The sequence below is a fragment of the Sphingomonas nostoxanthinifaciens genome (assembly GCF_019930585.1).
Taxonomy (GTDB): Bacteria; Pseudomonadota; Alphaproteobacteria; order Sphingomonadales; family Sphingomonadaceae; genus Sphingomonas_I; species Sphingomonas_I nostoxanthinifaciens.
This window is the reverse complement of sequence record NZ_CP082839.1, coordinates 3,281,108-3,392,813: the sequence shown is the minus strand read 5'-3', so window position 1 is coordinate 3,392,813 and position 111,706 is coordinate 3,281,108. Positions and strand designations below refer to the sequence as shown.

At 64.2% G+C, this 111,706-nt stretch carries 114 protein-coding genes, 1 tRNA gene and 2 pseudogenes (2 of these 117 cut by a window edge); 56 read left to right on the top strand and 61 right to left on the bottom strand.

Going from position 1 to position 111,706, the window contains the following annotated elements; translation table 11 throughout:
* From K8P63_RS16135 to K8P63_RS16070, 14 genes are all read right to left on the bottom strand, one after another.
* Positions 1-119, bottom strand: the 5' portion of a protein-coding gene (locus K8P63_RS16135) for a DoxX family protein (RefSeq protein WP_223797033.1). Its footprint begins 346 nt before the window's first position; only the first 119 of its 465 coding nucleotides appear in the window; its start codon is at positions 117-119; its stop codon lies beyond the left edge, outside the window.
* Positions 116-1,678 carry a GMC oxidoreductase gene (locus K8P63_RS16130; protein WP_223797032.1) on the bottom strand — a complete coding sequence of 521 codons (1,563 nt, stop codon included), beginning with the start codon at positions 1,676-1,678 and terminating at the stop codon, positions 116-118. The genes K8P63_RS16135 and K8P63_RS16130 overlap by 4 nt, the downstream gene beginning before the upstream one ends.
* A gap of 28 nt (positions 1,679-1,706) precedes the next feature.
* A complete protein-coding gene (locus K8P63_RS16125) occupies positions 1,707-2,021 on the bottom strand; it encodes a cytochrome o ubiquinol oxidase subunit IV (RefSeq protein ID WP_223797031.1) in 315 nt (104 codons plus the stop codon).
* Positions 2,018-2,641 (bottom strand): cytochrome c oxidase subunit 3, encoded by a 624-nt coding sequence (locus K8P63_RS16120; RefSeq protein ID WP_223797030.1) that lies wholly within the window; start codon positions 2,639-2,641, stop codon positions 2,018-2,020. The genes K8P63_RS16125 and K8P63_RS16120 overlap by 4 nt, the downstream gene beginning before the upstream one ends.
* A complete protein-coding gene (locus K8P63_RS16115) occupies positions 2,638-4,722 on the bottom strand; it encodes a cbb3-type cytochrome c oxidase subunit I (RefSeq protein ID WP_223797029.1) in 2,085 nt (694 codons plus the stop codon). The genes K8P63_RS16120 and K8P63_RS16115 overlap by 4 nt, the downstream gene beginning before the upstream one ends.
* Positions 4,719-5,543, bottom strand: a complete 825-nt coding sequence (locus K8P63_RS16110; RefSeq protein WP_398287794.1) for a cytochrome ubiquinol oxidase subunit II — start codon at positions 5,541-5,543, stop codon at positions 4,719-4,721. Before K8P63_RS16110 ends, K8P63_RS16115 begins: the two co-directional genes overlap by 4 nt.
* 41 nt (positions 5,544-5,584) lie before the next feature.
* Complete coding sequence (locus K8P63_RS16105) at positions 5,585-6,478, bottom strand: glycoside hydrolase family protein (RefSeq protein WP_223797028.1); 894 nt, start codon at positions 6,476-6,478, stop codon at positions 5,585-5,587.
* A complete protein-coding gene (locus tag K8P63_RS16100; RefSeq protein ID WP_223797027.1) occupies positions 6,475-7,326 on the bottom strand; it encodes a sugar phosphate isomerase/epimerase family protein in 852 nt (283 codons plus the stop codon). Before K8P63_RS16100 ends, K8P63_RS16105 begins: the two co-directional genes overlap by 4 nt.
* A gap of 201 nt (positions 7,327-7,527) precedes the next feature.
* Positions 7,528-8,793 (bottom strand): cation:proton antiporter, encoded by a 1,266-nt coding sequence (locus K8P63_RS16095; RefSeq protein ID WP_223797026.1) that lies wholly within the window; start codon positions 8,791-8,793, stop codon positions 7,528-7,530.
* A gap of 25 nt (positions 8,794-8,818) precedes the next feature.
* Positions 8,819-9,781 (bottom strand): mechanosensitive ion channel family protein, encoded by a 963-nt coding sequence (locus K8P63_RS16090; RefSeq protein WP_223797025.1) that lies wholly within the window; start codon positions 9,779-9,781, stop codon positions 8,819-8,821.
* 10 nt (positions 9,782-9,791) lie between these two features.
* Positions 9,792-10,166: a DUF1622 domain-containing protein gene (locus tag K8P63_RS16085; RefSeq protein WP_223797024.1), complete on the bottom strand. Its 375-nt coding sequence runs from the start codon at positions 10,164-10,166 to the stop codon at positions 9,792-9,794.
* The gene (locus K8P63_RS16080) at positions 10,166-11,485 is read right to left on the bottom strand and encodes a DUF2254 domain-containing protein (protein ID WP_223797023.1); all 1,320 of its coding nucleotides are present in this window, start codon (positions 11,483-11,485) and stop codon (positions 10,166-10,168) included. Before K8P63_RS16080 ends, K8P63_RS16085 begins: the two co-directional genes overlap by 1 nt.
* Positions 11,482-12,612, bottom strand: coding sequence for a permease (locus K8P63_RS16075; RefSeq protein ID WP_223797022.1), 1,131 nt, complete (start codon positions 12,610-12,612; stop codon positions 11,482-11,484). Before K8P63_RS16075 ends, K8P63_RS16080 begins: the two co-directional genes overlap by 4 nt.
* 257 nt (positions 12,613-12,869) lie before the next feature.
* The gene (locus tag K8P63_RS16070; RefSeq protein WP_223797021.1) at positions 12,870-13,892 is read right to left on the bottom strand and encodes a sensor histidine kinase; all 1,023 of its coding nucleotides are present in this window, start codon (positions 13,890-13,892) and stop codon (positions 12,870-12,872) included.
* 226 nt (positions 13,893-14,118) lie between these two features.
* On the opposite strand from K8P63_RS16070, the gene K8P63_RS16065 reads away from it, so the two are divergent.
* A complete protein-coding gene (locus K8P63_RS16065; RefSeq protein ID WP_223797020.1) occupies positions 14,119-14,526 on the top strand; it encodes a response regulator in 408 nt (135 codons plus the stop codon).
* Between the two features lie 520 nt (positions 14,527-15,046).
* Here the strand turns inward: K8P63_RS16065 and K8P63_RS16060 are convergent.
* Positions 15,047-15,121, bottom strand: a tRNA-OTHER gene (locus K8P63_RS16060).
* 184 nt (positions 15,122-15,305) lie between these two features.
* Here K8P63_RS16060 and K8P63_RS16055 point away from each other — a divergent pair.
* From K8P63_RS16055 to K8P63_RS16040, 4 genes are all read left to right on the top strand, one after another.
* Positions 15,306-16,568: a tyrosine-type recombinase/integrase gene (locus K8P63_RS16055; RefSeq protein WP_223797019.1), complete on the top strand. Its 1,263-nt coding sequence runs from the start codon at positions 15,306-15,308 to the stop codon at positions 16,566-16,568.
* Positions 16,569-16,747: 179 nt separating this feature from the next.
* Positions 16,748-17,740, top strand: coding sequence for an AAA family ATPase (locus K8P63_RS16050; RefSeq protein WP_223797018.1), 993 nt, complete (start codon positions 16,748-16,750; stop codon positions 17,738-17,740).
* Between the two features lie 64 nt (positions 17,741-17,804).
* Entirely contained in the window at positions 17,805-20,372 is a 2,568-nt protein-coding gene (locus K8P63_RS16045) for a S8 family peptidase (protein ID WP_223797017.1), read from the top strand.
* A gap of 138 nt (positions 20,373-20,510) precedes the next feature.
* The gene (locus tag K8P63_RS16040) at positions 20,511-21,602 is read left to right on the top strand and encodes a hypothetical protein (protein ID WP_223797016.1); all 1,092 of its coding nucleotides are present in this window, start codon (positions 20,511-20,513) and stop codon (positions 21,600-21,602) included.
* A gap of 27 nt (positions 21,603-21,629) precedes the next feature.
* Here K8P63_RS16040 and K8P63_RS16035 read toward each other — a convergent pair whose 3' ends face one another.
* Positions 21,630-22,316, bottom strand: a complete 687-nt coding sequence (locus K8P63_RS16035) for a hypothetical protein (RefSeq protein WP_223797015.1) — start codon at positions 22,314-22,316, stop codon at positions 21,630-21,632.
* A gap of 641 nt (positions 22,317-22,957) precedes the next feature.
* On the opposite strand from K8P63_RS16035, the gene K8P63_RS16030 reads away from it, so the two are divergent.
* The 6 genes and pseudogenes from K8P63_RS16030 (at position 22,958) to K8P63_RS16000 (ending at position 27,773) form a co-directional block, all read left to right on the top strand.
* Positions 22,958-23,299 (top strand): helix-turn-helix domain-containing protein, encoded by a 342-nt coding sequence (locus K8P63_RS16030; RefSeq protein WP_223797014.1) that lies wholly within the window; start codon positions 22,958-22,960, stop codon positions 23,297-23,299.
* Complete coding sequence (locus K8P63_RS16025; protein ID WP_223797013.1) at positions 23,271-24,236, top strand: reverse transcriptase family protein; 966 nt, start codon at positions 23,271-23,273, stop codon at positions 24,234-24,236. The genes K8P63_RS16030 and K8P63_RS16025 overlap by 29 nt, the downstream gene beginning before the upstream one ends.
* Before the next feature lie 58 nt (positions 24,237-24,294).
* Positions 24,295-24,477 carry a DUF3606 domain-containing protein gene (locus tag K8P63_RS16020; RefSeq protein ID WP_223797012.1) on the top strand — a complete coding sequence of 61 codons (183 nt, stop codon included), beginning with the start codon at positions 24,295-24,297 and terminating at the stop codon, positions 24,475-24,477.
* 239 nt (positions 24,478-24,716) lie between these two features.
* A pseudogene (gene ligD / locus K8P63_RS16015) lies at positions 24,717-26,452 on the top strand (DNA ligase D).
* Positions 26,449-27,276 (top strand): exodeoxyribonuclease III, encoded by an 828-nt coding sequence (gene xth, locus K8P63_RS16005; RefSeq protein WP_223797009.1) that lies wholly within the window; start codon positions 26,449-26,451, stop codon positions 27,274-27,276. The pseudogene ligD and the gene xth overlap by 4 nt, the downstream one beginning before the upstream one ends.
* Positions 27,273-27,773 carry a cupin gene (locus K8P63_RS16000; RefSeq protein WP_223797008.1) on the top strand — a complete coding sequence of 167 codons (501 nt, stop codon included), beginning with the start codon at positions 27,273-27,275 and terminating at the stop codon, positions 27,771-27,773. The genes xth and K8P63_RS16000 overlap by 4 nt, the downstream gene beginning before the upstream one ends.
* 18 nt (positions 27,774-27,791) lie before the next feature.
* Here K8P63_RS16000 and K8P63_RS15995 read toward each other — a convergent pair whose 3' ends face one another.
* Positions 27,792-28,055: a DksA/TraR family C4-type zinc finger protein gene (locus tag K8P63_RS15995; RefSeq protein ID WP_223797007.1), complete on the bottom strand. Its 264-nt coding sequence runs from the start codon at positions 28,053-28,055 to the stop codon at positions 27,792-27,794.
* Positions 28,056-28,298: 243 nt separating this feature from the next.
* Between K8P63_RS15995 and K8P63_RS15990 the strand changes: the two genes are divergently transcribed.
* From K8P63_RS15990 to K8P63_RS15980, 3 genes are all read left to right on the top strand, one after another.
* Positions 28,299-28,772, top strand: a complete 474-nt coding sequence (locus K8P63_RS15990; RefSeq protein WP_223799850.1) for an Hsp20 family protein — start codon at positions 28,299-28,301, stop codon at positions 28,770-28,772.
* Positions 28,773-29,081: 309 nt separating this feature from the next.
* On the top strand, positions 29,082-29,654 hold the full coding sequence (locus tag K8P63_RS15985) for a CC0125/CC1285 family lipoprotein (protein WP_223797006.1): 573 nt from the start codon (positions 29,082-29,084) through the stop codon (positions 29,652-29,654).
* Positions 29,655-29,741: 87 nt separating this feature from the next.
* Complete coding sequence (locus K8P63_RS15980) at positions 29,742-30,398, top strand: hypothetical protein (protein WP_223797005.1); 657 nt, start codon at positions 29,742-29,744, stop codon at positions 30,396-30,398.
* Here K8P63_RS15980 and K8P63_RS15975 read toward each other — a convergent pair.
* From K8P63_RS15975 to K8P63_RS15965, 3 genes are read right to left on the bottom strand one after another with little or no spacing between them, the layout of a single operon-like run.
* Positions 30,290-30,940 carry a PIG-L deacetylase family protein gene (locus K8P63_RS15975; protein WP_223797004.1) on the bottom strand — a complete coding sequence of 217 codons (651 nt, stop codon included), beginning with the start codon at positions 30,938-30,940 and terminating at the stop codon, positions 30,290-30,292. The two genes, K8P63_RS15980 and K8P63_RS15975, sit on opposite strands and share 109 nt — an antisense overlap.
* On the bottom strand, positions 30,937-31,911 hold the full coding sequence (locus K8P63_RS15970; RefSeq protein WP_223797003.1) for an acyl-CoA dehydrogenase: 975 nt from the start codon (positions 31,909-31,911) through the stop codon (positions 30,937-30,939). The genes K8P63_RS15975 and K8P63_RS15970 overlap by 4 nt, the downstream gene beginning before the upstream one ends.
* A complete protein-coding gene (locus tag K8P63_RS15965) occupies positions 31,908-32,846 on the bottom strand; it encodes a glycosyltransferase (RefSeq protein ID WP_263282653.1) in 939 nt (312 codons plus the stop codon). The genes K8P63_RS15970 and K8P63_RS15965 overlap by 4 nt, the downstream gene beginning before the upstream one ends.
* A gap of 524 nt (positions 32,847-33,370) precedes the next feature.
* On the opposite strand from K8P63_RS15965, the gene K8P63_RS15960 reads away from it, so the two are divergent.
* Positions 33,371-35,554: a catalase gene (locus tag K8P63_RS15960; RefSeq protein WP_223797002.1), complete on the top strand. Its 2,184-nt coding sequence runs from the start codon at positions 33,371-33,373 to the stop codon at positions 35,552-35,554.
* 172 nt (positions 35,555-35,726) lie between these two features.
* Here the strand turns inward: K8P63_RS15960 and K8P63_RS21100 are convergent, their stop codons facing one another.
* Complete coding sequence (locus tag K8P63_RS21100; RefSeq protein ID WP_223797001.1) at positions 35,727-36,191, bottom strand: hypothetical protein; 465 nt, start codon at positions 36,189-36,191, stop codon at positions 35,727-35,729.
* Positions 36,192-36,241: 50 nt separating this feature from the next.
* Between K8P63_RS21100 and K8P63_RS15950 the strand changes: the two genes are divergently transcribed.
* From K8P63_RS15950 to K8P63_RS15940, 3 genes are all read left to right on the top strand, one after another.
* The gene (locus K8P63_RS15950; protein ID WP_223797000.1) at positions 36,242-36,745 is read left to right on the top strand and encodes a YciE/YciF ferroxidase family protein; all 504 of its coding nucleotides are present in this window, start codon (positions 36,242-36,244) and stop codon (positions 36,743-36,745) included.
* An 86-nt stretch (positions 36,746-36,831) separates the two neighbouring features.
* Entirely contained in the window at positions 36,832-38,031 is a 1,200-nt protein-coding gene (locus K8P63_RS15945; protein ID WP_223796999.1) for a DUF2252 family protein, read from the top strand.
* An 80-nt stretch (positions 38,032-38,111) separates the two neighbouring features.
* On the top strand, positions 38,112-39,302 hold the full coding sequence (locus K8P63_RS15940) for a ferritin-like domain-containing protein (protein WP_223796998.1): 1,191 nt from the start codon (positions 38,112-38,114) through the stop codon (positions 39,300-39,302).
* A gap of 99 nt (positions 39,303-39,401) precedes the next feature.
* On the opposite strand, the pseudogene K8P63_RS15935 reads toward K8P63_RS15940, so the two are convergent.
* From K8P63_RS15935 to K8P63_RS15915, 5 genes and pseudogenes are all read right to left on the bottom strand, one after another.
* Positions 39,402-40,706 (bottom strand): annotated as a pseudogene (locus tag K8P63_RS15935) (ATP-binding protein); the annotation flags it as partial.
* A 401-nt stretch (positions 40,707-41,107) separates the two neighbouring features.
* Positions 41,108-42,625, bottom strand: a complete 1,518-nt coding sequence (locus K8P63_RS15930; RefSeq protein ID WP_223796997.1) for an ATPase domain-containing protein — start codon at positions 42,623-42,625, stop codon at positions 41,108-41,110.
* Between the two features lie 175 nt (positions 42,626-42,800).
* Entirely contained in the window at positions 42,801-43,388 is a 588-nt protein-coding gene (locus tag K8P63_RS15925) for an alpha-ketoglutarate-dependent dioxygenase AlkB (protein ID WP_223796996.1), read from the bottom strand.
* On the bottom strand, positions 43,385-43,684 hold the full coding sequence (locus K8P63_RS15920) for a hypothetical protein (protein WP_223796995.1): 300 nt from the start codon (positions 43,682-43,684) through the stop codon (positions 43,385-43,387). Before K8P63_RS15920 ends, K8P63_RS15925 begins: the two co-directional genes overlap by 4 nt.
* Positions 43,685-43,713: 29 nt before the next feature.
* A complete protein-coding gene (locus tag K8P63_RS15915) occupies positions 43,714-44,139 on the bottom strand; it encodes an SOS response-associated peptidase family protein (protein ID WP_223796994.1) in 426 nt (141 codons plus the stop codon).
* Between the two features lie 145 nt (positions 44,140-44,284).
* Here K8P63_RS15915 and K8P63_RS15910 point away from each other — a divergent pair, with 145 nt between their 5' ends.
* The 4 genes from K8P63_RS15910 to K8P63_RS15895 all read left to right on the top strand — a co-directional run bounded on the left by K8P63_RS15910 (position 44,285) and on the right by K8P63_RS15895 (position 45,808).
* Positions 44,285-44,902: an SOS response-associated peptidase gene (locus K8P63_RS15910; protein WP_223796993.1), complete on the top strand. Its 618-nt coding sequence runs from the start codon at positions 44,285-44,287 to the stop codon at positions 44,900-44,902.
* On the top strand, positions 44,902-45,336 hold the full coding sequence (locus K8P63_RS15905; protein ID WP_223796992.1) for a DUF1810 domain-containing protein: 435 nt from the start codon (positions 44,902-44,904) through the stop codon (positions 45,334-45,336). Before K8P63_RS15910 ends, K8P63_RS15905 begins: the two co-directional genes overlap by 1 nt.
* Positions 45,337-45,431: 95 nt before the next feature.
* Positions 45,432-45,635, top strand: a complete 204-nt coding sequence (locus K8P63_RS15900; RefSeq protein ID WP_223796991.1) for a hypothetical protein — start codon at positions 45,432-45,434, stop codon at positions 45,633-45,635.
* Between the two features lie 11 nt (positions 45,636-45,646).
* Positions 45,647-45,808: a ComEA family DNA-binding protein gene (locus tag K8P63_RS15895; protein ID WP_223796990.1), complete on the top strand. Its 162-nt coding sequence runs from the start codon at positions 45,647-45,649 to the stop codon at positions 45,806-45,808.
* Between the two features lie 42 nt (positions 45,809-45,850).
* Here the strand turns inward: K8P63_RS15895 and K8P63_RS15890 are convergent, their stop codons facing one another.
* Positions 45,851-46,294: a hypothetical protein gene (locus K8P63_RS15890; protein WP_223796989.1), complete on the bottom strand. Its 444-nt coding sequence runs from the start codon at positions 46,292-46,294 to the stop codon at positions 45,851-45,853.
* A 124-nt stretch (positions 46,295-46,418) separates the two neighbouring features.
* On the opposite strand from K8P63_RS15890, the gene K8P63_RS15885 reads away from it, so the two are divergent.
* The 15 genes from K8P63_RS15885 to K8P63_RS15815 all read left to right on the top strand — a co-directional run bounded on the left by K8P63_RS15885 (position 46,419) and on the right by K8P63_RS15815 (position 62,448).
* A complete protein-coding gene (locus K8P63_RS15885) occupies positions 46,419-46,826 on the top strand; it encodes a response regulator (protein WP_223796988.1) in 408 nt (135 codons plus the stop codon).
* 90 nt (positions 46,827-46,916) lie between these two features.
* Positions 46,917-47,693, top strand: coding sequence for an ImuA family protein (locus K8P63_RS15880; protein WP_223796987.1), 777 nt, complete (start codon positions 46,917-46,919; stop codon positions 47,691-47,693).
* Positions 47,611-49,455, top strand: coding sequence for a DUF6504 family protein (locus K8P63_RS15875; protein ID WP_317629316.1), 1,845 nt, complete (start codon positions 47,611-47,613; stop codon positions 49,453-49,455). The genes K8P63_RS15880 and K8P63_RS15875 overlap by 83 nt, the downstream gene beginning before the upstream one ends.
* Positions 49,455-52,730: an error-prone DNA polymerase gene (locus K8P63_RS15870; RefSeq protein WP_223796986.1), complete on the top strand. Its 3,276-nt coding sequence runs from the start codon at positions 49,455-49,457 to the stop codon at positions 52,728-52,730. Before K8P63_RS15875 ends, K8P63_RS15870 begins: the two co-directional genes overlap by 1 nt.
* 72 nt (positions 52,731-52,802) lie before the next feature.
* Entirely contained in the window at positions 52,803-53,021 is a 219-nt protein-coding gene (locus K8P63_RS15865) for a hypothetical protein (protein WP_223796985.1), read from the top strand.
* A 318-nt stretch (positions 53,022-53,339) separates the two neighbouring features.
* The gene (gene trbB / locus K8P63_RS15860) at positions 53,340-54,269 is read left to right on the top strand and encodes a P-type conjugative transfer ATPase TrbB (protein ID WP_223799847.1); all 930 of its coding nucleotides are present in this window, start codon (positions 53,340-53,342) and stop codon (positions 54,267-54,269) included.
* Positions 54,266-54,580 (top strand): TrbC/VirB2 family protein, encoded by a 315-nt coding sequence (locus tag K8P63_RS15855; RefSeq protein WP_223796984.1) that lies wholly within the window; start codon positions 54,266-54,268, stop codon positions 54,578-54,580. The genes trbB and K8P63_RS15855 overlap by 4 nt, the downstream gene beginning before the upstream one ends.
* Entirely contained in the window at positions 54,580-54,843 is a 264-nt protein-coding gene (locus tag K8P63_RS15850; protein WP_165322335.1) for a VirB3 family type IV secretion system protein, read from the top strand. Before K8P63_RS15855 ends, K8P63_RS15850 begins: the two co-directional genes overlap by 1 nt.
* Before the next feature lie 6 nt (positions 54,844-54,849).
* A complete protein-coding gene (trbE, locus tag K8P63_RS15845; RefSeq protein WP_223796983.1) occupies positions 54,850-57,306 on the top strand; it encodes a conjugal transfer protein TrbE in 2,457 nt (818 codons plus the stop codon).
* Positions 57,303-58,049, top strand: coding sequence for a P-type conjugative transfer protein TrbJ (trbJ, locus tag K8P63_RS15840; RefSeq protein WP_223799846.1), 747 nt, complete (start codon positions 57,303-57,305; stop codon positions 58,047-58,049). Before trbE ends, trbJ begins: the two co-directional genes overlap by 4 nt.
* Positions 58,042-58,428 carry a putative entry exclusion protein TrbK-alt gene (gene trbK-alt, locus K8P63_RS15835; RefSeq protein WP_223796982.1) on the top strand — a complete coding sequence of 129 codons (387 nt, stop codon included), beginning with the start codon at positions 58,042-58,044 and terminating at the stop codon, positions 58,426-58,428. Before trbJ ends, trbK-alt begins: the two co-directional genes overlap by 8 nt.
* Positions 58,429-58,431: 3 nt before the next feature.
* The gene (gene trbL, locus K8P63_RS15830) at positions 58,432-59,733 is read left to right on the top strand and encodes a P-type conjugative transfer protein TrbL (protein WP_223796981.1); all 1,302 of its coding nucleotides are present in this window, start codon (positions 58,432-58,434) and stop codon (positions 59,731-59,733) included.
* On the top strand, positions 59,730-60,419 hold the full coding sequence (trbF, locus tag K8P63_RS15825) for a conjugal transfer protein TrbF (RefSeq protein WP_223796980.1): 690 nt from the start codon (positions 59,730-59,732) through the stop codon (positions 60,417-60,419). The genes trbL and trbF overlap by 4 nt, the downstream gene beginning before the upstream one ends.
* A complete protein-coding gene (gene trbG / locus K8P63_RS15820) occupies positions 60,416-61,261 on the top strand; it encodes a P-type conjugative transfer protein TrbG (RefSeq protein WP_223796979.1) in 846 nt (281 codons plus the stop codon). Before trbF ends, trbG begins: the two co-directional genes overlap by 4 nt.
* Positions 61,258-62,448, top strand: a complete 1,191-nt coding sequence (locus tag K8P63_RS15815; protein WP_223796978.1) for a TrbI/VirB10 family protein — start codon at positions 61,258-61,260, stop codon at positions 62,446-62,448. The genes trbG and K8P63_RS15815 overlap by 4 nt, the downstream gene beginning before the upstream one ends.
* On the opposite strand, the gene K8P63_RS15810 is transcribed toward K8P63_RS15815, so the two are convergent.
* Positions 62,408-62,635: a hypothetical protein gene (locus K8P63_RS15810; RefSeq protein WP_223796977.1), complete on the bottom strand. Its 228-nt coding sequence runs from the start codon at positions 62,633-62,635 to the stop codon at positions 62,408-62,410. The two genes, K8P63_RS15815 and K8P63_RS15810, sit on opposite strands and share 41 nt — an antisense overlap.
* Positions 62,636-62,729: 94 nt before the next feature.
* Here K8P63_RS15810 and K8P63_RS15805 point away from each other — a divergent pair, with 94 nt between their 5' ends.
* Positions 62,730-62,951 (top strand): helix-turn-helix transcriptional regulator, encoded by a 222-nt coding sequence (locus tag K8P63_RS15805; RefSeq protein WP_223796976.1) that lies wholly within the window; start codon positions 62,730-62,732, stop codon positions 62,949-62,951.
* A 170-nt stretch (positions 62,952-63,121) separates the two neighbouring features.
* Here the strand turns inward: K8P63_RS15805 and K8P63_RS15800 are convergent, their stop codons facing one another.
* From K8P63_RS15800 to K8P63_RS15760, 9 genes are all read right to left on the bottom strand, one after another.
* A complete protein-coding gene (locus K8P63_RS15800) occupies positions 63,122-64,054 on the bottom strand; it encodes a LysR family transcriptional regulator (protein WP_223796975.1) in 933 nt (310 codons plus the stop codon).
* Between the two features lie 104 nt (positions 64,055-64,158).
* A complete protein-coding gene (locus K8P63_RS15795) occupies positions 64,159-64,968 on the bottom strand; it encodes an SDR family NAD(P)-dependent oxidoreductase (RefSeq protein WP_223796974.1) in 810 nt (269 codons plus the stop codon).
* A gap of 54 nt (positions 64,969-65,022) precedes the next feature.
* A complete protein-coding gene (locus K8P63_RS15790) occupies positions 65,023-65,784 on the bottom strand; it encodes an SDR family NAD(P)-dependent oxidoreductase (RefSeq protein ID WP_223796973.1) in 762 nt (253 codons plus the stop codon).
* A 3-nt stretch (positions 65,785-65,787) separates the two neighbouring features.
* Positions 65,788-66,981 (bottom strand): acetyl-CoA C-acyltransferase, encoded by a 1,194-nt coding sequence (locus K8P63_RS15785; protein WP_223796972.1) that lies wholly within the window; start codon positions 66,979-66,981, stop codon positions 65,788-65,790.
* A gap of 19 nt (positions 66,982-67,000) precedes the next feature.
* Entirely contained in the window at positions 67,001-68,128 is a 1,128-nt protein-coding gene (locus K8P63_RS15780) for an acyl-CoA dehydrogenase family protein (RefSeq protein WP_223796971.1), read from the bottom strand.
* Positions 68,125-68,619: a GFA family protein gene (locus K8P63_RS15775; protein WP_223796970.1), complete on the bottom strand. Its 495-nt coding sequence runs from the start codon at positions 68,617-68,619 to the stop codon at positions 68,125-68,127. The genes K8P63_RS15780 and K8P63_RS15775 overlap by 4 nt, the downstream gene beginning before the upstream one ends.
* A complete protein-coding gene (locus K8P63_RS15770) occupies positions 68,619-69,551 on the bottom strand; it encodes a BKACE family enzyme (RefSeq protein WP_223796969.1) in 933 nt (310 codons plus the stop codon). Before K8P63_RS15770 ends, K8P63_RS15775 begins: the two co-directional genes overlap by 1 nt.
* Before the next feature lie 59 nt (positions 69,552-69,610).
* Entirely contained in the window at positions 69,611-69,961 is a 351-nt protein-coding gene (locus K8P63_RS15765; RefSeq protein ID WP_223796968.1) for a VOC family protein, read from the bottom strand.
* Between the two features lie 41 nt (positions 69,962-70,002).
* Positions 70,003-70,569 carry a CoA transferase gene (locus K8P63_RS15760; RefSeq protein WP_263282651.1) on the bottom strand — a complete coding sequence of 189 codons (567 nt, stop codon included), beginning with the start codon at positions 70,567-70,569 and terminating at the stop codon, positions 70,003-70,005.
* A 148-nt stretch (positions 70,570-70,717) separates the two neighbouring features.
* Between K8P63_RS15760 and istA the strand changes: the two genes are divergently transcribed.
* From istA to K8P63_RS15745, 3 genes are all read left to right on the top strand, one after another.
* Positions 70,718-72,283, top strand: coding sequence for an IS21 family transposase (gene istA, locus K8P63_RS15755; protein WP_223796967.1), 1,566 nt, complete (start codon positions 70,718-70,720; stop codon positions 72,281-72,283).
* Positions 72,216-72,950 carry an IS21-like element helper ATPase IstB gene (gene istB, locus K8P63_RS15750; protein WP_223796966.1) on the top strand — a complete coding sequence of 245 codons (735 nt, stop codon included), beginning with the start codon at positions 72,216-72,218 and terminating at the stop codon, positions 72,948-72,950. Before istA ends, istB begins: the two co-directional genes overlap by 68 nt.
* Before the next feature lie 81 nt (positions 72,951-73,031).
* Positions 73,032-73,466, top strand: coding sequence for a LysR substrate-binding domain-containing protein (locus tag K8P63_RS15745; RefSeq protein ID WP_223796965.1), 435 nt, complete (start codon positions 73,032-73,034; stop codon positions 73,464-73,466).
* Between the two features lie 53 nt (positions 73,467-73,519).
* On the opposite strand, the gene K8P63_RS15740 is transcribed toward K8P63_RS15745, so the two are convergent.
* Positions 73,520-74,667, bottom strand: a protein-coding gene (locus tag K8P63_RS15740; protein ID WP_223796964.1) for an IS3 family transposase whose coding sequence is annotated in 2 segments (ribosomal slippage) — positions 73,520-74,406 and positions 74,406-74,667 — 1,149 coding nt in all. Because the reading frame shifts where the segments join, the coding sequence is not laid out codon by codon here.
* 209 nt (positions 74,668-74,876) lie between these two features.
* Between K8P63_RS15740 and K8P63_RS15735 the strand changes: the two genes are divergently transcribed.
* Together K8P63_RS15735 and K8P63_RS15730 are read left to right on the top strand one after the other, a co-directional pair.
* Positions 74,877-75,041 (top strand): DUF2256 domain-containing protein, encoded by a 165-nt coding sequence (locus K8P63_RS15735; protein WP_398287772.1) that lies wholly within the window; start codon positions 74,877-74,879, stop codon positions 75,039-75,041.
* 259 nt (positions 75,042-75,300) lie between these two features.
* Positions 75,301-76,140 carry an RMD1 family protein gene (locus tag K8P63_RS15730; RefSeq protein WP_223796963.1) on the top strand — a complete coding sequence of 280 codons (840 nt, stop codon included), beginning with the start codon at positions 75,301-75,303 and terminating at the stop codon, positions 76,138-76,140.
* 193 nt (positions 76,141-76,333) lie between these two features.
* Here K8P63_RS15730 and K8P63_RS15725 read toward each other — a convergent pair whose 3' ends face one another.
* Together K8P63_RS15725 and K8P63_RS15720 are read right to left on the bottom strand one after the other, a co-directional pair.
* Positions 76,334-77,224 (bottom strand): transglutaminase family protein, encoded by an 891-nt coding sequence (locus K8P63_RS15725; protein ID WP_223796962.1) that lies wholly within the window; start codon positions 77,222-77,224, stop codon positions 76,334-76,336.
* A 73-nt stretch (positions 77,225-77,297) separates the two neighbouring features.
* Positions 77,298-77,744 carry a ferritin-like domain-containing protein gene (locus K8P63_RS15720; RefSeq protein ID WP_223796961.1) on the bottom strand — a complete coding sequence of 149 codons (447 nt, stop codon included), beginning with the start codon at positions 77,742-77,744 and terminating at the stop codon, positions 77,298-77,300.
* 105 nt (positions 77,745-77,849) lie between these two features.
* On the opposite strand from K8P63_RS15720, the gene K8P63_RS15715 reads away from it, so the two are divergent.
* The 3 genes from K8P63_RS15715 (at position 77,850) to K8P63_RS15705 (ending at position 79,048) form a co-directional block, all read left to right on the top strand.
* Positions 77,850-78,029, top strand: a complete 180-nt coding sequence (locus tag K8P63_RS15715; RefSeq protein WP_223796960.1) for a hypothetical protein — start codon at positions 77,850-77,852, stop codon at positions 78,027-78,029.
* 117 nt (positions 78,030-78,146) lie between these two features.
* Positions 78,147-78,569, top strand: coding sequence for a GNAT family N-acetyltransferase (locus tag K8P63_RS15710; protein ID WP_223796959.1), 423 nt, complete (start codon positions 78,147-78,149; stop codon positions 78,567-78,569).
* 209 nt (positions 78,570-78,778) lie between these two features.
* Positions 78,779-79,048, top strand: a complete 270-nt coding sequence (locus tag K8P63_RS15705) for a hypothetical protein (protein ID WP_223796958.1) — start codon at positions 78,779-78,781, stop codon at positions 79,046-79,048.
* A 544-nt stretch (positions 79,049-79,592) separates the two neighbouring features.
* On the opposite strand, the gene K8P63_RS15700 is transcribed toward K8P63_RS15705, so the two are convergent.
* Entirely contained in the window at positions 79,593-80,339 is a 747-nt protein-coding gene (locus tag K8P63_RS15700) for an SDR family oxidoreductase (protein WP_223796957.1), read from the bottom strand.
* Positions 80,340-80,430: 91 nt separating this feature from the next.
* On the opposite strand from K8P63_RS15700, the gene K8P63_RS15695 reads away from it, so the two are divergent.
* The gene (locus K8P63_RS15695) at positions 80,431-81,009 is read left to right on the top strand and encodes a TetR/AcrR family transcriptional regulator (RefSeq protein ID WP_223796956.1); all 579 of its coding nucleotides are present in this window, start codon (positions 80,431-80,433) and stop codon (positions 81,007-81,009) included.
* 448 nt (positions 81,010-81,457) lie between these two features.
* Here the strand turns inward: K8P63_RS15695 and K8P63_RS15690 are convergent, their stop codons facing one another.
* Together K8P63_RS15690 and K8P63_RS15685 are read right to left on the bottom strand one after the other, a co-directional pair.
* Positions 81,458-82,729 (bottom strand): aspartyl/asparaginyl beta-hydroxylase domain-containing protein, encoded by a 1,272-nt coding sequence (locus K8P63_RS15690; RefSeq protein WP_223796955.1) that lies wholly within the window; start codon positions 82,727-82,729, stop codon positions 81,458-81,460.
* Entirely contained in the window at positions 82,726-83,004 is a 279-nt protein-coding gene (locus K8P63_RS15685) for a hypothetical protein (RefSeq protein WP_223796954.1), read from the bottom strand. Before K8P63_RS15685 ends, K8P63_RS15690 begins: the two co-directional genes overlap by 4 nt.
* Positions 83,005-83,013: 9 nt before the next feature.
* Here K8P63_RS15685 and K8P63_RS15680 point away from each other — a divergent pair, with 9 nt between their 5' ends.
* The gene (locus tag K8P63_RS15680; RefSeq protein WP_223796953.1) at positions 83,014-83,850 is read left to right on the top strand and encodes a hypothetical protein; all 837 of its coding nucleotides are present in this window, start codon (positions 83,014-83,016) and stop codon (positions 83,848-83,850) included.
* Between the two features lie 62 nt (positions 83,851-83,912).
* On the opposite strand, the gene K8P63_RS15675 is transcribed toward K8P63_RS15680, so the two are convergent.
* A complete protein-coding gene (locus K8P63_RS15675; protein WP_223796952.1) occupies positions 83,913-86,780 on the bottom strand; it encodes a TonB-dependent receptor domain-containing protein in 2,868 nt (955 codons plus the stop codon).
* 263 nt (positions 86,781-87,043) lie between these two features.
* Here K8P63_RS15675 and K8P63_RS15670 point away from each other — a divergent pair, with 263 nt between their 5' ends.
* Entirely contained in the window at positions 87,044-87,544 is a 501-nt protein-coding gene (locus K8P63_RS15670; protein ID WP_223796951.1) for a hypothetical protein, read from the top strand.
* A gap of 11 nt (positions 87,545-87,555) precedes the next feature.
* Here K8P63_RS15670 and K8P63_RS15665 read toward each other — a convergent pair whose 3' ends face one another.
* Genes K8P63_RS15665 through K8P63_RS15625 form a run of 9 tightly spaced genes read right to left on the bottom strand, consistent with a single transcriptional unit; the run spans position 87,556 to position 97,773 of the window.
* On the bottom strand, positions 87,556-88,413 hold the full coding sequence (locus tag K8P63_RS15665) for an ABC transporter permease (RefSeq protein ID WP_223796950.1): 858 nt from the start codon (positions 88,411-88,413) through the stop codon (positions 87,556-87,558).
* Positions 88,414-88,417: 4 nt separating this feature from the next.
* A complete protein-coding gene (locus K8P63_RS15660) occupies positions 88,418-89,371 on the bottom strand; it encodes an ABC transporter permease (RefSeq protein WP_223796949.1) in 954 nt (317 codons plus the stop codon).
* Positions 89,368-90,984 (bottom strand): peptide ABC transporter substrate-binding protein, encoded by a 1,617-nt coding sequence (locus K8P63_RS15655; protein ID WP_223796948.1) that lies wholly within the window; start codon positions 90,982-90,984, stop codon positions 89,368-89,370. The genes K8P63_RS15660 and K8P63_RS15655 overlap by 4 nt, the downstream gene beginning before the upstream one ends.
* On the bottom strand, positions 90,984-91,919 hold the full coding sequence (locus K8P63_RS15650; RefSeq protein ID WP_223796947.1) for a 2-hydroxyacid dehydrogenase: 936 nt from the start codon (positions 91,917-91,919) through the stop codon (positions 90,984-90,986). The genes K8P63_RS15655 and K8P63_RS15650 overlap by 1 nt, the downstream gene beginning before the upstream one ends.
* The gene (locus K8P63_RS15645) at positions 91,916-92,956 is read right to left on the bottom strand and encodes an ABC transporter ATP-binding protein (protein ID WP_223796946.1); all 1,041 of its coding nucleotides are present in this window, start codon (positions 92,954-92,956) and stop codon (positions 91,916-91,918) included. Before K8P63_RS15645 ends, K8P63_RS15650 begins: the two co-directional genes overlap by 4 nt.
* A complete protein-coding gene (locus K8P63_RS15640) occupies positions 92,878-93,876 on the bottom strand; it encodes an ABC transporter ATP-binding protein (RefSeq protein ID WP_223796945.1) in 999 nt (332 codons plus the stop codon). Before K8P63_RS15640 ends, K8P63_RS15645 begins: the two co-directional genes overlap by 79 nt.
* Positions 93,873-95,477, bottom strand: coding sequence for a DUF885 family protein (locus K8P63_RS15635; protein WP_223796944.1), 1,605 nt, complete (start codon positions 95,475-95,477; stop codon positions 93,873-93,875). Before K8P63_RS15635 ends, K8P63_RS15640 begins: the two co-directional genes overlap by 4 nt.
* Positions 95,474-96,577: a Gfo/Idh/MocA family protein gene (locus K8P63_RS15630; RefSeq protein ID WP_223796943.1), complete on the bottom strand. Its 1,104-nt coding sequence runs from the start codon at positions 96,575-96,577 to the stop codon at positions 95,474-95,476. The genes K8P63_RS15635 and K8P63_RS15630 overlap by 4 nt, the downstream gene beginning before the upstream one ends.
* Positions 96,577-97,773, bottom strand: a complete 1,197-nt coding sequence (locus K8P63_RS15625) for a hypothetical protein (protein ID WP_223796942.1) — start codon at positions 97,771-97,773, stop codon at positions 96,577-96,579. Before K8P63_RS15625 ends, K8P63_RS15630 begins: the two co-directional genes overlap by 1 nt.
* Positions 97,774-97,943: 170 nt before the next feature.
* Between K8P63_RS15625 and K8P63_RS15620 the strand changes: the two genes are divergently transcribed.
* Entirely contained in the window at positions 97,944-99,620 is a 1,677-nt protein-coding gene (locus tag K8P63_RS15620) for a gamma-glutamyltransferase family protein (RefSeq protein WP_223796941.1), read from the top strand.
* A 1-nt stretch (position 99,621) separates the two neighbouring features.
* Here the strand turns inward: K8P63_RS15620 and gcvA are convergent, their stop codons facing one another.
* Positions 99,622-100,515 (bottom strand): transcriptional regulator GcvA, encoded by an 894-nt coding sequence (gene gcvA, locus K8P63_RS15615; protein ID WP_223796940.1) that lies wholly within the window; start codon positions 100,513-100,515, stop codon positions 99,622-99,624.
* Positions 100,516-100,615: 100 nt separating this feature from the next.
* On the opposite strand from gcvA, the gene K8P63_RS15610 reads away from it, so the two are divergent.
* The gene (locus K8P63_RS15610) at positions 100,616-101,053 is read left to right on the top strand and encodes a VOC family protein (protein WP_223796939.1); all 438 of its coding nucleotides are present in this window, start codon (positions 100,616-100,618) and stop codon (positions 101,051-101,053) included.
* Positions 101,050-102,129: a ketopantoate reductase family protein gene (locus K8P63_RS15605; RefSeq protein ID WP_223796938.1), complete on the top strand. Its 1,080-nt coding sequence runs from the start codon at positions 101,050-101,052 to the stop codon at positions 102,127-102,129. Before K8P63_RS15610 ends, K8P63_RS15605 begins: the two co-directional genes overlap by 4 nt.
* Positions 102,130-102,757: 628 nt before the next feature.
* Here K8P63_RS15605 and K8P63_RS15600 read toward each other — a convergent pair.
* On the bottom strand, positions 102,758-103,141 hold the full coding sequence (locus K8P63_RS15600; RefSeq protein ID WP_223796937.1) for a hypothetical protein: 384 nt from the start codon (positions 103,139-103,141) through the stop codon (positions 102,758-102,760).
* A gap of 161 nt (positions 103,142-103,302) precedes the next feature.
* On the opposite strand from K8P63_RS15600, the gene K8P63_RS15595 reads away from it, so the two are divergent.
* Positions 103,303-104,289: a LysR family transcriptional regulator gene (locus K8P63_RS15595; RefSeq protein WP_223796936.1), complete on the top strand. Its 987-nt coding sequence runs from the start codon at positions 103,303-103,305 to the stop codon at positions 104,287-104,289.
* A 137-nt stretch (positions 104,290-104,426) separates the two neighbouring features.
* On the opposite strand, the gene K8P63_RS15590 is transcribed toward K8P63_RS15595, so the two are convergent.
* The 6 genes from K8P63_RS15590 to K8P63_RS15565 form a co-directional block, all read right to left on the bottom strand.
* Positions 104,427-105,593 carry a retropepsin-like aspartic protease family protein gene (locus K8P63_RS15590; RefSeq protein ID WP_223796935.1) on the bottom strand — a complete coding sequence of 389 codons (1,167 nt, stop codon included), beginning with the start codon at positions 105,591-105,593 and terminating at the stop codon, positions 104,427-104,429.
* A 53-nt stretch (positions 105,594-105,646) separates the two neighbouring features.
* Complete coding sequence (locus tag K8P63_RS15585) at positions 105,647-107,218, bottom strand: alpha/beta hydrolase-fold protein (protein ID WP_223796934.1); 1,572 nt, start codon at positions 107,216-107,218, stop codon at positions 105,647-105,649.
* Positions 107,219-107,439: 221 nt separating this feature from the next.
* On the bottom strand, positions 107,440-107,865 hold the full coding sequence (locus tag K8P63_RS15580) for an organic hydroperoxide resistance protein (RefSeq protein ID WP_223796933.1): 426 nt from the start codon (positions 107,863-107,865) through the stop codon (positions 107,440-107,442).
* A 55-nt stretch (positions 107,866-107,920) separates the two neighbouring features.
* On the bottom strand, positions 107,921-108,502 hold the full coding sequence (locus tag K8P63_RS15575; RefSeq protein ID WP_223796932.1) for a DUF308 domain-containing protein: 582 nt from the start codon (positions 108,500-108,502) through the stop codon (positions 107,921-107,923).
* Between the two features lie 120 nt (positions 108,503-108,622).
* Positions 108,623-109,201, bottom strand: a complete 579-nt coding sequence (locus tag K8P63_RS15570) for a DUF1109 domain-containing protein (RefSeq protein WP_263282650.1) — start codon at positions 109,199-109,201, stop codon at positions 108,623-108,625.
* Between the two features lie 52 nt (positions 109,202-109,253).
* Positions 109,254-109,757, bottom strand: coding sequence for a sigma-70 family RNA polymerase sigma factor (locus K8P63_RS15565; RefSeq protein ID WP_223796930.1), 504 nt, complete (start codon positions 109,755-109,757; stop codon positions 109,254-109,256).
* 371 nt (positions 109,758-110,128) lie between these two features.
* Between K8P63_RS15565 and K8P63_RS15560 the strand changes: the two genes are divergently transcribed.
* The 3 genes in view from K8P63_RS15560 to K8P63_RS15550 are tightly spaced (each overlapping or abutting the next) and all read left to right on the top strand, a layout consistent with a single transcriptional unit that may run on beyond the window.
* Positions 110,129-110,644, top strand: a complete 516-nt coding sequence (locus tag K8P63_RS15560; RefSeq protein WP_223796929.1) for a 2Fe-2S iron-sulfur cluster-binding protein — start codon at positions 110,129-110,131, stop codon at positions 110,642-110,644.
* Entirely contained in the window at positions 110,641-111,624 is a 984-nt protein-coding gene (locus tag K8P63_RS15555; protein ID WP_223796928.1) for an FAD binding domain-containing protein, read from the top strand. The genes K8P63_RS15560 and K8P63_RS15555 overlap by 4 nt, the downstream gene beginning before the upstream one ends.
* A protein-coding gene (locus tag K8P63_RS15550) for a xanthine dehydrogenase family protein molybdopterin-binding subunit (protein WP_223796927.1) crosses the window boundary here: on the top strand, positions 111,621-111,706 show its beginning. Its footprint extends 2,248 nt past the window's final position; only the first 86 of its 2,334 coding nucleotides appear in the window; it begins with the start codon at positions 111,621-111,623; its stop codon lies off the right edge, out of view. Before K8P63_RS15555 ends, K8P63_RS15550 begins: the two co-directional genes overlap by 4 nt.

The window sequence follows — 111,706 nt, the reverse complement described above, 5'->3', positions numbered from 1 at the left end:
TGCTGCGCCTGGCGAACCGCGCCGCCGAAGTTCAGCACCTTGTCGAGCGCGCTGAACGGCAGGAACAGCAGCACGAGCCCGTAGCGGACGACGCCTGCGACGATGGCGGCGCTCGTCACAGCCGGTCCTTGAGGATGTCCGCCACCCGCAGCGCGTTGGCGATGATCGTCAGGGTCGGGTTGACCGCGCCGATCGAGGGAAAGAAGCTCGCGTCAACGACATAGAGGTTGTCGACGTCGTGCGCGCGGCAGTCGAGGTTCAGCACCGACGTCGCCGGATCGGTCCCGAACCGGCAGGTTCCCGCTTGGTGGGCGGTGCCCGACAACGGGATGTCCTTGCCGAGATACAACGAGCGTTCGAGCAGTACCGCCGGCCAGCCGATCCTGGCCAGCACGTCCTTCAGCTTGCGCTTGAGGTGCTTCAGCGCCTCTGGATTGGTCTCGACGAGGTCGAGATGGACCTTGCCATCCTTGTAGTAGACGCGGTTCTCGGGATGCGGCAGGTCCTCCGCCTGCAGCCAGAAGTCCATCGAGTGGCGCGCAATCTGGTCAAACGGCATGTCGGGCAGCCATTCGAGCCAGCCGGGCAGCTCCTCGCCCTTGATCTGCTCGGGGTGGCTGGTCGCGCACATCTGGATCAGGCCGAGCGGATACTCCCAGTCGTCCGCACCGAAATAGAAGTCGCTGAACGCCAGCGTCTTCTGGAACACCGTCTCGTTGACGTGGCGCATCACCGCGACGACGATGCTCATGTCGTGGCGCATGTAATTGCGGCCCACCTGTCCCGAGCTGTTGGCGAGGCCCTCGGGATGCCGCTCGCTCGCCGAGCGCAGCAGCAGCAGCGCCGACGACAGCGCGCCGCAGGCGACCACGACCGTGTCGGCCGTGTAGACCTCCTCCCGGCCGGCGCGGGTGACGTGCACGGCGTTGATCCTGCGTCCGGTGGGGTCAGTGCCGAGCTTCGACACATAGGCGCCGGTCAGCAACGCCACGTTGTCGTGCGTGGCCAGCATCGGATCGATGCAGATCACCTGCGCGTCCGCCTTGCCGTTAAGCAGGCAGGGGAAGCCGTCGAAGTAGGAGCAGCGGATGCAGGTGCTGGTCGGGGTGGCGCTGCCGTCCTCCTTCTGGTCGAGCAGGATGCCGAGCGGCAGGTGGAACGGCTTGAGGCCGATGCCCTCAAGCTTGTCGGACAACTCGGCGACCCTGGGCTCGTGCTTGACCGGCGCGAACGGGTAGGGCGTCGTGCTCGGCGGCTCGGTCGGGTCCTCGCCGCGGCGGCCATGGACGTGGAACAGCGCCTCCGCCTCGTCGTAGTACGGCGCGAACGCATCGTAGCCGAGCGGCCAGGCGGGCGAGATGCCGCTGGCATGCACCACTTCGCCGAAATCGCGCTCGCGCAGCCGGAACAGCGCTGCGCCATACACCTTCGAGTTGCCGCCGACATAATAGTGCAGCGCGGGGCTGAACGTCTGGCCCTCGGCGTTGGTCCAGGTCTCGTCGGCCTGGTAGCGGCCATCGACGAACACCGCCCTGGAATCCCAGTTCGACTCCTCGCGCGGCAGGTAATCGCCGCGCTCCAGGATCAGGATGCTCTTGCCGGTGGGCGCCAGCCGCTGCGCCAGCGAGGCGCCGCCCGGGCCGCTGCCGATGACGATCAGGTCGTAATGCTCGCTCATGCCGCCGTCTTCTCCGTTCGCCTTCAGCCTACATCATCCGCTGGCGCAGGTTGAAGAGGATCACGAGCGTTCCCGAGACCATCAGGATCACGATCAGCGTCGCGAACAGGATCAGCAGCAGGTCGTCGCGCGCCGACCGCGCCAGCGTGACGTGCAGGAAGAAGCGGAAATGCACCACCACCTGCACGAGCGCGAGTCCGAACACGATCGCGAGCGTCGTCCCGCCTGCGAACGACGGCCAGCGCACGGCCGCGAATGCCGCCCCCGTCAGCGCGAGCGCAAGCGCGTAGCCGATCGCATAGCCACGCACCTCGCGCCGCTTGTCGTCGGTCGACCCGCTCATCGGATCAACCCCTGGAGGTAGACGACCGAGAAGATCGCGATCCACACGATGTCGAGGAAATGCCAGAACAAGCCTAGCCGCAGCAGGTTGATCTTCACCCGCGCGTCGAGCCCGAACGTCAGCACCTGCGCCGCCATCACGACCAGCCACACGCAGCCGACCAAGACGTGCAGCCCATGCAGCGGCACCAGCGCGAAGAAGGACGACAGATAGCCGCTGCGGCTCGGCCAAGCGCCGTCGCCGAACATCGTCGCGAAATCATGCAGCTCCAGCCCGAGGAACACGACGCCGAGCCCCAGCGTCGCGCCCATCCAGCCGAGCAGCACGCGGCGCGGTTCGCCGTGCTTCATCGCGATCGAGGCCATGCCGTAGGTGAAGCTGCTGGTGAGCAGGATCAGCGTTTCGACGAACGCCGGCGCGATCTTGTATTCGCTCGCCGGCGTCGGGCCGCCCACGGTGGCGGGCAGCATCACGCCGTAGGTGGCGAACAGCAGCGCAAAGATTACCGCGTCGCTCATCAGGAACACCCAGAACCCGAACAGCTCGCTTTCGGCCTGCTCGTGCGTCTCCTCGTCGGTAGCGCCCAGGTTGAGGCCGGCGTGCTTCACCGCGTCGCTCATGCCGGCACCTCGGCGAGGCCCCGGTTGGCCGAGGTCGTCTCGATGTGGCGTGGGATCGGCTTCGCTTCTGCGACCGCGGCGCGCCAGTGCCGGTCGATCCTAGCGACCTCGGCGGCGGTGACCGTGCGGTGCACGTCGCGCGCGAAGCTGCGGGCAATCACAGCGGCGACGATGCCGAGGGCGCAGAGGATCGCCAGCCACCAGATGTGCCACACCAGCGCGAACGCGAGCGCGGCGCCGACTATGCCGATCACCGGCCCGGTCATGCTGTTCCTCGGCACCTCGATGTCCTCGTAGGTCGCGGGGGCCGCATAGGGATCGCCCGCGCGCTTGCCATCGAAGAATGGATCGCGGGCGGCGACCTGCGGAAGCACCGCATAGTTGAACTCCGGCGGCGGTGCCGACACCGACCATTCCAGCCCGCGCCCGTCCCACGGGTCGCCCGCGAACACGCGGTTGGCGTCGCGGTCGCGGATGCTGATCCATAGCTGCACGAACAGGGAGGCGAGCGCGCCCAGCAGAATCAGCGCGCCCACTCCGGCAACATACAGCCACGGCCGGAACGCGGGCTCGTAGAACGCCTGCGTCCGCCGTGCGGCGCCACTTGCGCCTAGCACGTAGAGCGGCATGAAGGCGGTATAGAAGCCGACGACCCAGCAGCCGAACGAGATGCGGCCCCACCTCTCGTTAAGCCGGAACCCGAACGCTTTGGGGAACCAATAATGGTACGCCGCCAGCATACCGTAGAGCGTCCCCGGGATCAGCATGTTGTGGAAGTGCGCGACGAGGAACAGCGTGTTGTGGACGAGATAGTCGAGCGGCGGAAAAGCAAGCAGGATGCCAGTGAAGCCGCCCAGCACGAACGTCATCATGAACGCCAGTGAATAGAGCATCGGCACGGTGAAGCGTACCTCGCCCCGGAACATCGTCCAGATCCAGTCATAGATCTTGACACCGGTGGGCACGCCGATCGTCATCGTCGCGATGCCGAACACCGCATTGAGATTAGCGTTCTGCCCCATTGTGAAGAAGTGGTGGACCCAAACGGTGAACGACAGCACCGCGATCGCCATCGTCGCCAGCACCAGCGAGGTGTAGCCGTAGAGCTCCTTGGACGAGAAGGTCGACACGACCTCGGAATAAACGCCAAACGCCGGCAGGATCAGGATATAGACCTCGGGATGACCGAACAGCCAGAACAGGTTGGCATACATCATCATGTTGCCGCCAAGGTCGTTCGTGAAGAAGTGGGCGCCTAAATAGCGGTCGAGCGCGAGCAGCGCCGTCGCGACGGTCAGCGGCGGCATCGCGAAGATCATCAGGATGCTAGTGCAGAGCGCCGTCCACACGAACAGCGGCATGCGCATCAGCGTCATGCCAGGGCAGCGCATCTTGTAGATCGTGGTCGCGAAGTTGAGCCCGGTCAGGGTCGAAGCGACTGACCCCAGCGTCACCGCCCAGATCCAATAGTCCGGCCCGACGTCGGGGCTGAAGGCAAGTTCGGTATAGGGCGGATAGCCGCTCCACCCACCGGTCGAGAAGCGGCCGATGACGAGGCTGACCATCATCAGCCCCGCCGCGCCGCCGGTCAGCCATAGGCTGATCGAGTTGAGCAGCGGGAAGGCGACGTCGCGCGCGCCGATCTGCAGCGGGGTCACATAGTTGATGACCCCGGTCAGGAACGGCATTGCCATGAAGAAGATCATGATGCTGCCGTGGGTGCTGAACAGCTGCGCGAAATGGTCGGGCTCGACGAAGCCGGGCGCGTCGATCGCGCTCGCCTGCTGCATCCGCATCAGCACTGCCTCGACCAGCGCGCGCGACAGCATGACAAAGGCGAGTACGACGTACATGATGCCGATCCGCTTGTGATCGAGGCTGGTGAGCCACTCCTTCCATAGATAGCGCCAGGCATGCAGGTAGGTGAGCAGCGCCATGAGCCCGATCGCGCCGACGATCACGATCGACGCGGCTCCCGCGCCAATAATCTCGCTGACAGTTGGCGTTTCCCACGCGCGCACGAACGGCAGCGCCTGCCAGTCGAAGCGGCCGAGTAGGGCTGGCCAAAGGCCCTGGGTCATCGTCTCGACTCCTGAGACCGGGCGAGCACCCGGCGAAAAAGATCATCGGGCGCTGCGGAAAAGGCCACCGGGTGCGGGAGGACCGAGCGTCGGAAGATCGTGGCGGTTGCCGCAGCATCGAGGGGATGGTTCGATGCTTGCACCCGGCCGACCCACGTCGCAAACGCGGCGGGCGTTCGGGCGATTACGTCGAACTTCTCCGCCTGGAAGCCCTGGCCGTTGAACTGTGCGTTCTCGCCGCGGAACACGCCCGCTCGACTGGCCTCCAGGTTCAACTGGCTCGTCATCCCCGCCATCGCGTAGATCTGGCCGGCGAGCTGCGGGATCAGCAACGACTGCATCACCGTGCCGCTGGTCAGCCGGATGTGGACGGGGCGGCCGACCGGGATGTCCAGCTCGTTTACTGTCGCGATGTGCTGGTCCGGGTAGAGGAACAGCCACTTCCAGTCGAGCGCCACCGCCTGCACCTCCAGCGGCGCCTGCGCGGACGCGATCGGCCGGTAGGGGTCGAGCCGGTGGGTGTAGTGCCACAGCAAGATGCCGAGGCCGATGACGATGCCGGTGGGCGGGATCCAGATCAGCCCCTCCAGCGACCAGGAGAAATTCCACTTCGGGCTGAACGCGCTGTCTTTATTTGCTAGCCGGTAATGCCAGGCGACGATCGGGACGAGCAGCAGCACCGGCCCGGCGACGAACACCAGCACGGCGCCAACGATCAGGTAGAGGTGCCACTGGCCCGCCGCGACCGGACCCGCATGGTTGACGACCCCCAGCTTCAGGGCCGCGCAGCCACCGAGCGGGAGCAGCGCCAGCGCCGTCACTGTCCTCATCCAGGCAAGGTCGGCCGTGGCCCGATGACGCTTCAATCGAGTTGTCGGATGGTGGCGCGCTTCAGCTCGCGATCGTTGCGCGAGTAATAGAGCCAGATCGTCCCTTCGGTGTCGACGACGGAAGCGGCAAAGGAGATGTCCCTCGGACCGGAAGGATCGGGTGGTGCCGCGATCAGCGGTTCGTCGCTCCGTGCCACGACGGTCCGCAAGTCAGGCGAAAGCGCGACCCAGCCGATGCCCCAATGCGCATTCTCGGTAGCGCCGTTGTAGAACATTACCGGGCGCGCAGGGTCGCTGCGCAGCAGCGGCCCAGTGGACAGGTGCCACCCGTCCCATCTGCCCTCTCGTGGCCCGAACGGATCCGGCTGCTCGTGCCACGGACCGCTTGGTCCCTCGCCATCGGTCAAGCTGATAAGCGAGTGGCCGTCATGGGAATATTCGTACAGTAGCTGCCAGCGATCCTCGGCGCGCAGGAGCGTCGCTTCCTTGCTGTTCTGCTCGCTCTTGCTGTTGGGAAGGCCGATGCCGCGCTTCTCGAGCGAGTGCATGTCGGCGCCCGTGGCGTAGAGGAGATGACCTTTCCCATCCGTGTCGACGCCGGTGTAGAAGACGACATAGCCATCGTCGGTCTGCACTACTGTAGGATCCTCGCAGCCTTTGGCGTCATGCCCGCCGCTGCCGGGACAGATGATTGGAGCTGCGTCCATCCGGAAGGTGAGCCCGTCGCTGCCGCTGCGGCCATACCAGATGCGCCCGCTCTCGTCGTCATCGCCCTTGTTGGGCGGCACGGCGCGGACCAGCAGCATCAGCCCAGCGTCTCCGGCAACGCGCCAGGCGAACGGGCTCATCAGGTTTTTGGCGAGCAGGTCCTCGGGCCCGTCGAGCCGGACATCGTCGATCCGATCGACAGCGAAGCCGAGACTCACGCGCTCTCGCCCCAGGCAGCCGCCATTCCGTCCCGGCATCGTTTTATGACCATTTCCAGGTCATCCTCGTAGAGTGAATCGGCAACGTCGTTCGAGAAGATCTCCACCACCCATGGCTTTGCGTAGCCCGTCGCCCGCGTCGTGGCGATCAGGTCCGCGAGCGGAATGGCGCCATCGCCCGGCACGATCCGATCGGCGAACGATCGCGGTGTGCGCCAGTCGCTCGCCTGAACCGTGAAGATGCGATCGCCCGCGCGAGCGATCGCCGCAGCCAAATCGTCGTTCTGCCAGATGTTCCAATAGTCGAGGCAGAGGCCGACCGCATCGCTGCCCGTCGCCTCGATCACGTCCAACGCCTGGTCGACGGTCCAGATGGCGCTCTCGACGTTGACCGAGGTGGGGTTGAGCGGCTCGAGCGCCAGCGTGACGCCGTGGTCGACGGCGACCTTGGCCAGTTCCTTGAGTTCCCGGCTCACAACCCTCATCGCCTCGGCCATGTCACCCTTCGGGTGCGCCCCGGTGTTGGTGATGAAGGGAACGCCCGGCGCGTATCGACCCAGCCGCTCGATGCTCTGGCGCAGGCACGCCACCCGCTCGTCGAGCGGCTTGGGGTCTGGCATCATCCTGCTGTCGAAGAAGGTGCGGACCCGCGGCTGCACCCCGCTGATGGCGAGGCCCGCCGTCGAGATGGACTGCATCTGGTCGGCGAACCGCATATCGTCGAGCTTGGCCTCGACGACCTCGATGGCGTCGACTCCAAGGTGGGCATAGCGTTCGATATCCTCGTCGAACGACCACGGCATCGTCGTGAACTCGCTGATGCCGAAGGTGAAAGGCAGGCTAGTCAAGGCGCGTCTCCGAATTGATGAACGATCGAGCTATTCGGATTCGCCCGCGACGGCCACGCTCGTTTTCATTCGGAGACAGGCCTTCCCGACGAGGCTCATGAAGCCGAGCATTAGGCATCGTTACGACTTCACCAAGCAACTACCCTTATCTCTGGTTAATGGCGAACGCGAAAATGCGAATGCAACCTGCCCAAGTCGGCATCAGCTGATGCGGCGAGATGCCGTGGCCAGCACACGCTCGATGCTGCCTCCCTGGACGATTACCGAGAACAAGACGACGATGTATGTGGCGGTCAGCTCAAGGTCGCGCACGGGCGCGTGCGGCAGGCTGAGCGCGAGTGCGACGGAGATACCGCCTCGCATCCCACCCCAGATCAGCGTGACAGGCGCCATGCGGCCTAGCGACAGCAACGGCTTCACCGCCACGAGCGGGATCAGCACGGATACGGCCCGGGCCATCAGCACAAGCGGAATGGCCGCAACACCGATGACGATCAGCAATACCTCCGACGGGATCGTCACCACCTCCAGCCCGATCAGCAGGAACAGCAGCGCGTTCAGCAGATCGTCGATGACCGACCAGAACTTGAGCAGGTAATCGCGGGTGGTGGCGCTCATCGCATGGGCGACGCCGTGGTTGCCGATGAGCAGTCCCGCTATCGCCATGGCGACTGGCCCGCTGACGCCGATCTTGTTGGCGAGGGCATAGCCACCCATCACTACGGCCAGGCTGATCATCACCTCGACCTTGTACTCGTCGATCCGCGACATCGCCTGGACCGCAACCCACCCGATCACGAGGCCGAGGACGACGCCGCCTCCGGCCTCTCTTAAGAACAGCACCGACGCGTTGGCTAGGGAGAACGCCTCGCTCCCGGCCGCAGCCGCGAGCAGGATGGCGAAGACCACTACGCCCACGCCGTCGTTGAAGAGGCTCTCGCCCGCGACCGTCGCTTCCAGGGTCGGCGTCACGTCGGTTCGCTTGAGGATGTCGAGCACGGCGACTGGATCGGTGGGGCTGATCAGCGCACCGAACACCAGCGACCAGAGGAGCGGCACCGCGTGACCCATGACGCTGGTCAGCAGGTGGAAGCCCCACCCGATCACGATGGTCGACAGCGACACCCCGGCGGTGCTGAGCACGATGACCGCCCAGCGCCCCCGGTGCATCTCGCGCCAGTCGACGTGGAGTGCGCCCGCGAACAGCAGGAACGACAGCATCCCGTCCATCAACGTGCGGTGGAAGTCGATCCCGTCGAGGAAGCGCGCCACGTCGTGGCTGAGGTTGCCGCCGGGCAGCAGCCGGTCGATGCCCACCACCAGCAACGACGCGATCGCGCCCATCACGGTCAGCCCGATCGACTGGGGCAGATGGAGGAAGCGGACGTTGATGAAGCCGAGTGTCGCCGCCAGCACGATCAGAATCGCGGCGGCGTCGAAAGGCGTGATCGAGACGCCGTGGATCATGGAAATGGGTAGGTGCTCCTCAAGCTCATGAGGCTGGAGCGGCCGCTTCGGGGCGTATCCGGATCGGCGGGAAGCCGACGATGTCGTAGGTCGCGGACGCGATGCCGATGCCGGCCTTGTCGAGTTCGGCGATGATGGTGCGGCTCATCGCGTCCTTGGCACTGCGGATGCCGTGGGTGTGGACAATGAAGCGCACCGTCAGCTCGAGCCAGTTGTCGGTGATGCGGTAGTAAACGCGGGGCACAAGGTCGATCGGTTCGACGCCGAACCGTGCCTGCAGGCCTGCCTTGTAGTCGGCCGCGAGCGAGTCCGGGTCGACCGCCTGCGCCTTAGCAGCGTCGAGCATGATCGCCTCCACCTTGGCGCGATCGGCCTGGTAAGTGATCGGAATCGCCATCTCCTCCCAGATGAAGGGAAAGTCGCGGGTATAGTTGTAGACCGGCTCGGCGAAGATCTTGGCGTTGCTCACGGTGACGATCCGGCCTGTGAACTGCCGGCTCTTGACCCACACCGCCGGGTCGGCGCCCTGTACGGCCGGCGGCTCGCCCATCTCCATGATCGTCGTTTGGATGAACCCCAACCGCATCACATCGCCGCGCACCCCGCCCATCGAGATACGGTCGCCTACCGTGAAGGTGTTGCCGCGCAGGATGACGAAGTAGCTCGCGATGGCGGTTACCGGCTGCTGGAGCGCGAAGGCTAGACCGGCGGACATGAGCCCGGCGGCGGTCGCGAGCCGGGTCGGATCGCTGAACCAGATCGACAGCAGCCCGAGGATGAGAACGATGGCGGCGACGAGGCTGATCGCCTGCCGCGTCCAGAAGCGCGTCTGGACGGTGGCATGATCGACCCGCCGAAGCACGAGGCTGACGAGGCCGCGCAGCAGTCGGCTCGCGATGATCACGATGGCGATGAACGCCAGCGACAGCAGCAGCTTGCGCCCGTTGTCGGCGTTGACGCCCACCCAGTCGATGCCGAGGAAGTGCATGGTCGTGTCCTTAGGGCCGGGTGCTGTCGACAGGAGCGGCGGTGCGTCGTGCTTGCGCGCCGTCGATCTCCTTCTGCAGGAAGAAGTTCAGCGCGGTTCGCAGGACCACGATCGCGCCAAGCTGGCCGATCTCGTTCCAAGTGGGCGCTACGGCCGTGCGCAGGATGTCGGCGCCCAGTTCGAGCTCCAGCGCGACGGCGAGCCATCGTCCGAGCTTCAGGCGGACGGCCTCCTTGGCGTCGGGCTCGTCGAGCGTGGTCTGCCGCGGTACGAACAGGATCAGCGCGCGCACGAACGCCTCGATCGCCGCCAGGCCGATCACCAGCGCGGCCGCAGCCTCGACACCGGCCGCCAGCCACAGCGTCGCCTGCTTGAGCAGCTCCATCATGTCGCCTCGCGCTCCGCCATGCTGATCGGACCGATCGTCTGCATCGCTGTGAAGCGCCGGTGCCGACCCTTCAGATCATCGAGGTCGGCAGGCGTGGAGACGTCGCGTTCGCCGTCGCCGAGCACCAGATCGGCATGCCTGCGCAGCACGGCGAGCCGCTCTGGCCGACGCTCAACGCCGGCGATGACCGTCAGCACCTCCAGCATGCGGATCAGCACCGCGACACTGCCGGCGGCGTTCTGGCGGATCAGGTGGAACATGGCATCTACGAGGCCATCATAGTCGACCACGGGCACAACGAGCGCAACTTGACCGCCGCGCTCGATCTGCCCGAGCGGCAGATGGCGAGAAACGATTGCGCAGAGCGCCGCGCCCAACCGGTCGAGCACGCTCATCGCCGTGTGCGGGTCGTTGATCCCCGGTGACAGCGCCCGCACCGCGATTTCGACGAGCTGGCGCACCGCGAATTCAAGATCGATGCGGCTAACCCGCTGGCCGCCGAGCGCCGTGGCGCGCCGGATCGCGCGATCGATGCCGTCGCGCGCGGGCTCCGCCAAGGCGATCGCGGCGCCTGGAAAGACGTAGTCGCCCGGCCGGACGAGAAGCTGGATCGTGCAGTCATGCGCAGCCGCCCAGTCGGCCAGTTGGTCAGCGTCGAGCTCCTGTAGGTAGCCTTGCCGCGGATCGGCGACCGCGGCCACGGCGTCGGTGAAGCTCGGTACAGCGACCGGTGCCGGAGCATCAGTGCTGGTCAGGCGACGAATTGCGTTGCCGACATCGCGGCTCACCAGCTCGATGACGGTGTCGACGTTGATACGGCCCGCCATATGGCCGACGAAGAACACCAGCACGCCCACGCACAGGAACGCCAGGAGGATTCCGGCGGTCAGCGCCGCGTGAGGCACGAACGGCCCCTCCTCCTGCGTCCTGACGCTCCTGAGCACCATCAGCGCGTAGGAGAAGGTGCCGAGGAAGGCGCCGAGCGTGAACTGGTTGCCGCGATCCTTGACGAAATTGCGTAGCAGCCGCGGCCCCATCTGACCCGCCGCCAGCGACAGCGAGGCGATGGTGATCGAGAACACCGTGCCGGCGACGCCGATCGTCGACGAGGCGACCGCACCCAGCAGCGTGCGGGCACCGGTGCCCCCGCCGTTGTAGAGGAACGGGCTTTCGATCAGCCACTGCGGAACCAGCCCGCTGCGGTCGAGCTCAACGAGCCCAACTGCGAGCAGGATGCCGGTGACTACTAGCGCGGCCGGCAGGAGCCAGAACGTCTCGCCCACGGCATTTAGAAGCTGTCGAATGCGCGCGGTCATCGGCTAGCACGCATCGCATGATGGTCGTGATTCATCGGGTGGCGCCGGTTCAACACGAACAGCCAGATTGCCAGCGCCAGCGCGGCGAGGTTCAGCCAAAAAGTGTAGTTGATCTCGAAGTGGCTCACCCGCGCCTCGATGCCGCCGGTCGCGTGGGGCACGATTCCTGCCGCCGTGAAGCCGAGGTCGACGATCAGGGCGGCCACCGCCATGGCGGTGTAGAACACCCCGCCCATGTAGAGCGCCATTCGCCAGCCATAATAGCGACGGTAGATGTCGAGCAGCGGCAGCACGATCAGGTCAGCGAACAGGAACGCCACCACCCCGCCGAAGCTCGCCCCCCCACCCCACAACACCGCTGCCAGCGGCACGTTGCCGATCGAGCAGACGAAGGTCAGCATCGCCACGATCGGACCGATCAGCGCGTCGAGCGGAAGCCGGACCCAAGGTGACGCGTGGACGAGGAACAAGCCCTGCCAGACGCTGTCGGGGACGAAGACGGTCAGGACGCCGCCGATCAGGAAGCCAGCAGCGAGATCCTTCCACAGCATCCGCCAATCCATCGCGAAGTTCTGAGCGACGCGCACCGGCGTGTCGCGGCTGCGCAGTCGTTCGCGCCAAGTGCCGCCCGCGACGGTCATGCTCATATGCTCGTGACCGCTCCTTTGCTCCTCGTGGTGGCGCGCCTCGTCCGCCAGACCCTGGGGCAAGGTCGCCTTCACCAGCAGGCTCAGAACGGCGATCAGCACCAGCCCGCCGAGCCACTCGGCGAGCATAAACTGCCACCCGAGCAGCAGGTACAGGATGATACCGAGCTCGAGCACCAGATTGGTGGAGGCGAACAGGAAGGCGATGCTGGCGACGAACGACGCGCCCTTCTTGAACAGCGTGCGCATGATCGCGGCCGAGGCATAGGAACAGCTCGAGCTTGCCGCGCCTGCCAGCGTAGCGATGGCGATCTCGCGCGGGCCGGCGCGGCCAAGTGCCTGGCGCATCTGATCTGCCGGCACGATCGCCTGGAGCAGGCCGGAGACCGTGAAGCCGAGGACGAGGCTCCAGCCGGTCTGCCAGAACATGCCTGCTGCCATCACCAGTGCCCGGCCGACCAGGTCCAACAAGTGCGTCATGGGCTGAGTCTCCTCGGCTGAACGGCGGATAGTATTGTCTTGCCGCTGCCCAACGTCGCAGAGTCGGTGATGGCAGCAGTGCGGACCTCGACTCTCGGCAACGCGGCCTTCTTGTTCGGAGGAGGGAAATGTCTGTAGGGCGTGGGGATTGAGACGTCGATCGCTCGCACAACGCTGCTCGCCCGCATTCCCGATGCGAACAGTTTACGCCCCGCCTCGAGCCATGCCGGCGCCATGACCTTCTTATATAACGGCCCCTATAAGGCGTGAACGACCGAAACCGTGGTGCCGGGTTCCGCGTCGGTTACCTCGACCTTCGCATCCAGCTTCTTCGCTAGCGCATCGACAATGGTCGTGCCCAAGCCGGAGCGGGTATCGTCTGATCGGGCAGGCATTCCTACTCCATTGTCACTGACCGACAGGGTCCATGAGGAGCCTTCGGCATGATAGCCTACCTTGATCTTGCCGCTCGCATGATCTGGAAACGCATGCTTCAGCGCGTTAATGACAAGTTCGGTGACGATGAGCCCCAGGCTCACCGATACGTCCGCACCGGTGACGGCTTCATCCGCACTTACGTCGAGCGAGAGCTGATTGTGGTCGCGGATCATCGATGCGCCGATGCTTCGGCATAGATCGGTGAAATACGCGCGCAGTTCGACATCTTCGATGCTGGACGCGGCAAGCTGTTTCTGAACGGCAGCCACGGACATGACCCGGTGATGGGCATCATGGAGGTGCAGGCGGGTTTCGTCCGATTGGACCCTGCGCGCGCTCTGCATGAGCACGCTGGCAATGATTTGGAGACTGTTTGCAACCCGGTGCTGAAGCTCCTGAAGCAGGACGCCTTGATCGCGCGCCAGGTCATCCTTGATCTTCTCGGCGATACGGGCATCGGTCACGTCCGCTACCGACAGCAGCACTCTGACTTCCTCACCGCCGCCATAGCTCAGCTTTTGTACGTTCAATACGAGCTGACGCCGCCCTCGACCCGGGCGGTTGAGATCCATCTCATAAGGGGCGGCCTGAGCAGTGCCCGAGGCGGTTGCCTTCAACAGTGCATCGAGCTGGGGCACAGCCAATTCACCACAACCCAGCGTAGCGAGCGCACGATCGCTGATATTCGCTGTATCGAGTTGAAAGGCGCGGCCGAAAGAATCACTCGCCGATATCACGTTGCTTTCGCCGTCGAGGAGCAGAAGGGGCGCGTTGGATGAGGCGATCAACGCCAATGCCAGGCTATTTGCCGCTTCAGGGTGGAGGGGCGCCGGGTTGTCCATGGTGGTGCCCCTTCAGGGGACCGGCGGCTTGCGAAGCGAAAGCCAAACCCGGCAATACCCAGCCCCGGCACCATGCCTATGCTGAACGTTTCGCAGCCTAGCAGGTATCGAGCCGGCATCCTTAACTTCAGTCTATATGCAACGTCGACCGGATCAAAGCGGCGCGACATCAGTATCGATTTCGACCGCCGCGGTGCCATAGTCACTCGCCAGCGGTTCTCGCTCGATGGATATCTCCACCAGCCCCTACGCTCTGGTCGTCGATGACGACGCCTTCATTCTTATAGACACCTGCGATATCCTGGAACGGGCTGGGTTCCGGTTTTACGAGGTGGGCACCAGCGCCGAAGCAATTACGCTGCTCGAGGATCATGCCGACAGCGTGTCCCTGCTCTTTTCAGACGTCGAGATGCCCGGTGCCACGAACGGCTTCGCGCTTGCCCGACACGTAGCACAGCATTGGCCGTGGATAGAGATCGTCATCGCCAGTGGCCGCATCGAGCCCGGGCCTGCGGATATGCCGGCGAAGGCCACCTTCATTCGTAAGCCGTTCAATCAGGAGACGGTGCACGGCCATCTGCGCGACACCCTTCCCGACGAAAAGAAGCCGGAGCCCCTCAAGCATGCGGTGTGAACGCAATAGGTCGGGGTGAACGGCAGCCCCGGGCGTGCTGAAAAGCGGTAGATGGGGATGCGCGCGGGCAGTTCGGCAACTGACGGGACGGATGGCGACGGGGCAAGCATGGCATTTCATGACTAATAAATTCGCTTTATGTTCTCACTGATCCGCTAGATTGCATATTCCGATAGATTATGACTGCGCGCCCCGGCGGGCCGCGCTCTATCTCCGCTGCGCTGCGACCGAGCCGCTTCCAGGCGTCTTGTCCCATCCGGGCGGCGATCGCTCGCGCGCCTGGCTCCGCCGCGCCGGCGGGGGAACGCGGATCAGCGGAGCGCACGCCGCGTCTTCTGGCGAAGCCGACATGATGCGCGTGTCATCGCGACCGCGTGAGCACTCTTGCTCTGCCCGGGGGCGGCGGCTGGACTTCGACGAGCTGCCGGCATGATCTCACGATTTGATCGTATCGTCATTTCGAGAGGCGGTGCGTAATTCAGAATTGCGTAAATTTGGCGGCGTTTGACTAAAAAGGTGCTGGTGCTGCCGGTGAGGATTGGACTCACGACCTCAGCCTTACCAACGGGTATATGCTTGTGCAACCCACAGCAGCCCATGGCACGATTCCCTATGATTGTCGCAGTATATCAACTGTCTAGCTCGGTCGAAACCTACCCTTACATATCCGGTCGTAACCGGCCGTTCGCCGACGCGATTATTACGTTGCGGCACGCATCAATCGACGTAATTTCTGGCTTCGGAGGTGACCAACCATGCCCCGCAAACTGACGACCCATATGATCGAGACCGCCGCCGTGCCCACGGCCGGGCAGTCCTTTGTTTGGGATGGCGAGCTCAAGGGCTTCGGCGTCCGGATCGGATTTTCCGGCGTGAAGTCGTACGTGCTGCAATACCGCAGTCCGGACGGTCGCCTTCGCCGTATGGCCTATGCGAGATTCCCGGTGTTCACCGTGGACGAAGCTCGCAAGGAAGCGATTCGAATGCTCGCGGACGTGACGCGGGGCATCGATCCGGCGGACGCGAAGCAAGCGAAACGTGCCGCGCCGACCATCGGCGACGTTTGCGATTGGTATCTGGAGGAAGCGGAAGCCGGGCGCCTTCTCGGACGTCGCCGCCTGCCGATCAAGGCGTCCACCGTGCGGATGGAGCGAAGCCGGATCGATCGGCATATTCGCCCGCTTATCGGACATCGCAAGGTGGCGGGTCTCAAGCCGGCCGACATCGAAGCCATGCAGGCCGACATTGCGGCGGGCAAGAGTGCCGCCGACAAAGGAAGCGGCCGTGGCCGGTCGACAACGGGAGGTGCGGGCGCAGCGTCTCGCGTTATCTCGACGTTGCATTCGATGTGCGAACATGCGGTTCGTCTTGGTGTCATTGAGAACAATCCTGCCCGAGGCGCGCGGCGGATGGCCAGCAACCGGCGGACCCGGCGTTTGAGCGCGCTCGAACTCGGCAAACTGGGCGCGGCGATGCGGGTGGCCGCTACCCGCGATGAGAACCCGACCGGCCTGGCAGCCGTGCGATTGATCACGTTGAGCGGCTTTCGTTTGTCGGAGGCGCAGCAGGTTAAGCGGACCTGGGTCGATGCCGAAAGCCAAGCGATCCACTTCCCGGACACGAAAACCGGTGCGCAGGACCGGCCGATTGGAAAGGCCGCCCTTGCTGTGCTGACACACCAGCCTGTGATCGAGGGCTGCCCATATGTGTTTCCGTCGGACTATGGGGAGAGCCATTACAAGCAGGTCCCGGACGTGCTGGTCCGGCTCTGCGCCGCAGCGCGGATCGAGGGCGTCACAGCTCACACTCTACGCCACACCTTCGGCAGCATCGCGGGTGATATGGGCTATTCGGAGCTTACCATCGCCGCGCTGCTTGGACACGGGAAGCGCGGAGTAACGCAGGGGTACATACATATCGAAGAGGGCCTGCGCGAAGCGGCAGACAAGGTCGCCGCGAAGATTACGGATCTGCTCGACGGTCGTGCCAGTAGCGTTCGCGATGGTGACCGGGAGGATGTTGAAAGGGCGCTCGCCGCCTGAACGCTGCCAGCCGTGGAGCACGCCGACGCCAAGGCATGCGTATCCCGCGGCTTCCGGGGTGGCGCGCTTTGGCAATCTATGGTGGTGTGATTAACGTGTTTCCGGTAGAGCCGACGGAGGGGGAACAGGTCCGTTTGCGCTCGGACCGCGCTCTTGAATCGCGCAAGAAAGGAGCGCCGATGTCTACAAAGCAGATCGTCGCGCTCCTGAACTCCCATGTCGAGGGAGACGAGGAGCAATTTCTCTCGATTGCGCTGCAGATTGCGGCGCAACAGGCGCGCCAGGGCAATGAAGAAGATGCCAACCGGCTGAAGCGGCTGGTGCAAAAGGCTCGCGAGCGGACCGCCGGCGCGCCTTCGGGCCAGACGCCAATTCCGCTCGCCCGGCCGCGCGGCGAGCTGCAGGGTCTCGTCGAAAGCATCTATCCGAAGATCAAGCTCGAGAACATGGTTCTCGCCGATGAGGTGCTCTCGCGCCTTCAGCGGGTCGTGCGCGAGCAGGCGGAGCGCGCGACGCTGCGCGACCATGGCCAGATTCCGGCCACACACCTGCTGCTGGTCGGGCCGCCGGGCACCGGCAAGACCATGACGGCATCGGCGATCGCCGGTGAACTGCGACTGCCGTTGTTCACCGTGCGCCTGGATGCCCTTTTTAGCCGTTTTTTTGGCGAGACCGCTGGAAAGCTTCGCCTGCTTTTCGACCAGATCGCGCAGATGCGCGGCGTCTATCTTCTTGACGAATTCGATGCGATCGGCGCGCGACGGGGTGATCCCAACGATGTTGGCGAGATCCGCCGTGTGCTGAATTCGGTGCTGTCCTTCATGGAGGAACCCAACGCCACCGACAGCATCGTCATCGCCGCCACCAACCATGTTGAAATCCTCGACAAGGCGCTTGCGCGGCGGTTCGATGAGGTCGTCGAATATGCGACGCCCGATACGGATGCGGCACGTAAGATCCTCACCCGCCGGATGGGCAGACTGCGGCTGACCGCCAAGGCATGGTCGTCGATCGGACCGTTGACCGAGGGTCTCAGCCAGGGCGAGCTTGTGCGGGCGGCGGATTCGGTCGTCAAAGATGCCATTCTCGAGGGTGTGACCAGCATCGCTCCGGATAGCCTGAGGCGTGCGCTTCAGGATCGCCAGTCGTTCCAGCGGCGCTTCCATCGCTAGAAAGACATCAGAACCACAGCGAGGAATGTCGGCTTTTACCGCGAATGATTGAAGTGAGGGGGCAATGCCCAACGGGGATGGAAACGGGGGCCGCAGGCTCCCGCATATCGAGATTACGCGCTGGCGAGAAAGCGCACAGTATGTCTACCCGCGTATGCGCCGCGATCAACGCGACCGGCGGGAGGACCATCACGAGCACGCCGAGGTGCTGCTTGAGCAGCTGACCCGTGCCCTTGGCAACCTGCCCGCGCGCGATCAGGATCAACGCATTGCGGTCGATGGCCTCAAGCGCGGGACGCTGGTCGAGGTCGAGACGATGGTGCCAACCGCCCGGGCGAAGGCGACCAAGACACCGGCCCTGGACTTTCCGGGACATGAAATCGTCGTGCTCCGGTCTGAGCGGAACGAGGACCGCACCGAAACGGCAGTGGTGTTCGTGCCGGACGATGCGCGTGTCTACCTGCGGAATCGTATCAGCGCGTACGGCTCCGAGAATCTTGGGAACCAGCCGCGTCCCGACGTCGACAAGTTCGAGGTCATCGAGACGATCCGCGATGCCTCGGGTCGGTCTCTCCTGGCCGCTGCACCGGACGATCAGAATCAGCGCGGCTGGTGGGAGCTCTGGCTCCGCCGGCCGGACACGCAGCGGCCTGATCTGATCGCGAACGCCGTCGTCGAGGCCGTCCGGGGAGCCGGCTTCGACGTCCACCCCGAGCGGCTCACCTTTCCGGACACCGCGATCATTTTCGCGCATGGTAGCCAAATTGAGATCGTCGGGATCGTGGATCGGCTGAACGGCGCCATCAGCGAAATCCGGCCGGCGGCGGGGAGCATCGAGCCGTTTCTCGATCTCGGCGAGAACGGCTTAGGGCAGCAAGCGCTGGTCGAGGATTATGCGGCGCGGGTCGATCCGCCCGCGGACGGCGCGCCAGTGGTCTGCGTGATCGATACGGGCGTCGCGGCGGCGCATCCGCTGGTTGCGCCGGGACTAGCGGGCGCATGGTCGGTCAACGATGCCTGGGGGACGGACGATCATGCCGGCGGCGGCGGCCATGGCACCGGTATGGCCGGGCTCGTGCTCCATGGCGACCTCGCGACGCCGATGGCCGATGGCCGACGCGTCCAACTTGGCCATGCCGCTGAGTCGGTGAAGTTCCTTCCGCCGGCGGGCTTTCCGCCGAACGAGCCCGCCCGGTATGGCATCATCACCCAATCGGCGGTCGCGGTGGCCGAGGTGGAGCGACCCAATGTGCCGCGCAGCTTCTGCATCGCGACGTCTTCCGATCATTTCGACCCGGACGGGCCGTCGAGCTGGAGCGGTGCGCTCGACCAGATCTGTTCCGGCGCGATGCCCGGCGAGCGGCTGGATGGGGTTGCCGCCAAGAATCATCCCAAGCGGCTCGTTTTCGTGGCTACCGGCAACATCACGGGCGGCATGAAGGCGGACGTCGAGCAGCATCATTCGCTCGAAGATCCGTCGCAGAGCTGGAACGCGCTTTCGGTCGGCGGCTACACCGCCAAGATCGGGCCCTCCGCCGACGATCCCGACCTTAATCCGCTGGTAGCGGCGAACGAGAAGAGCCCGTTCAGCCGGGGATCGAAGCTGCTCCCCGTGGACCTGACCCCAATGAAGCCCGAAGTGCTGTTCGAAGCAGGCAATATGATGGTGGATGCCGGCGGCTTTTGCGGCTGGCATCCGGCGGTGTCGTTGCTCACGTCCGGCAAGGACGTTGCCGCACAGCCTTTGGTGCCGTTCTGGGCAACGAGCGCCGCGACCGGGGTCGCCGGGAACTTCATCGGCCGGTTGAAGGCCGGGTTGCCGGAGCGGTGGCCCGAGACCTACCGGGCGCTGACCGTCCATTCGGCGGAATGGCCGCAGCCGATCCGTTCGAAGCTGGTTGGTCGCGGGCGCAGCTGGCGCACGATATCGAAGGGCGAAAAGCAGCAGATCATGCGCGAAGTCGGATACGGCGTGCCTGACCTTGGGCGAGCACTGGCATCGGCATCGAATGATGTGACCTTGCTCGTGGAAAGCGAGATTCAGCCCTATGCGCTTGGCGCGGACGGTCGCGGCGCAGTGTTCAACGAGGTCCATTTCTTCGCGCTGCCCTGGCCACGCGCCGCCCTCGAGGCGCTGGAGAATGCGGCGGTCACGATGAAGGTGACGCTGTCCTACTTTATCGAGCCCAACCTCACGGGGCGTGCGGCGACGCGGCCGGACACCTATCGCTCCTACGGGCTGCGGTTCGCCATCAAGAAGCGTACCGAAACCGCAGCGGACTTCCGGCGGCGATTGAGCAATGCGCCGGGCGAGCGCACTGAGAATGACGGTGAGGCGGATTATTGGCTCCTCGGCCCCCAGGCGATGCAGGCCGGCTCGCTCCATTGCGATCTTTGGCGCGGTCCTGCCATCGATCTCGCCGCGCATGACCAGATCGCGATTTTCCCTGTCGGGGGCTGGTGGAAGTCGCACGTCGGGCAGCGGCGGATCAGCGATCGGGCGCGCTACACCTTGGCGATTTCGATTTCCGCGCCGGACCAGGACGTAGATCTATATGCCGAGATCGAGGCCGCGATCGAGACGAGGGTGGCGGCTGAAGTGGTGGTTGATGCCGCGTCCGGAGAGCGCTGATCCCGGCGTATCCTAGGGTCGGTATGGATTGAGGAGCGCTGCGTCTGATTTGCAGAAAAGCTCTGCAACCGATGTCATCCTGAAACGGCGCGCGCCGTAAGATGGATGACAACGCAACATAAACGCAGGCCAAAAAAGATGCTCGAACGGGATACCACCTTCATCCTCGGCGCCGGCGCCAGCTTCGATCTCGGCTTCCCGCTAGGCGACACATTGCGCGACCGCATAATCGAGCTCCTCGCCGTTGAGGATCCGAACGCCAGCATCAATTTCAGCGATGCCGAAATGGGAAAGATTCTGCAGACGCGTTCGGTGAGTGAGGCTGGCACCAATGCGTCGCCCGATCGGCTGGAGGTGTATCGGCGCGCTGCGGCGACAATCCGCGCCGGCCTGCCGTTCGCTCGAAGCATCGACACGTTCATCGACGGGCTGCGCGGTCGGGAGCATATCGAGTTCCTGAGCAAGCTTGCAATCGCGACGGTGATCCTCCGCGCCGAGGCGGGCTCGCCTCTCACGCCGCGGCATGTCCAGGCAGCGAATGCCGCGGACCTGCGCGCGCAGCAGCTCAAGAAGCTGCTCGCGAGCTGGCATGTCGAGCTGAGCCAGATCCTCTACGACGGCCACACCGCCGACACGCTCGACGACGTGTTCGCCCACGCGTCGTTCATCGTGTTCAACTATGATCGCTGCCTGGAGGAGTTCCTCGCGGTGTCGCTGATGCGGCGGTTCGGCATCGACCGGAAGCGCGCGGTCGCACTCGTCGGCAACTGCCAGGTCGTCCACCCTTATGGCCAGGTCGGCGCGTTCGCGCCCGACGCCGAAGGATTCATCCCGTTCGGCGGGCACGAAGTGCAGCAGCTCGTCGACGTCGCGGGACGCATTCGCACCTTCACCGAGACGATGGAAAGCGATGTCGGCGACAAGATCAAAGACACGGTCGCGCAGGCGGACACCTTGGTATTCCTGGGGTTCGGCTGGCTCGCGCAGAACATGGCGCTGCTCCAGGTCGGGCAGCGGCTCACCAATGCGCGGCAGGTGTTTGCGACGACGATGAAGATGGAGGCGGGTGAGGTCGCGGTGGTGCGCGACCAGATTTACGAGATCCTGCGGCGCGGCGACTACACGCCGGACTATGTCGATCCGGCGCCGGATCCGCCCGAGTTCATTACCGATCGCGGCGACTGCAAGGCGCTGATGGCCAATTGCTGGCTGCGGCTGACGCGCCGCTGATCGCCGGTCGCGCCGCTCCGGCGGCGCTCACGCGCCCTCGCGCGGCACGCCGAGCGCGTCGGACAGGGTCGCGTTGGTGTCCGCAATCGTCGTCCAATGCTCGACGAACTGGTCGCCGCGGCCGACCTGAGCGTGGAGTCCGACGCGGGCGATGACGAGCAGGCACCAGCGCAGTGCGTCGCGGCAGAATTCACGGTCCTCGAACAGCGTCTGGTAGTTCTCGACGAGGTCGCCGATTGCGAGCCCCGGCATCACGAACGACGAAGGCTGCCAGCGCGGATGCACGATTTTCGAGCGCAGATCGTACAGCTCGCGCATCTTGGCGTTAAGCCGCTTCTGCGCGGGCAAGGGCGTGCCGAACGCCTGGCGCGGCAGGTGGCTGAGCTTGTGCTCGATCGGTACGCGGTCCTTGTTTGCGAAGTCGATGACGTTGGCGAGCCCCTTCTCGCGGCCGACTTGATGGAAGAAGACGTTGAAGAAGGCCTCGGTGCCGACGAGGCTCATCAGGAAGGCCTGCAGCCCGTATTGGCGGTTGTCCTCGCCGTCGTCGGCGCTTTCGGTCATGCGGGCGAGCGCGCGGATCGCCGAGCGGAAATAGGTTTGGACGATAGCGACCGGCATTTCGAGGCGGGTCGCGGTCTCGAGCTTGACGCCATCCTTGTAGACCGCCTTGATCGATCCATCCTCGTTTAGGTCATAGACGAAGTCCGGCACGGTCTGACTCCAGCAATGCGTGTCATCGCGATCATCCTAGCAGCCGATCGCCCTCCCGCCGACCTGATCGTCGGACCTCAGCATAGTCACCGCCCAAGAAAAGTTCGCTAACAGCGAAAAAGTGCTTGCGTCCGGCGAACGCGCGTTCTAGCAGGATCACAGCGTTTGGGTAATGGAGCTGCGCTAAAGGCAGGGCGGTTCGCCGCCAGTGAAGGTCGTCCGATCTTTACCACCTGACCCCTCTTCTCGCTCGGCGCCCCGGCGTCGCGCGGAGGCGGGGCCGCGAGGCGCCGGAGAACCTAAGTTCTTCGTGTGCAGTGTGAGGCCTAGGAGCATAAACCACGACCCCGATCCGCCTCCGGATACAGTGCAGGCCACAGGCAATCCGGCCTTGTGGTTCGTCTGGAGGCACTACGATGGCAAACTTGCCTGAGAGCCCAGACGCCGGGTTGTGGGAGTACGGACGACAGACGGTCCGCCAGATCGCGAAAGCGGTGCGGCGGGGCCTGCGAGCGATCGCAAGGAACCGGGCTGTTCTCCTGGGGGTGATCAAGATGGCTTCGGCCATCGTGAAACTGATCTCCTCCATTATGGATTTGTTCCGTCACTCCTAGGCGTCATCAAGGAGGGTCAAAGTTCAGATGTTGAATGAAGCCCTTAGACTGGTGCGCGTGTTTCACGACCTGAACAAGACCCAGGTCGCTGAGCGCGTCGGCCTGTCTAAGTCTTACATCACGGAGCTGGAACGGGGTGACAAGAAGGTCACCATCGAGGTGCTTCAGAAATACGCCGACGGCTTCAACATTCCGGTGTCGTCGCTGATGTTCTTCGCCGAGCAGGCGGACGGGGCGCCGGCTGCTGACCGGGTTCGTACCGCGGTGGCCGGCAAGGTCGTGAAGATGTTGGATTGGATCGCGACGGTAACAGCCGACGATCCCGATGAAGGGGACCGGCATGGCGAGAAGGTGCGCCAAGCGCGTTAGCCTACGTGGCAGCGCGCTGTTCAAGCTGACCTCGCCGGCGCGGCTGGCCCACATCCTGTGCATCTCGCCGGGCCAGCTTGCCTATCTCGTCCGCAACGCGGAAGCGAACTACCTCGTGCGCACCGACCGCAAGACCGGCCGGCTGATCGAGGAGCCCAAGGCGTTGCTCAAGCAGGTGCATGCCCGGGTGGCCAAGCTGCTCCAGCAGATTGAGACGCCCGACTATCTGCATTCGGGGGTGCGGCAGCGATCCTATGTCACTAACGCGTCGCAGCACGGCGCTAAGGACAGCGCGGTCAAGCTCGACATCAAGAAGTTCTTTCCATCGGTGCGCGCGGCGGCCGTCTACAGCTTCTTCCACGAGCTGATGGAGTATCCCGCCGATGTCGCGAGCCGGATGACGCGGCTGCTGACGATCGGCGGGCATCTGCCGACCGGCGGCAATGCAAGCTGCATCCTGTCCTTCTGGGCCTACAAGCCGATGTTCGACGAGATCGCTGAACTGGCCGTGGCCAAAAGTTGCGCGTTCACTCTCTATGTCGACGACATGACGATCAGCGGTCGGTTTGCCAGCCGGTCGATGCAGCAGGCGGCGCGCCAAATCGTTGGCCGTCACCGGCTGCGCGCGCATAAGAACAAGGTTTTCGTGCCCAATCAGCCGCGCGTCGTCACCGGCGTCGCGGTGACGGTGCGCGGACTCGAGCTTCCGAACCGCCGGGCCAAGGCGATCGACGATGCGACGCAGGTCGTGACGCATACCGCGGACGGCTCGGCGAAGCTCGCCTTGCTCCCGGTTCTGATCGGCAGGGTCAGCGAAGCGGCGGAGATCGATCCGGCCTGGAACGGCCGCAAGACCGCCGCCGTCAATCTGCGGCGGACCCTGACCGGCCGGATCGCGACGGCCAGCCGACCGGGTGGCGGCGAGCCTCCCGCGTAGCGCGCGGGGAACCGCTGGCTGTGATGAACGATTCTGCGCCAAGTAGGAGGTGCACGAAATGGCAGATGACAGGTCGAAACGAGGCGGAGCCGACAGGCGTAAAGTTGCCGGCGGCGAAGGCTACGAAGTGAACTACTTCGCCCGCAAGCACGGCATCACGAAGGATCAGGCCGAGGGTCTGATCAAGAAGATCGGCAATGATCGCGTGAAACTGAACGCAGCAGCCGCCAAGCTCAAATAGTCGCCATCCATTTGTCATAGATTGACGTCGGGAACGACTCCGCTCCAGCGGGAGTCTATGCAGGATGAGCCAGGACGCCTAACCCAGTGGCGCGCGCCGCCACGCCCGCCAAATCCCGCACGGGCGACAAGCCAGGGCGTCGCGCACCCGTATCCGCTCTGAAACCGCCGCCCTTCCGCTCGGTCCAGCTCGCCACGCTCGTCGACACGGTGCCCACCGGGGATCGCTGGCTTCATGAAATGAAATATGATGGCTACCGGGTCCTGATCGCGGTCGGCGGCGGCGAGGCGCGCGCCTATACGCGCTCGGGCCTCGACTGGTCGGATCGCTTCGCCGACGTCGTCACGGCAGCCGCTAGACTGAAAGTCGGGTCGGCGCTGATCGACGGAGAGGCCGTCGTGCTCGACGGCGACGGCCGATCGAGCTTCCAGGCGCTGCAGGGCGCACTCAAAGGCGCACCTGGCACGATCGACTATTACGCGTTCGACCTCCTCGAACTCGACGGCGAGGACCTGACCAAGTTGCCGCTCACCGAGCGCAAGGAGAAGCTCGAGCACATCCTGCCCAAGGCGAGCAGCCGAATGCGCTACTCCGAGCATATCGTCGGCAACGGCGAGAAGCTGCTAAACCAGTTCTGCGCCGTCGGCCTCGAAGGCGTCATCTCCAAGCTCGCCACGGGCAAATATGTCGGCTCGCGGTCGGGCGGCTGGCTCAAGACCAAATGCATCAAGCGCCAGGAATTCGTGATCGTGGGCTGGACCCCCTCCGACAAGTCGCGGTCATTCCGTTCGCTGATCCTTGGCGTCCATGAGAAGAGCGAGCTTCGCTATGCTGGAAAGGTCGGGACCGGCTTCAACACCGCCGAACTGCATCGCCTGATGGAGATCATGCAGCCACTCGAGCAGACTGTCGCGACCGTGAAGGCGCCGCGCGCCGAGGTCCGCGGCGCGCACTGGCTGCGGCCGGCGCTCGTCGCCGAAATCGCCTATACCGAGATGACCAACGAGGGCACGCTCCGGCATCCGAGCTATCTTGGCCTGCGCGAGGACAAGAAGCCCGAAGCCGTGGTGCTCGAAAGTGAAAAGCCGGTCGAGGAAGCCGCCGCGCCGGCGGCATCGTCGGTCAAGATCAGCAATCCCGACCGGATCATCGATCCCGACACCGGCGTCACCAAGGGCCAGCTCGCCGACCACTATAATGCCGTCGCCGCGGTCATGCTGCCTTGGGCCGGCAGCCGCCCGATCAGCCTGGTGCGCTGCCCGCAGGGCCGCGCCAAGAAGTGCTTCTTCCAGAAGCATGACGCCGGCATGTTCGGGGACGCCGTCCGCCAGGTCGGCATTCTGGAGAAGGACGGGCACACGGAGCCCTATCTCTACGTCGATACACCCGAGGGGCTGCTGACCTGCGTCCAGATGGGAACGATCGAGTTTCATGGCTGGGGCGCGCGCATCGAGGATGTCGAAAAGGCAGACCGGCTGGTGTTCGACCTCGATCCTGACGAGGGCCTCGACTTCGAGGCGGTGCGCAAGGCGGCGTTCCACTTCCGCGACATCTCCAGTCGATCGGGCTGGAGACCTTTCCGATGGTCACCGGCGGCAAGGGCATCCATGTCATCGCGCCGTTGGTGCCGCGCGCCGAATGGCCCGAGGTGAAGAGCTTCGCGCATCGACTCGCGCAAGCCGTCGCGCAAAGCGATCCCGCCAATTTCACGGCTGCCTTGCCCAAGGTACAGCGCAAGGGCCGCATCTTCGTAGATTATCTGCGCAACCAGCGCGGCGCGACGGCGGTGATGCCTTACAGCGTCCGCGCGCGATCGGGCGCGCCAGTCGCGGCGCCGATTACGTGGAAGGAAATGGAGACGATCGACACGCCAGCCCACTGGCACGTTGGCGATGCCGCCGAGCTGGTGAAGCGCGCGGGCTCCAAGGCGCTCGCCGGCTGGGGTCGCGCCGACCAGACGTTGCCCGACCTGTGAAGATCGCCACCTACAATGTGAACGGCGTGAATGGCCGCCTGCCGGTGCTGCTGCGCTGGCTGGAGGAGGAGCAGCCCGACATCGTCTGCCTGCAGGAGCTGAAGGCGCCGCAGGAGAAGTTTCCCGAGACCGCGATTCGCGATCTTGGCTATGACGCGATCTGGCATGGTCAGAAAAGCGGGAACGGCGTCGCCATCCTGAGCCAGGTCGGCGAAATCCATGAGACACGTCGCGGCTTGCCGGGCGATCCGAACGACAGCCATAGCCGCTACATCGAGGCGGCGATCAACGGCATCCTGATCGGGGGCCTCTATCTGCCCAACGGCAATCCGCGGCCCGGCCCGAAGTTCGATTACAAGCTCAAATGGTTCGAGCGGCTGATCGAGCATGCGGCCGGCTTGCTCGAAACGGGTTTGCCGGTGATGCTCGCCGGCGACTTCAACGTCATGCCGACCGATCTCGACGTCTACAAACCCGAGCGCTGGCTCGACGATGCGCTGTTCGCGCCCGAGGTGAAAGCGGCATATTTCAGGCTGCTGGATCAGGGATGGACCGACGCGCTCCGGACGATCCATCCGGGCGAGGTCATCTACACCTTCTTCGACTATTTCCGGAACGCCTACGCCCGCAACGCGGGCTTGCGCATCGATCACCTTCTGTTGAGTCCCGCACTGGCCGACCGCCTCGTCGATGCGCAGGTCGATCGCCATGTGCGGGGCTGGGAGAAAACCAGCGACCACGCGCCGGTGTGGATCGAGCTTGCCGACAAACCGAAGCGCCGCCAGAAGCCGGCCGCGTCAAGCCAGGCGGGAGCGCCGCTTTGAAGACCGAAAGCTTCCTCCTGCCCGAGCACGACCGGGTGCCGAACAATCCCAGGCTGCCGGTGCTCCTGTATCGCGGCGCCGTCCACGTCGGATCATGCGAGGAGACGGCCAAGTCATTCGAGGCGTCGTTCGACGAGAATGGCTGGCCGCCGCAATGGCGCGACGGCGTGTATGATTACCACCACTATCACTCGACCGCCCATGAGGCGCTCGGCGTAGCGGCCGGCTCAGCGACGCTGAAGATTGGTGGGCCGGGTGGCCGCGAGATCAGCGTTGAGGCGGGCGACGCCCTCGTTCTTCCGACCGGCACCGGGCATTGCGGCGTTCGGGCAAGCGACGATTTTCTCGTGGTCGGTGCCTACCCGCAGGGTCAGGACTGGGACATCTGCCGGGAGGCACCGAGCGAAGAGGCGCGGCAGCGTATGGCTGCTTTGCCGATCCCTGACGCAGATCCTGTCGAGGGCCTCGCCGGGCCTCTCGTCGAACTGTGGAGATAATAGCTACAGCGCGGCCCCCTAGCGCAGCTGGCTGTCCTTGCTGCCGCGCCGATTGATGCCGACGCTGCGGATCGTCGCATCGCGCTTGGCCTGACACGCCACGCACGTTCGTGTACCGGGCAGCGCGGCGCGGCGGGCGGCCGGAATATCCTCGCCGCAATCGTCGCATTCATCGCTGCCTTCGCCCGCCGGCATCATGCCCCGCGCGCGCAAAACCGCGTCCTTCACGGTGTCGTCGATCTGATCCTGCACGGCGCCATCGGGCGCCCAGCCATTCGCCATCCTGTCCTCCGTATGGGCCGTGTTTTCATGAGCTTAGATAGGAACTGAAACGTCGGATTCAAAATGTCGGGAGCGTTGAACCCGCTTCACATTTTTCGCGCCGCAAACCTCTTGAAGGCCCTGCTGCGAAAATTATCTAAATTTCGCCGGGCGCCGTGTTCGGGTCCGGCGGGACATAGAGGGCGTCGGCTCTTTTGTACCGGCGCAACGCATGTCCAGATCGCTTCAATGGAGGATTTGGAAATGAGAACTGCTTTCGACTTTACCCCGTACTGCCGTTCGACCGTCGGCTTCGACCGGCTGTTCAACCTGCTTGAAACCGGTCTTCGCGAGGACGACGGCTATCCGCCCTTCGACATCGTCAAGGAAGGCGAGGACAGCTACCGGATCACGCTGGCGGTCGCGGGCTTCGCGCCGTCCGATATCGAGATCGTCGCGCAGCAGAACCAGCTGACCGTCACCGGCAAGCGCGCCGATGATGATGGACAGGGCGATTACCTGCATCGCGGCATCGCGACGCGCGCCTTCGAGCGTCGCTTCCAGCTCGCCGACTTCATCGAGGCCGGCGATGCCGGCTTCGAGAACGGCCTGCTTTCGATCGCGCTGAAGCGCGTGGTTCCCGAAGCCATGAAGCCCCGCAAGATCGAGATCGGCGGCGCACCCGCCGCGAACGATCGGCTCGAGGGTCCGAATGACGAGGGCCGCGAGGCGGCCTGATCGTCAGGCCGGCCGGTGCCGCTTTATGCGGTGGCCGGCCGGCTAGCTTATTGGCTCATCTCATCTGCCAGCCAGCGTCCAGTTGCTGCGATGACGTGGAGCGGCTCGCGATCATGCAGTGGCCTTCCGGCCAAAATCCAACGCCTTTCGATGCTACCCCAAGATCGAGCGCCGATACGCTAAGCTATTAAAATATTTTAAGAATTAGCACGCTGTTCACGGAAGGTATTTGTTAGCTGCCCTACACATGATCCCTGCCACACCGGCGGCTGGAGTATATTCATGCGTAGATTTCGCCGTAAGGCTCTAATGGTTGGGCTCGCAACGACGACCTTGCTTCTCGCCGGTTGTGCGACTGAAACCCGCTTTCGGCCCGCGACGGGCCATGGCTTCGATCGTGCCGGCTACAGCGAACGGCAAATCGAGCCAAATCGTTATCTCGTCAACTTCGCCGGCAACAGCGTCACCTCCCGCGACACCGTGGAGCGCTACCTGTTCTTTCGCGCGGCGCAGTTGACCCTCGAAAAGGGGTATGACTACTTCGTTACGGTGGATCGGGACACCGATCGCCAGACGCAGACCTACACCACCGGCAGCATCGGGGGGGCCGGCTACGGATATGGTGGCCTCGGTGCTGGCTGGGGCCCGTCTTGGCGCTATTATGGACGGTTCGGTGGACGTGGTCCCGCGTGGGGAGGATGGGGAGCCTGGGGCGGCGGTTTCAACGATTTCGATATTCACACGGTCGATCGTTTTGAAGCGACTGCCCAGGTCGTCATGAGACGAGGCCCGATTCCCCAGAACAACATCCGCGCCTTCGATGCGCGCCAGATCGTCAGCACCCTCGGGCCGACTGTTCAACTACCGGCGGATCGACGCTAAGCGACTTTTTCCCCCCGATCAGGAAGGCCGACCTGGTCGGGGACGCGGGGAGCGGCGGCGGCGCGGGCTGCAAGCCAGCACCGACCAGTGGCAATTCCGACGGACTTCGCGAACAACCCAGTCGCGTCCCGTGGCCTTGAGAAAGCGCTGCTGTATCCGCGCAGCGTGTTGGGCGAAATCTGGAAAGTCGATGCGGTGGTGTGCGAGTACCAGGAAGCCCCGATGCTTCAGGGCCGCCGCCGCATCCTGAGCAGTTCGGCGCATCGCCAAGGGCGCCAGGTAATAGAGAAGTTCCGCAACCACGATGATGTCGTAACGCTGACGTGGCAGGTGGGCTGGAACCGCGAGCCTGATGGCACGCGCGCGGGGCGAGCGGGACCGGATGGCTTTGGCGACCAGAGCAGTTCCGCTCGACGTGGCCTCGGTTGCATCGAGGCGGAGCGCTCGCGGGGCTATCGCCGCACTGTTAGACCCATTTCCCGCGGCAAGTTCGAGAACACGCCCCCAAGGGCCCGGTCCCATCGCATGAAGGATCGCTTGCCGCTTGAGGGCTTCGTCAGGATCGTCGAAAGTTCGCCAAGGATCGCTGTCGGCGTCGAACTTGGCCGCAAAGCCCGCGAGAGTAATTGGACGCATCAGAAGGCGACGAACGTCTCGGCGGGCCGAGCGAAGGCTGCGATCTGCGTGGGCGACATCGCAAATCCCAACGGATCGTCGACGATCCGGCCGGTCTGCGTGCGGTAATTGCGGATGGCGCTGCGCTTGGCGAAGCGCTCGCGAGCGGTCAACATAAACGTCCGGGCAAACCGGAGGCCGGAGCCGGCGGGCCACACCGGGTAGGCCAGCCGCCTGACACCCGCCACGCGCAGGGTTGCTACGCACATGGCCACCGCGCGGTGATCGGGATGATCGTCAGTCGGCGCGGGCGAGATCACCAGCAGAGGCTTTGGCGCACGGCGCACTTCGCGCCCGACGAGCCGCGTCACGTTACTCAGCGCCTCAGCCAATCCACCGTCCGGCAGCTCCAAGAAGGTCAAGGCGGGCGCATATACGCCGATCCGTCGGGCAGCATTGCGCGTTTCGCGGCGACGCTCCCTAATCAGCCTCGCGCTTGGCCAAGACCGGCTGTCTCGATGCGATCCGGCCCCGTCGGAGACTACGACGACGCGTACGTTCGCGCCGCGACGACGCATCCGCGCCATCAGACCGAAAGCACCGATGGTCTCGTCATCGGGATGAGGGGCGATCACGAGCAGGGTCCGCGTAAGGCTGATGTGCAGCCTCAAAGAGCAGCCCTTAGCGTTCCTGCGGCAACCGCCGCCCCAACGTTCATGCGCTGCATATCGGGCGCGGGCTGGCGCAGATACATGGAAAGATCGGCTATCGTTGCCGATAGCGGGTGGTCGACGAACAGCGCTTGAGCACCTACCGCCTCCTGGGCGATCCGCAACGCCTCCCCTCCGGCTTGGTAGACCGCATCGCGGGCGGCCGCGACCATTGGCAACCTCGTTGTCTCGCTCAGGAACCAAGCCGATGCTGCTGCCCGTACTGCGCTGGAGGCGGCCTGCGCGAGTGCAAACAGCGCCGCCAGCCGACCGGACTGATGCGGGTCCCCGGATCGACCCACGGCGGTGAGATGATCGCGGGTACCGTCAAGAAGCGCGGCGATGCCGCCGGCCTGAACAGCCGTGAAACGGAGCGCACCTCCACTGAACCAAGGTTCCCGGACATAATCGCCAGGCATCCCGATCAAAGCGTCGGGCGATACCGAAACGTCTTGCCAGCGGACGATATGCGTTTCCGATCTTTGCATACCGACGACCCGCCAGAAGGTGCGATCGATCACCGGCGGGGCCTTAGCCAGATCGAGCAGGATCAGCTGGCGCCCTCCCTCGTGTTCAGCGGTGACGAGCGCATGTGACAGGATCCCTGCGCCGGAAGCAAAACTCTTACCACCGGTCAGTTGCCCATTTCTCAGCAGCAGAGGTTCACCCGACAACTCCGCGTTCCAGACACCTAACGCGCTATGCGAAGCTAGGGCTTTGCTTAGCGTGTTTCGCTGCGCCTGCGTCCCATAACGGGTGACGATCTGAACTGCATCGACGTGGCCCTCAAAAAGGCTACCAAGCGGAAGATCCTCCCGCCCCGTCTCATAGAGCAGACGGAGCAGCGACAGCAGGTCACCGGGGCTGGTCGGGTCTTTCGCAGATGCAAGTTGCGCGCCCCGTTCGACGATGGCAGCGCGCAAGTCGATCATGCCGCTTCTCGCAATCCAATAATTCGCGCCAGTTCGACCTCGGCTGTAGGCAACGACACGCTGCGCATGCCAGCCGGGGCTTCCGGCACGATGCGCATCGCGAACGCTTCCGCATTCGGACAATCTCGCCGCACGCCGCGCACATGATCTCGTGTGAAGCCGAGAGCAGCCTCAAGCGATGCTGGCCTCTCGTCATCATAGGCCGCCCGAGCAATGGCCTGCATCGCATATTGCCACGCCGCATCGGCTGGGTGCGTCACCTCGATGTTCGCCGCAGCTCCCTCATCAAGCTCGCGTAGCGCCGAAGCGAGTCCGCCGGTCGCCCGACCTTCACGCCGGTCCGAGGTATAAACCACGCTGGCCGCATCGCGTCGGACGCGCAGCCCGGCGCGGGACGCATCATCGACGAGCTTGGCATCTTCACCGCTTGGCACAGGGGTGAAGCCTCCAAGCATTTCATAGGCTCGAAGACGTATCCCCAGGTTGGCGCCGCCGCAGAAATGGTGTGTGCGATTTGCCTCCCAGGATACCGGGTCGAGTCGGCGGCGCAGGGCAAACAGCTCGTCGTAATAAAATTCGAGGCGATCTTGCAGCTGGCTCGGCCGCACACTTTGCCGTTTGATGCGGCCTGCGACGACGTCTGACCCTGCGAGCGCCGAGACCATTACGCGCAACCAATCTCTCGCGGGCGCCGTGTCTGAGTCGGTAGTCAAAAGCAAGCCATCGCGGGCCGACAAGGCGGCCTGGCCCATTGCCATCGCACGATGGCGCGCGCGTCCGGCGTTAGCGTTCACCGAGATCGCGTCGGCGATGTCGATTTGATGACGGGATCGCGCCCGATAGCTTGCGGCTAGTGCGACGCTGTCGTCGGTACAGGCGTCGAGGAGCAAGCAAATCGTTATTTTTTGGTGCCGCGTGGTCTCGAGCAGCTCCAAAGCTCCGAACAGGTTCGGCAGCTCGTCAGCTTCATTACGAGCGGGAACGCAAATGGCGATCTGTTGCAGTGACTTTCACCTTGCGGAGTGGACGGTTTCCGCCACACGAGGCGGAGGTGGAAGTATCGAGCTGCCTCGCCGGGAAGATTCCCGCTCGTTTTGGCGAGTTCAATCGGTCTGGATCCCTGCGGAAATTCGGTGGCCTATGTGGTAGATCGTCAGGTGAATTCTTGGGGTACTAACGCTCGGCCATCGAAATGGTTGGCTAGCGCCAAATTGGGAAAAGCCGGTGCGCGCTGGCAACTCGGTAAAGCTGTGCCAAAAATCTTTGTGCCACGTAAGGCCTTGATACGCAGCAGACCTCAATAGTGCAAATAGGCTCAAAAGAAATTGATATGTATCAATAAGACGAATTCCATTCTTCATTTAGCACTGACGCCTAGTTGTTCCGTAACCCTTAAAATATAAATCGCTGGGGGTGGCTGGCTCAGTCGTCCATCTCTGCAGCAAATGGAGAATGACGCGTGGCGAAGAGCAGCACTAAAGCGAATTCTGGGAAGTTAAAGGGCGAGTCGCCGATCAAGGTGCCGCCGCTTCCGCCTGGCAGCGATCTCCCTACAAGCTTCGCAGAACCGCAGGGTTCTGGCGGCGAAACACATCAGAGCACGGCCGATGCGGCGCTGACGATGACGACGCAGCAAGGCGTTCCAGTCGCGGATGCCCAGAACAGCCTCAAGGCCGGTCCGCGCGGTCCGACCTTGCTGGAAGACTTCATTCTCCGCGAAAAGATATTCCACTTCGATCATGAACGCATCCCTGAACGCGTCGTGCATGCGCGCGGTTACGGCGCGCATGGCGTGTTCGAACTTACTGACAGCTTAGCAGAATACACCCGCGCCGACGTGCTGAGCACCGTCGGCCAGCAAACCGAGGTGTTCGTCCGCTTCTCCACCGTCGCCGGCAACAAGGGCTCATCCGATCTTGCGCGCGACGTGCGCGGATTTTCGGTGAAGCTCTACACCAAGCAGGGCAATTGGGACATCGTCGGCAACAACATCCCGGTCTTCTTCATCCAGGACGCGATCAAGTTCCCAGACCTCGTCCATGCGGTGAAGGATGAGCCCGATCGCGGCTTTCCCCAGGCGCAAACCGCCCACGATAACTTCTGGGACTTCGCCAGCCTCTCGCCCGAGGCGTGGCACATGATCATGTGGATCATGTCCGATCGCGCGATCCCGCGCTCGTTCCGCACGATCGAGGGCTTCGGCGTCCATAGCTTCCGTCTGGTCAATGCGGAGGGCAAATCGACCTTCGTCAAATTCCACTGGAAGCCGCGCCAGGGCCTGCAGTCGGTGGCGTGGAACGAGGCGGTCAAGATCAACGGCGCCGACCCCGATTTCCACCGCCGCGATCTGTGGCAGGCGATCGAGAGTGGCGATTTCCCGCAATGGGATTTGGGCGTTCAGCTGTTTGATCAGGAGACTGCGGACAAGCTGCCCTTCGATCATCTCGATGCGACCAAGCTGATACCTGAGGAAGACATCCCGGTTCGGATCATCGGCACGATGACGCTCAACCGCAACGTCGACAATTTCTTTGCAAGCACCGAGCAGGTCGCCTTCTGCACCGCGAACGTGCCGCCGGGCGTCGACTTCTCCGACGATCCGCTGCTGCACGGCCGGAACTTCTCCTACCTCGATACGCAGCTGAAGCGTCTGGGCGGGCCGAACTTCACGCACATTCCCGTGAACGCACCACGCTGCCCGGTGATGAATTTCCAACAGGACGGGCACATGGCGATGCGCAACCCCATCGGGCGCGTCAACTACGAGCCCAATAGCTGGGGCGCCGAGGGAGGACCGCGCGAGAATCCCGAGGCGGGCTTCGTCAGCTTCCCGGCGGAGACGCAAGGGAACAAGCAGCGTATCCGATCGGAGACCTTCTCCGATCACTATAGCCAAGCACGCCAATTTTTCGTCAGTCAGCAGCCGATCGAGCAGAAGCATATCGGCGATGCGCTGGTGTTCGAGCTGTCGAAGGTGGAGCGGGTCGACATCCGCGCGCGCGCCGTTTCGCACCTGCGCAACGTCCATGACGATCTCGCGGCTACCGTCGCGGACGGGCTCGGCATGGCGCTGCCCGATGCGGCCAAGGCAACCAGACCTACGCTCGACCTGCCACCGTCCCCGGCGCTCAGCATTCTCGGCAATGGCCCGGACAGCTTCAAGGGCCGTAAGATGGGCATCTTTCTGACCGACGGTTCGGAAGCGGCGCTGTTCACCGCGCTGACCGACGTGCTCGATGCCGAGGGCGCGGTCTGGGAGGTCGTCGCGCCGAAGATCGGGGGTGTTACACTCGACGACGGCATGGCGGTAGCGGCCAAGCAGAAGATCGACGGCGGCCCGTCGGTGCTGTTCGATGCCGTCGCCGTGCTGCCATCGGCTGACGGCGTACAGATGCTGGTTAAGGACGGGGCATCGAAGGATTTCGTCTCGGATGCCTTTGGGCACTGCAAGTTCATCGGTGTCGGCGCGAATGCCAAGCCTTTGTTCGATGAAGCACGGGTTCCGCCCGAACTGGACGACGGCTGCCTTCCGCTAGCCAAGCCGGCGGATGCCAAGGCCTTCGTCGCTGCTTGCCGCGCGCTGCGCTTCTGGCCTCGCGAGATGACAGTCGATCTCGACGCGGCATCCATCAAAAAGAGCTGATGAGCGGGTGCCTGATCTCTTGTTGGGTGAGGTCGGCACCATCGCTTCGGCCTGCTGGCCAGCCAGCCCTACGGCGTCAGAGGCATTTCAATTAGCGCACTCTCTGCGGCATCAAGCCGCGGCTCGTTGTCAGCCCAGGCGACCTCGCTTGACGCAATTCGCGGCGGTTCATTCATTGCTCATGAAATGGAACGTGCCCGGCCGGCGCGCGGTATACCGTTATCGCTGGCCAGACCCTCGGCTGCCCGCGCCTGAGAGACAATGCGCTCCCGCCTAGGTCGGAGCGAAACGTATGCCACACTTTTACTTCCACGTTCACAATAGCATTGAGGTTGAAGACGAAGTTGGCGTCGAGCATGCCAATCTTGATGCAGCCGTGACGTCCGGAATTATCGACGCGCGCCACCTCATGAGCGACGAAATCAAGAGCGTCGGCCGGATCTGCCTCAGTCACTACATCGAGATTTGCGATGCCAGCGGCATACAGATGCACATTGTGCGATATGGCGATTGCGTGGAGATCCTGCCGTAGCGCAACCATCTGCAGACTTTGCTCGATCGCTTTATTTTGAACGGCATGTGCCGATGCGGCTCGGTGCGCGTTTGATGAAGGCTCGCTAGCGTTGCGCGCTCCCAAGCGGGCCGATGTTCCCCAACATGTCGTCCTGCCCTCATGAAAGAACATCCATGTCCACGCCCGAAGATATGCAGGAAATCTACACCGACGAGCTGAAGGACCTTTGGTCCGCGAATGACCAGATGAGCCGCGCGCTCAAGAAGATCACCCCGAAGGCAAGCGATCCGGCTTTGAAGGAGATGCTCACCAATTCGCAGGCCGGCATCGCCAGACATACCGATGTGCTGAAGGAGCTTATCGCCGGACAGGACGAGAAGGTTTCCAAGGAGCACTGCAAGGGGATGGAGGGTCTCGTGACCGAGGCATCCAAGCATGTTCTGGAGGAAGGACCGAAGAAGGGTCCGCTGCTCGACGTCATCATCATCGCGCAATATCAGCGTATGACGCATTACGGCATCGCTGGCTTCGGTACCGCTGCGGCCTATGCGAAGGCTCTTGGTCTCAAGGATGACAACAAGAAGCTCCGCGATGCCACCAAGGAAATCTACGGTGGCGACGAATTTATGACGAAGCTCGCCGAAACGAGCGTTAACCTTCAGGCGGAAGACGCCTGATCGTCTTGTCCGCCGCCTCATGGCGGCGGGCACTACCGACTACGAAATCTTGCCGTCCGCTCTCTCTACTCGGCCCGAGGACTAAAGTGCCCAACGAGCAAATTCGCAATCGCAAAGCGGAACTTGATGCCGCACGCACGCTCAAAATGGCGCGTTCGACGCACGCCTATGTGCGTGGCAACACCGTCAAATTCTACGAATGGCTTGAAGCATCTCCCGTTGCGCAGCGGCTGCCGAAAGGTCCAGCAATCTGGATTTGCGGAGATTGTCATCTTGGGAACCTGGGACCGCTCAGCGACGGCAACGGCAACGTCGAGATTCAGATACGCGATCTGGATCAGACTGTGATCGGCAATCCCGCGCACGACCTCATTCGCCTGGGGCTTTCCCTGGCTACAGCCGCGCGCGGATCGGACTTGCCCGGCGTCACGACCGCGCGGATGATCGAAGAGATGGTCGACGGATATGAGCATGCGCTTGCTGAGCGTGATGAAGGCGATCCAGGGCCCGAACCAGACGTGGTAAGAACCGTGAAGCGGCAATCCGTGGGGCGGCGCTGGCGCCATCTGGCGCGCGAGCGAATTGACGACGCAGAACCGACGATCCCGCTCGGCAAGAAGTTTTGGGCGCTCGATCCAGAAGAGCGCGAGGCGCTCCAAAGCCTGTTCAAGGACCCAGAGATCAAGCAATCGATCCTATCGCTGGATGGCAAGGATCTCGATCGCGACTTGCGGCTGGTCGACGCTGCTTATTGGATGAAGGGTTGCAGCTCGCTCGGTCTGCTGCGCTACGCCGGAATTATCGCCATTCGTGGCGCGAAGGGGCGCGAGGATTTCGCGCTCATCGACCTGAAGGAGGCAACCGCACCGGCAGCTCCAATCGCGGACGGCGCGGACATGCCCAGGGATCCTGCGGAGCGCGTCGTGACAGGCGCTCGCGCGCTCTCGCCCTACCTTGGCGAGCGGATGATGGCAGCGAAGCTACTCGGCAAATCAGTGTTCATCCGTGAACTCGCGCCGCAGGATCTGAAGCTCGAAGTCGACCAGTTTACCGAGGGTCAGGCTGTGAAGGCGGCGCGCTATCTCTCCTATGTCGTCGGCAAAGCCCATGCGCGCCAGATGGACGCCGCGACCCGCACGGCCTGGCGCCGAAGCCTTCTCGACCATCGCCGCAGCGGAATCGAGGCTCCCTCATGGCTGTGGCAATCGGTGGTCGATCTGTCCGGTTCGCACGAGGCTGGATACCTTGAGCATTGCCGTCGCTACGCTTTGGATCGCGCGGCTTGAGACTCACGAGCGATCCAAGCGGGTCCAACGCTGAGGCGGAGCCGGAAATAATCACGGGCTCACGCGAGCAGCTACTCCATTTGCTCGCGGAAGCCGCTGAAATCGAGCACACGTTGATGTGCAGCTACCTCTATGCCGCCTTCAGCCTCAAGGGGTGTGGTGATGAAGGCCTTACTACAGAGCAGGCGGATGCCGTCGAACGCTGGCGGAAGTCGATCATGGACGTGGCGATCGAAGAAATGGGACACCTGCTGATCGTCGCCAATCTCACCATGGCTGTCGGCGGGCGCCCACACTTCGCGCGACCGAACTTCCCCGTGTCCCCCGGTTATTTTCCAGCGGCAGTGGTCGTTCGCCTCAGCGGTTTTTGTGAGCAGACGCTCGACCATTTCATTTTCCTGGAGCGTCCGCAGGGCGTCGAAGGCGAGGATGCAGACGCATTCGTCGAGGAAGCCTACTGCCGATCGCAGGCAAGGGTGGGGCTGATGCCGGCGCCCCAAGACTACGCCACCATCGGCCACCTCTACGACGCCATTCGCGCGAATATCCGCGCGCTTGCTGGGTCGCTCACCGAGCAGGGGCTTTTTCTCAGCGGAACCGCGGGCCAGCTCGGCGCGGATGACATCGAGATGGAAGGCGTAGACGTAATCGGCGACGTCGCCACGGCGATGCGCGGTATCGATCTTGTCGTCGAGCAGGGCGAGGGTTCCCCGTCCGATCGGGAGGACTCGCATTACAGGTCCTTTGTCGCAATCAAGTCAGAGCTTCACGAGCTTATGGCGGTCGACTCAGCCTTCGCGCCGGCTTGGTCGGTCGTAGACGATCCGGTTCTCCGCTGCCCTCCGGAGGGGAGCGCTGCATGTTTGATCGACGATCCCGCGGCGATACCGCTGCTCGATTTCGCCTGTGCGACCTACGGCTTGCTTCTGCGAACCCTCACGCAATGCTTTGGCCGAACCGGATCGAGCGCGCGGGATGATCGCAGTGCGTTGCTGGGCGTGTCCTTCACGCTGATGCATGCCCTCGCTGCTGCCGCCGGTGCTCTGGCAAAATGCCCGGCGGGAGCAAGCCATCCCGGGCTGAACGCTGGCATGACTTTCACGATGTTGCGCGGAGTCGAGCCGCTGTTGGGCGGGATCGTGGAGCAAACGATCATCAGGGAGCGACTAGCGGGCCTGGCGGACGGAAGCCTCAAGCTCGCTGGCCATTTGTCGCAGAACATAACCACGCAGCTTGGTAGCCTCGCGAGATCCTTTGTGTTGGGTCAATAAGCGTGGCCCCAGCCCTGCGTGATTGCAGCGTTCACGGCTATCACATTGAAGAGAAAACAAACCGACGTGGTCCCGGCAAGACGCATCGACCCGAGCTTCTCAGGACGGATTTGAATCAATCAATTCGCGGACCTTATTTGCCATGTCGGTCATCGCAAAGGGCTTGGTGATCACCGACATCCCCTCAGCAAGGTGACCGTTGCCGACGACGGCGTTCTCCGCGTACCCGGTGATGAACAAGACGCGCAGGTCGGGTCGGGTCTCCCGCGCGGCATCGGCCACCTGCCGTCCATTGAGGCCGCCTGGCAAACCGACGTCGGTCACCAGAAGGTCGATGCGAACGTCGGACTGAAGGACCTTCAATCCAGCTGAGCCGTCTTCGGCCGTCAGAACCTGATAACCATTGTCTTCCAACACCTCGGCCACGAGCATACGGATGGCGGGCTCGTCATCGATAACCAGTACGGTCTCGCCGGCTCCGCCATCGATCGATGCCACGTCGGGCATTTCGTCTTCGGTTTCCGTGCCGCTGAACCGGGGCAGATAAAGGCAAACCGTCGTGCCTTGGCCGACCTCCGAATAAATCCGGACCTGCCCGCCCGATTGCCTGACGAACCCGTAGACCATCGAAAGGCCGAGGCCCGTTCCCTGACCCAACGGCTTGGTCGTGAAGAACGGATCGAACACCTTCTCGACGATATCGGCGCTCATCCCGGAGCCGGTGTCGGTAACACACAGCGAAACATACTGCCCCGCCGGGAGATCCCGCTCTTTGCCAGTTCGATCATCGAGCCATCTATTAGCGGTCTCGATGGTGATGCGTCCGCCGGACGGCGCCATGGCATCGCGAGCATTGATGCAAAGGTTCAGAAGCGCATTTTCCAGCTGCGACGGGTCGAGCTTGGCGCGCCACAGGCCGCCAGCCTGCACGACCTCGATTTCGAAGTCCGGGCCGACCGAGCGCCTCAATAAATCTTCGAGGCCGGCGATAAGCTTGTTCGGATCAACGACCTTGGGATCGAGCGTTTGCCGACGCGAAAATGCCAGGAGCCGATGGGTCAGCGACGCGGCGCGCCGGGTCGCCTCCTGTGCCGTTCGAACATAGCGCTCGATATCGGATATCCGCCCCTGGCGGAGGCGAATGTCGAGAAGTTCGAGGCTCCCGCTGATCCCAGCGAGAAGGTTATTGAAGTCGTGGGCAATGCCACCCGTCAACTGGCCGACGGCTTCCATCTTTTGCGATTGGCGTAGAGCTTCCTGAGCCTGCTCGCGTTCGGCCGTCTCCGCCTCGAGAGCAGCTGTGCGTAACCGCACGAGCTCCTCCAGTTCGCTTCGAAAGCGGTGCTCGCTTTCTTGAAGCGCCGTTTGCGTCCGGTGTCGTTCGTCCAACTCGGCTGCCAGCTGCAACTGGCGCTGGCGCGCGCGGAGCGCGGACCGCGCGGCGCTGATCAAAGTTCGGGCGAAGCACGGCTTCTCGATCAGCGTGACGTTGCCCAAACCCGGGTAAGCGGTCGGTCCGTCGCCGGGCGGCAGACCATTCTCCGGACGATCCATCAGGACGATGATGGGCAAGTCCGACCAGCCCGGCTGCGCCTGAACCCACGTTTCCACTGCCGAGGCCATGGGCTCATCGAGAACTTCGCACGCGACGATGGCGACTCCCGCGCTGTCCAGCGTGACCTGGAACTCGGCCGCGTTGCTAGCGATCGCGGTTTCGATTTCAACGTTTTGCAAAATCTCCGCGATGACGGCTGCATCGCGGCCCTCGGGAGCGCAGATCAGCACTGGCCCACAAGGTCTCGGCATTACTCCTGACCAGGCCGCTCAACGAGGAGGGCGCCCTGTTCGCCGCTGTAGGTCGGCGAGCCCTGGAGCAATCCCCGGAAACGATCGAGCGGCTCACCAATCCGCACGCCGTTCTCAATCACATATTCCCGGATGGTCATCTCATGCACGCCGGTCCGCTTCTTGACCATCGAAACGGCCCGGCGGAGGCGTCCTCCGGCTTCGAAGAAGCGAAGCAGCAGGATCGCATCGGCAAGGTAGGTCATATCGACCGGCGCTGTCGTCTCTCCGATCAATCCGTGTTGCGCGAGCACCAGTATGGTGGCGACCCCATGCTGGTTGAGATACATTAGGAGCTCATGCATCTGCAGCAGCATGAACCGTTCTTCCGGCATAGCGTGAAGGTACCCGCCGAGGCTGTCCAGCACGACCATCTTCGCCTGCTTCTCCTCGACGGATTCGCGGACCATGCCGGCAAGCTCGCCGGGACTGAGCTCGGCAGGATCGACCTGCCGCATCATCAGCTGACCCGATTCCAGGTAGGGCGCCAGGTTCATGCCAAGTCCGGCGCAGCGCTTTAGAAAGACGCGCTGAGACTCATCGAAGTTGAAGAAGACGACGGGCTCCCCGCGATCGAGCGCCGAAAGCGTGACTCGCGCCGCAAGGGTCGATTTGCCCGCACCGGAGGGACCAAGCAACAGGAGGTTCGTGCCACGATCGATTCCGCCACCCATCATCGTGTCCAGCTCGGCCACGCCGGTGCCGACCATTTCTTCGCTGTCGAACGCGTCGGGATGCTCGGCCGCGACAAGTCTCGGGAATACGACGAGGCCACCGCGCTCGATCGCGAAATCGTGATACCCGCCCCGATATTTGACCCCACGCATTTTGATGATGCGCAGACGGCGCCGCTCAGCGCCAAACTCCTTGGAAAGCTGCTCCAGGCTGACCACGCCGTGAGCGACACTATGAACGTTAAGGCCGTGAACTTCATAGTTCAGGTCATCGAGCATCAGCACGGTGCATTCCTGCTGCAGGAAAGCCTGCTTCAGCGCGATGAGCTGTCGCCGGTAACGCAGCGCTCCTTGGGTCAGGAGGCGGATTTCTGAAAGGCTATCGAGAACGACACGGGCCGGCTTTACCCGTTCGATTTCAGCGAGGATTGTCCGAAGCGTGTCGCCCTGTTCCAGATCCGCCGTGTGAATCACGCTTTGCAGTCGCTTGGGATCCTGGCTCAGCTCCGGCGGCGTGAACGCGAGGATGTCGAGGTCGCCGAGTTCCCAGCCGTGGGATTTCGCGACGGCCAGGATTTCGCGCTTGGTTTCGGCAAGCGTGATGTAAAGCGCACTCTCGCCGTTCCTGATCCCCTCCAGAAGAAACTGCAGCGCGAGAGTCGTCTTGCCGCTTCCCGGCGCGCCCTCGAGCAGGTGGACACGACTTGACGGGAAACCGCCCCGGAGCACCTCGTCCAATCCGGGCAGCCCCGAGCTGATCGGCGTCGCATCGTCGTCCAAATCTTCCGATATATCGCGATCCATGAGTCCCCCGACGGTTAAAGCACCACTTCGGAGTCGCGCCTTACGACGGGTTATCATAAGGTTAGGAGCGCGTATCCAAAATTGTCAGGACGTCCCGACACGAGCCTAAAAAACCGCAGCACTACTTCGACGAACCACGAGGGCGCTGCCCTGATCATAACCGCACGGATGCTGGTCACGTTCGCCACGACATTGCCCTCGTCGATAGGCTGCGAAAGGTCACCGACCAACGCGGCTGGTCGATCGGCGCGATGCTATGCTCCCAATCATGCCGCACCTCGCCGGTGAGGTGATAGATCGACCGCGGTGCCAGCGGCACGCCGATCCGCTCGAACCCCTTGGCCGTTCGCTGCCGAAAACGCATCGTCGCTTCCGAACCGAGCGACAGGCCCACGACGTGCTCGAATACCGGCCGATCCTTATGCCAGCCGATCCCGGCGCCGGGATCGTAGCGGATCAGCAGCGCCTGCACGAACTCGGTCGGACCGAGCCCAGCAAAGTGTGCGGCTTTCGCGCGGTACGGCATCAGCCATTCCGGAAGCGGCTCAGCCGGGCTGAAACGTCCGGATTCGAAATCATAGCGCCAGCCGTAGCTGTGGGTCAGCCGTTTGCCGGTCCATTGTTGAAATCGGAACGGGCTCAGCTCGGCGCTATCGATCCGGTCGATTAAGGCGTGCTCCTCACCCTCGCTGAGCAGCGCTTCCTGATAATCGAGGCCGGGAATAAGCGGCGTGGCAAACAGATCGGCGGTCGCCGCTCTCACCACGGGATCTCGTCGTCGATCAAGTCGGCGATCTCGGCATCGCTAGTCCGCCCGCCAGCGGCCGATGGATTATCCCGGCTGGAGACGATAGCTTGCGGACCCGGCCAGAAGCGGATGCCGGCCGCGGCGCGGCGGCGCAGGTCCGCTACGATCAACGCGACCATTTCCGGTTCACCGTCATAGCTCGCCGCGCTCTTCTCAAGCGAATCCGCCATTGCCGTCGGCTCGACATCAGGCATCTCGCGCAATGCCTCATCGGCCTCGCTCCGCGCCCAGAATTCCGGCGTGTCCCACAAGCGACTCATGGTCATCTCCTCTCGGGCTCTCACAGCGCGAGCATCGGCTGGACGGCGCTCGCGCCGATCTCTTGGACGATGAAGGTGCGCGCCGGCAGCGTCTCGAGCAGGTCGATCTCGGGGACGGTGCGGTCAAGCCACTGCATGACCTGGCGGCGGTGGATGATCGCGCCGTGCCGATCCTGATAACGCGCGACCTCGGGATTGGCGGCGACGGTGACGACACGATAGCAGAGCGGCCACTCGCCCATCGCCGGCTCCCAGACGCCAGCGAGATAGAAGTGATTCCCGCCGTCGAGCGTCACACGGTAGCGCTTGTCGCCGACCGTCATGTGAAATTCGCTCGCCGGGATCAGGCAGCGATGACTCGGGAAGCTCTGCCCTTCCGACCGCACGAAACGATAGGCGACGCCGTCACTGAAGCGCGGGTTTGATCCCCATGTGGCTTCGACCATTTCGATTTCGCTGGCATCGTCCGGATTTCGCCGGATGATGGCGCGGCGGCTCCCGAGCGGAGCATCCGAATCGAAGGGCGTGGCCGAGTCCATGCTTGGAACATAATGTGAACGACGATGAGTCGCAAGGAAGGCTAAGCGTCTCGTGTGCAACGATTATAGGCTGGAAGTCGACATCGCCTCGATCGTCGAGGACTTCTCCGACTTGAAGATCAAGATCAAAATGCCCGAGGGGACGCCCAACGTCGCGGCGCGGGAGGACATCAAGATCAGCGACACCGCGCCGATCGTACGCGGTGTTGAAGGCGAGCGCGGTACAGGTGAGCTGGTCAATCGCAAGTGGAGCTGGCCGGGCCAGGGCGGCAAGCCGGTCTACAACTTTCGCTCGGACGGGCGCGAGTTCGCTAGCGGCCGCTGCCTGATCCTGGCAGACGGTTTCTACGAGTTCACCGATCCGCTGCCCGGACAGAAGCGCAAGACTAAGTGGCTATTCACGCTGAAAGATCACGACTGGTTCTGTATCGCCGGCATCTGGCGCGCCGACCCCAAGTTCGGCCAAGCCTTCACGATGCTGACGACCGAGCCCGGCGAAGATGTCGCACCCTTCCACCATCGCCAGATCATCCCGCTGCCGCGCGAGCGCTGGGCGGACTGGCTCGATCCCACCGTGCCGGCGCAGGAGGTGCTCGGCGTCCTGCCCAAAGGCAGCTTGCCGGTCACGCGGGTGTTCCCGCCGGAGGCAGCGCAAGGAACGCTAGTCTGATGCCCGACCTCCATTCTCTCGATCGCTTCGTCGAGGCGCAGACGCTTGCCTATCCCACGGTACTCGCCGAGATCCGCCGCGGCGCCAAGCGCTCACATTGGATGTGGTTCATCTTTCCGCAGATCGCCGGGCTTGGCCAAAGCGCCACGGCGCGCCATTTCGCGATTCGCTCGCTCGAAGAGGCGCGCGCCTATCTCGATCACCCGATTCTCGGGCACCGCTATGTCGAGTGCGTGGAAGCGCTGCAGGATCTGACGATCAGCGATCCGGTCGCGGTGTTTGGCGGCATCGATGCGACGAAGCTGCGATCCTCGCTCACCTTGTTCGAGGCCGCGCGCCCTCAGGCCCTGTTCGCCGCCGCGCTCGATCGCTGGTTCGGTGGCGAGCGCGATGCGCTGACGCTTTCACTCATCGGCGACGACGAGGCGGCCTGATTGTTTTATGGAGGCTTGCTTTCCATCGCCATGACCACTTGGTCCGCGAGAACTTAAATCCTGCTGTCGCGTTTTACGCTCCAAAGGAGCGTGTCATGGCCAAGCTGTCCAAATCCGATCGCGATGCTCTTCCGAAGAGCAAATTCGCCGAGCCTGAAAAGCGTGCCTACCCGATCGAGAACGAGGCCCACGCTAAGAACGCGAAGGCGCGCGCGAGCCAGGCGGTTAAGGCCGGGCGCATGTCGAAGGCCGAAGAGGCCAAGATCGACAAGAAGGCTGACGCGGTCATCAAGAAGTGACGGACCAGCAATTGACGGACGCCATCAACGTCAATGAAGCGACTGCCGAGGAATTGGACTCGGTCGCTGCGCTGTGCGGACATGGGTTCGAGATCGTGCGCTACCGTGAGGAGCGCGGCGGTTTCACCGCGCTGCGACAGCTTGATGAGGTGCCGGGCTCTCGGGCAAACTGAGCGACGCAGACCGCGCGGCGCTGACCGTCTGACCCGATTTTGTCAGCTTCGGCCGAGCCGACGGGAATTGGCGGTGGCGCGGCCGTGGACGGGCGCCAGCGCGTTGGTCGGCATGGCGAGGAGCGTGGCGGCGATCTCCAGATTGCGTTCGAAGATGCCGGTCCACTCGGAAAACCCGAGGAATTGACCGCCCGACAGCTTACCCAGCGCGCGCGCGTTGGCCTCGGAAGCGCGCCGGATGCTGCCCTGCGCGGTCGTGATCGATCGACCCGACCTACCGAAGGCGTCGGTCTTCTCGCTGACCATCCGCGAAAGTTCGGTGTGATTGGCGGTGAGCGGGCTCAGCCAGGCGGCGGCGATCATCGGCATCCGGGTATCGACGACATGCGCCGCGCTCGTCATCGTCTCCATCCAGTCGCTCGACAGCTTGGCCATCGTCAGCGGCCACATCCAGAGCGCCATTCCATTATCGATTGCCGTGGCCATGCGAACCTCCATGCTGCACTGCAACAACGCGCAGCGGACAGTTCGGTTCGAGGCTCCGAAAGTAAATCGGACAGTATTTTTCAAATACTTGGCGCCGCCTTTGCTTCTGGCGGGTTAAAGCTTGATGTCCCCGTCAACCGAACGCTTCGCGGTCGTCGTCGATGACGACGCGCTGATCCTCATGCTCGCCAGCGACATTCTCGCTGACGCGGGCTTTCACACGCTCGAAGCGTCGTCCGGCGACGACGCGAAAGACGTGATCGAGCGACACTCCGAAGGCACGATCCTGCTGTTCACCGATGTCGAGATGCCCGGCTCGACCAATGGGTTCGAGCTGGCGCGCTACGTCGCCGAGCGGTGGCCCGAGATCGAGATCATAATCGCCAGCGGCAGGATCGCGCCGGCGGATGGCGACATGCCGGACAAGGCGACCTTTCTCAGCAAGCCGTTCAGCGCGGACATCGTGCGCGACCATCTCCGCCACAAGCTTCCCGACGACAAAAAACCAGATCCACTTAATCAGGACACATAGACGGTCGATCCTGAGCCTCGGATTCACGCCGCTTGACGAAACCTCCGATGAGTCGGAACATATGGCGAACAAGTGAGTCGATGTTGTCCGATGTCCGCCCAACCGTCGCCCATCGATCGGCCTTGCGCCGATCAGCTCGCTGCGCTTCGCGCACAGCTCGCGCAGGCCCAGAGCCAGCGCGGGCCCGCGCTGGCGTTCGGACTCGCGGCGCTCGATGATCGGCTTGCCGATCACGGACTAGACGGGGCCGGCCTGCACGAGATCGCGGCGGCCACCGCCGCGCTGAGCGCCGATGCGGCCGCGACGTTGTTCGCCGCCGGCATCGCAGCGCGATTCGCCAACCAGCCGGGTTTCACCGTCTTGTGGGCGCTGACCCGGTTCGATCTTTACGCGCCTGGCCTCGAACAAATCGGTCTGGGTCCCGACCGTATCCTCTACGCGCAGGGCCGCAAGGACGCCGACGTGCTGGCGATGGCCGAAGACGCGCTGCGCGATGGCTCGGTCGCCTGCGTCATCGCCGAGGTGAAAGCGGCGGACCAGACCGCGACACGGCGACTCCAGCTCGCGGCATCCGACGGCAGGACGCCGATGCTGCTCTATCGACGCCATCGATCGCGTGACCGCTGCCCACTCGAGCAGCCGTCCTCGGCCATGACCCGTTGGCGGATCGGCTGCGTCTCCTCCGAGCGGCTGGGTTATCCCGGTGTCGGCCGGGCTCGCTGGTCGGTCGAGCTGGTCCGCCAGCGCAACGGCAATCCCTTCTCCCTCGAACTTGACGCATGTGATGACCAGGGTCGCCTCGCTCTACCTGCCGCACCTCGCCATAGAGCGATTGCGCAGGTCGGAGCGGCCAGCCAAGCCGCCTGAGGCGCCGCCGGCCCTCGCACAATCGAGATTCTCGACGCCGATTGACGACGATCCCGGCGCCTGCTCGGTGCCGCGTGGCGGCGGATGGCGGCCGGGCGCACGTTGGGCGCTCGCCGATCATGGCGCCGCGGCGTGGCCGCAGGGCGGTGCGAGCGGTGGAAAGCCGACCCAGAGCGAAATCGACGCGCTGCCCGCGCACCAGCGCCCGACCATGCGCGAGATGGGCCGGCGGAGCGAAGCCGCCGACAATCCCTTCAAGGCGATGCCGCCTGACGAAGGCGCTCCCGGCTACGCGCCTGCCATCCAGCTGCCGCTGATCGCAACCTGGGCGCGACCGACGATCCTGATCGAGCGCATGGGACAGCGCGATGTCGTCACCGCCGTCTGTCCGGTAGCCCTGGAGTTGGGCCTGCGTCCAGGCATGGCGGCGGCCCATGCCCGCGCGCTCGTCACCGATCTCGACGTCCGCGACGCCGAACAGGACCAGGATCGCGCACTGCTCGACCGGCTTGCGCTGCACGCGGTCGGGCGCTGGACGCCGACCGCGAGCGTCGCCGGCCCGGATGGCCTCTGGCTCGATCTCACCGGCACGACCCACCTGTTCGGCGGCGAGGCGCGCTTCTGCCGGCGGTTGCTCCGCTTCCTTCACCGTCTCGGCTTCACCGCCAGCATCGCCATCGCCGGCACGCCCGGCGCCGCGCACGCACTGGCGCGCTATGGCGGCGATCCCATCACCATCCTCCCTCCCGGCCAGGAAACCCGGGCGATCGCCGAACTGCCGCTAGCGGCGCTGCGCCTGACGGCCGAGGCACTGACCTCCGCCGCGCGGTTCGGACTGGAGCGCGTCGCCGATCTCTACCCGATCGCGCGCGGGCCGCTCGCGCGCCGGCTCGGCACGGCGACCGTGACGCGGCTGGATCAGGCGCGAGGGGCCGTAGCCGAACCGATCGTCCCCGTCGTGCCGTTCGAGGAACCGCGCGTCGAACGCCGCTTGCTCGAACCGATCGCCACCGCCGAAGCCATAAGCCAGGTCATCGGCGATCTCGTCGACGATATGGTGGTCCTGCTTCAGGCGCGCGAACTTGGCCTGCGCGCCGCTGTCCTCACCTGCCTGCGCGTCGACGGCGTCGAGCAGCGGATTGGGCTCGGCGCCGCCAAGGCGACGCGTGACGCCAAGCACCTCAAGCGCATGTTCGCGTTGCGGATCGAGCGGATCGAGCCCGATCTCGGCATCGAGGCGATGGCGCTTGCTGCGCCCCGCGTCGAAGATCTCATGCCGGTGTCGCTCGCGACGGGGCTCGCCGGACCCAGCGTGCCCGACCTTGCGCCGTTGGTCGATCAGCTTGCCGGTCGCGCCGGCGACGCCGCGCTGTTTCGCATAGGCGCGCAGGAAAGCGATGTTCCCGAGCGCGCCATCATCCGCACCGATGCGCTCGCTTGCCCGACCGGCTGGCCGATCTGGAAGCGACCCGTGCGGATGCTGCGACGGCCGGAGCTGCTGTCCAACGTGGTGGCGCTTTTGCCCGATCACCCGCCGCGCCGGTTCGTCTGGCGCGGCACCGCCTACCACGTGGTCGCGGGCGACGGCCCCGAACGCATTCACGGCGAATGGTGGCGTAAGCCCCAAGAGATGTGGGCAGTGCGTGATTATTTCCGCGTCGAGACCGAGGATGGCGAGCGTTTCTGGCTGTTCCGGCGCGGCGACGGCGTCGAGGGCAACACTGGCGATCTCAGCTGGTATATGCACGGGCTGTTCGGGTGATGGCCGACACCGCCACCACCTATGTCGAGCTGCAAGTCACCAGCCACTTCTCCTTCCTGCGGGGAAGCTCGTCGCCGGAGGAGCTGTTCGCCGCCGCCGCGCTGCTTGGTCACACCGTGCTCGGTCTCGCCGACTGGGGCAGTGTCGCTGGCGTTGTACGCGGCTGGGACGGCCAGAAGGCGACGAGCGTCCGGATGATCCCCGGTGCGCGGGTCGCGCTCACCGACGGCCGCGCGCTGTTGCTGTATCCGACTGATCGCACAGCGTGGTCGCGGCTGACCGGCTTGCTGTCGGCCGGCAAGGCGCGCGGCGGCAAGGGCTGCTGCATTCTCGACTGGAACGACGTCGCCGCCCATGCTGACGGGCTGGTCGCGATCCTGTTGCCCGATCTGCCCGACGATACGACCGCAGGCCATCTCGGCAATCTGCGCGAGGTATTCGGGTCGCGTGGCTATCTCGCGCTGTCGCTTCGGCGGCGGCCCGACGACGCCGAACGGCTGCACAGGCTCGATGCTCTCGCGCGCGCCGCCGGCGTGTGCAGCGTCGCGACCGGTGACGTGCTGTATCACGCACCCGAAGCACGGCCGCTGCAGGACGTGATGACCGCGATCCGCGAGAAGACTACCATCGACGCGCTGGGGTTCAGGCGCGAGCGGTTCATGGACCGTAATCTGAAGTCGCCTGCGGAAATGGAACGCCGGTTCGCGGCGTTTCCCGACGCGATCCAGGCGAGCGCCGATATCGCCAGCCAATGCCGGTTCGACCTTGGCGAGATCCAGTATCAATATCCCTATGAGGAGGTGATGGCGGGCCGCACGGCGCAGGAGGCGCTGGCCTGCCTAACCGAAGAAGGCGCGACCCGCATGTTCCCCGACGGGTTGCCGGCCAAATATCGCGACCAAATCGACCACGAATTGAAGCTGATCGATCGACTCGGCTACGCGCCCTATTTCTTGACGGTCAACGCGATCGTTGCCGAGAGCCGCCGGCGCGGCATCCTCTGCCAGGGTCGGGGCTCGGCGGCCAATAGCTGCGTCTGTTATCTGCTCGGCATCACGTCGATCGATCCGATCAAGCACGAGCTGCTGTTCGAGCGATTCGTCTCCGGCGAGCGCAAGGAGCCGCCCGACATCGACGTCGACTTCGAGCATGAGCGTCGCGAAGAAATCATCCAATGGATTTACGAGACCTACGGTCGGCATCGCTCGGCGCTGACGGCGGTCGTCACCCGCTATCGCACCCGCGGCGCGGTCGCCGAGGTGGGCAAGGCGCTCGGGCTACCGCGCGATCTGACTAAGATGCTCACCGGGCTGGTGTGGGGCTGGTCGGTCGACGGCATCACCGACGAGCAGATCGCCAGCCTGAACCTCAATGCCGAGGATCACCGGCTCAAGCTGACGCTCAAGCTCGCCCGCCAGCTGATCGGCTCGCCGCGCCATCTGTCGCAGCATCCCGGCGGGTTCGTGCTGACCCAGGCACGGCTCGACGATCTCGTGCCGATCGAGCCGGCGCGAATGGAAGACCGCCAGATCATCGAATGGGATAAGGACGATATCGACGCGCTGAAATTCATGAAGGTCGACGTGCTGGGCCTCGGCATGCTCGGCTGCATGAACCGGGCCTTCAACCTGCTTGAAGAAATGAAGGGCATCCGGGTCGGCATGGCCGACCTGCAGGACGACGATCCGGACGTCTATGCCATGATCCAGAAGGCGGACACGCTCGGTGTCTTCCAGATCGAAAGCCGCGCGCAGATGTCGATGCTGCCGCGCATGAAGCCCAAGGAATTCTACGATCTCGTCATCGAGGTCGCGATCGTGCGGCCCGGACCGATCCAGGGCGACATGGTCCATCCCTATCTGCGTCGCCGCGAGGGCAAGGAGAAGCCGGAATATCCGCGGCCCGAGGTACGCGCGGTGCTCGAAAAGACACTCGGCGTGCCGCTGTTCCAGGAGCAGGCGATGAAGGTCGCCATCGTCGGCGCGGGGTTCACCGCGGTCGAGGCAGACCAGCTCCGCCGCGCGATGGCCACGTTCAAGCTGACCGGCGGGGTCAGCCATTTCTTCGACAAGCTGGTCGGCGGCATGATCGCGCGCGGCTATCCCAAGGATTTCGCCGAGCGGACGTTCAAGCAGATCGAGGGCTTCGGTTCTTACGGCTTTCCCGAGAGCCACGCCGCCAGTTTCGCCAAGATCGCCTATGCGAGCTGCTGGATGAAACATCATCATCCCGACGTGTTCTGCGCAGCGCTGCTCAACGCCCAGCCGATGGGATTCTACGCCCCCGCGCAGATCGTCGCCGACGCCCGCAAGCACGGCGTCGAGGTCCGGCCGGTGTCGATCAACGATAGTCATTGGGATTGCACGCTGGAACCGGCACGCGGCCGCTACATGGCGGTGCGGCTAGGGTTTCGGCAGGTGCGCGGGCTCGCCAACATCCATGGTGCCGCGATCGCCGGCGCACGTGGGCCGACGGCGTTCGAAAGCGTCGAGGAGGTCTGGCGGCGCAGCGGCGTGCCGCGTGCCGCGATCGAGCGGCTGGCGGAGGCGGACGCCTTTCACGTCATTGCCGACGATCGCCGGCAGGGACTGTGGAAGGTGAAGGGATTGGGCGAAGCACCGCTGCCGCTCTTCGCTGCCGCCGACGAGCGCGAGGAGCGGTTCTCACCCGAAGCGCTGGAGCCGTCAGTCGCGCTACATGCGATGACCGCCGGGCGGGAGGTCGTGGAGGACTATCGCTCGACGCAGCTATCGCTGCGCGGTCATCCGGTCGCGTTCCTGCGCGATCAGCTCAGCGCAATGAACATCGTCCGGTGCGCCGATCTCACCTCGATCCGCGACGGGCGCAATGTCGAGGTCGCCGGAGTCATCCTCGTCCGCCAGCGACCGGGCTCGGCCAAGGGCGTGCTGTTCGTGACGATCGAGGATGAGACCGGCATCGCCAACGGCATCATCTGGCCCGACCGATTCGAGATTTACCGCCGGCAGGTCATGTCGGCATCGATGATCGCGATGCGGGGGCGTCTCCAGAAGGAAGGCGAGGTCATCCACATCATCTGCGACCGTATCGTCGATCATGACGACATGCTGCGCTCGATCGGGCGCATGGAGTTCAGCGTGGCCCCAGGCCGCGGCGACGGGGCGAAGAACGGCGGCGGTCCCGATCCGCGCGATCCGACCTGGCCGCCCCGTGGGCGGACGTTGTCCTATCCACCATTCAATACCGTTCCCGACGAAGAGGAAATGTTGCGAATCCGCAGTCACGACTTCCACTGATTGTTGGTCAAGGGCGGCGCTCGAAGCCGTGCGATGATAAACTCATCGCAGGGACTCGAAAGGAGAGACGTTATGGATCTCGCAACCGAATTAGCGATTCGCGCCGTCGTGCGCGGATTGTTTCATACCGATGCGATCAGCGCGGATCAGGTTCGCGGGGTCATGAGCGCGCTAAAGAACGCGGCCGGTGCGGCTATGGATCGTCATGATCCCGCAACCGCCAAGGAACTGGTCAGCCTGTGCAAGGGTGTCCGTCTCGACACCGCCGTGAGCATGCACGAGCCGGCCTGAGCGCGCGCATATCTGTCAGAACGCACTCGGCCTAAACCAGCCGGCCAATCGGTCGCGCGCGAATCGTCCGGCCCATCGTTGCGGTCGTCGATCGCCAAATCGCTCGAAAGGCATGGCGTCGCGAGCGCCCACGCGTTGGGCCAACCTACCCTAATGTAACCGCCCGCCGCCTATCCCACGACGGCTCCGAAAAGCTGTTGTCCGCAGCCAAAATTCGCATTCTTTACCTGTCTCCGACGCCGCCGACGCGGTCTCGACCAACGGAGACAGAGCTCAGTGACCCAGCCTTCCGCCATCGTCCACGCACGCGGCACTGCCATGTTGCGCAGCGCGCTGGGTCCGGCGATCGCGGCATGGCTCGACGATGCCAATGTCGCCGAGATCATGTTGAATGCCGATGGTCGGCTGTGGGTCGATCATCTCGACAGCGGCATTGCGGAGACGGGCGAGCGACTAAGCTCGCTCCAGGCCGAGCGCATCATCCGGCTAGTAGCCCACCATGTCGGCGCCGAGGTTCATCGCGGTGCGCCGCGTGTCTCGGCTGAGTTGCCGGAGGGCGGCGAGCGGTTCGAAGGCCTGCTGCCGCCGGTCGTCACCGAGCCGGTTTTCTCGATCCGCCGGCCCGCCAGCCTGCCGCTCGCGCTCGCCGATTACGTCGCTGCGGGCACGATGACGGCGACGGCGGCTGCTTATCTTGCGCAGGCGGTTCAGACCCGCGCGAACATTCTCGTCGCCGGCGGCACGTCGACCGGCAAGACGACGCTTACCAACGCGCTGCTCGGGGTGGCGTCGGGCGGAAGCGATCGCATCATCCTGATCGAGGATACGCGCGAGCTGCGCTGCGATGCCGCCAATGTGGTGAGCCTGCGCACGGCGCCGGGCGTCACCATGACCGATCTCGTCCGCTCGAGCCTCCGGCTTCGCCCTGATCGAATTCCGGTCGGCGAGGTGCGCGGCCCCGAAGCGCTCGATCTGCTGAAAGCTTGGGGCACCGGCCATCCCGGCGGGATCGGCACGATTCATGCCGGCACCGCCACCGCCGCGCTGCATCGTCTCGAACAGCTGATCCTCGAAGCCATCGCTCATGTCCCGCGACCGCTGATCGCCGAGACGATCGACGTGATCGCGGTGCTGACCGGCCGCGGCCCGGAGCGCCGGCTGTCGGAGCTGGTCCGCGTCGAAGGGCTTGGGCCCGACGGCACCTACCGCCTTCTCACCATCTACCCCGCCACAGGAGCAGCTTCATGACCCGCCTGCACAAACTTCACCGCGCCAGCCTCGTCGTGGCCGCGATTCTGACCTCATCACCCGCCTGGGCCGGTGGCACCGGGATGCCCTGGGAGACGCCGCTCCAGTCGATCGTCGACTCGGTGCAGGGGCCGGTCGCCAAGGTGATCGGCGTGATCATCATCGTGATCACGGGCCTGACGCTGGCGTTCGGCGACACGTCGGGCGGCTTCCGCAAGCTCATCCAGATCGTGTTCGGCCTGTCGGTCGCCTTCGCCGCCTCGTCCTTCTTCCTGAGCTTCTTCAGCTTCGGCGGCGGGGCCTTGGTCTGATGCAGGAGGACCTGCCCGGGTTTGCAGCACCCGTCCACCGGGCGCTTGCCGAACCGATCCTGCTGGCCGGGGCTCCCCGCGCGCTGGCGATCGTCAACGGAACGCTCGCCGCCGCCGTCGGGATCGGGCTCCGCCTCTGGATCGCCGGCATCGTGATGGCGCTTGTCGGCCACGGCCTCGCTGTCTTCGCCGCGCGCCGCGACCCCCAGATCCTCCCCGTCGCCCGCCGCCACGTCGCGCTTCCCACTCTTTTCGAAAGCTGATCTACCATGATGTTCCTGCGCGAACACGCCCGCCGGGCGTCCCGCCTCTCCGACTTCCTGCCTTGGGCGGCGTTGATCGCGCCGGGCATTATCCTCAACAAGGATGGTAGCTTTGTGCGGATCGCACGCTTCCGCGGGCCCGATCTGGACAGCGCGACCCAGGCCGAGCTGATCGCGACCTCCAGTCGCTTGAACAGCGCCTTGAAGCGGCTCGGTACCGGCTGGGCGATCTATGTCGAAGCGCAGCGCAAGGAAACGCCGGGCTATCCGGCGTCGGACGGTTTCGGCGATCCGGTCTCGGCGCTGATTGACGAGGAACGGCGCGATCAGTTCGAGGGCGGCGACATCACCCGCCCGAACTTCACCAGCGCCTATTATCTGACGCTGCAATGGCTGCCGCCAGCCGACGATACGTCGAAGGCGTCATCGTACTTCTACGAAGGCGGGGCGGAAGGTGTCGCGACTGCCGCCGATCATCTCGACGATTTCGAGCGCGACACGGGCCGGCTCCTCGACATGATCGAGGGGGTGATGCCGGAAGCCGCGTGGCTCTCGGATGCCGAGACGCTGACCTATCTTCACTCGACGATCTCGACCCACGATCAGCGCATCGCGGTTCCCGAAACGCCGATGCACCTCGATGCGCTGCTATCGGACGAATTGCTGGTCGGCGGGCTCGCGCCGCAGCTCGGGTCCAAGCATTTGCGGACACTGTCGATCACCGGCTTCCCGGCCGTGACGGTGCCAGGGATGCTCGACGAGCTTAACCGGCTGGGCTTCCCGTATCGCTGGTCGACCCGGGCGATCTGCCTCGACAAGGTGTCGGCGCAGCGCATGCTCGGCCGCATTCGTCGTCTGTGGTTCTCGAAGCGCAAGAGCCTGGCCGCGATCATCAAGGAAGTGCTGACCAACGAGGCCAGCGTGCTGGTCGACAGCGACGCCGCCAACAAGTCTGCGGAAGCTGATGCGGCCCTCCAGGATCTCGGTGCCGACATTGCCGGCTACGCCTACGTCACCACAACCATCACCGTGCTGGGCGACACCGCCCGCGACGCCGATGTTCGCCTGCAGGCGATCGAGAAGATCGTGCGGGGCCGCGACTTCGCCTGCATCGCCGAAGGATTGAACGCGCTGGAAGCCTGGCTCGGGTCGCTGCCCGGCAACCCGTACGCCAATGTTCGTCAGCCGCCGGTCTCGACGCTGAACTTGGCCCACATCATGCCGGTGTCGGCAGTCTGGGCCGGTCCCGACCGGGACGCGCATTTCAACGCGCCGCCGCTGTTTCATGCGCGTACGCAGGGTGCGACACCCTTCCGCTTCTCGCTGCATGTCGGCGACGTCGGTCACGAGATCGTGATCGGCCCGACTGGCGCGGGCAAGAGCGTGTTGCTCGCCTTCATGGCGCTCCAGTTCCGCCGCTACAGGCAGTCTCAGATCTTTGCCTTCGATCATGGCGGCTCGATCCGCGCCGCGACCCTCGGCATCGGCGGCGAGTGGCATGATCTCGGCGGCAGCTTGAGCGGCGGCAGTGCCGCGCCCGTATCGCTCCAGCCGCTCGCGAGGATCGACGAGCCCGACGAGCGTGCCTGGGCGGCGGATTGGCTGGCCGCGATCCTCGCCCGCGAGGAGTTCGCGATCACGCCCGAAGTGAAGGAGCATCTCTGGACGGCGCTCGGATCGCTCGCCGACGCGCCGGTCCAGCAGCGCACGCTGACCGGTCTCGCCGTGTTGATCCAGGCATCGGGCCTCAAGCGTGCGCTTGCGCCCTATACGCTGGCCGGACCCTATGGCCGGCTGCTCGATGGCGATGTCGAGCATTTCGGGACCAGTGACGCGCAGGCATTCGAGACCGAAGGACTGGTGGGAACGCCTGCTGCGCCTGCCGTGCTCTCCTACCTTTTCCATCGCATCGGCCGGCGGCTCGATGGGCGGCCCACGCTGATCCTGATCGACGAAGGCTGGCTAGCGCTCGATGATCCCTTGTTCGGCCGACAGCTCAAGGAATGGCTGAAGACGCTCCGCAAGAAAAATGCGAGCGTCATCTTCGCGACCCAGAGTCTGGCTGACATCGAGGGTTCAGCGATCGCGCCGGCGATCATCGAGAGCTGCCCGACGCGGATATTTCTGGCGAACGAGCGCGCGCTCGAGCCACAGATTGCCGGCGTGTATCGCCGGTTCGGCCTCAACGATCGCCAGATCGAGATCATCGCAAGCGCAACGCCCAAGCGCGACTATTATTGCCAATCGGCACTGGGCAACCGGCTTTTCGATCTCGGGCTCGGCCCCGTCGCGCTCGCCTTTGCCGCCGCCGCCTCCCGGACCGACCTCAACGCGATCACGGCACTGGTCGAAGCGCATGGGCCAGACGGCTTCGCCGCAGCCTGGGCGCGCCATCGCGGCCTGCCATGGGCGGCCGATCTTCTCATCACCAACGCACTCGAACCTCAGGAGGCTTTCGCATGACACGTTTTCGCAAATCCAGTCTCGTTGCCGGCGTCACGGCGCTCGCGCTGATCATCGCCGCGCCGGCCGACGCGCAGTTCGGCGGGATCGTCTATGATCCCACCAACTATGCGCAGAACGTGCTGACCGCCGCGCGCAGTCTGCAGCAGATCAACAACCAGATCACCCAGATCCAGAACCAGGCGCAGAGCCTGATCAACCAGGCGCGCAATCTGGCGAACCTGCCGACCTCGGTGCTCACCAACATCCAGCAGGATATCGACCGGACCCGAGCCCTCATCACCCAAGCGCAGCAAATTGCCTATCGGGTGCAGGATATCGACCAGGTGTTCAGCCAGCGTTATCCCGCCGGCTCGCTCTCCGGCACGTCGTCGGGGACGCTCGTTTCCAATGCGCAGACGCGGTGGACCGACGCGCTGGCAGCCTATCAGGATTCGCTACGAACCGGGGCCACCGTCACCGGCAACCTGGACGGGACGCGCGATCAAAGCTCGGCCTTGATCACCGCCAGTCAGGGCGCGACCGGCGCGCTGCAAGCGTCACAGGCCGGCAATCAGCTACTCGCGCTTCAGACGCGCCAGCTCGCCGATCTGACCGCGATGGTCGCGGCCCAATCGCGCGCGGCAGCAATCCAGGCCGCGCGCGTCGCGGCGGATGAGGCGCAAGGGCGTGAGCAGACCAAGCGCTTCCTCGCGCCGGGCGCCGGCTACGTTCCTCAGAGCGTGTCGCTCTTCCATGACTGACGAAAAGTCGCCTTCGTCGGGCTGGTTCGCCGGCGTCGGTTGGCGATCGATTGCGATCGCCGGTAGCGCGGCAACGGTTGGGATCGCGGCACTGATCGCGCTGAACGATCCCTTGCCGTCCGCTTCGCATTATGTGGTGGGCGAGGCCGCGGAGGTAACGCCTGCCGCGGACGTGGATCCGCTGCGCGCCGAGCTGGCGCGTTGCCGGGCTCTCCCAACGGGCACGACCGATGAGCGCTGCCAGGCGGCGTGGGAGGTCAATCGGCGTCGCTTCATGGGCGAGAGCCGAAGCTATGTGCGCCCGGTCGAACCGCCCGCGATTGAGCCCGCGCCCGCGGTCGCGACCACAATCGCCCCTCTCGATCCGCAGGAGCGCTGAGCGATGGAAGGCACGGGCGTCATCGATCGGTTTCTCGATCTCTTCGCGCGCTATATCGATTCCGGCTTCGGTCTGATCCATGGCGACGTCGGGTTTCTGGCAAGCTCGCTGATCGTCATCGACGTCACGCTGGCGCTGCTGTTCTGGACGTGGGGCGACGGCGAAGATGTCGTTGCACGGCTCGTGAAGAAGACCCTGCAGGTCGGGTTCTTCGCCTTCCTGATCGCGAACTGGAATGGTCTCGCCAAGATCATCTATCTCAGCTTCTCAGGGATCGGCCTCAAGGCAGCCGGATCGGGAAGCGCCGACGATCTGCTTCATCCGGGCAAGATCGCGCAGCTCGGGATCGATGCCGGACAGCCGCTGCTCGACCAGGCCTCGCTCCTCGTCGGGCCGGTCGGCTTTTTCACTAACTTCATCCAGATCGTCGTGCTGCTGGTCGCTTGGGCGATTGTGCTGCTCGCCTTCCTGATCATCGCGATTCAGCTGTTCGTCACGCTGATCGAGTTTAAACTGACGACGCTTGCGGGCTTCGTGCTCGTGCCGTTCGGGCTGTTCGGACGGACCGCCTTCCTCGCCGAGCGCGTGCTCGGCAACGTGATGGCGACGGGCGTGAAAGTGCTCGTGCTCGCCGTCATCATCGGTATTGGCTCGACGATCTTCCACGAATTCGTGATCGACTTCGGCGGCGCTCAACCGACGCTCGAACAGGTCGCTAGCCTCGCGCTCGCAGCACTCACCCTTCTCGGCCTCGCTATCTTCGGCCCTGGAATCGCTTCGGGTCTGATCTCGGGCGGCCCGCAACTCGGTGCCGGCGCGGCGGTTGCGACTGGCGCGACCGTCGCGGGCATTGGCGCGGCCGCCACCATGGGCGTCGCCGGCGCGGCGGGGCTCGCCAGCCGCGCCGGATCGGCCGCCGCTTCCACTCTCTCCCGGTCCGCTGGCTCGCCCCCCGCTGGCGGATCCTCGTCGACGCCACCCGCTCCCCCGGCGCCGACGGGCGGCGCTCCGACGGTTCCCCCGCCGTCCGGAGCGCCGGGAGGTGGCGCAAGCGCGAGCAGCGCGCCTGCCGAGGTTGGCGAGGCGGCCGCGGCGACGGCCGAAGCCAGCGCCGCGCCCGAAGCGCAGGACGCTGAGAGCAGTCAGGCTGGTGGCGCTTCCACCGCTGCACCGGCCCCGGCTTGGGCGAAGCGCCTGCGTCGCCGTCAGGCGATGGTCCAGGGCGCGACGCTCGCCGCCCACACTTTGCGGTCCGCCGACCATCATGGCGGTTCCGCGCATATCTCGCTGGAGGATCGTTCATGAACCCGTTTCGTCGACCGTCATCGCGCTTGGGGCGCGAGCCGACCCCTGAAACTCCCTATCAGCGCGCAGGTCAGGCCTGGGATGACCGCATCGGCTCGGCCCGCGTGCAGGCCCATAGCTGGCGGATGATGGCGTTCGGCGCGACCGCGCTGCTGTCGCTGTCGGTGGTCGATAATCTCCGCCTGCGGTTCGGCTCGCATATCGTGCCCTATGTGGTCGAGGTTGACCGGCTCGGCGCCGCGCGCGCTGTGTCGCCAGCGGACGCCGACTATCGGCCGACCGACCCCCAGATCGCGTGGCATCTCGCGCGGTTCATCGAGAATGTCCGGTCGCGGCCGGCGGACCCCATCGTGCTGCGCCAAAATCTTGCGGCGGCCTACGATTTTACAACCGAGCAGGGCGCCGCGGTTCTCAATGAATATGCGCGCGCCAGCGATCCGTTCGCAAAGCTCGCCGAAAGCCAGGTGTCGGTCGACGTCAAGAATGTCGTGCGTGCATCGGCTGACAGCTTCCGGATCGCCTGGGAGGAACGGCGGTACGAGCATGGCCAACTCAGCGGCACGACCCACTGGACGGCGGTGCTGACGATCGTCGTCCGATCCCCAAGCGACGCCGCAACGCTGAGCCGCAATCCGCTCGGGCTCTACGTCCACGCCATCAACTGGTCCCAGGATCTCGGAGAATGACCATGCGCTTCCTTCTATTCGCTACGCCCCTTTTGCTCGCTGGAACGCCAGCGCTGGCGCAATCTGCAACCGCTGCGGCGCGCCCGGTGGCCGCTGCCACCGAAGCGGCGCGAGTCAACGCCCGCGCATCCGGCTGGCAGGGCGCGACGCAATTGTTCGTCTATGCGCCCGGCGGCCTCTATCAGGTCTATGCGGCCGTTGGGCAGGTCACCGACATCGTGCTTCAGGAGGGTGAAACGCTGTCCGACACCGGCGCGGTCGCGGCCGGCGACACGGTGCGTTGGGTGATCGGTGAGGCGTCGAGCGGCACTGGCGCTAATCGCCGCACACATATCCTCGTCAAGCCGACCGATCCGGGCATCCGCACCAATTTGGTCATCAACACGGACAAGCGGACCTACCATGTCGAGCTCCGATCGACGCCGGCGACGTACATGGCGAGCGTGGGCTGGTCCTATCCGCAGGATGAACTGATCGCGGTTCGGGCCCGGATCGAGGCGGCAAATGCTGTCGCCAATACGCAGGTACAGTCCGGTATCGATCCGGCGAAGCTCGACTTTGCCTATCGGCTATCCGGCGCAAATCCGTCCTGGAAGCCGGTCCAGGTCTTCGATGACGGCGCGAAAGCCTATCTGCTGTTCCCCGAAACGATCACGCAGAGCGAGCTGCCGCCGCTGTTCCTGATCGGCGAGAAGAAGCAAGCCGAGCTCGTAAATTATCGTGTCTCCGGACGCTACATCGTTGTCGACCGCCTGTTCTCGGTCGCGGAATTGCGCTTGGGGACGAAGCATCAACAAATCGTTCGCATCGAGCGGACGCGCGCGCGGGAGCCGCGCTCATGAGCGGCCCTGATGAGCTTGCCGGCGATCCGGCAGCGACCCGTCCGCCGATCGCGACCCGCGCGCCGGCCCCGACGCCGCGCCGCCTGTCGCGCAAGGCATTGGTGACGCTGACCGGCGTCAGCGCACTCGGGGTCGCGGCCGCGCTCGGATATAGTCTGACGGCGGGACATCGTAGTTCTGGCACCCAGGAGACCGTCTCGATAGACCGGCGCAACAAGGATGCGCTTGCCGACGCGCCGAAGGATTATGGTGATGTCGCGCGCACGGCCTCGGCAGGGATCGTCGCTCCGCTGGCGGGAACCACGCCTATCACGACGCCACCGGTGGCCGGACCCGCCACAGGGGTGGAGCCTCCGCGGAATAACGAGGCCGCAGCTGATCAGCAGCGTCGCCGCCAGCAGCGCGACAGCGCGCGCGCGAGCAAGCTGTTCGCCAGCACCGACGAGGGCGGTAGGACCGCGACGCCCGCGGCCGAACCAGCTGCCGCTCCTCCCGGCGAAATCGGAGCCGCTGAAACCAAGCCAGCCTTCAGCGACGCGCAGGACCGAAAGGCGGCATTTGTGACCGGCGGGACGGGCGAGCCGACCGTGAACAGCGGGAGGCTGGCCGCGCCGGCGGGACGCTATGTCGTCTCTGCCGGATCGACGATCGCGGCGGCGTTGATCACCGGGCTTTCCTCCGACCTTCCCGGCCAGGTCGTCGCACAGGTGACAGAGGATGTATTCGACACGGTGACCGGTCGTACGCGGCTCATTCCGCAAGGTACAAGGCTGCTCGGCAGCTATGATGCTCGTGTGACCTACGGGCAATCTCGGGCGCTGGTCGTTTGGACGCGGATGATCTTTCCGGATGGGCGGTCGATCGAGCTCGACCGGATGTTGGGGACCGATGGCGCGGGACAGTCCGGCTTTGCGGACCGGGTCAATAATCACATGGGCAAGTTGTTGACGGCGGGCCTGCTGTCGACTTTGTTGGGGGTAGGCGCGAACGCCGCGACGGCGGGTGGAGACAATGCCGACATCGCTTTCGCGATCCGGGAAAGCGCGGGACGCTCGGTGGAAACTGCGGGCGACAAGATCGTGTCGCGCCAGCTCGACGTGCAGCCGACGATAACGATCAGGCCGGGCGCGCGCGTTCGCGTCCTCGTTAGTCTTGATCTGCTGTTGTCGCCATGGCCAGCGGGCTGACGGCGAGCAGCGTAGGGTCCGCTTGGACCGGGTATTGTTCGGCAACGATCCGTAGAGCCTCAACCGCATGGTCGAGATAGATTGCCACGATTTCCTCTTCAGGCTGGTTGAGCAGTTGGCGCGCGATTTCAATAAGGCGTTCGGCCTCGATGCGGCGATGGTCGGCTATGGCTCGCGTTTCCAGCATGCCCCGATCGTAAGCTTGGAGAGGGTTATCGTCTACACCGAATAGGCACGATCGTTCCTAGAACGATCGTGCCTGTCCTGTGATCACGTGGTCGATGGACCTGAAGGATATTTTATCTACAAACCTGCGGAGGATTCGCAATGAGAGCGGCCGGACTCAAGAGGAGATGGCTCATGTCTTGGGGATCAGCTTACGCTATATGGGGTCTATCGAGCGCAGCAAGGTGTCGCCGAGCGTTACGTTGCTCGGAAAATTCGCTGCCGCGCTCGAAGTCGATGCCCGCGACCTGATCACCCCCGTGCAGCGCATGAAATGAAGGTATCTTTGTTCGGTTGGCTTGAACGTCGCTTTTCTACTTTTCTTACATAGTCTAAACTTCTGTATCGCGGGGAGTACGGATGCTATTTGGCCCGCAGTTTCTGACGATGACCCATTCCTTATCGCCAACACCTTCGACAAAAATTTACCGGGGAAGCTTGTAGATCACTATAGCGTGGTTTGTTTCCGTACACATGCTAGGAGACGATGCCGGATAGGATTGCGATCTTCTTCCGGCCAAAGGGCTTCGACAGCGACCAACGCGTTCTCATCTACAATCGGTAATAATTCTAGCTCTGTGCGAGGTGCTGTCAGTGAAGGGCAGGTGATCGTCGCGCCCAAGCCCAGTGCGACCATATCCATCAATGTTCCCGGTGAAACATCATGAAGTACGCACTCGAACGGACGTGCACCCATGCGAGCTGCTACCGCACGGAAGGTCGACATATCTCCACTGTGAGCTTGAAGAACGATCGGCAGTGCGGATACGTCCGCCCATCGTAGGCTTTCATTTGTTGCAAGCGGGTGATCCTTGCGGAGCGCAACATGCAGACGTTCATCCCAAAGGTGCTCCTGCGCATTGGGGCCGCCTAATAGGTTCGGCAGATGCGGCGCGAACATGATGTCAATGGTTCGCTCATTGAGTTGGCGATGAAGTTCATTCGCAGAAGCCTCAAGGAATCGAAGCTCCACGTCCGGACAGGTATTCCGGAAATCTTCAATGCCGAGCTTGAGTGGCCCCCTGCTAAGACCGGAGCAAAAGCCGACCACCAGTGATCCGGCGACGCTCTGGGCTATGTCCACAGCGCGCGCCAACTGGGTATCCACCAAGAACAGCAACAGCTTCGCTTTCGGCAAAATAGCCCTTCCTATCAGAGTGAGCGAGACCGGCGCGCCACGGCGCCGTTCGAACAGATCGCCACCATAAATCTCTTCCAGTCTCGCGATGGTCTGGCTGACTGCTGGTTGGCTTACGCCCATTTGACGCGCGGCCTCCGCGAAACTGCGCGTCTCAGCCACCTTCAGGAAAGTCTCCAGTTGCGAGAAGTCGGGTCGCCCAAGCATGCGATGACGCGAGCTGCGGATAGTTGTACGCGCCATCAATCCACCCCAGAAGCCAAAGCGGTAGCGACTTGGATTTGCGCCGAAGAATCAGTTCGGTAGTAGATGGGCAAATTGGCTGCGATCAACTTTTCAGGAGCCGATCACTCATGAGCTAAAGCGCCCTTCGCAATGGTAGGAAGGCTGCTTGCCACATAGCCGCCGTCCAAAGAAATTACTTGTCCGGACAAATAAGCCGCTCGTGGTGACACGCAGAATGTAAGTAAATCCCCTATCTCAGACGGCTCTGCCGCTCGCTTGAACGGAAGATTGGAGTGAAGTTCAGGCCAGCGGGCAGCATCTCCCAAGCTGGTAGCAGCGCGCTCTCTAAATGCGTGAACGTTCTTTTCTGTATTAACCACCCACGAATTGAAGCCTAGCACTCTGATGCTCATGTTAGAAAGATCATGCGCTAATCCTTCAGTGATTGTTGTCAGCGCAGAGCAGCTCGCGGCAGAATAGATTGCTTTATTCGAAGGCAGCTGCCCAATTGCACCGATCATGTTTGCGATGACGCCGCCGCCTCTTGCGCGGAGGATGGGGACAAAAGCCCGCATCATACGAATGTATCCGAACGGCTTGAGCGACCAGTTATGCATCCACTGCTCGTCCGAAACAGACTCCAGCGACCCGCCGGAGGGCGTGTTGGCATTGTTGACCAAGATATCGACATCGGCGTGTTTCGACGCGATGTCGTCGGCAGCGTGATTTTCGTAAAGATCGGCGGAGTGTGTACGGACATCCACGTTAAACTCACTGCAAATTTCGCTCGCAACGTGCGACAATCGTGTGTCGTCCCTTGCAATAAGCACAAGGTTAACTCCCTCCGCTGCCAAGCTCCGCGCGATGCCTAAACCAATGCCTCTGCTGCCACCGGTGATCAGCGCTCGTCGCCCTGTAAGTTGCAGGTCCATACAGATATTCCTTCTCGTATTCGTTGATGTGCGCAAGGCAGGCAACTTGGGGGGCTATCGGGGCGCCATTCGGATCGCCCCGTCGAGCCGGATGACCTCGCCATTCAACATAGGGTTTTCCACTATCGACCGAACAAGTTCGGCAAACTCGGACGGTCGGCCCAAACGGCTGGGGTGCGGCACCTGTGCTCCGAGGGAGTCCTGCATCTCCCGCGGGAATGTGCCCATCATCGGCGTCAGGAATATGCCTGGCGCAATCGCCATGACGCGGATGCGGTGCTGCGCGAGATCGCGCGCGGCAGGCAGTGTGAGGCCAGCGACAGCGGCTTTTGAGGAAGCGTAGGCGGCTTGGCCAACCTGTCCATCGAACGCAGCCACCGAAGCCGTGTTGATGATGACGCCTGCCTCTTCATCCTCGAAGCGCGCAGCTACTATTCGCGCGGCAACCTTCGGAACCATGTTGAACGTGCCGATCAGGTTGACCTCGACGACCCGACGGAAGCTTTCAAGGACGTGCGGTGATCCAGCCTTGTCGACGATGCGTGCCGCGGGAGCGATGCCGGCACAGTTAACGAGGACACGAGCAACCCCCTGCCGTGCCGCCGCCGCGGCGATTGCCTGCGTGATCGCTGCCTCGTCGCTAACGTTGACCTGTTGAAAGTCCGCATCGATTGCCTGCGCTGTTGCTCGGCCGGTTTCACCGTCAAGATCAAAGATGGTCACCCTGGCCCCGCGCAGGGCCAGCATTTCTGCCGTCGCCCTCCCAAGGCCCGATCCGCCGCCCGTAACGATTGCGGCTGCTCCATTGACTTCCATAGATCAATTTGCCCCAGCTATCTCGACGGCAATGGCAGTGGCTTCGCCTCCGCCGATGCAAAGCGCTGCGATGCCGCGTCTCAACCGTCGCCGCTTCAGAGCGGCGATAAGCGTCGCCAGAATCCGCGCACCCGAGGCACCGATCGGATGACCTAAGGCGGTTGCGCCGCCGTTGACGTTTAGCTTGCCTCGCGGAATAGCAAGGTCGCGTTCGGCGATCATCGCCACCGTGGCAAAGGCCTCGTTGACCTCGAACAGATCCACGTTATCGATGGACCATCCTGTCTTATCTAATAACTTGCGGATGGCGAAGACCGGAGCCGTCGTGAAGCGGGCTGGTTCATGGGCGTGAGCCGCCGTAGCCACGATGACCGCCTCGGGCGTTAGTTTGTGAGCATCGACAACGGATTGCCGCGTAAGGACCAGTGCTGCCGCGCCGTCCGAGATCGACGCCGACGTCGCCGCAGTTATCGTGCCATCTTTAGCGAATGCGGGCTTTAGCGACGGGATCTTGTCCGGCCGTGCTTTGGCAGGCTGTTCGTCTTCGTCGACAAGGGTATCTCCGCCGCGACCAGGGACGGCGACGGGTGTCACTTCGTCGGCAAAAGCTCCAGAAGCGATGGCCTCCTTGGCCCGCTCCAGGCTGAGTAGTGCATATTCCTCCTGCTCGGCACGAGTAAACTGGTAGTCGCGTGCGCTATCCTCCGCAAACGCGCCCATCGGCTTCCCGCGGTCGTAGGCATCTTCGAGGCCGTCGATCATCATCGAGTCGATGATGACGTCATGACCTATACGCTGCCCGGCCCGATGCTTGGCTAACAGGAAGGGCGCATTGGTCATGCTTTCCATCCCGCCCGCGACTATGATGTCAACCGCGCCAGCGGCCAGCGCTTCGACGGCCATGATCGCTGCCTGCATACCGGACCCACACATCTTGTTGACGGTGGTCGCTTCAACCGTTTCGGGCAGGCCGGCCTTCAGCGCCGCTTGGCGCGCCGGTGCCTGTCCTAACCCAGCGGGCAGTACACACCCCATATAGATTCGTTCGATGTCGCGCGGTGAAACGCCGGCACGCGTGACGGCAGCCCGGACCGCAACGGCGCCAAGGTCCGGCGCGGCGACACCCGCCAGCGCGCCTTGGAAGCCGCCAATCGGCGTGCGCGCGCAGCCTATAATGACGATGGGATCGACGCTCATTCTCATCTGCTCCTTGATATTAGAGGGCACGGGCGATCACCATGCGCTGGATGTCCGACGTACCTTCGTAGATTTGGCAGACCCGGACATCGCGATAGATTTTTGCCAAGCCGAATTCCTCCAGATAGCCGTAGCCGCCGAGCGTCTGGATCGCCGCCGAGACGACTGCCTCGGCCGTTTCTGACGCGACGAGCTTCGCCATCGAAGCTTCGGTCAGGCAGGAACGGTCTGCGTCCTTGAGCGAAGCAGCATGCAAGACGAGTTGGCGCGCCGCTTCCAGTCTTGCGGCCATGTCGGCCAGTCGGAACCCTACTGCCTGGTGCTCGATGATCGACTTGCCCATCGACTGGCGATCCTTGGCGTATGCAACGGCGATCTCGAGCGCGGCCTGAGCCATACCGATACATTGCGCTGCGATACCGATGCGGCCAGTTTCCAGGTTGGAAAGGGCGATGCGATAGCCTTGTCCCTGCAGGCCGAACAGCGCGTCCTCGCCAACCACCATATCATCGAATCGCAAGGCGCAGGTGTCCGAGGCGGCCTGGCCCAATTTGTTTTCAACCTTGTCGACGACGTAGCCTGGTGTGTCGGTGGGCACGAGGAAGGCGGAGATGCCCTTCTTCCCCGCCGCGGGATCGGTGACTGCGAATATGATCGCCACGCCAGCGATCTTTCCGGAGGTGATGAACTGCTTGGCACCGCTGATGCGCCAGCCGTCCTCGATCTTTTCAGCTCGGCTGCGCAGCGCTGAGGCGTCTGAACCTGCATCGGACTCCGTCAGGGCAAACGCGCCGATCATCCGACCGGAGATCAACTCCGGAAGGAAGCGGGCCTTTTGTGCCTCACTGCCGTACCGCAGGATGCCCGACACGATCAGGCTGTTCTGGATGGAGATGATGGTAGAGAGTGGACCATCCGCAGCCGCGATCTCGATAAGAGACAAAGCGTAGCTGACCATATCGGCCTCGGTGCCGCCTATCCCCTCTGGCGCGGTCATGCCGAGCAATCCCAGCGAAGCCAGTTCTGTAAAAAGGCCGTCCGGATATCCGCCAGCAGCCTCGAAACGCCTTGTTTCGGGGCGTAGTCGGTCCTGTGCATAGCTGCGCACGCTCTCGCGGATGGCCTCCTGCGTCTCGGTCAGGATCATGGACGCGCTCTCCGATCATCTTCAATTTCGAAAGATCCCGCATAAGGCGCGTTACCGGGATATTCCGCAGTTCCTGACGGCACCTGTACCCAGGGATGTTTGAAATCAGTCCAGACGAGGCGCCCCGGAGCGGGAAAGCTCTTGTCTGCGAAAGCGCCCGCCGCGACCGCGACCTTTTCCGGGCGAAACTCGGGAAACCAGTACACGGTGGTGCCGCATTTGGGACAGAAGTGGAAAGTTACATTTGCGCCGCTGTCGCCGCCGCGTGTGAATGTTTGTGACGGTCCCATCACCGTGAGGAGTTGCTCAACGCCGTAGAAAGCCTGGACGGCCACGAGGCTTCCGCTCCGGCGCTGGCACGCGCGGCAGCAGCAGCTTGACACGACCGAAGGCGGCCCTTCGACGGTGACGCGCAGTTCCCCGCAGACGCATGACGCCTCGCTTCGCAAGGGCTCCGTTGCCGCTCCCTCCTCATCCTGGACCGCCCTCATCAGAAAGAAACCTGATCCGCGCCCTTGAGCGCCAGAATTTCGCGCGCATCATCCGGTGTGGCGACCTCTAGGCCGAGACCTTCGATGATCTGCCGCACCCTCGTGACCTGCTCGGCGTTGGTCTCCGCAAGGTTGCCGGGCCCGATCCAGAGATTGTCCTCCAGCCCGACGCGGACATGCCCGCCCATCGCAGCGGCCGTTGCAGCGATCTGCATCTGGCTGCGCCCGGCGCCCAGCACCGACCAGCGCAGGTCATCGCCGAACAGGCGAACGGCCGTGTGGTGCATGTGGAGGATATCCTCGGGATGCTGGCCGATGCCGCCAAGGATACCGAACACATTCTGAACGAAGAAAGGCGGCTTCACCAGGCCACGTTCGACGAAATGTGCCAAGTTGTAGAGGTGCGCGGTATCGTAGCACTCGAACTCGAAGCGCGTTCCAGCGTCGCCGCACGCCTTCAAAACGTACGCGATGTCGCGGAACGTGTTGCGGAAGATCAAATCTTCCGATCCTTCTAAGTAGGGCTTCTCCCAATCGTATTTGAAATCCTTGTATCGCTTGAGCATCGGGAACAGACCGAAGTTCATCGATCCCATGTTGAGGCTCGCGACCTCCGGGCGGAATTGCGCAGCCGGCTTGACCCGCTCGTCGACCAGCAAGGCCGGCGAACCTCCAGTCGTGAGATTGATCACGACATCGCTGGATTGTTTGATCGTCTGGAGGAACGGCAGAAATGCTTCCGGCCGTTGGTCGGGCCGGCCGGTCGCGGGATCCCGGGCGTGCAGGTGGACGATCGCGGCTCCCGCTGCTGCCGCACCGACCGCGGACTCGGCGATCTCGGCGGCAGTGATCGGCAGGAAGGGCGACATCGACGGAGTGTGTATCGATCCCGTGATGGCGCAGGAGACGATAACCTTGCGGGACTGTGCCATGTAAGCTGTCCTTTATTATAATGATGGGCGGAAGGTGCCGATGGAGTGCTGGAAGGCGTTCAACGCCGCTCGATGAACTCGACGATCGTACCGTCGGGATCGCGAACCATCGCAATGATAACCCCCGGCCGCAGCTCAAACTTCGGCTTCTCGAACGGCACGTCGGCCCGCTCACAGACGGCGCAGATTTCGTCGATATTTCGAACCGGGAAGGTCAGGTAGCGCATGCCTGTCTGCGCCTCGAGCTTCGGCGGATTGGCGGCGGCCGGTACGTGCGGATCCACCAGCTTGACGAAGCTGTCGCCGAACCGGAGGCGGTGGAAGCGACCGAACCAGACCTCGATTTCCTCCACCTTCTCGAGCCCCAGAACCCCTTGGTAAAAGGCAAGGCTGCGATCGATGTCGGTCACGAGAATGCCGACGTCGATCGCCTGTCTATCGGGTATTATCGTCACGTACCGATCTCCGGCGAGCTTTTAGAATCATTGGCATATTGCTGGCGCGCGCGCCCCGCCGGCGCTTCTTCCGCTGGCCTCGGGGCCTTCCATGCGGCGAGCAGGTCCGCGCCGCTGGCGGAACGACGGATCGCACCCGGGGTCCGGGAAAAGCGGGGAGCGGGCATGGCGTGCAAGACGCCATCGCGCACTTCGTATGAGTGCCTTGCCTGAACGTGCGGGTGGGAAACAACTTCGTTGAGTTCCAGTACGGGCGCGACGCACGCGTCCGTACCTTCGAACAATCGGATCCAATGGATTTGCGGCTGCGTGAGGAAGATTTCTTGCAACGCCCGGGTCAAAAAGGCCCAGCGCTCCTTGCGGTTCTGGTCGGCCATGAAAGCGTCGAGCCCGAGGCGCTCGAGCAGTGCCGCGAAGAACTGAGGCTCTATCGCGCCGACCGAAATCTCTTTGCCGTCGGCGCACAAATAAGAGCGGTAGTACGGCGCTGCGCCGCCGAGGATATTTTCGTCTCGCGCAAGCGATATTCGTCCCGCAGGGAGCAGTCCGGCGAACATGGTCATCAGCGAAGCCACGCCATCGACGATGGCGGCATCGACTGTGAATCGGCCTGCAATGTTGACCCCGTTCGGGGCTGATCGGCGTGCAAAATTGACCCCCCTGAACTGAGCGGTTCACGCCCGGCGCTTTGCGCAGGAGCGGTCGGGGAGAATGCTGGTCGTGGAGACGGTGGCGCGCATCCGGCGCGAGTTCTACGTCAAGGGTAAGAGCATCAAGGAGATCGTGCGCGACCTGCGGGTGTCGCGGAACACGGTGCGCAAGGTGCTGCGGTCCGGCGAGACGGACTTCTCCTACGAGCGGACGGTGCAGCCGCTGCCGAAGCTTGGGCCATGGTCGGCGGATCTCGAGCGGCTGCTGGAGGCCAACGAGCGCAAGCAGCGGCGCGAGCGCCTGACGCTGGTCCGGGTGTACGAGGAGCTTCAGGGGCTAGGCTACCGTGGCGGCTACGATGCCGTTCGCCGCTATGCCACGGCATGGCAGCGTGAGCGGTCGGCGGTCACGGCGGCGGCCTACGTGCCGCTGAGCTTTGCGCCGGGCGAGGCCTACCAGTTCGACTGGAGCCATGAGGTCGTCGTCATGGCGGGCGTGACGACGACGGTGAAGGTCGCGCACATGCGGCTCTGCCACAGTCGGATGTTCTTCGTGCGGGCCTACCCGCGCGAGAGCCAGGAGATGGTGTTCGACGCCCACGACCGGGCGTTCGCCTTCTTCGGCGGCGCCTGTCAGCGCGGCATCTACGACAACATGAAGACCGCGGTGGACGCCATCTTCGTCGGTCGTGAGCGGCGCTACAACCGGCGCTTCCAGCAGATGTGCGGCCACTACCTGGTCGAGCCGGTGGCATGCACGCCGGCATCGGGCTGGGAGAAGGGGCAGGTCGAGAACCAGGTCGGGCTGGTGCGCGAGCGCTTCTTCACGCCGCGGCTGCGCTTCAGGAGCTACGACGAGCTCAACGCCTGGCTGCTCGACCGCTGCACCGTCCATGCCCAGCGTGCCGCGCATCCCGAGCTCAGGGACTGCACGGTCCAGCAGGTGTTCGAGGCGGCCGACCGGCCTGCGCTCATCGCCTACCGCGGACCCTTTGACGGCTTCCACGCCCTGCCAGCGGCGGTGTCGAAGACGCTGCTGGTCCGCTTCGACTACAATAAATACTCGGTGCACGCGAAGGCGGCGGGGCGCCCGGTCGAGGTGCACGCCTATGCCGAGCGCATCGTCATCCGGCAGGAGGGCGAGGTCGTCGGCGAGCATGCCCGGCGCTTCGGCCGCGACCAGACGGTCTACGACCCGTGGCACTATGTGCCCGTCCTGGCACGCAAGCCCGGCGCGTTGAGGAACGGCGCCCCCTTCAAGGACTGGCCGCTGCCGGTGGCGCTGGAACGCGTCAGGCGGAGGCTGGCGGGCCATGCCGACGGCGACCGCCAGATGGTGGGCATCCTGGCGGCGGTGACGACGGACGGGCTGGATGCCGTTGAGGCGGCCTGTGCCGAGGCGCTCGCCGGCGGCACCGTCAGCCGCGACGTCGTGCTCAACGTGCTCACCCGCCAGCGCCAGACCGCCGCTCCCGCCACCATCGCCACGCCCGAGGCTCTGCGGCTCGGCCGCGAGCCCGTCGCCGACTGCGCCCGCTACGACAGCCTGAGGAGGTCCTATGGAACGTCACGCCATCCTGGAGATGATGGGAACGCTGAAGCTCGTCGGCATGCGCCATGCCTATGACGAGGTCGTCGCCGATGCCGTGAAGCGGCAGCACTCCGCTCAGCGCGTCGTCGGCGACCTGCTCAAGGCCGAGATAGACGAGAAGCAGGCCCGCTCCATCCGCTACCAGATGACGACCGCCAAGCTGCCGCTCGCCAAGGAGCTCGCCGACTTCGACTTCGCCGGCACCGGCATCAACGAAGGCCTGGTCCGCGATCTCGGCACGGGTGCCTTCCTCGAGGCGCAGCGCAACGTCGTGCTGGTCGGCGGCACCGGGACGGGCAAGACGCATCTCGCCATCGCCATGGGGCGTGCCTGCGTCCGGGCCGGAGCGAGGGTCCGCTTCTACAACACCGTCGACCTCGTGAACCAGCTCGAGGCCGAGGCCCGTGCCGGGCGCCCTGGGCGCATCGCCGACCACCTGTCGCGGCTCGACCTCGTCATCCTCGACGAGCTTGGCTACCTGCCCTTCGCGCTCTCGGGCGGCCAGCTGCTCTTCCACCTCGTCAGCAAGCTCTACGAACGGACCTCAGTGGTGGTGACGACCAACCTTGCCTTCGGCGAGTGGCCCACGGTCTTCGGCGACGCCAAGATGACGACCGCGCTCCTCGACCGGCTCACCCACCACTGTGACATCGTCGAGACCGGCAACGAGAGCTGGCGCTTCAAGAACCGCGAAGCCGCCTGAAACCCTTCCCCCGGACCCCCATCCCCCGGGTTGACCCGGTGGGTCCACAGGCACCTCCCACGGCCGTCACCGCCTGCGCTCGTGGCGGCGCGCGGCGCCGGCCGTGGGGCCCTCCTGTGGACTACCGGGACAACCCGGCTGCCCATCAGAAAAGGGGGTCAAAGTTGCACGCCGATACGGGGTCAACTTCCCGAGCCGATTGACATTCCGGAGTGGGCCGGTGAGGGCGAGGTTCGCACTACGGCGGTTCCTTTCAGAACCACGGACGCGGCGGCTCAGATCGTTGCCATACGGCAAGGACTCGGGATCGGAGCGCTGCCGTGTTTCGTCGGAGACGCCGACCCCGCATTGGCCAGAGTGCCGGGCACCGATCTACACCTGTATGGGACGCTCTGGCTTCTCACCCAGGGCGAGACCCGCAAGACAGCCCGCGTCCGGCTCTTCACCGAGTTCGTATCACGCAGGCTCGCCGCCTACGCTCCGCTCCTCGCGGGACTGCCCATTTCGCGCGACTGATGCTTAGCTCTCGCCGGGCGAGTTGAGCTGCTGCCGGTTCCGCGGACACCGAGTTAGGCTACATTAGCCTGCTTCTCGAAGTCGATGGGGCTGAGATACCCCAAGGTCGAGTGCCTGCGCGTTGGGTTGTAGAAGCGCTCGATGTAATCGAACACCTCGGCCCGTGCCTGATTTCGCGTGCGATAGGTTTTGCGGGCGATCCGTTCGGTCTTCAGCGAGGAGAAGAAGCTCTCCATCGCGGCGTTATCCCAGACGTTGCCGGATCGGCTCATAGAACATGTGACCCCGTTGTCGGCCATCAACCGCTGGAACTGCTCGCTCGTATATTGGCTGCCCTGATCCGAGTGATGCAGCAGGGCGTCGGGCTTTCCGCGACGCCAGATTGCCATCATCAGCGCATCGGTCACAAGCTGGGCCGTCATCGTGTCGCTCATCGACCAGCCGACCACGCGCCTGGAGAACAGGTCGATGACGGCAGCAACATAAAGCCAGCCTTCCGCTGTCCAGATATAGGTGAAGTCCGCGACCCACTTCCGGTTCGGCGCATTGGCCGTGAACTGGCGATCGAGCACATTGCCGGCGATGACCGAGCGTTCGCCGGCGTCCTTTGGCAGCCCGCGTCGTCGGGGGCGTGCTTTGAGGCCATGCAACTGCATCAGCCGCTCGACCCGGTGCAGGCCGCATGAAAGGCCTTCGGCCAGAAGGTCGTGCCAGACGCGCCGCGCACCATAGGTTCGATAACTTGAGATGAAGCTGGCCCGGATCTTCCCGCCAAGCTCTTCGTCGTTAAGCGCACGGGCGCTCGGCTCGCGTACGAGCCAGGCGTGAAAGCCGCTGCGCGAAACACCGAGCGTCTCGCATAACCACGATACCGGCCAGACCCCTCGGTGCTTCGCGATGAACCCGAACTTCATATCGAGTCCCTTGCGAAGTAGGCCGCCGCTTTTTTTAGGATGTCGCGCTCCGACTTGAGCTTCACTATCTCGCGGCGCAGCCGCTCAATCTCCTGCTGTTCGGGCTTCATCACACCGTGCCCTGGAAAGGCCGATCCCGGACCGGCTTCGTGATCCCGAACCCATTTACGCAGCACGTTCTCGTGAACATCGAGATCCCGCGCCGCCTGTGCCACCGAGACGCCCCGATCTCGTACCAGCTTCACCGCCTCGACCTTGAACTCGCCGCTGAACTTCCGTCGCTGCATTGTCACCCTCCGGTTCCAAAAACACCTTATCTCGGTGTCCACGGAACCGGCAGCAGCTCAAGTGGCCGGTTTCTGCCGCACGCGCTAAGGGGCGGACCAACCGCGGGTGCGGCGGATTCAGACTGAGCCGCGCGGGTACGATCGACCAGAACCGGGCCAAACTCGGCGATACAGGCCGCTACCGGGTATATCGCGGCACGACGTGCGTTATGCGTGGCATGCCGCACAAAAAACCTCATCTGCCGACCAAGGTCTGCGTAGCCTGCCACCGGCCGTTCGCCTGGCGCAAGAAGTGGGAGCGCGACTGGGGCGCCGTGAAATATTGCTCGGATCGCTGTCGCGCTCTGGGCACTAATTCTGTCGCGCAAGGGTGATCGGGATCGCGATCAGGAGCAATTCCTGAAAGCGTGTGGGATCCGTGCTCAGGATCGCGTTCCCTCCATTCATCGAAAAGGATGACCAACATGGCGGATGATCGGCGCGGACGGTCGTTCGAATTGCGCCTCAGGCTTCTTGCCGGAAGCGTCAGCCGCCTGCAGCGGAACGCCGTCGCCGGCTGGCTGGTGTGTGGCTGCGCTGGATTGCGGGGAGCATAGCGGCTCTCGAGGGGAACTCGACAATGAGGATAAATTCGTGATCGACACACTGACCCTGCGTCCGACCGGCGTGCCGGAGGCGCTCGTCGCACCGCTGCCCGGACGAGGCGACCAGATCGAGATGCGCGCGCATCTTCTGGGCACGCGCATCGACATGCGCGCGCTTGCCGGATTCGGCGATCCCGAGACGGTCGAGCTGAAGGGCGCGGGTGCCTTCGTCTTCCGCTACGGCGCCGTCGTCCTCGTGGGCGCAACGCCCGCAGAAGAGGCGCTGATCCTGGCGCAGGTTGCGCCGCACGCCGTCGATCCGCCGGCCACCCCGGAGATCGAAACTGCACGCATCGAATTGCGTGACGGCGGCGAGGAAACCGTATCCGCCGACGGACGCATCCGGCTGCGAGAGGCAACTCGCGAGCGGTTGCTGCTTGCCGCCACGGTTCTCGCGCGCTCCGTGGTCCTCGCGCGCGACGAGATGCGCATCGAGGACGCTTTTGATCGGATCGAGCCGCTTCTCACCGACATGCGGGAGCATGGCCGCGCCCATCTTCCCATCCGTCAGATCATGCGCCAGATCGGCAGCATTCTCTCCGCCCAGCACCGTGTCGTCGGACGCGCGCGCATCGGCGAGAAGCCGGATCTGCTCTGGGAGCATCCCGAGCTCGATCGTCTCTACGGACGCCTTGAGGCTGAATACGAGTTGGGCGATCGCACGCGCACCATCGAACGGAAGCTCGAAATGCTCGGTGACTCGGCCGAGTGGCTGCTGGACCTGGTGCAGGACAAACGCTCGTTGCGCCTTGAGCTATCCGTAATCGGACTCATTGCTTTTGAAGTGGCCATCGGCCTCTATGAGATCGCGTTTCGCTGGCCGCACTAGGGCGCAGCCCTGCGCCGTCGCTGGCTGCCCTCATCACCGCGAGCCACAGGCCGCTGGGCGACGATTGGTGGCCCTGCGGCATCCGGCGTAACCGCGCCGCGTTCGACGCCTTTCTGCGCTATCATTGGGAGCAGGGTTTATCCAAGCGCCGTTGGACGGTCGAGGATGTGTTCGTGAACGATCGTCTCGGCGACTATCCGGCAGGCGACAGATCGGCGCGCCGGACGCGCACGGATACGTCCATGCCGTCGAAATCCTCCGCATCACCGAGATAGCCGCCCGTCACGGGCATGATCTGCCGGTTCAGTCGGGCGACGGCTACGGGGATCAGGTGCGCGTTGCCCACTCGGGCATTGGTCGGATCGAAGGCGATCCATCCGGCACCGGGCAAGTAGATCTCGGCCCAGGCGTGCGTCGAGCCGGGATTGTCGGGAGCCTGATCGAGATCGATGAGGTAACCTGAAACCGCTCGCGCACCGAAGCCGAGGTGGCGGGCCGCCTCGATGAACAGACCGGCTATGTCGCGACAGGAGCCGCTGCCGATGTCGAGCGTGTCTGCCGGCGATTGCGTGCCTTCCTCATCCCGCCAACGGTACGTGATGTTGGCGAGCATGCCGATGTTGAGATCCTTGAGCAGCGACAATGTGTCCGTCCGCGACCCCATGACGAAGCCGCGTGCCCAGTCGGCAACGCGCTCGCCACCCGGCTTCAGCCAGTCCGGCTGCGCCAGGCCGCCAAGATCGATGACGTCGTCAAGCGAGTAGGTAAAAGGATAGGTATGGGCCGTCGGATCTATGGCGAAGACCGGCCATTCCGGCGCGCGTTGCTCAACCTCGGCAGCTGCGACGATGACCAGTTCGGAGGCCGGTTCATCGAATGTGGCCGCGGCGATGAAATTCCCAAAGACGTCGACGGTCCAGGCTACGTCGGCGTCCGGCTGGAAGCGCAGCGACCGGGACAAGGTCGTCAGATGCTCGCCGTCGTATGGCGTCACGATCAACCGATGCGGCTGGAGCGTCACCGGGCGCTTGTAGCGGTAGCGCGTCTCGTGACGGATGGTCAGTCGCAAGCGACGATCCAGCATTGCGCATCGACCGACGCGCGCAATGTGCGCATAGCGGGGCCGGCTCGATCGGCGGGCCGGCCCCGAGCCATCATTATGCCAGACTGTGCTTGAGCGCGCTCATCTGGTCGTGGCCTTGGCGGACCGTCGTGAAGGCCTCGCGGATTACCGCGTTGCTCTCAGCCGCGAGCTCGGCATCGTTGAGGGCATCCTCGAACTTCGCCTTGATGTGGTCTTCGCCACGCTCGACTTCGATGACGATCGCCTTGTCATCGTTCGACGTGAAGGCCTGCTTCACGTCGAGGAAGGTGCGGTGAGCGGCAGCCAGGAAACTGCTGCCGGTCTCTGGCGTGCCGCCCAGACGCGCGACTTCGGCCTGCAATGCACGAGCGGCTTCGCCACGATCTCGGGCGAAGTCAGCGAACATGGTGGCGAAGCGGGTGCTCTCCGCGTCCTTTGCGGCATCCTCGTAGCCCTTCATGCTGTCGAGAGTCGTCTTCGTCAGTCCATTGAGGACGGAGATGTCGTGATCGCGGTTCATGGGATTTCCTTGATGGGAGATGCTTGAACGATCCCGGACACGAGATGGGCCCGCGGCAATCAGATCATTGGCGACTTCTCTCCGATTAATAGGGGGGCGACCGACGTGATCGCCGCCGAGAGGTTTTCCATGAACGAGCGTCCTTTTTTAAGAGGCGTTCTGGCTGTCGGGAGTGTCCGCAATTGGGTTCTGACCGCCACGGACCTGCCGGGCGACCGCGCCCTGTTGACGCCACCGGTCGTCAAATTTCATCGTCTTGAAAACGGCGTCGTAAGCGATGCGTAAGAGCCCCTTCTTGCGACGCGCGTCAAATCCTTGCCAGACCGCGCTGGCGCGATAATGGCGGGACCTGTGAAAGGGGCGGTTATGGAAATAAGACAAGACGACCCGGCCGCACCTCATGTGACTGAGCTGCTGGCGCATCATCTGCGAGAGCTTCAGGATGTGATGGCCGAGCATGCGTTTGCCCTCGACGCATCCGGCCTATCTGCGCCAAGCGTCACCTTCTGGACTGCTTGGGATGACGACATGCTCGCGGGCTTTGGCGCCCTGAAGCAGCTCAGCCCGTCTCATGGCGAAGTGAAGTCGATGCGCGCATCTCCCGTAGCTCGCGGCAAGGGCGTAGGCCGAGCCATACTCGCACACATCGTCGCCGAAGCCCGAAAGCGTGGCTACGAACGGCTTAGCTTGGAGACGGGCACCGCGACGTTGCATGTTCCAGCGATCTCGCTCTATCGCAGCGCTGGGTTCGTATCGTGTGGTGCCTTCAGCGACTATCAGCCGAGCGCTCACAATCAGTTCTTCATGCTCGATCTGCGCATTTAGGTTCTGACCTTCGTCGGCGCAAAATGACCTTCTTTTGCAACGATCGTCGCCCTGCTGTGAGATCGTCGGCTTCGCTGATGCAAAGGCCGCTCCGGAATGTCGGCTTGTTAAAGAGCGATGCCGAAAGCCGTCTGACCGGATTCCAGCCCCGAGCCGTTCAGGCCCATGATCCGCTTCGCCGAAAGCCGCCGCCCTGCCGAGATGAGTAGGTGTCCGGAGTCGGAGAGCGAGGAAGACGTACGAACGACGGACTCTGGGTCTCAGCGGTCATAGCGGCTCTCGACCTGCATCGTGGCCTGTTTGAACTGTCGCAAGGGCAATTGCGCGCCGCCCAGGCTGACTTCGCCTCGGCCAATGCCAAGGCACCGCATTATTCCGATCCGCTGAAAGCCTGGAGCGATCTGCTGGCACGCGCAGGCGATCGGAAAGGCGCTCTGGCGAAATATGACGAGGCCCTGAAATATGCCCCGGCCTGGTAGCGCTTCACGCGGCGCGCGATGCCGTAGCGAGGCGGTCGCCATCGTTAAGGTAATACGAGGTGGCTTTTCTCCTTGGGCGAGTTGTTGAACGTATTATGGCGTCCGTTTTTTAAACGACGAAATACGAAATACGCCCAAATCGTTCGTAGGTAGGTTGTCCGATTTACAGACTGACTGAGAACTTCCACCCAATGCGATTCGATGGGGGTGACGGGTACCCGTTGTTGCATGGCTCACAGAGAGCGATCCAGAAGAAAACCTCCGCTTGAAATTGTTCATTCGCCAGATCTGACCGCTAACGCGTCCTTTAAATCAACATCAATGAGAAGTCGTAGTTGAGGAATGACAAGGATAGTTGCTTGTAGGGCTGTGCGATGCTTGAGTGGCGAATCTCGGTATTGATTAGACGACCACATTTAGAGCGCAGAACAATATTATGTTCGACGATGTGTGTCAGTCATCGAAGTTCAGCTATAACTCGGGCGCACCGTGACTGCCCGTGCAGCCACGGTGTGTCGCTATCGGAGACGACGTTATCGAGCGCTCAGGCGAAAAAGGCTCGAAGCTGCTCGTGGACCTGCGGATAAAATATTTCGGCCGGCGCGCCCATTCTGGCTTTGAGATCAACAGTCAGATCGTCGGCAAGCACTTCGAGCGCGCCCGCCCCGATGCCGTCATAGGCTTGGGCGACGACGCTCGCCGCACTGGTCTTCGGAACATCGTATTGCGCTGCCATCGGCGTATCGATCATTCCGACATAGAGGCCGATCACCTTCGTGCCTTTGCCTTCCAGCTCCATCCTCAGCCCGTTGGTCGCCGACCACATCGCCGCTTTCGACGCCGCATATACAGTAGGCATCGGAACCCACGCAGCGAGGGACACGATGTTCAGCATCGTTCCGCCACCGTTCGCGGCGAGAACAGAGGCAAACGCGTTGGCGACGCGAAGCGTACCGAAGAAATTGGTTTCGAAGATGGACCGGGCGTCATCCTCCGGTCCGGAGAGGGCGTCATTCGCTGGAGCAACGGCAGCGTTGTTGATCAAAAGGTCGACGTCGGATGCTGCCTCGACCGCGCGTGATACGGAATCTGCGTTGGTGATGTCGAGTTGGAGAGGTTGGATGCGGGCGTCCGTCCAGCCCTTGGGCGTTCGCGCCGCGGCGTAAATCTTCGCCGCACCGCGCTCGAGCGCCTGCAGCACAAACTGCTCTCCGAGGCCGCCGTTCGCGCCGGTGATGAGGAGAGTGCGGCCCTCGAGCGAGAGGTTCGGCTTGCCGACTGGTGAGGTCATGATCTACTCCGGAAGGAAGTGGGGATTATCCCCGTCTTTATCTGGGGAGTGTCCCCATATCGTCAAGGCTGAATTCCATGATGGGTGAATTTTGACCGCGGCGGTGTTTCGCCCGATGCGGGCTGACGCCCGCCGAAACCGCGACGCCATTCTGCAAGCGGCCCGCGAGGTTTTTGCGAGCGACGGGGTGCTGGCCTCGCTGGACGGGATCGCGCTTCGGGCAGGGGTGGGAAACGCAACGCTATACCGGAACTTTCCGACCCGCGACGATCTGCTGGCGGCCGTGATGGAGGCGGACCTCGACGAGGCACTGGCCGAAGCGGAAACGCTGGCTCGCGAGCATTCCCCGCGCATAGCCCTCGCCGAATGGCTGGTTCGGCTGACTTGGCGGCTTCGCATCTGGCATGATCTGCCGCATTGCGTCGCCGAAGCGCGCGCCGCGCCGGGATCATCGATGAACCAGGCGGTTTCCATGCTCGTGCGGCAGACCGGCGAGCTTCTCGATCAGGCTAAGGCTGCGGGCGCTGCCGTGTCAGCAATCGAGGCCGACGAGGTTTTCGAATTGGTGACCGCGCTGTCGTGGGCGGTCGACCGTTTCGGAGACGACGAGATTGCCGCACGCAGGCGCGTGGAGGTGGGGACTGCAGGGCTCTTTTTGAGGAGCGACTAGCGGCCCAGTTTGGCTGGACGACAGCAGCTACGCTGTTGCGTCATTCCATGGGAACGGCATCGTTGCAGTGCGTGATTTCCGGCACGATAAGGCGTGACAGGTCTAAGCATGTGAGCAACGGAAACTGGAGGATCTCGATGTGGCGCTTGGTGCTGATCCTGTCCTTGGGCATGCCATTGATCGCAATAGCAGCTGAACCACCGGCCGACCTAGCGATCGGACCGGGAAAGACGTCGACTCCGGATCCGGGTAGCAAACGAGTTTGTGTTCAGTTTACCCGCACCGGTTCGCTTGTGGATCAATATCGCGTGTGCAAAACCAAGCGCGAATGGGATCAAGAACGCGAGCAAGTCCGTAGTATTGGGCCCAGTAGCAGCTGCCGTTCGCTCAAGGAAGGATGTGAATAATCAGCTCTTATTGCGATAATATCAAACGGATTTGATCTAATTTATTCGAATTGCTTCTGATTGTCGGCAGTGTCGAAGAATTTTGTGAGCAACATCCGTTCGGAAGCGGTGAGATGTGGATTCCAGACATCGAAGATCAGGACGGCGCGAAGGCTCTCACTTTCGTTCCAAGCCTCATGCTCGATAGTGTCGTCGAAAATAAGCGCCTTGCCTTCGCACCATGATCGAGTCTCGCCGCCCACCCGGAATCGGCAATTGGGGGGTATGACAAGAGGAAGATGCACGATTGCGCGGACGTTGCTGACGCCGGTGTGAGCCGGAATATGCGCCTTCGGCTTGAGCAGCGAGAAAAATGCGGTCGGCATTCGGCCGCTGACGCGCGCGAGTGGCAGGGCAGAAAGCGCCGCTGCGGTGCGCGGACAACGCGTTTGCGCGTGTTCCAATGCTTCACCATGCCGCCAGAGGTGGAAGGCCGTCCAATCAGGCGAACGATCGAGCGGCGACCAAAGGTTGGGCGGCGCGCCGGCTTCCAGTGTAACGTAAGGTTCGAAGACTCGATCGTCTGCGAGCAGCGCTAGAAGTTCCTGGCGGATGACATCGGTCTGTTCCTCGATTTGAGGCAGCCAAGGGAAAAGGTCGCGATCGAAGAATTCGTCGGCGGGCAGGAACGGGACGTGCAGGCCCGAACAGACGTTGGTGTAGATTGCCCGCTGGCCGAACATCGCCGCAATTGCGGCATCGACGCGTCGCCGCGCGAGCGTGCTGTGCTCGAGCGGCACAGCGGTCAGAGCGTCTTTGACCTGGCGTGCTATGTCGGCGTTGCGCCTGGCGACGAAGGCGCTGGCACGCTGCATCAGCGCTTCCAATGCGGGGCTGCGTTCGGGCTGTGCCTGCGCGACTGCGAGCACTTCCGACCAGCGCATGGCGGCTTCGGTGAGATCGCCTTGCCGGTGTCGGAGCTCGGCGAGGCGGACTAGGGTGGTCAAATCGCGACGGTCGTTCTCGAGCGCGTGAAGAAGTGCGTCGCGTTCGGTCGCCACATCCCCCAATCCACGCGCCGCTGCAGCGAGATTAAGCCAAAGCGCGATCGCGCCCGGATCGGCCGCCGTGGCATGCGCGAAGTGAATTTGCGCACGCTCAAATTCGGACGCCGCGAGGGCGCGCATGCCTAATGCGTTGTGAGCGGCAGCATGCTCCGGCACCAGCGCGACGACTTGCTCGAGCAGTGCGATCTCCTCGGCCGTCTCGTGGCGATTTCGTGCGTTGGCGGCGGCCGTCATCAGGCGTTGCGCCTCTTCTGCTGCTTGGCTCATCGCCGCATCCTATCTTGCTCACGGGCCGCGACAACCGGCAGTGGCGATTGCAACCGCGATGATCTAGCCTCGGAGCGATGGATCGTCTTTCTGACCCCAGCGCCGGACTGGTCGATCATGCTGCGCTGCTGCGCGACGGCCGCTGGCTGGCGCATCGCTATGATCCCGGGGCCGACGCAATCCATATGCTGTCCCTCGATCGGGCAGATCGCGCGGGGTCGACCTTCATCACCGACGAATATCTCCCGGCGGATCGCGCGCGTATCGTCGTCCATCGCCGCGCCTTGCTCGCCGCGGCACGGCCGCCAGCACCTCTCAAGCTGATTTTGCATTCGGCCTTCTGCTGCTCGACGCTACTGGCGCGCGCATTGGACCTGCCGGGGATCGCTACGGCGCTGAAAGAGCCCGTGCTGTTGAACGATGTCGTCGGCTGTCGGCGCGGCGGCATGGATCCCGCGAGGGTGGCGCCGCTGCTGGCCGACGCGATGGCCTTGCTGGCGCGACCGCTGCTTTCGGGCGAGGCGGTCGTGATTAAGCCTTCCAATATCGTCAACGCACTCGCTCCGGCGATGCTCGCAATGGGGCCGAATATTGCCGCGGTCCTGCTCTATGCGCCGCTGAGGGTATTTCTGGGATCGGTCGCGCGCAAAGGCATGTGGGGGCGGCTGTGGGTGCGCGAGCTGCTCGCGGGGCAGCTGGCGGATGGGATCGTTCGGATGGGGTTTTTGGCTGAGGACCATTTTCGTCAAACCGATCTTCAGGTCGCGGCGGTGGGGTGGCTTGCGCAGCACGCACTGTTCGGAACCCTGATCGAGCGGTTCGGCGCCACGCGTGTGCGCAGCCTCGATAGCGATTTGCTGATGGCGCGACCCGCTGACGCATTGGGGGCACTTGGCGAGCTTTTCACATTGCCGCTCGACGTGCCCGCCATCTTGGCTGGTCCCGCCTTCACGACCGACTCCAAGACTGGAAACGCGTTCGACGCGCGCGACCGCGGCGCGGCCATCGACATCGCCGCCTCGCTCCATGCCGACGAGATCGAGAAGGTTGCAGTCTGGGCGGAAGCGGTCGCCGCATCGGCCGGTATCGCGCTCGACCTGCCGGCGCCGTTGATCAAATGAAAAAGGAGCGGGTCGCCAGATAGGACGCCCGCTCACCCGTGTCGAACTTTGCGATTCCGATCCTAGAAGCTGAACTGTCCACTCACCCCGAAGCGCCGACCAAGTGTATCGTAGGTCGAGGGATAGGTGTTGCCGCTGTTGAAGAAGGTCGAGCCGATATCGTAGCCGACGATCGGCGGCAGCTTGTTGGCCAGGTTCTGCACCGTCACGAGGAAGGTGAAGTGGCTGGATGCTGCGAACCGCACGCTGGCGTCGAAGTAGTTGAACGCCTTGATCTTCGCGAAGGCAGGAAGAGCGGGGCCGTCGCCGTTCAACGCGTCGTCGGGCTCTTGCTTCATGCTGCTGATGTGGCGCCAGAGCAGCGACAGATCGACATTGCCGATCGTATAGGTGGTGCGCTGATTCCACGTATATTTGGGCTGGAGCGATCCCTTCTCCGGCGCGCCGGCACCGCCGCAATTGGTGCTGTAGAAGCCGACGCACTCGCGATTGAGCGCCGTCGGCGTCGCCTTGAACAGCGCCCGACGGGTCCACGTCCCTTGGAACGACAGATTGAGCGTGCCGGGCCCGAGGTCGTGCTTGTAGTTCGCGCCGAGATCGATGCCGTCGGTCAGTAGCGTGCCTTGATTGGTCAGCGGGAGGTAAAGGCCGCCGGTCGTCGCCGGATCGCCGTCGAGTGCGCCAGTGCTGGGGTTGCGGCGGATTGCGGTGCATGAACTGCTGGTGGCGCTGGCGGCCGTCACGCTACCGAAGCAGGCGCTGATGGCATCAAGCGGCGATAGCGAGGTGATCGCCTGCGTCACCTTGATATGGAAGTAATCCACAGTCAGCGAGAAGCCGCGAATGAACTGGCGCGGTTGCAGCACCATGCCAAGCGTGAAGCTGTCCGACTTTTCGGGCTTGAGCGCGAGGTTGCCGGCGGTAGTGGTGTTGGGCTGACCCGATGCCGGATCGCTGATCTTGCCGATCGACGACGCCGGCGCGCCTTGTGCGAGGCAGACCGCCGTCAGCGTCGCGTTACCGACCGGCTTCGACCCCGAGCACGGATCGGACGAAAGGTTGGTCAGGCCGGGACTGGCGGGCTGGAACAGTTCGTAGATGTTCGGCGCGCGTACGGCGTGCTGGTAGACGCCGCGAAACTTGACGCCCTCCACCGGTGTCCAGTCGCCGCCTGCCTTGTAGGTGGTTGTGTTCGATGTCGGGTGGCTGGGCGCATCCACGCGATAGTGGGAATAGCGCACGCCGGTCTCGAGCGTTAGGTTCTGGAAGAACGGCTTGTCTTCGATCAGCGCCGCCACGAGCTCGCCGAAGCCCTCGGTGACATTGTAGCCGCCGCTGAACGGGGTCAGCGTCGAGTCCAATCCCAGCTCGCCCGGCGTGGTCTTCTCGATGTCGCCCGCCTGCGACGCCTGATAGTCGCGATAATCGGCGCCGACGGCGAATTTGATCGGCGTATGTGCGAGCGGGCTCGCGAAGCCAACATCGCCGTTGATGAGCGCCGATCCTTGCGCAAGCGAGGACCGAACCACGCTGAATGCCGGCACGGTCACATAGCCGTTCATGGCCGACGTCACGGAGCCGGTGCCCCCGAACAGGTTGATCGGGACGCAGCCGGTATTGCCGCTCAGGCAGGTCGATGTGTTCGTGGCGAGCAGCGCGTCGCGTACGCGCGAAACCGAATAATAGCCCTGCTCGTAATGGTCGTTGGTGCTCTCGCCATAGCTCCCGGCGACGTCGAATGAGATGTGATCGGTGATCTTGCCGCGGAAGCCACCGCGATAATCGAACGTCTGCGTTTCGTAACGATCGACACGCGGTCCGGCATCGACCGATCGATAGCGCAGTTCCTCGGTCACCGTCCGATATGCGGGGCTCGACGGGCTCGTAGCCGTCGCCGCTGCGCTACATTCGGCTGTCGTATAGCCTGCGTCCGCGCAGAAGACGCTCCGTTCGGCCCCGGTCAGATAGGGGTTGGACAACGGAATGACGACATTCGAGCCGGCGACGCCGGACGGCGCCACGATCGTCTGCGTGACATTCTTGGAGTAGAGTCCACGCATATAGACTTCGATGTCGTCGGCGATCTCGTAATGACCGGCCGCATAAGCGTTGTAGCGTTTGAAGGGCAGCTGGAACACGTTGTACGGATTGAAGTTGAACGGCTGATAGAGGCCGGTTGCGAACGTTCCTGTACTCGGCTGCACCTGCACACGACCGCCGGTATTGCCAAGCAACGTGAAGACCGCTGGGTTGCTAAAGCTCGATCCGGCCGGCGCGCCCGAGAAGGAGTCTAGCGCGGTAATCGAATAATTGCGGTCGCCCTGGTAGATCGGCTGCGCGCTCTGATAGCCGAGCGAGACTACGACGTTACCTTTGCCGTCGGCGAAGTTGCCCCCGATCGTCCCATCGACGCGGAAATAATTGCCGTCGCCTTGTCCGGTCAGCTGATCGGAGGCGGATATCTCGACGCCCGAAAAGTCGGAGCGGGTGATGAAGTTGATGACGCCGGAGATGGCGTCGGCACCGTAGGTCGTCGACGCGCCGCCGGTCAAATTCTCGACGCGCTGGATGAGCGCCAACGGGATGTTGTTGAGATCGACGCGGCCGATCAGATCCGCCGGTGCGATCCGCTGTCCGTCGAGCAATACGAGGTTGCGGTTCGGGCCCAGCCCGCGAAGATCGGCGAACGAGAAGCCGGCATTGCCGTTATTGACTGCATTGCCGATGCTTGGAACCACGCCGGGAAGATCGCGGAGCAAATCTTCCGCCGTGTTGGACTGTCGCAACTGAATCTCTGCGCGCCCTGTGACTTGGATCGGGGTGGCGGAGATTGTTGAAGGATCGCGGATCAGCGTGCCCGTGACGACGATCTCGCCGCCGGTCGCCGTGGCGCCGGTATCGGGTGCCGGTGTCGCCGCCTCCTGTGCCACTGCCGGAGCAGCCGATAGAATTGACGACGCAAGTAGAGAAGACGCAAAAAGTCGTGCGCGAAAAGTCGCTACCATACATTCCCCCGTATGAGACACGTATACAGTCTGCTTCTTGGTGCTCGAATCCTTTAGATGGATTGTCGCTTATCTGTAGCAAATATTTTGCACTCGCGAATACGAATATTTCGTATTGTTGCGAATGGCGGTCGGTGTAGCGTCGGCGACACAGTCTTTCGGAATTTTGCTGTTTGGGAGAGGCGAAGATGATGATTTTGATGGCGTTCGTGCTGGCGACAGATGGAGCAGGCGCGCGCGGCGATCTGGTGGATGGACTGCGTGCATGTCAGTCCGTGCGTGCGTCGGATCAGCGGCTGGCGTGCCTCGATGTGGCGTCGGCGAAGCTCGTCGGCGCTGTGGACGAGGGATCGGCCACCTTGGTATCGCGCGAGGCGGCCCGGCGTACCCGCCGCTCGCTGTTCGGCTTCACGATTCCGAAGGACGCGCTCGCCGGTCTCACCGGGCGAGGCGACGAGGACCACGACGACATCAGGCAGGTTACCGGCATCGTCCAATCGGCGCAGGAAACTGGGCCTGATCACGCGGAGGTGCGGCTGGAGGATGGCTCGGTCTGGCGCAGCCTCGACAGCTTCCGCCGCCTGCCGCGTGGCGGTGACCCTGTGACGATCACGCGGGCGGCGCTGGGAACCTATTTCATGAGTGTCGGCCGCAATCCGGTCGGCACGCGCTGCATCCGCATCCGCTGACCGAAGTGCACTCATCGGCCGACTCCACGCCGCAGCCCGTCGCCCAGCAGGTTGACCGACAGGATCGTGAGGAAGATCGCCACGCCCGGCGGAATCGACAACCACGGCGCGCTAACCAGCCACGGCTCGGATTTGTTGAGCAGACTGCCCCAGCTGGGCGTCGGCGGCTGAATCCCGAAGCCGAGGAACGACAGCGCCGATTCCAGCATGATCGCGCCGCCCACGGCGATCGTCGCCGAGACGGCGATCGCGCCGAGCGCGTTGGGCAGGATGTGACGCACGACGATGGCGACCGGTCCCACGCCAAGTGCCCGCGCCGCCGCGACGAAGTCCCATGCCTTTAGGCCGCTTACCTGGGCGCGCACGAGCCGCGCGGTGGGCGTCCAGATCAGCCCTGCGATCAGGAGCACCAACAGCGCCGGGGTCGGCCGAACGAGCCCGGACACCACCAGCACAAGCGGTAGCGCAGGGATCGAGAGCATGACGTCGGTGAGGCGCATCGCCATCCGATCGGTCAGTCCGCCAGCATAGCCGGCGAGCGCGCCGATCGTCGTGCCGAACATGGTCGCGCACGCTGCGCCGGCGAGCCCGACCGACAGCGAGATACGACCGCCATAAAGGAGGCGCGTCAGCTCGTCGCGACCGAGTTCGTCGGTGCCGAGCCAATGCGCGCGCGACGGCGCATGCGGCAGTCCCATCAGCGCTAGGCTTTGCGCGTCGTAAGCGTAAGGCGACAGCATTGGCCCGAGCACGGCTGCAACCAGCATCAACCCGAGCATGGCGAGACCGAGCCGGACCGACGTGCGCAGCCGCGGGCGCAGCGGCAGGCGGCCATCCTCGACGGCCACCGTGTCCGCCGCGATGAGCACCGCCTCATCCATCGCGCAGCCGGGGATCGAGCAGGCCCTGAACCAGATCTGCGAGCAGGTTTGCGAGGATCACCGCGGCCGATCCCGCCAGCAGCACACCCATCAGCACCGGATAGTCGCGTCCGTCGAGGCTCTCGACGAACAGGCTGCCGATGCCGGGCCATGCGAACACCGCCTCGGTGATGACCGCGCCCGAGATCAGGCTGGCAAGATCGAGCGCGATAATGCTGATCGCGGGGACGATCGCATTGCGAAGCCCGTGGCGCAGCAGCACCGCCGGCCTCGATAGTCCCTTGGCGTAAGCCGTGCGGACATAGTCCTGCCGCAGTGCGTCGATCATCCCGGCACGGAGATAGCGGGTCCAGGCTGCCCCGGTTGCGAATGCCAGCACAGCCGCCGGCATGACTAGATGCGCCAGTCGATCGCCGAACGAACTGCCGCCGATCGTCTCGAGCCCGGCCGACGGCAGCCAGCCGAGTTTCACGCTGAACAGATATTGCAGCACCAGACCCAGCCAGAACACCGGTATGGACAGACCGCCCAGCGTGACCAGCTCGATGACGCGATCGATCCGCCGCCCATCGCGTGCTGCCGCGACGACGCCCAGCGCCATCGCCATCAACAGCGCGACCGAGGCGGCGACCGCGGCCAGCTCCAGCGTCGGGCCGATACGCTCGGTAATTTCCGTGAGGACAGGGCGGCCGGTTCGGATCGAATAGCCCCAGTCGCCGATCAGCATCGCCTTCAGCCACAGCGCATATTGCACCGTCAACGGTCGATCGAGGCCGTAGGCGCGCGCGATCCGTGCCAGCGCCTCGGGCGTGACTGACGGGTTGTCGGCATAGACGTCGAGCGGGCCGCCGGGCGCCAGATGGATCACCGCGAACAGGATCAACGATATGCCGATCAGCAGCGGTATCACGCCGAGCAGGCGGCGGAGGAGGGCGCCCGCGCTCATGCGTTCAGCCTCCAGCCGGCGCACGAGACATACGGAGTCATGTTGGTCGGGTTTGGCGTGAAGCCTTGTAGCCGGCTGTTCTTGCTGACCACCGCCACCGCGTTGGTGAGCGGGATCGTGGGCAGGTCGACCGCCAGGAGATGCTGCATCTCGAACGCCGCTCGCTTGCGCTCGACCGGGTCGAGCGTGCTTTCCATCTGCGCGAGGATCCGGTCCATCGCCGGATTGCTATAAGCTTGGCCGTTATTCGATCCGTGTGTGGCGAAGAAGCGGCTGTAGACCGGATCGACGCCGGTGACCCACGAGCTGTAGGTCATGTCGAAGTCGCCTTTGTAGCGCGCTTGGCGATAGGCGATCCCCATCTTGTTGTCGGCGAAGGCTTCGATGCCGATTGCCTTGAGTTGGGCGAGGATGATCTGCTGGGTCAGTTCGTCGTCGGCCTTTCCCGCCTGCGTGACGACGCGGAACGACAGGCGGGCGCCCGCGCGCGCCCGCACGCCATCCGGTCCCGGCACGTAGCCGGCCGCATCGAGGATCGCGCGCGCTCTGACTGGGTCGTAGGGATAACGTAGCGCGTGCGGATCGTGGAAATCGAAGATCGGGACGACCACCGACCAGGCCGGGGTCTGAAAGCCGCCATTGACCTTCACCATTGCCGAGCGATCGAGCGCGTGCGCGATCGCGCGCCGTATCGCGGGATCGCGCAGCAAGGGGTTGCGGAAGTTGAAGTCGAGATGCTGCCACGAAAGCAAAGGTGAGCGGACGAGATCGACGCCGGCCAGCCCGTTCATCTGCTTGGCCTGGTCGTAAGGCGTCTGGGTCACCAGATCGAGCTCGCCCGAGCGGAGCTGCGTCAGCAGCGTGTTCGAATTGGGGATAATCTTGAAGATCAGCCGATCGATGTACGGCAGCTGCCGCCCCGCCGCATCGCGCCGCCAGTAATGCGGGTTGCGCTCGGTCAGCACATATTGGCCGCGCCGGAAGCGCGTCACTATGAACGGCCCAGTGCCGATCGGCCGCTCGTTATAGGGTGCGTTGTTGAGGTTGACGCCCTCCAGCAGATGCTTGGGCAGGATGCCGAACGTGAACAGGGTGGCGGCGAAGGTCGGTGTAACTTTGGCGTAGCGGCAGACGACCGTAAACGGATCGGGCGTCTCGATCGCGACGATCTCCTCCGCACCATCCTTGGATTCCGCGAGAAAGGCGGGGTTGCGGACGGCGCGCCACGTGAATGCGACGTCGGCGGCGGTGAAGGGCGCGCCGTCGTGCCAGCGCACACCCCGCCGCAGTGCGTATGTGATCGTCATGCCCGTGCCGTCCGGGTCAATCACGATGCCGCCATTGGCGATCGACGGCACGCTTGTGGCGAGGACCGGCACGTAGCGCGCATGCGCATCGGGGGCGAGCAGCCCTTCAACCACCGCCGCCTGCACGTCGCCGAGGAAGCCGGTCGAATAGACGTTCAGCGTGTCGAGATCGTAGGTCAGCCCGGCGACCAGGGTGTTGTCGGCGCGGCGGCGGAGCGGCCGGCACCCGCTTAATGTCGTTGCAGCGGCGATGCCGCCCAATGCACCGCGCCGCGACCAATTCTGTCCCCGGCTGGCGTCGGTCATCAATAGCCTCGCGCCGGATCGACGACGTTCGCGAGCGGCTCGCCGCGTTCGTGGCGGCGTATGCTTTCGGCCATGACCGCGACCGAGGTGCGCGCGTGGGTGATCGCGGCGGCATGCGGCGTGATGAACACGCGCGGATGGCTCCAGAATGGGTGATCGCCCGGCAGCGGCTCCTGCCGGAACACATCGAGCGCGGCCGCGCCCAGCACGCCGTCGTCGAGCGCGCGCAGCAGGTCCGCATCGACCACCGCCGAGCCGCGCCCGCCATTCACCAGCAAGCTGCCCGGCCGCATCCGCGACAGCAGGCGATGATCGATCAGGTCGATCGTCTGCGCGGTCGCCGGCAGGAGATTGACCAGGACGTCCGCCCCCGCGACCGCATCGCCCAGCGCGTCGCGCCCGGCAAAGCCGGAGCAGCCCGGCACCACGCGCGGCGTGCGGCTCCACGTCCGCACCGCGAAGCCCAACGTCGCCAGCATCGTCGCGACCGGGCCACCCAGCTCGCCCGCGCCGAGCACGGTCACGATCCGCTCGGCCGCGAGCATTTCGGGCAGCTGCGCCCAGAGGCCGCCCGCCTGCTGCTCGCGATAGGCGAAGAGGTTGCGGTGCCACGCCAGCACGCGCCCCGCCACCCACTCGACCATGCCCGCGACGAGGCCCGGATCGACCATCCGCACCACCGGCACGCCCGGTGGCACCTCGCCCGATGCCAGCAGATGCTCGACCCCGGCATTGATGCTGAGGATCACCTCCAGTCCTTTGAGCGACGCGAGCAAGCCCGGCGGCGGCAGGCCCACGACCACATAGGGGGTCGGCGCGCCGTCGTCGGGCACCGCCGTCACCACCTCATGCTCGGGCAGTTCGGCGCGGAACAGGGTCGCGAACCCTTCGGGATTGGTGCGGGCGGCGATCAGGATGCGGGGCATGCGGTTCATAGCTCGTGCTGGCGGATACAGGCGGTGGCGTGGCCGTCGGACGTGCCGGTGAGTGGCGGTATCGCCTCGGCGCATGCGGGCGCGGCATGCGGGCAGCGGGTGCGGAAGACGCAACCTGATGGCGGGGCGAGCGGGCTGGGGGGATCGCCGGTCAACAGCTGACGCGCTGTTGCGCGTGCGCCGATCCTCGGAACAGCATCGATCAGCGCGCGCGTATAAGGATGGCGCGGTTGTGCGAAGACGTCGGCGGTACGCCCGATCTCCATCACCCGGCCGAGATAGATCACCATCACTCGGTCGCAGACGAAGCGCACCAGATCGAGGTCATGCGCGATGAACAGCATCGACAGCGCCATCTCGGCGCGCAGGTCCATCAACAGGTTGACGATGCCGGCCTGCACGGACACGTCGAGCGCTGATACGGCTTCGTCTGCGATCAGCAGATCGGGTTCGACAATTAGCGCGCGGGCTATGCCGACCCGCTGCCGCTGTCCACCCGATAGCGCCTGTGGCCGGCGCCCAGCGGCATCGTGCGGCAGGCCGACGCGCGCCAGCATCGCCGTGACCCGCGCGGGGCGGTCGGCGCGGTCGCCGATGCGATGGACCGCGAGCCCTTCGCCCACCGCGTGGCCAATGGTCATCGCCGGATTGAGGCTGGCGGTGGGGTCCTGGAACACTGCCTGCATGCGTCGCCGCACCGGCAGCATGCGGCCCGGCGGCAGTGCGTCGATCCGTTCGCCCGCCAGCCGGATCGCGCCGCCGCTCGGCTCGATCAGGCGCAGGATCGCGCGGCCGAGCGTGGTCTTGCCCGATCCGCTCTCGCCGACCACACCCAGTACCTCGCCTAGGCCGAGCGCGAACGATACGTTCTGCACCGCATGCACCTTTGCTGGCGGTCGCCAGAACGGCGTCGGCACGCGGAAGCCAACGCTGAGATCGGTCACTTCCAGCAGCGCGCTCACAGGCTGTCCCAACGGAAACAGCGCGACGAGCGGCTCGGCGCGACGATCGCCGCCGGCGGGATGTCGCGCCGACACGTTTCGAGAGCCTTGCCGCAGCGGGGCGCGAATGCGCAGCCGGGCAGGGGGCGGCGGAGATCGAGAACCGATCCGGTGATCGCGCGCAGTCGGCCGTCAGCGGCGCGCGTCGGCAGGCTGTCGAGCAGCGCCTGCGTGTAGGGATGACGGGGATGGGCAAACAACGCTGCCGCCGGCGCGGTCTCGACGATGCGGCCGCCATACATCACGGCAACGCGGTCGGCGATTTCCGCCACGACCGCCAGATTGTGGGTGATGAACAGCATCGCCATGCCGCGTGCGTGCTGGATGCGCCGGAGCAGATCGAGGATCTGCGCCTGCACGGTCACGTCCAGGGCGGTGGTCGGCTCGTCCGCAATCAGCAATTGTGGATCGCAGCCGAGTGCGAGCGCGATCAGCACGCGCTGGCGCATGCCGCCTGACAATTCATGCGGAAAAGAGGCGGCCCGGCGCTCGACATCGGGGATGCCCACCTCGCGCAACGCATCAAGCACCGCTTGGCGTAGCGCCTTCCCCGAGAGCCTGCGATGGAGGCGGAGTGCCTCGGCAATCTGCGCGCCGACGCGCTGGACCGGGTTCAGGCTTGTCATCGGATCCTGGAAGATCATCGCCATCCGATGCCCGCGCAGTCGGCCGATGGCGCGTCGCGACAAGGTGGTCAGATCGCAGGTCGTGCTGTCGTCCAGCCGCAGCACGATTCTGCCTGCCACACGCGCCATGTAGGGATCGTGCAGGCCCATGATCGCGAGACTGGTGGCGGACTTGCCCGAGCCGCTCTCGCCAACCAGTGCCAGCGTCTCGCCCGGAGCGATGGCAAGATCGATGCCGTTCAGCACGCGCACTGCCCCTCCCACGGGATCGACGAAGTCGAGCGTCAGTCCGCTTATGTCGATCACCGGTGCGGTCGCCGCACCCATCATGCGATTAGGCCTGCGCGTGACATTTCGTCGCCGGCCCATGCCACGGGCACGTGGCCGTAGCCGATCAGCCGGTCGTGAAAATCGCGGGCGGATCCGCGCCAGCGCGTGCGCAGCGCGCGGATATGATCGACGCCGAGAGCGTACATCAGCCGCGTGCCCGGCAGCATGGCGTTGCGGGTTACCTCATTATCGACGCGTTCGGGCGCGAATCCGGCCTTGTCGCGATAGAAAGCCGCGGCTTCGGTGGGTGACCACGCGCCCGTCGCGAGGCGGATGTCGACGATGATGCTGGCGACGTTGCGCCGTTCCATCTGCTTCAGATAGACGCGCTCAGCATCGGTGTAGAAGCCGGGCGACTCCTGCATCATGTCCTGCACGTAACAGGCCCATCCCTCGACCATCGTTCCCGACGACAGGAAGGCGAGGCCGAGCGCGCAATCGGTGCCCGCCACCTGCGCGAGCCGTGAGGCGGCGGTGCGGGCGCGCGCATTCTGTGTATGGTGGCCGACGCTGCCATGATGGACGGCGTGGATGATGCGCACGTTGGCGTCGTTGTTGGCGCGGAGATAGGCCTCGGGCGTGGCGGGCGGCGGCGCCACCCAATAGACGCTTCCGCGGCCAGCCGCATCGGCGGGCGGCGAGCGATAGGGCAGGAAATAGAGCGCCTGCGCGACACGGTGGAAACAGGGATCGAGCCAGAGATAATCGAGTTGATAATCGTTGGCGGTCGTCACCAGATTGCTGGCACAGGCGCGGGTTTCGGTATCCAGCGAGCGATAACGGTCGATCACCGCATCGGCGGATGGAGCGGTCCGGCTCGACAGCGTGCCGATGATCGCGTCGGCGGTGCGGGTGGCGTCGATGCTCGCGGCGAGCTCGGTCAGCTCCTCACCAAGCTGGGCGAAACGTGCCTCCGCCTGCGCCAGTGCGTCCTCCGGCGTGAGCGTCAGACCATGCCCCTCCTGCATCAGCAGCTGGAGATAGTCGTGTCCGCATGCCGAGGGCGCGTCGGGCAGATTGGCAATCGCCGATCCAAAGTCGCGCAGCGCGGCAGCGGTACCTGCGGCAGGCGCGGCCCACGTCGCGTCCCAGTCGGCGTGGAGCCGTATGTCGCCGTCGAGGAACGCCGCCATCGCTTCTGCCTCGCGCATCGCGCGCTGTGTCCAGGCGTGCGGCGCCGCACCATCGGCCAGTCGCGCGCGCGCGTCGGCAAGGAAGTCGGGCACGGTTTCCAGCCGCGCACGCACGGCCGCACGCGGCGTCGGCCGTCCGCTCGGCAGCAGCAGAGAGACGATCGCGAACGCCGCCTCTCCGCTATACCAGGCAGGGTTGGCGAAGCGGGGCAGATGATCCAGCGCCGCCTCGCCAAGCGCCAGCTGCGCGTCGGCGATCTTCCGATCCAGCCGCGCACCCACGTCGTCGATCTCGGGAAGGTCCGCCAGCGCGGCGCGGGTCGCGGCGATGCTGCGGCGCTCCGCATCCGCCGCTCCAGCAGACACATCCGGCAGCCGATGATCGTGGCCATCGATACCCATGAAGCTCGCATCCACCGGGCGGAAGGCGAGATGGTGCGCCAGCAGAAGATCGGCGGCAGCGCTCACGTCGATCCCACCTCGACCCAGCGGCGTTCGAAATGCGCTGCGACGATCGCGTCGACGATTTGCTGGCTCTTGGCGCCGTCGTGAAAGGTGCACTCCTCTGGCCGCCCCTCGATGATCTCGTCGACGAAGAAGCGGATCAGGTTGCGGAAATAGAGTTCGGGCCACGGCGTGCCCAAGTCGGTGCCTGGCGGCAGATCAGCGGTCGCCAGGTCGACCGGCCTGAACTCGACATCGTCGGCGGTGGCACGATGCAGCGTTTCAGCGACGCCGAATTCGGTGACCAGCCGCGCGACCGCCGCGCCCCGGGAACCATAGACGCGTAACTCGATGCCAGGGTAGTTGCCGACCGCGACATAGCTGGTCTGGAGCATGCCCTGCGCGCCGTCGGCATAATCGACGAGCGCGACCGTGCCGTCCTCGACCTGAAAGCGCTGGCGGCCGTCAAGCCCGCGCACCAGCCGCTCGGGCACGAAGTTGCGCATGCTGCTGGCGACCGCGGCGAATTCGCCGCCGACCCAGCGCATCAGATCGACCAGATGCGAACCGTAGCCGACGATCGACGCCGGGATCAGGCGATCGCGCGGCGCAGTCACGTCGAACTGGCGCAGCGGAAAATCGGGGTCGAGGAATTGAGAATTCTGCTCAAGCCCATGGATGTGGAAGATCTCGCCGAGTTCGCCCGCGTCGATCCAATGCTTCAGCAGCCGGATCGCTGGTGAATAGCGGAACGTGAAACCCAGTTTCGTGCGCACGCCCCGCTCGCTCGCGCGCCGCGCTGCATCGAAAGCGGGCGCTGCGAGCGTGTGGAGCGGCTTCTCCGACATCACGTGCTTGCCCGCGGCAATGACGTCGAGGCTCAGCGGCAGATGGGTCGCAGTCGGCGTGCAGACGTCGATCATCGCGATCGTCGGATCGGCCAGCATCGCGCGGTGATCGGTGTAGACCGCCTTCGCGCCGAACTGCGCTGCCAGCGCCTCGGCCCGGTCGCGCTCGATATCGCAGATCGCGGCGATCTCGACGCCGTCATGCGCGGCGTAACCGGGCAGATGCGCCTTTTCGGCCCAATGGTGCGCGCCGATGATGCCGACTCGCAGCGCCATCAGGCCGCAGCCTCCGCGCCGAACATTTCGAGGCTTTGCGGACTGTGGACCTCGCCATACAGCGTGGCGATGAACTCGCCGCGTTGCTCGGGCGACACGCGTTCACGAACTCGGCGGACACTCTCGTTGCCAGCGTAATAACTGGCGATGAACGGGCCGCGGAACGGATGCGACGCCATGCGCAACCGCCCCTGCACCCACGCCTCCTGCCCGCACGCGACGGTGCGGAGATAGTCGGCCACCTCGTCGCGCGGCTGACCCTCGGCCATCAGCCGCCACGCCGCCGTCGTCTGCGCCGCGCTCTTCAGGCTGCGCAGGGCGAGGTGGATCTCGTCGTCCAGATCCTCGATCCAGTCGATCAACTGGACGCCCTGGTCCCCGATCCCTTCCTGCACGCAGCCGGTGACGGCGTTGGTGGTGCAAAGCAGGGCATCCGGCTCGGATCGCCCCGCATCCACCTCGGCGCGGGTCGAGAGCAATTGGGTGGCATGGCCGGGAAAAACTTCGTGGCACACCAGATGCTTGAGTCCGGCGCGGGTGAAGGCATTGTCGACGTTCAGGTCCATGCGCCGCTCGGCGAAGCCGCATCGGGCGGTGAAGGGCACGTCGCGCAGCGGATTGAGCGCCATGTCGTAGTCGCCCGGATCGAAGATCATCGCCGCGGTGCGTGCCCGTGCAAGCGCCATCAGCGCGCGAAATTCGGCTTCGATCCGTTCGGGCGCAATCGCGCGGGCCGCTTCCCACGATTCAACCCGATTGCGCAGCGTGCCGCGGGAGAAGCCGGCGCGCGCGAGCCCATCCGACAGCGCCGTGGCGTGGGCGGCGATCTCCTCGTCCGGAACCGGTGCCGGTTCGGCGCCGACGAGGTCGCGCACCTTTTCGGCATAAGAAAGCTCGGCGCCGGAGAAGAGCTGTGCTGCGGCGCGAAGCGAAGGCACCATGTCGCGCAGGAATATGCCGCGCTGGTCGACGCCGACGTCCTCAACCTGCACAGCGAGCTCATCGATGTCGGCAAACACCTCGTCCCATGCCGAATAGGATCGGGCCTCGACAATGTCGTCGCCCATGAAGATCGGCACGAGGCCCTCGCCGTCGAGCAGGCTCTCGCCGCTCGACCGGCTCCGCTCGAACCGGTCGATCCCCATGGTTACGGCAGCAAGGTCGGCACCGATCGTCTCGCCCCGTCCTGCCACCACCGATCCCCCATCGTGTAAGTTTGGTTACTATGCCGCAGCGCAAAAAAGGCACAAGCCGGCGTGCGGCGGCCCGAACGTCCAAAAAAATCATGCGACCGGGAAAAGATTGCGCCATCGATCGAGGTGGCGGCGCGCCTAACGTGCTCTCCGAACAGATAGGGAGCGCAGCGATGGCCTCGTTCGACCGCTATATCGTCAATCCAGGGCCGAAGGCGATCGTGTCGGGCGCGTCGGCCGCCTGCAGCAGCGACAATGCCATCGTCACCGAGACGATCCTGCAGACGATGGCGGAGGGCGGCAACGCCATCGACGCCGCGGTCGCCGGCTGCATGGTCCAAGCCGCTGTCGAGCCGTTCCTGACCAACCATACTGGAACGATCAGCCTGCTGTTCTACGAGGCATCGACCGGCAGCTTCCACCAGCTGCACAGCGCCGGCACCTTTCCGGCCGGCCTTGCACCTTTCCGGCCGATCCCGCGCATGGCGACGGGCTATGCGCGACTGCCGCCAGCGGCCTGCATTCCCGGTTTCATGCCGGGGCTCGGCGCCATGCACGCGCGCTTTGGCCGCAGTCCGTGGCCGCGCCTGGTCGAGCCGGCGATCCGCTGGGCGGAGGAGGGACACCCGGTTTCCAGCTTCGAATATGGCGTGACCATCTCCGAGCAGGACTTCATCACCTATTTCCCCGAGGGTCGAGCGTTCTACATGCCCGGCGGCTTCTACCCGGCGGTCGGCGAGCGGTTTCGCAATCCGTCGTTGGCCGAGACGCTGCGCGGCGTCGCGCGCGACGGGCCCGATCACATGATCCGTGGCGCGTGGGCGAGCGCGTTCGTCGCGAAGGCCAACGCGATGGGCTGGCCGATCACGCTGGCTCACATGGCCGAAAATCCCCCGCGCTGGATCGATCCGCTGCGACTGGCGCATGCCGGGCAGGAGATCGTGGCATTGGGTCCGCCCGAACAGCAGGGCGCCTTCATCGCCATGGTGTTGGGCATGCTGGATGCGCTCGACCTGCGATCGATGACGCCGGGATCGGCCGAGGCATTGTTCTCGATGGCTCATGCTCTGCGGCTTGGTCTGTACTTCTGTGGCTTCCTCGGCGATCCGATCGTGGCCCGCTATGATGTGGCGGCTCTGCTGGACGGGGATTTCCATCGATCGCTCGCGCGGCTGATCGCGGGCATGCGGCCGGATCACGATCTGACCGAGCATCTGCGCCTCGTCGCCGGCCCGACCACGCGCGGCGACGGCCACGGGCTGGCAGGACGCCCCTCGGTGAAGCCCGAGCAGCCGACCGGCAGCTGCGAACTGAGCATCGTCGACGCGGCCGGAAACTGGGTGCAGATGATGAACACGCTGCAATCCGGCGGCATACCCGGCATGGTCGTCGGCGGGGTGCCAATGGTGGGATCGCACGCCACCTTCGCCGGCGTGAGCGGGCATTTCGATATCAAGCTGGTGCCCGGCGCGCGGCTGCGCACGATCGTCGGCAACACCTTTGTGCTGCGCGACGGCGCCCCGGCCTATGCGCTCGGCACGCCTGGCAACGTCTTCTGCACCATCCCCCAGGTGCTCGTGAATCTGCTCGATTGGCGGATGACGCCCGAAGCCGCGATCGCCGCGCCGCGGATGTTGGAGCTGGGCGAGGATGGCGCGCTCACGATCGAGGATCGCATCGATGCCGACGCCATTGCTGGTCTGGCGAGGATGGGCGTGCCGACCGGAGTCTTGCCGCCCTGGGACTGGCACATGGGATCGTTCCAGATGTGCTATCGCGACGCACAGACTGGGCGGCTGGGTGCGGTGGCCGATCCACGCCGTACCGGTGTGGCGGGCGGCCTACCCTAGCTCAGGCGAGACTGGCGGCGAGCAGCCATTCGCGGAACGCGCGCACCTTTGGCAGATCAGATCGCCCCCGCGGGCAGATCAGGTAATATCCGCCGTCGTAGATCGTGGTGGTCGCGAACGGCACGACCAGTGCGCCGCTGCGCAGTTCCTCCTCGATCAGGAAGCGGGGCAGCAATGCTGCACCAAGGCCAGCGACCGCCGCCTGGATCACCATGAAGAAATGCTCGAAGATCGGGCCGCTGGGCGCGATATCGGCGAGGCCCGTCGACGCCAGCCATTGTGGCCACGCTCCGGGGCGGGTCGAATGCTGAAGCAGAACGTGGCCGCGTAACCCCTCGGGTGTGTCGAGCGGCGTGGGGCCCGTGCGCAGGTCGGGGCTGCACACCACGACCATCTCCTCGGTCAGGCCGAGCCGGTAGACGTCCTGTTCCGGCCAGTCGCCATTGCCGTAGCGCAACGCGACGTCTTCATTCTGCGACCAAAGGATCAGCGGCCCATCGCCCGACACGAGGTTCACGGTGATGAGCGGATGCGCGGCGGCGAACGAGGCGAGGCGGGGGATCAACCAGCGCATCGCGAAGGTCGGCAGGGCATTGATCGTCAGCACGCCGCCACCACGCTCGTTCGCCATCATCTGGAGCGTGGCCATCTCGATGCCGTCGAGCGCGTCGCGCACCGTGGCCGAATAGGTCAGGCCCTCCTCGGTCAGCTCGAGCTGACGCTTGCCGCGCGTGAAGAGCGCGAGACCGAGGAACTGCTCTAGCGCGCGCACCTGACGGCTGGCGGCGCTTTGCGTCACGTTGAGTTCGGCGGCGGCCTCGGTGAAGCTCATCAGTCGCGCCACCGCCTCGAACGTACGGAGCGCGGTGAGCGATGGCAGCAGCCGACGACGCACTAAAGATGCAAGGAAGTCATGGCGGCACGAAATTAGTGCGGCTGGTCCGTTATCGGCAAGTCCCTTAATCCAGTATTCGCATCCAACCGACTGGTGACGCATGATCCTTTTCCACCTTGCCTTCCGCGTCGACGACATCGCCTCGACGCGGCGCTTCTATGGCGAGCTGCTCGGCTGCCGGCAGGGTCGCGAGGCGCCGAACTGGATCGACTTCGACTTTTTCGGGCATCAGATCTCGGCACATATCGGCCCTCGGCCCGAAAGCGTGCTGATGACACGCGTGGACGACGAGGACGTGCCGCTGGTCCACTTCGGTGCCATTCTCGGCTGGGAAGAATGGGATGCTCTCGCGCGCCGGATCGCTGCATCCGATAATCGCTTCGTCGTCGAGCCGCACGTCCGCTTCGTTGCCAAGCCGGGTGAGCAGGGGACGTTCTTTGTCGCCGATCCGTCCGGCAACGTGCTGGAGTTCAAGGCTTTTCGTCATCCTTCCGCAATATTCGACGGCGACGACAACGGACTGGAGCGGGTGGCATGAAGGTGACGATCATCGGCGCAGGTGCGATCGGCGGCCTTGCTGGCGCCTACATGTCAAAGGCGGGGCACGATGTGCTGCTGGTTGATCGCTGGGCTGAGCATGTCGACGCGATAAACCGCGACGGCCTGTATATCGACGGCATACGCGGCGAGATGCGCGTGCCGGTGCGCGCCGAGCATATCGGCGCGCTCAAGGGGCCGCTGGAAGCGGTGCTGATTGCGACCAAATCGCAGCACACGGAAGAGGCGGTGTGCCAGATCCTGCCGCTGATGGGCGCAGACAGCTTCATCGTCTCGTTCCAGAACGGCTTCAACGAACCGGCCATCGCCGGCCTGCTTGACGAGTACGGTCTGGGGGGCGCCGACAATGTCATTGGTTCGATCCCGAACTATGGCGGCGCGTTGGTCGATCCGGGCCATTTGGAGTTCGTGCACGAGGGCCCGATCCAGCTCGGCGAGATGCGCCGCGGCAGGACTGCCCGGCTTACGGCGCTGGGCGAGATGCTGGGGACGCTGACCGAGGTGCAGCTTTCGGACAATATCTGGGGACAGATCTGGGCGAAGGAGGTCTACAGCGCGCAGGTCGTCTTCTCGGCGTTGGCAGACGCGCGGATTCATGAGACGTTGGGCAACGAGCGGTTTGCAAGGATTGCTGGCGCCGTCGTGCGCGAAGCCCTCGGAATTGCCGATGCTAACGGCATTGCAGTCGAAGCGTTCGATTTCTTCGATCCGTCCAATTACCGTGTTGAAACTGCTGCCGATACGTCCAAGCTGCTCGCAAACATCAATCATGCGATTTGGTTGCTAAAGAAGGATCAGAAGCCCGGGGGCCATGTGTTCCGAAAGCAGGGGTCCGGCATCTGGTGGGATATCGTCTATCGCAAACGGCAGTCTGAGGTCCGGGCCTCGAATGGCAAGCTGATCGAACTCGGGAAGAAGGTCGGCGCTGATGTTCGCCTCAACGATCGCATGTGCACGATGATCTACGAGATCGAGGACGGAAAACGTCAACTCGGTTTTCACAATTTTGAGGAACTAGGCGCCTACGCCGAAGAGATTGGACGTGCTTTGCCCTAGAAGTTCCTTTGATCTCAGCGAGGCAATCTTCATGATTGGCGTGGTTGCCGTACCATAATTGCATCGGCAGTAAAACTGTATTGACGCGTCAGAAATCAACTGGATCTGTATCTTGTGATAATGCGTCTGAATTAGATCGGTATCGCGCGGCACAGAGTTGCAGGTACATCCGTAAAGTTCGGAACGTCGGCCATGACATCAGGTGTTTTCGGCGCAGCCATCGCTATTTTTACAGATTCATCATCCCGAAAAAGCAATTGACATATTGCAATCGTCCCCTCGGTTGCCCGCTCCGGGAAGAATGCCGTGGCGCTAACGAGCCCATACTGTCCCCAAGCCGTCCTGACGTGACCTAGATGTTGTTCAATATAATATTCCGGTCGAACCGGGTCTCGGGCGTGCCTCTGTAGGTAACATAGATGACTACCTGCGCGTTCGGATCGGTCATGTGGCGTGCAACCGGCTCGGTAGAAACTTCTCCCGGCGCCCGCGGCTTCGCTGCGTCGCGGGTCCGCAACCTGCCTGCCCGATCGTCGCCAAGGGGCAGAAGCGACGACCGGGGGCCGCTGCGGGTCAGCGCAACGGCGAGGTTCACCGGACCATCAGGCCAGTTCCGGCGAAAGGGGCATCAGCTTCCGATCGACGCGCGATCGACCGCCACCCGCGTCACGGCATCGCCGTCATGGTTCACCGCGACCGTCCAGCTGACATCGTGGAGCATATCCTCGACGGCCTCGAATTTGTTCGACGTGCAGCGCATCTGCGACGGCGCCGCGTCCTTGCAGCGCGCGCCCGCCCTGACGAGCAGCGCACGCGCGCTGGCGACGCTCGAGCCGGCCGGAATCGACGCGGCCAAGCCCGAGCGTGCGGCATCGATGCGGTCGGTGCCCGAATAACCGAATTCGAGATCGCCGAACGTCTGCGCCTGACCGGTTACGACGATATCGCCGGCCAGCGAGGGGCTCGTCATCAGAGCGGCGGCAACCGTCGCAACGAACAGACGCGATACCATTTCATGTCTCCTTAAACGGCCTCTGCCGTCGAAGGTGATGTGCTCCTGCCGGGCTCCGAAAAACAGGATTGTTTCAGTATAACGACATGATCGATTTGGTATGATAGAGCGTCGCTGCGGTCTGTCCCGAGCTGCAAGCGGCTGCTTATGAGGCAAGTGGCATGAACATCGACATGCGTCAGTTGCGGTATTTTCTCGCGGTGGCTGACGAGCGGAGCGTCACGCGGGGCGCCGAGCGTCTGCATATGGCGCAGCCACCGCTCAGCCGTCGGATCCAGGAACTGGAGGCTGGGATCGGAGCGCCGTTGTTCGAGCGCGGCCGCCGTCCGTTGCGGCTGACGACTGCAGGCCAGGTGATGTACGACCAAGCTAAGCTGGTGCTTGATGCGATGGACCGACTGAAGGCGCTGGTCGGGGAGGTGACCACCGCGCCGCGCGCGCGTTTCACGCTCGGTCTCGTCCCATCGACGCTTTACATCCGAATTCCAGAGATCATCGCGAAGTTGCGGGCATTGGCGCCCGACCTCGAAATTGGCCTGGCCGAGATGGACAGCCGCGAGCAGGTGCGCGCATTGGGCGACGGCCGCATCGATGTCGGTTTCGATCGGATCGTCGTCGACGATCCCCATCTCCGTCACGAGGTGATGCGCGAGGAATCTTTGATCGTCGCGGTTCCGGCCGACGATCCGTTGCTGGCCGACGCCGGGCCCGTACCGCTCGCACGTCTCGCAGCCGAACCGCTCCTGCTCTACCCAAGCTCCCCCCGGCCGAGCTTCGCCGACCTGGTGCTGGCAGCGCTGAAGGCACAGGCGGTCGCGCCGTCGAAGATTTTGGAAGTTCGTGAGCTGCAGACCGCTGTGGTCATGGTCGCCTCGGGCGCGGGGCGCTGTATCGTGCCCGAGAGCGTTCGCCGGCTTGCGCGCCCTGACATCGCCTTCCTCGAAATTGCCGAGACCATTTCCGCACCGCTGCTCGTGCGGACGCGCCTGCATGATCGGTCGACCGGGTTGCGCCAGTTGCTCGAAGCATTTGCGGATCTCTATCCGGTTTGGGGGTGGACGCTTCCGCCCAAGATTCAAGCGTGGGCGACCGATTTAGGGAGCGCGAAAAAGCCGGCTCATTTTACTATTCCGTCGCGCCGCGAATGAAGTCCCTGTTATCGAATATTTCCAGGCAGAGCGATTATTGATCGAGTCTGGCGCATGCGCTGCGGTCGATCGATGGGAGGCAGCGTTTTCTCAGCGCAGTGTCGTAATCGAGGACGAAAAGTCCAGGCTGTTCCTGATCACTCGATTTCCCCGGCCTGTGTTCTCATGGTCATCGTATCGAAGTCGATCGCGAGCAGGTCGAGCTGCACTATCGCGTCGTTGCCGATGGAGCCCGCCCCATGCTCGCCGCGGTTGATCGTCACGTCGCCGGCGCGAAGCGGCGCGCCCGCCAGGGAGTAATCGAGTCTCGGCAATGTTCGTTCAACTGCGCTCACCGCCCCGCCCGCGCCCGCATGTATTCTGGTTTCGTCTCTGGCCGCCGCGCGCTGCGCAGGGGACACCAGGGCCAGGCCCGAGATGGTCAAGCTGGTGGCATTCGAGCCGGTGTCGAGTTGCACGCCGCGCATACCCAGCGGCGTGGATAGCGGAACGCCTAACCCGTCCTCATGCCAATAAATCCGTACTGCCGTCGTTGTGCGGCCGCTCCCGATCGCCGCGGCTGCCCCGCCGAGCTTCAGCGTGCTGCCGTGATCGAGCCAGGTGGCCCGGTGGAACGCCGCCAGGATGGGAAGCCCGAGGATGCCGGGTATGACCCGATCATGGCGCAGTTTGAGCATGGCGTCGGGAAGCACCAGCACCGGCACATGCTCGACGCTCGCCGAGCCCAGTGTCAGCTTGTCGATCATGCCCAATCTGCCGTCGACCTGGATCGCGGTGATTGTGCCGACGCGTGCTTGCCCTTGTTCGAACCGGACGCCCAATTTCGCCGCCGTGCTTTCGGGAACGGTCGTGATCTCGGCGCCTGTGTCGACCAGCCAGGATGACGTTTGCCCATTCGCTGCAACCTGGATGCTGAGTACCCCCTCCTCGCTCCGGGATAGAGGTGCTGTCACGTCGCCTGTCGCGCGGATCGGCGGTTCATGCCGGAATGCCTCCGCCTGGCTCAGGTCATTTTCGTCCTCGGAATCGCCCGAGATGTCGACGGACTGGCGACAAGCCCTGACCCGTCGTTCCCCACCGACCAGCACGCCGTAATCAAGGCATAAGCGATGCCAAAGCATGGCGCGCTCCGCCTGCGGGGCCGTCGGGTGACGCGCAAGCCATCGCTCGATGGCTTCGTTTTCCGGCTGTCCCCCATGTTCGGCATCATACGCCAGCGAGAGTGCGCCTCGTGCGGGGCGAGGGCCATAATTGTCCGGTTGCGGGAGCGCCTCAGCTGCAAGCGCGAGGAATAGGAACGACATGATCACCTACGCGGGATAAAGATGGGAGACAGGATGGGCCGGGCAGCGCGATATTATTCAGCAGGCCGGCCATTCCGCGGGCGCGCCACGGCATACATCGCGCTGGTCATCTCTTTGTAGAGCGCGATGCGATCGGTTCCCCGGGTATAGACTTCGGCCATGCTGTGCGTGGCGCCGGGGACGTAAGTGACGTCGGCGCGCACCCCGGCATCGCGCAATGCGGTTTCGAGCCGGCGCACCGAGCCGTCGAGAAAATAGGAATCGGCAGCGCCGACCGTGAGATGGATCTTGCCGTCGAGCGCGCGCCTCAAGCGCGGCGAGGCGGTCTCGACGATATGGCCGATGTCGTAATGATCGCGCCAATATGCCGAAACCACTGGGTCGATCGCGCCGGTTTCGCGGTCGAACAGAAAGGCTGGCGAGCCGTCGGGGCGTCGCGGCGAGAAGGTCCAGTCGAACGAGCGCAATTGGCCGCCATCATGGCCCCGCACCGCCTCGAGCTTCGTGGCCTGCTCGATGGTCGCCCGGATCGTGTCGTGATCGCGCTCCATCGGACGCGCCGCGCCATTGGCATCGCGGTACATGTTCGCGCCGGGCGCATAGAGATCGACCCCCACGAAATCGTGGAAATCCACCGGATCGGGCGAGCTCGGCCAGCTTCCGCCGAAGAGCTTTGGATATCGCACCATGGTCCACAGGGCGAACCAGCCGCCCGAGCTGTGCCCGGTCAGAAAACGCCCCGAAGGTTTCGCGTCCATCCGGTATCGGGCCTCGAGCGCCGGAATGACCTCACGGGTCAGTGCCCGGCCCCACGGACCGTTGTTGACGCTGTCGGCGAATTCGGTCGTCCCGGTCGGCGTCGCATGATCGAGGCACACCCAGATCATCGGCGGGATGGCATGCATCTCCATCAGGTGCCAGATCCGCGAGAGCTGCTGCCCGTCCAGCTTGTGCGTCGTGCCGAACGCGCCCGCCTCGTAAACGGTCGGGTAGGTGGTCCGCGCATTCGGATCGTAGCCCGGAGGCGTCAGCACCCAGGCCGCGACCGTCTGGCTTTTGCCGCGAAAGCGCGTCAGCAGTTTCGATATGATCCGCTCGTCATGCAGGTGCGGGCGGGACGCGGCGATCTGTTCCGCCGCCCTCGGCGGGATGCCGGCCGTATCGAATTGACCGGGCTCCGGCGCGACGGCGTGGTCGAGCGGGATCGTGGGGCTGGACGTCAGCGGGAAGCGGATCGTCACCACCCTGGAAACGAGATCGCCCGGTCCCCGGCCGCCATAAGCGTAATCACGGTCACGATCGAGCACGGCCTGCACGCGATATTCGCCGGCGGGCAGCGTCGCGAAGCTGTCGGGAAACGCCGTTCGTCCCGTATCGATCGTGATCGTGCGATCGGTGCCGAACGTCGAAACGTCGCGCGCGGCGACGGAGACCCCGGTGCTCGCGGGATCGCCGACATCCACATGCCCGGCGCTGCCGTTCCCGGCGGTGGCCGGCTCGACGAACAGAAGCAGTCGACCGCCGGCATCGCCGGCGATGCCGGGCGGCAGCGTCACGGTGACGCGCGTTTCGGGTGCGGTCGCCCCGATCAGGGCGAGTGCGAGGATGGCAAGGACAGCACGCATGGCAACTCACTATCTGTTGATCATCGGGTCCAAGGCCCCGCCCGGAGGCGAGACCTTTACGCTCGGGTGATGGTCAGGCGCACGTCGACGATATTGCACTTGGCGTTAGGTGCACGCCGGCCTCATCAAGGGTTTGACCGGTCGCAGCGTATCGACATGCCAGCCAATCCGACAATTCGCTCGACCGCCCTTGGGAGGAAGGGCCTGCCTGGGCAAGCCCATCAGAGGATGGTGAGGCGCACGTCGATATTGCCGCGCGTCGCATTGGAATAGGGGCAGGTGTGGTGCGCGGTCTCGACCAGCAGCTGCGCGTCTTCGCGATTGAGGCCAGGCAGCGCCACGGTCAGTTCGACCTCGATACCGAAGCCGCCCTCGGTCCGCATGCCGATGCCGACGGTCGCGGTCACGGTGGCCTCGTCAGCCACCGTCAGCTTGAGTTGGCGCGCGGCGAACTTCAGCGCACCGAGGAAGCAGGCGGAATAGCCCGATGCGAACAGTTGCTCGGGGTTGGTGCCCTCGCCGCCGGCGCCGCCGAGTTCCCTGGGCGTGGACAGCACGAGGTCCAGCTTGCCGTCTTCGGTGCGGGCGCGGCCGTCACGGCCTCCGTTCGCGGTGGCCGAGGTGCGATACTTGACGTCGAGAGACATGGTCATTCCTTCACTGGTGGCAGGCGGTGGGGGTTTTGGGCGTTGTTCGGCGCACTCAGGCCACGGCGGTCTTCGAGCGGCGGCGGGCGTCGCTGACGGTCAGCGAGACGGCCGAGACGAGGAAGTAAAAGGCGCCGAACGCGGCATAAGGTGCGATGTTGGCGATGCCGACGGCTTCAGCGCCGGATGCCTGCTTCAGCATGAACACGCCGGCGAGGACGGACTGCGCGCCGCTGAGGATCATCGCCCACTGCGCGCCATAGGACTTCCAGCGCTTCACGCCGGTGGCCAGCTGGAGCAGTCCCGACAGCGACGCCCAGATGCCGAAAACCTTGAGGACGTCATGCATGCCGTGCCCAAGCGTCGAAGCGACGGCGACCGCGGTCACGATGCTGACGACAAAATTGAGCATCTGGCTCTTGTTCCGGCCCAGACCGCCGCTCCGGCTGGAATCCAGATAGTTCGCGATCGCGTCCCAGGCGGGGTAGGCGACGAGCATGACGGCGGCCAGCGGCGGCATGGTCTTGCCGACCGTGAAGGCCAGCGCGACCCATATGGTCGAGACGGCGAAGCGCAGGAAATAATAGGTTTTCAGCCAATCGTTGTTCGGGCCTTGCGCTTTGGCGGATGTCGTCATGATGATGTCCTTTCATGTGATGAAGGCACGCGTCTCCGATTCCCGGAACCGGGTGCGACGGTGGTTGGAGGATGTCTGTGATGGCGCGGCCGCTTCAGGACGGCCGCGGGGCGGGAGACGCTACAGTCGGAAGCGTCTCGGCAGGCGCCATCGCGCCGCGCCCGCCACGGCCGCGCAGCCGATGGAATACCAGACCACGACATAGAGCGGGTCGTTGAAGGGGCAGCAGAAGGCGAACACGAGCGCACCGACGGTGCCTGCCGCAATGCCCGATGCGATCGCGCTGAGTTTCGGCTGCGTGGGCGCGGCACGCCGCATCAGCATGCCCAGCATCGCCACGACCGGCAGCGACAGCACGAAGATCGACCCCGCGCAGATGATGCCGTGGACCGGATCGAGGCGCTGAAGCAACGTCTGCCCGCTCAAGCCAACAGGTGCGACGAACATGCCGCCAACGATTGCGACGACCGCCAGGGCGCAGGCGAACAACACGCCCCGGCGAGGCCGAGCGGTGGGAGCGAAGGACCGGATCGCAACCGTACAGGCGATACCGGCCAGCACGGCGAGGCTTCCCACCCTCCACATTAAATAGGGGGAATGGCCCATATCGCCCATATCCCGGCGCATCGCGCCCAAACCGAGGATCAGCGCGAGCTCGACGACGCCAAGGGCCGCGACCAGCCCGGCTTCGCGCAGCATGCGCCGCGGGCGGACGGGCGCGAGATTGGCGGACAGATCCAGGACGAGGCTTTCACTCGACATCGTTGGTCTTCTCTATGAATGCCGTCAGGCGTGCGAGCCCGCGGTGAATGTTCATCTTGATGGCGGAGGGCGACAGGCCGGTCTCGCCCGACGCATCCTCGATAGTGTAGCCCTGCACCTTGACCAGCAGGATCGCCTGCGCCTGTGCCGGGCGTAATTCTTCGAGGAGGCTGGCGAGAACCGAAGCGCTGACCACCGATGCTTCATGATCGCCGATCGACAAATTCTCGGGCAGCTCCTCGACGGGACGTCGCCCGAGGCTGCGAAGCTGATCGACCCATTTATGCTTGGCGATCGCCGCCAGCCACGGGCCGAACGGATAGTGCGGGTCATAGGTATGCCGCCGCCGGTGGATGGCGAGCAGCGTTTCCTGCACCGCATCGTCGACCTCGCCGGGGGGCAGGCGCCGCTGGAAATAGCGGGTCAGCCAGATCGAGACTTCGCCGAGCAGGCGGCGATAGGCGCCGCCATGTCCATTTTGCGCGGCGACCATCAGGCCGCCCCAGTCGTCCGGTGCCGTCAGCGATGGTCGCTCACGCGCTGCCCCTGTCGCATCGGACGACGGCCTGGAGATCAGCCTCGAGAGAAAGTCCGCATGCATGATCCCTTATTCGGGCAATGCGCGGGATCGGTCACCTCGCAGCCGAATTTTTCTGCGTCGCGGGAGATTGGTCTGTCCGTATGCCCGGACGACGGGATGACCGGAGCCTTGGCACAACAGCGCCATAAGCGGACATGCAGAGCGATGGCGTCGCCGGCGCGGAACCTGTCCCGCGTTCATTGCGCTTAGCGAAGCACGTGATCGGCATCGACCTTTGCGCGACTTGTTCGTTCGTTGCCGTATAGCTGCTGGAGGACGTCCGCATGGCAATCAAGGTGAATGGATCAGACGTTTCCGTGCCGGACGATCCACGCGTCTCATTGCTCGATCTGCTGCGCGAGACCTTGCATCTTTCCGGCACCAAGAAGGGCTGCAACCAGGGCGCGTGCGGCGCCTGTACGGTTCTGGTCGACGGTGAACGCATCCTGTCGTGCCTGGCGCTGGCCGTGCAGTATGACGGCCGTGCCGTCACGTCGGTCGAGGGGTTGGCGCAAGGTGGCGAGCTTCACCCGCTCCAGACCGCGTTCGTCGAGCATGACGGCTTCCAGTGCGGCTATTGCACGCCGGGCCAGCTTTGTTCGGCAGTCGGCATGGCCGCCGAATTGAAGCGCGGTATGCCGAGCCTCGTCACGGCGGACCTCGCTGCCGATACCGTGCCGATCAGCCGCGTCGAGTTTCAGGAGCGGATGAGCGGCAATCTCTGTCGCTGCGGCGCGCATAACGGCATCATGGACGCGATCAGCGAGATTTATGGCGATCTGACGGAGGTGGCAGAATGACCCCGTTCACCTATGATCGCGCGGGCGATGTCGACGCGGCGCTGAAATTCGGGGCCGCGGGCGCCAAATATCTCGGCGGCGGCACCAATCTGGTCGATCTGATGCGCGAGACGATCGAGCAGCCGGTGGGCGTGGTGGACGTGACCGGACTCTCCTCGGCCATCGAAGAGCGTCAGGACGGCGGGCTGTTGATCGGGGCGGCGGCAAAGAACAGCGCGGTCGCCGCGCACCGCGTGGTACGCACCCGATATCCGGTGCTGGGCCGGGCCATCCTCGCTGGTGCCAGTGCCCAAATCCGCAACATGGCGACGACCGGAGGAAATCTGCTCCAGCGCACCCGCTGCGCCTATTTCTACGACAATGAAGGATCGCGCTGCAACAAGCGGCAAGCCGGTCAGGGTTGCGATGCCATCGACGGGTTCAACCGCATGCACGCCATCCTCGGCGCCTCGGACGCTTGCGTGGCGACGCATCCGTCGGACATGTGCGTCGCGCTAGCCGCACTGGACGCGACGGTGCACGTCGCCACGCCGACGGGCATGCGGACGATCCCGTTCGGAGATCTTCATCGATTGCCGGGCGACCAGCCGCAGATCGACACGATGCTCGATCCCGACTGGCTGATTACCGCGATCGAATTGCCCGCGCTGCCGATCGCCGCGCGATCCACCTATCGCAAGGTGCGCGACCGATCGAGTTACGCCTTCGCGGTGATCTCGGTCGCGGCTGCGCTGGAGGTGAAGGACGGCATTGTCAGCGACGTGCGGCTCGCGCTCGGCGGCGTGGCGCACAAACCGTGGCGCGCCAGCAAGGCGGAGGCGGCCCTGAAGGGACAGCCGGCGACCGCGGCGGCATTCCGCGCTGCGGCCGAGGCCGAACTGGCCGATGCCCGACCGCTTAAAGACAATGGGTTCAAGATCGAACTTGCGACGCGCACGATCACGGCCGTGCTTGCCGACCTTGCAGGAGCCGCCGCATGAGCAACATCGTCAACGAGGCGGCGAAGGCCGTGAAGGGCGTGGTTCAGGCCGGGGTGCAGAAAGCGATCCAGCTGGCACCCGA

What these genes read in the sequence shown, in the direction of transcription:
- K8P63_RS15760 (WP_263282651.1), bottom strand. Translation starts at nt 70,569, where the DNA reads ATGACCATGTTCGCCGGACTGCTCCCTGCGGGACGAATATCGCTTGCG.
- K8P63_RS15930 (WP_223796997.1), bottom strand. Translation starts at nt 42,625, where the DNA reads ATGGATCGCGATATATCGGAAGATTTGGACGACGATGCGACGCCGATC.
- K8P63_RS15915 (WP_223796994.1), bottom strand. Translation starts at nt 44,139, where the DNA reads ATGGTCGAAGCCACATGGGGATCAAACCCGCGCTTCAGTGACGGCGTC.
- K8P63_RS15555 (WP_223796928.1), top strand. Translation starts at nt 110,641, where the DNA reads ATGACCCCGTTCACCTATGATCGCGCGGGCGATGTCGACGCGGCGCTG.
- K8P63_RS15800 (WP_223796975.1), bottom strand. Translation starts at nt 64,054, where the DNA reads ATGGCGCGTACAACTATCCGCAGCTCGCGTCATCGCATGCTTGGGCGA.
- K8P63_RS16115 (WP_223797029.1), bottom strand. Translation starts at nt 4,722, where the DNA reads ATGACCCAGGGCCTTTGGCCAGCCCTACTCGGCCGCTTCGACTGGCAG.
- K8P63_RS15610 (WP_223796939.1), top strand. Translation starts at nt 100,616, where the DNA reads ATGATCCTTTTCCACCTTGCCTTCCGCGTCGACGACATCGCCTCGACG.
- K8P63_RS15655 (WP_223796948.1), bottom strand. Translation starts at nt 90,984, where the DNA reads ATGACCGACGCCAGCCGGGGACAGAATTGGTCGCGGCGCGGTGCATTG.
- K8P63_RS15770 (WP_223796969.1), bottom strand. Translation starts at nt 69,551, where the DNA reads ATGGCACAGTCCCGCAAGGTTATCGTCTCCTGCGCCATCACGGGATCG.
- K8P63_RS16020 (WP_223797012.1), top strand. Translation starts at nt 24,295, where the DNA reads ATGGCAGATGACAGGTCGAAACGAGGCGGAGCCGACAGGCGTAAAGTT.
- K8P63_RS16065 (WP_223797020.1), top strand. Translation starts at nt 14,119, where the DNA reads ATGGATATCTCCACCAGCCCCTACGCTCTGGTCGTCGATGACGACGCC.
- K8P63_RS16025 (WP_223797013.1), top strand. Translation starts at nt 23,271, where the DNA reads ATGGCGAGAAGGTGCGCCAAGCGCGTTAGCCTACGTGGCAGCGCGCTG.
- K8P63_RS15590 (WP_223796935.1), bottom strand. Translation starts at nt 105,593, where the DNA reads ATGTCGTTCCTATTCCTCGCGCTTGCAGCTGAGGCGCTCCCGCAACCG.
- K8P63_RS15735 (WP_398287772.1), top strand. Translation starts at nt 74,877, where the DNA reads ATGCGTGGCATGCCGCACAAAAAACCTCATCTGCCGACCAAGGTCTGC.
- K8P63_RS16040 (WP_223797016.1), top strand. Translation starts at nt 20,511, where the DNA reads ATGCTCGAACGGGATACCACCTTCATCCTCGGCGCCGGCGCCAGCTTC.
- K8P63_RS16045 (WP_223797017.1), top strand. Translation starts at nt 17,805, where the DNA reads ATGCCCAACGGGGATGGAAACGGGGGCCGCAGGCTCCCGCATATCGAG.
- K8P63_RS15890 (WP_223796989.1), bottom strand. Translation starts at nt 46,294, where the DNA reads ATGGCCACGGCAATCGATAATGGAATGGCGCTCTGGATGTGGCCGCTG.
- K8P63_RS15870 (WP_223796986.1), top strand. Translation starts at nt 49,455, where the DNA reads ATGGCCGACACCGCCACCACCTATGTCGAGCTGCAAGTCACCAGCCAC.
- K8P63_RS15875 (WP_317629316.1), top strand. Translation starts at nt 47,611, where the DNA reads ATGACCAGGGTCGCCTCGCTCTACCTGCCGCACCTCGCCATAGAGCGA.
- trbK-alt (WP_223796982.1), top strand. Translation starts at nt 58,042, where the DNA reads ATGACTGACGAAAAGTCGCCTTCGTCGGGCTGGTTCGCCGGCGTCGGT.
- istB (WP_223796966.1), top strand. Translation starts at nt 72,216, where the DNA reads ATGGAACGTCACGCCATCCTGGAGATGATGGGAACGCTGAAGCTCGTC.
- K8P63_RS15600 (WP_223796937.1), bottom strand. Translation starts at nt 103,141, where the DNA reads ATGGTATCGCGTCTGTTCGTTGCGACGGTTGCCGCCGCTCTGATGACG.
- K8P63_RS16095 (WP_223797026.1), bottom strand. Translation starts at nt 8,793, where the DNA reads ATGATCCACGGCGTCTCGATCACGCCTTTCGACGCCGCCGCGATTCTG.
- K8P63_RS15775 (WP_223796970.1), bottom strand. Translation starts at nt 68,619, where the DNA reads ATGAGGGCGGTCCAGGATGAGGAGGGAGCGGCAACGGAGCCCTTGCGA.
- K8P63_RS16055 (WP_223797019.1), top strand. Translation starts at nt 15,306, where the DNA reads ATGATCGAGACCGCCGCCGTGCCCACGGCCGGGCAGTCCTTTGTTTGG.
- K8P63_RS15905 (WP_223796992.1), top strand. Translation starts at nt 44,902, where the DNA reads ATGCCCGACCTCCATTCTCTCGATCGCTTCGTCGAGGCGCAGACGCTT.
- K8P63_RS15585 (WP_223796934.1), bottom strand. Translation starts at nt 107,218, where the DNA reads ATGCGTGCTGTCCTTGCCATCCTCGCACTCGCCCTGATCGGGGCGACC.
- K8P63_RS16085 (WP_223797024.1), bottom strand. Translation starts at nt 10,166, where the DNA reads ATGGAGCTGCTCAAGCAGGCGACGCTGTGGCTGGCGGCCGGTGTCGAG.
- K8P63_RS15885 (WP_223796988.1), top strand. Translation starts at nt 46,419, where the DNA reads ATGTCCCCGTCAACCGAACGCTTCGCGGTCGTCGTCGATGACGACGCG.
- K8P63_RS15900 (WP_223796991.1), top strand. Translation starts at nt 45,432, where the DNA reads ATGGCCAAGCTGTCCAAATCCGATCGCGATGCTCTTCCGAAGAGCAAA.
- K8P63_RS15795 (WP_223796974.1), bottom strand. Translation starts at nt 64,968, where the DNA reads ATGGACCTGCAACTTACAGGGCGACGAGCGCTGATCACCGGTGGCAGC.
- K8P63_RS16130 (WP_223797032.1), bottom strand. Translation starts at nt 1,678, where the DNA reads ATGAGCGAGCATTACGACCTGATCGTCATCGGCAGCGGCCCGGGCGGC.
- K8P63_RS16070 (WP_223797021.1), bottom strand. Translation starts at nt 13,892, where the DNA reads ATGGACAACCCGGCGCCCCTCCACCCTGAAGCGGCAAATAGCCTGGCA.
- trbG (WP_223796979.1), top strand. Translation starts at nt 60,416, where the DNA reads ATGACCATGCGCTTCCTTCTATTCGCTACGCCCCTTTTGCTCGCTGGA.
- K8P63_RS15670 (WP_223796951.1), top strand. Translation starts at nt 87,044, where the DNA reads ATGATGATTTTGATGGCGTTCGTGCTGGCGACAGATGGAGCAGGCGCG.
- trbL (WP_223796981.1), top strand. Translation starts at nt 58,432, where the DNA reads ATGGAAGGCACGGGCGTCATCGATCGGTTTCTCGATCTCTTCGCGCGC.
- K8P63_RS15880 (WP_223796987.1), top strand. Translation starts at nt 46,917, where the DNA reads ATGTCCGCCCAACCGTCGCCCATCGATCGGCCTTGCGCCGATCAGCTC.
- K8P63_RS15790 (WP_223796973.1), bottom strand. Translation starts at nt 65,784, where the DNA reads ATGGAAGTCAATGGAGCAGCCGCAATCGTTACGGGCGGCGGATCGGGC.
- K8P63_RS16080 (WP_223797023.1), bottom strand. Translation starts at nt 11,485, where the DNA reads ATGACCGCGCGCATTCGACAGCTTCTAAATGCCGTGGGCGAGACGTTC.
- K8P63_RS16075 (WP_223797022.1), bottom strand. Translation starts at nt 12,612, where the DNA reads ATGACGCACTTGTTGGACCTGGTCGGCCGGGCACTGGTGATGGCAGCA.
- K8P63_RS16090 (WP_223797025.1), bottom strand. Translation starts at nt 9,781, where the DNA reads ATGCACTTCCTCGGCATCGACTGGGTGGGCGTCAACGCCGACAACGGG.
- K8P63_RS16120 (WP_223797030.1), bottom strand. Translation starts at nt 2,641, where the DNA reads ATGAGCGACGCGGTGAAGCACGCCGGCCTCAACCTGGGCGCTACCGAC.
- trbB (WP_223799847.1), top strand. Translation starts at nt 53,340, where the DNA reads ATGTTGCGCAGCGCGCTGGGTCCGGCGATCGCGGCATGGCTCGACGAT.
- K8P63_RS15565 (WP_223796930.1), bottom strand. Translation starts at nt 109,757, where the DNA reads ATGGTCGCCGCGCAAAATGGACATGGCGGCGCCTATCGCCGCCTGCTC.
- K8P63_RS15560 (WP_223796929.1), top strand. Translation starts at nt 110,129, where the DNA reads ATGGCAATCAAGGTGAATGGATCAGACGTTTCCGTGCCGGACGATCCA.
- K8P63_RS16030 (WP_223797014.1), top strand. Translation starts at nt 22,958, where the DNA reads ATGTTGAATGAAGCCCTTAGACTGGTGCGCGTGTTTCACGACCTGAAC.
- K8P63_RS15780 (WP_223796971.1), bottom strand. Translation starts at nt 68,128, where the DNA reads ATGATCCTGACCGAGACGCAGGAGGCCATCCGCGAGAGCGTGCGCAGC.
- K8P63_RS15640 (WP_223796945.1), bottom strand. Translation starts at nt 93,876, where the DNA reads ATGATGGGTGCGGCGACCGCACCGGTGATCGACATAAGCGGACTGACG.
- K8P63_RS15970 (WP_223797003.1), bottom strand. Translation starts at nt 31,911, where the DNA reads ATGATCGACTTGCGCGCTGCCATCGTCGAACGGGGCGCGCAACTTGCA.
- K8P63_RS15580 (WP_223796933.1), bottom strand. Translation starts at nt 107,865, where the DNA reads ATGTCTCTCGACGTCAAGTATCGCACCTCGGCCACCGCGAACGGAGGC.
- trbE (WP_223796983.1), top strand. Translation starts at nt 54,850, where the DNA reads ATGATGTTCCTGCGCGAACACGCCCGCCGGGCGTCCCGCCTCTCCGAC.
- istA (WP_223796967.1), top strand. Translation starts at nt 70,718, where the DNA reads ATGCTGGTCGTGGAGACGGTGGCGCGCATCCGGCGCGAGTTCTACGTC.
- K8P63_RS15595 (WP_223796936.1), top strand. Translation starts at nt 103,303, where the DNA reads ATGAACATCGACATGCGTCAGTTGCGGTATTTTCTCGCGGTGGCTGAC.
- K8P63_RS15720 (WP_223796961.1), bottom strand. Translation starts at nt 77,744, where the DNA reads ATGAACCGCGATCACGACATCTCCGTCCTCAATGGACTGACGAAGACG.
- K8P63_RS15995 (WP_223797007.1), bottom strand. Translation starts at nt 28,055, where the DNA reads ATGGCGAATGGCTGGGCGCCCGATGGCGCCGTGCAGGATCAGATCGAC.
- K8P63_RS15985 (WP_223797006.1), top strand. Translation starts at nt 29,082, where the DNA reads ATGGTTGGGCTCGCAACGACGACCTTGCTTCTCGCCGGTTGTGCGACT.
- trbJ (WP_223799846.1), top strand. Translation starts at nt 57,303, where the DNA reads ATGACACGTTTTCGCAAATCCAGTCTCGTTGCCGGCGTCACGGCGCTC.
- K8P63_RS16125 (WP_223797031.1), bottom strand. Translation starts at nt 2,021, where the DNA reads ATGAGCGGGTCGACCGACGACAAGCGGCGCGAGGTGCGTGGCTATGCG.
- K8P63_RS15855 (WP_223796984.1), top strand. Translation starts at nt 54,266, where the DNA reads ATGACCCGCCTGCACAAACTTCACCGCGCCAGCCTCGTCGTGGCCGCG.
- K8P63_RS15620 (WP_223796941.1), top strand. Translation starts at nt 97,944, where the DNA reads ATGGCCTCGTTCGACCGCTATATCGTCAATCCAGGGCCGAAGGCGATC.
- K8P63_RS15685 (WP_223796954.1), bottom strand. Translation starts at nt 83,004, where the DNA reads ATGGACGACGATACGCGCGCGATCCGCCGGGAGATATTCGTCGGTGAT.
- K8P63_RS15785 (WP_223796972.1), bottom strand. Translation starts at nt 66,981, where the DNA reads ATGAGCGTCGATCCCATCGTCATTATAGGCTGCGCGCGCACGCCGATT.
- K8P63_RS15700 (WP_223796957.1), bottom strand. Translation starts at nt 80,339, where the DNA reads ATGACCTCACCAGTCGGCAAGCCGAACCTCTCGCTCGAGGGCCGCACT.
- K8P63_RS15570 (WP_263282650.1), bottom strand. Translation starts at nt 109,201, where the DNA reads ATGCTGCGCGAAGCCGGGCTGGTCGCGGCCCTTGGCGTCGTCGAGCTC.
- K8P63_RS15660 (WP_223796949.1), bottom strand. Translation starts at nt 89,371, where the DNA reads ATGAGCGCGGGCGCCCTCCTCCGCCGCCTGCTCGGCGTGATACCGCTG.
- K8P63_RS15950 (WP_223797000.1), top strand. Translation starts at nt 36,242, where the DNA reads ATGTCCACGCCCGAAGATATGCAGGAAATCTACACCGACGAGCTGAAG.
- K8P63_RS15630 (WP_223796943.1), bottom strand. Translation starts at nt 96,577, where the DNA reads ATGGCGCTGCGAGTCGGCATCATCGGCGCGCACCATTGGGCCGAAAAG.
- K8P63_RS15605 (WP_223796938.1), top strand. Translation starts at nt 101,050, where the DNA reads ATGAAGGTGACGATCATCGGCGCAGGTGCGATCGGCGGCCTTGCTGGC.
- trbF (WP_223796980.1), top strand. Translation starts at nt 59,730, where the DNA reads ATGAACCCGTTTCGTCGACCGTCATCGCGCTTGGGGCGCGAGCCGACC.
- K8P63_RS15850 (WP_165322335.1), top strand. Translation starts at nt 54,580, where the DNA reads ATGCAGGAGGACCTGCCCGGGTTTGCAGCACCCGTCCACCGGGCGCTT.
- K8P63_RS16050 (WP_223797018.1), top strand. Translation starts at nt 16,748, where the DNA reads ATGTCTACAAAGCAGATCGTCGCGCTCCTGAACTCCCATGTCGAGGGA.
- K8P63_RS15575 (WP_223796932.1), bottom strand. Translation starts at nt 108,502, where the DNA reads ATGACGACATCCGCCAAAGCGCAAGGCCCGAACAACGATTGGCTGAAA.
- K8P63_RS15815 (WP_223796978.1), top strand. Translation starts at nt 61,258, where the DNA reads ATGAGCGGCCCTGATGAGCTTGCCGGCGATCCGGCAGCGACCCGTCCG.
- K8P63_RS15725 (WP_223796962.1), bottom strand. Translation starts at nt 77,224, where the DNA reads ATGCTGGATCGTCGCTTGCGACTGACCATCCGTCACGAGACGCGCTAC.
- K8P63_RS15990 (WP_223799850.1), top strand. Translation starts at nt 28,299, where the DNA reads ATGAGAACTGCTTTCGACTTTACCCCGTACTGCCGTTCGACCGTCGGC.
- K8P63_RS15650 (WP_223796947.1), bottom strand. Translation starts at nt 91,919, where the DNA reads ATGAACCGCATGCCCCGCATCCTGATCGCCGCCCGCACCAATCCCGAA.
- K8P63_RS15865 (WP_223796985.1), top strand. Translation starts at nt 52,803, where the DNA reads ATGGATCTCGCAACCGAATTAGCGATTCGCGCCGTCGTGCGCGGATTG.
- K8P63_RS15810 (WP_223796977.1), bottom strand. Translation starts at nt 62,635, where the DNA reads ATGCTGGAAACGCGAGCCATAGCCGACCATCGCCGCATCGAGGCCGAA.
- K8P63_RS15805 (WP_223796976.1), top strand. Translation starts at nt 62,730, where the DNA reads ATGGACCTGAAGGATATTTTATCTACAAACCTGCGGAGGATTCGCAAT.
- K8P63_RS15690 (WP_223796955.1), bottom strand. Translation starts at nt 82,729, where the DNA reads ATGAGCCAAGCAGCAGAAGAGGCGCAACGCCTGATGACGGCCGCCGCC.